This is a genomic window from Streptomyces sp. NPDC008163, assembly GCF_042956885.1.
Lineage (GTDB): Bacteria > Actinomycetota > Actinomycetes > Streptomycetales > Streptomycetaceae > Streptomyces > Streptomyces drozdowiczii_A.
This window is the reverse complement of record NZ_JBIBHG010000010.1, coordinates 114,496-226,704: the sequence shown is the minus strand read 5'-3', so window position 1 is coordinate 226,704 and position 112,209 is coordinate 114,496. Positions and strand designations below refer to the sequence as shown.

98 protein-coding genes, 2 pseudogenes and 1 riboswitch (2 of these 101 cut by a window edge) are annotated in these 112,209 nt (G+C 72.6%); of the genes and pseudogenes, 65 read left to right on the top strand and 35 right to left on the bottom strand.

The annotated features are described in order from the left end of the window. From uca to ACFZAT_RS22965, 5 genes are all read left to right on the top strand, one after another. Positions 1-2,894: the 3' portion of an urea carboxylase gene (gene uca, locus ACFZAT_RS22985; protein WP_391266393.1), read on the top strand. 688 nt of this gene lie to the left of the window's left edge; the window shows 2,894 of its 3,582 coding nt (coding positions 689-3,582); its start codon lies beyond the left edge, outside the window; its stop codon occupies positions 2,892-2,894. Continuing rightward, positions 2,891-4,606, top strand: coding sequence for an allophanate hydrolase (gene atzF / locus ACFZAT_RS22980; protein ID WP_391266391.1), 1,716 nt, complete (start codon positions 2,891-2,893; stop codon positions 4,604-4,606). The genes uca and atzF overlap by 4 nt, the downstream gene beginning before the upstream one ends. 144 nt (positions 4,607-4,750) lie before the next feature. Further along, complete coding sequence (locus tag ACFZAT_RS22975) at positions 4,751-5,533, top strand: triphosphoribosyl-dephospho-CoA synthase (RefSeq protein ID WP_391266390.1); 783 nt, start codon at positions 4,751-4,753, stop codon at positions 5,531-5,533. Positions 5,534-5,593: 60 nt separating this feature from the next. Then, entirely contained in the window at positions 5,594-7,354 is a 1,761-nt protein-coding gene (locus ACFZAT_RS22970) for a SpoIIE family protein phosphatase (RefSeq protein ID WP_391266388.1), read from the top strand. Between the two features lie 75 nt (positions 7,355-7,429). Then, complete coding sequence (locus tag ACFZAT_RS22965; protein WP_391266387.1) at positions 7,430-8,938, top strand: DUF4246 family protein; 1,509 nt, start codon at positions 7,430-7,432, stop codon at positions 8,936-8,938. Positions 8,939-9,004: 66 nt separating this feature from the next. Here ACFZAT_RS22965 and ACFZAT_RS22960 read toward each other — a convergent pair whose 3' ends face one another. Beyond that, on the bottom strand, positions 9,005-9,838 hold the full coding sequence (locus ACFZAT_RS22960) for a PIG-L family deacetylase (RefSeq protein ID WP_391266385.1): 834 nt from the start codon (positions 9,836-9,838) through the stop codon (positions 9,005-9,007). A 209-nt stretch (positions 9,839-10,047) separates the two neighbouring features. Between ACFZAT_RS22960 and ACFZAT_RS22955 the strand changes: the two genes are divergently transcribed. Continuing rightward, complete coding sequence (locus tag ACFZAT_RS22955; RefSeq protein WP_391266383.1) at positions 10,048-10,911, top strand: alpha/beta fold hydrolase; 864 nt, start codon at positions 10,048-10,050, stop codon at positions 10,909-10,911. A 27-nt stretch (positions 10,912-10,938) separates the two neighbouring features. Then, positions 10,939-12,174: a DUF6357 family protein gene (locus ACFZAT_RS22950; RefSeq protein WP_391266382.1), complete on the top strand. Its 1,236-nt coding sequence runs from the start codon at positions 10,939-10,941 to the stop codon at positions 12,172-12,174. A 12-nt stretch (positions 12,175-12,186) separates the two neighbouring features. Here ACFZAT_RS22950 and ACFZAT_RS22945 read toward each other — a convergent pair whose 3' ends face one another. The 3 genes from ACFZAT_RS22945 to ACFZAT_RS22935 are packed head-to-tail and all read right to left on the bottom strand — an operon-like array spanning position 12,187 to position 14,440. Then, positions 12,187-12,591 (bottom strand): FKBP-type peptidyl-prolyl cis-trans isomerase, encoded by a 405-nt coding sequence (locus tag ACFZAT_RS22945; RefSeq protein ID WP_391266622.1) that lies wholly within the window; start codon positions 12,589-12,591, stop codon positions 12,187-12,189. A gap of 26 nt (positions 12,592-12,617) precedes the next feature. After that, entirely contained in the window at positions 12,618-13,259 is a 642-nt protein-coding gene (locus ACFZAT_RS22940) for a PAS domain-containing protein (protein ID WP_391266380.1), read from the bottom strand. After that, positions 13,256-14,440: a pyridoxal-phosphate dependent enzyme gene (locus tag ACFZAT_RS22935; protein WP_391266379.1), complete on the bottom strand. Its 1,185-nt coding sequence runs from the start codon at positions 14,438-14,440 to the stop codon at positions 13,256-13,258. The genes ACFZAT_RS22940 and ACFZAT_RS22935 overlap by 4 nt, the downstream gene beginning before the upstream one ends. Before the next feature lie 784 nt (positions 14,441-15,224). On the opposite strand from ACFZAT_RS22935, the pseudogene ACFZAT_RS22930 reads away from it, so the two are divergent. After that, positions 15,225-15,593 (top strand): annotated as a pseudogene (locus ACFZAT_RS22930) (hypothetical protein); the annotation flags it as partial. A gap of 108 nt (positions 15,594-15,701) precedes the next feature. Further along, positions 15,702-17,579 carry a chitobiase/beta-hexosaminidase C-terminal domain-containing protein gene (locus ACFZAT_RS22925; RefSeq protein ID WP_391266620.1) on the top strand — a complete coding sequence of 626 codons (1,878 nt, stop codon included), beginning with the start codon at positions 15,702-15,704 and terminating at the stop codon, positions 17,577-17,579. Between the two features lie 118 nt (positions 17,580-17,697). Here the strand turns inward: ACFZAT_RS22925 and ACFZAT_RS22920 are convergent, their stop codons facing one another. Continuing rightward, positions 17,698-18,135: a YjbQ family protein gene (locus ACFZAT_RS22920; RefSeq protein ID WP_391266378.1), complete on the bottom strand. Its 438-nt coding sequence runs from the start codon at positions 18,133-18,135 to the stop codon at positions 17,698-17,700. Between the two features lie 84 nt (positions 18,136-18,219). Between ACFZAT_RS22920 and ACFZAT_RS22915 the strand changes: the two are divergent. Next, positions 18,220-19,329 (top strand): annotated as a pseudogene (locus tag ACFZAT_RS22915) (NAD(P)-binding domain-containing protein); the annotation flags it as partial. Between the two features lie 15 nt (positions 19,330-19,344). Here the strand turns inward: ACFZAT_RS22915 and mltG are convergent. Then, positions 19,345-20,205 carry an endolytic transglycosylase MltG gene (gene mltG, locus ACFZAT_RS22910; RefSeq protein WP_391266376.1) on the bottom strand — a complete coding sequence of 287 codons (861 nt, stop codon included), beginning with the start codon at positions 20,203-20,205 and terminating at the stop codon, positions 19,345-19,347. 64 nt (positions 20,206-20,269) lie between these two features. Further along, positions 20,270-22,075, bottom strand: a complete 1,806-nt coding sequence (locus tag ACFZAT_RS22905) for an ABC transporter transmembrane domain-containing protein (RefSeq protein ID WP_391266375.1) — start codon at positions 22,073-22,075, stop codon at positions 20,270-20,272. Between the two features lie 145 nt (positions 22,076-22,220). Here ACFZAT_RS22905 and ACFZAT_RS22900 point away from each other — a divergent pair, with 145 nt between their 5' ends. Together ACFZAT_RS22900 and ACFZAT_RS22895 are read left to right on the top strand one after the other, a co-directional pair. After that, positions 22,221-22,664, top strand: a complete 444-nt coding sequence (locus ACFZAT_RS22900; RefSeq protein ID WP_073968897.1) for a MarR family winged helix-turn-helix transcriptional regulator — start codon at positions 22,221-22,223, stop codon at positions 22,662-22,664. Positions 22,665-22,722: 58 nt separating this feature from the next. Next, the gene (locus tag ACFZAT_RS22895) at positions 22,723-25,656 is read left to right on the top strand and encodes an FAD-linked oxidase C-terminal domain-containing protein (RefSeq protein ID WP_391266374.1); all 2,934 of its coding nucleotides are present in this window, start codon (positions 22,723-22,725) and stop codon (positions 25,654-25,656) included. Positions 25,657-25,695: 39 nt separating this feature from the next. Here the strand turns inward: ACFZAT_RS22895 and ACFZAT_RS22890 are convergent, their stop codons facing one another. Further along, positions 25,696-26,415, bottom strand: a complete 720-nt coding sequence (locus ACFZAT_RS22890; protein ID WP_391266619.1) for a L,D-transpeptidase family protein — start codon at positions 26,413-26,415, stop codon at positions 25,696-25,698. A gap of 259 nt (positions 26,416-26,674) precedes the next feature. Here ACFZAT_RS22890 and ACFZAT_RS22885 point away from each other — a divergent pair, with 259 nt between their 5' ends. Both ACFZAT_RS22885 and ACFZAT_RS22880 read left to right on the top strand, forming a co-directional pair. After that, a complete protein-coding gene (locus ACFZAT_RS22885) occupies positions 26,675-28,477 on the top strand; it encodes an ABC transporter transmembrane domain-containing protein (RefSeq protein WP_391266373.1) in 1,803 nt (600 codons plus the stop codon). Positions 28,478-28,488: 11 nt separating this feature from the next. Beyond that, a complete protein-coding gene (locus ACFZAT_RS22880) occupies positions 28,489-30,285 on the top strand; it encodes an ABC transporter transmembrane domain-containing protein (protein ID WP_391266617.1) in 1,797 nt (598 codons plus the stop codon). A gap of 37 nt (positions 30,286-30,322) precedes the next feature. Here the strand turns inward: ACFZAT_RS22880 and ACFZAT_RS22875 are convergent, their stop codons facing one another. Continuing rightward, complete coding sequence (locus ACFZAT_RS22875) at positions 30,323-31,114, bottom strand: metal-dependent hydrolase (RefSeq protein WP_391266371.1); 792 nt, start codon at positions 31,112-31,114, stop codon at positions 30,323-30,325. A 169-nt stretch (positions 31,115-31,283) separates the two neighbouring features. Between ACFZAT_RS22875 and ACFZAT_RS22870 the strand changes: the two genes are divergently transcribed. The 3 genes from ACFZAT_RS22870 to ACFZAT_RS22860 are packed head-to-tail and all read left to right on the top strand — an operon-like array spanning position 31,284 to position 35,458. Continuing rightward, positions 31,284-33,797: a DEAD/DEAH box helicase gene (locus tag ACFZAT_RS22870; protein ID WP_383305731.1), complete on the top strand. Its 2,514-nt coding sequence runs from the start codon at positions 31,284-31,286 to the stop codon at positions 33,795-33,797. A gap of 17 nt (positions 33,798-33,814) precedes the next feature. After that, positions 33,815-34,699: an acyl-CoA thioesterase domain-containing protein gene (locus ACFZAT_RS22865; RefSeq protein ID WP_391266369.1), complete on the top strand. Its 885-nt coding sequence runs from the start codon at positions 33,815-33,817 to the stop codon at positions 34,697-34,699. 60 nt (positions 34,700-34,759) lie between these two features. After that, a complete protein-coding gene (locus ACFZAT_RS22860) occupies positions 34,760-35,458 on the top strand; it encodes a hypothetical protein (protein ID WP_391266368.1) in 699 nt (232 codons plus the stop codon). 9 nt (positions 35,459-35,467) lie between these two features. Here the strand turns inward: ACFZAT_RS22860 and ACFZAT_RS22855 are convergent, their stop codons facing one another. Next, on the bottom strand, positions 35,468-36,493 hold the full coding sequence (locus ACFZAT_RS22855; RefSeq protein ID WP_391266366.1) for a hypothetical protein: 1,026 nt from the start codon (positions 36,491-36,493) through the stop codon (positions 35,468-35,470). 103 nt (positions 36,494-36,596) lie between these two features. Here ACFZAT_RS22855 and ACFZAT_RS22850 point away from each other — a divergent pair, with 103 nt between their 5' ends. Continuing rightward, positions 36,597-37,241, top strand: a complete 645-nt coding sequence (locus ACFZAT_RS22850) for a TetR family transcriptional regulator (RefSeq protein ID WP_391266365.1) — start codon at positions 36,597-36,599, stop codon at positions 37,239-37,241. Positions 37,242-37,392: 151 nt separating this feature from the next. After that, positions 37,393-39,144 (top strand): cation:proton antiporter, encoded by a 1,752-nt coding sequence (locus ACFZAT_RS22845; protein WP_391266364.1) that lies wholly within the window; start codon positions 37,393-37,395, stop codon positions 39,142-39,144. 7 nt (positions 39,145-39,151) lie between these two features. On the opposite strand, the gene ACFZAT_RS22840 is transcribed toward ACFZAT_RS22845, so the two are convergent. After that, complete coding sequence (locus tag ACFZAT_RS22840) at positions 39,152-39,586, bottom strand: hypothetical protein (RefSeq protein ID WP_391266363.1); 435 nt, start codon at positions 39,584-39,586, stop codon at positions 39,152-39,154. A 214-nt stretch (positions 39,587-39,800) separates the two neighbouring features. Here ACFZAT_RS22840 and ACFZAT_RS22835 point away from each other — a divergent pair, with 214 nt between their 5' ends. Both ACFZAT_RS22835 and ACFZAT_RS22830 read left to right on the top strand, forming a co-directional pair. After that, positions 39,801-40,343, top strand: a complete 543-nt coding sequence (locus tag ACFZAT_RS22835; RefSeq protein ID WP_391266362.1) for a GNAT family N-acetyltransferase — start codon at positions 39,801-39,803, stop codon at positions 40,341-40,343. 35 nt (positions 40,344-40,378) lie between these two features. Then, positions 40,379-40,867, top strand: coding sequence for a glutathione peroxidase (locus tag ACFZAT_RS22830; protein WP_391266359.1), 489 nt, complete (start codon positions 40,379-40,381; stop codon positions 40,865-40,867). Between the two features lie 71 nt (positions 40,868-40,938). Here ACFZAT_RS22830 and ACFZAT_RS22825 read toward each other — a convergent pair whose 3' ends face one another. Then, complete coding sequence (locus ACFZAT_RS22825; RefSeq protein WP_391266358.1) at positions 40,939-41,337, bottom strand: hypothetical protein; 399 nt, start codon at positions 41,335-41,337, stop codon at positions 40,939-40,941. Positions 41,338-41,493: 156 nt separating this feature from the next. After that, positions 41,494-42,720 carry an acyl-CoA dehydrogenase family protein gene (locus tag ACFZAT_RS22820; RefSeq protein ID WP_391266356.1) on the bottom strand — a complete coding sequence of 409 codons (1,227 nt, stop codon included), beginning with the start codon at positions 42,718-42,720 and terminating at the stop codon, positions 41,494-41,496. Between the two features lie 171 nt (positions 42,721-42,891). Here ACFZAT_RS22820 and ACFZAT_RS22815 point away from each other — a divergent pair, with 171 nt between their 5' ends. Further along, entirely contained in the window at positions 42,892-43,542 is a 651-nt protein-coding gene (locus ACFZAT_RS22815) for a TetR family transcriptional regulator (protein WP_391266355.1), read from the top strand. Between the two features lie 16 nt (positions 43,543-43,558). Here the strand turns inward: ACFZAT_RS22815 and def are convergent, their stop codons facing one another. Next, positions 43,559-44,104, bottom strand: coding sequence for a peptide deformylase (gene def, locus ACFZAT_RS22810; RefSeq protein ID WP_391266353.1), 546 nt, complete (start codon positions 44,102-44,104; stop codon positions 43,559-43,561). A gap of 170 nt (positions 44,105-44,274) precedes the next feature. Here def and ACFZAT_RS22805 point away from each other — a divergent pair, with 170 nt between their 5' ends. Both ACFZAT_RS22805 and ACFZAT_RS22800 read left to right on the top strand, forming a co-directional pair. After that, positions 44,275-44,952: a 2-phosphosulfolactate phosphatase gene (locus ACFZAT_RS22805; protein ID WP_391266350.1), complete on the top strand. Its 678-nt coding sequence runs from the start codon at positions 44,275-44,277 to the stop codon at positions 44,950-44,952. A gap of 146 nt (positions 44,953-45,098) precedes the next feature. Beyond that, positions 45,099-46,292, top strand: a complete 1,194-nt coding sequence (locus tag ACFZAT_RS22800; RefSeq protein ID WP_391266348.1) for a right-handed parallel beta-helix repeat-containing protein — start codon at positions 45,099-45,101, stop codon at positions 46,290-46,292. 44 nt (positions 46,293-46,336) lie between these two features. Here the strand turns inward: ACFZAT_RS22800 and ACFZAT_RS22795 are convergent, their stop codons facing one another. Further along, a complete protein-coding gene (locus ACFZAT_RS22795) occupies positions 46,337-47,503 on the bottom strand; it encodes an alanine--tRNA ligase-related protein (protein ID WP_391266347.1) in 1,167 nt (388 codons plus the stop codon). Between the two features lie 388 nt (positions 47,504-47,891). Between ACFZAT_RS22795 and ACFZAT_RS22790 the strand changes: the two genes are divergently transcribed. From ACFZAT_RS22790 to ACFZAT_RS22770, 5 genes are all read left to right on the top strand, one after another. Next, a complete protein-coding gene (locus tag ACFZAT_RS22790) occupies positions 47,892-49,130 on the top strand; it encodes a MurT ligase domain-containing protein (RefSeq protein WP_018522818.1) in 1,239 nt (412 codons plus the stop codon). Positions 49,131-49,164: 34 nt separating this feature from the next. Beyond that, positions 49,165-49,893 carry a type 1 glutamine amidotransferase gene (locus ACFZAT_RS22785; protein WP_018105234.1) on the top strand — a complete coding sequence of 243 codons (729 nt, stop codon included), beginning with the start codon at positions 49,165-49,167 and terminating at the stop codon, positions 49,891-49,893. Between the two features lie 167 nt (positions 49,894-50,060). Beyond that, on the top strand, positions 50,061-51,086 hold the full coding sequence (locus tag ACFZAT_RS22780) for an ATP-dependent 6-phosphofructokinase (RefSeq protein WP_391266344.1): 1,026 nt from the start codon (positions 50,061-50,063) through the stop codon (positions 51,084-51,086). 118 nt (positions 51,087-51,204) lie between these two features. Then, the gene (locus ACFZAT_RS22775; RefSeq protein WP_391266343.1) at positions 51,205-52,155 is read left to right on the top strand and encodes a cytochrome c oxidase assembly protein; all 951 of its coding nucleotides are present in this window, start codon (positions 51,205-51,207) and stop codon (positions 52,153-52,155) included. Positions 52,156-52,221: 66 nt separating this feature from the next. Then, positions 52,222-52,380, top strand: coding sequence for a hypothetical protein (locus ACFZAT_RS22770; protein WP_185992839.1), 159 nt, complete (start codon positions 52,222-52,224; stop codon positions 52,378-52,380). Here the strand turns inward: ACFZAT_RS22770 and ACFZAT_RS22765 are convergent. Beyond that, the gene (locus tag ACFZAT_RS22765; protein ID WP_391266340.1) at positions 52,346-52,843 is read right to left on the bottom strand and encodes an HIT family protein; all 498 of its coding nucleotides are present in this window, start codon (positions 52,841-52,843) and stop codon (positions 52,346-52,348) included. The genes ACFZAT_RS22770 and ACFZAT_RS22765 overlap by 35 nt on opposite strands. A gap of 754 nt (positions 52,844-53,597) precedes the next feature. Here ACFZAT_RS22765 and ACFZAT_RS22760 point away from each other — a divergent pair. The 7 genes from ACFZAT_RS22760 (at position 53,598) to ACFZAT_RS22730 (ending at position 64,175) form a co-directional block, all read left to right on the top strand. Further along, positions 53,598-55,136 (top strand): endo-1,4-beta-xylanase, encoded by a 1,539-nt coding sequence (locus ACFZAT_RS22760; RefSeq protein WP_391266338.1) that lies wholly within the window; start codon positions 53,598-53,600, stop codon positions 55,134-55,136. 168 nt (positions 55,137-55,304) lie between these two features. Then, positions 55,305-58,067, top strand: a complete 2,763-nt coding sequence (locus ACFZAT_RS22755) for a glycoside hydrolase family 48 protein (protein WP_391266616.1) — start codon at positions 55,305-55,307, stop codon at positions 58,065-58,067. Between the two features lie 11 nt (positions 58,068-58,078). After that, a complete protein-coding gene (locus ACFZAT_RS22750; protein ID WP_391266335.1) occupies positions 58,079-58,207 on the top strand; it encodes a hypothetical protein in 129 nt (42 codons plus the stop codon). 139 nt (positions 58,208-58,346) lie between these two features. Further along, positions 58,347-60,473, top strand: a complete 2,127-nt coding sequence (locus ACFZAT_RS22745) for a glycoside hydrolase family 6 protein (protein ID WP_391266334.1) — start codon at positions 58,347-58,349, stop codon at positions 60,471-60,473. 193 nt (positions 60,474-60,666) lie between these two features. After that, the gene (locus ACFZAT_RS22740; RefSeq protein ID WP_391266331.1) at positions 60,667-62,265 is read left to right on the top strand and encodes a sigma-70 family RNA polymerase sigma factor; all 1,599 of its coding nucleotides are present in this window, start codon (positions 60,667-60,669) and stop codon (positions 62,263-62,265) included. A gap of 79 nt (positions 62,266-62,344) precedes the next feature. After that, the gene (locus ACFZAT_RS22735) at positions 62,345-63,082 is read left to right on the top strand and encodes a 1-acyl-sn-glycerol-3-phosphate acyltransferase (RefSeq protein WP_391266329.1); all 738 of its coding nucleotides are present in this window, start codon (positions 62,345-62,347) and stop codon (positions 63,080-63,082) included. 43 nt (positions 63,083-63,125) lie between these two features. Beyond that, a complete protein-coding gene (locus ACFZAT_RS22730; RefSeq protein ID WP_391266327.1) occupies positions 63,126-64,175 on the top strand; it encodes an NAD-dependent epimerase/dehydratase family protein in 1,050 nt (349 codons plus the stop codon). A 12-nt stretch (positions 64,176-64,187) separates the two neighbouring features. On the opposite strand, the gene ACFZAT_RS22725 is transcribed toward ACFZAT_RS22730, so the two are convergent. Next, positions 64,188-64,817, bottom strand: coding sequence for a TetR family transcriptional regulator (locus ACFZAT_RS22725; protein ID WP_391266324.1), 630 nt, complete (start codon positions 64,815-64,817; stop codon positions 64,188-64,190). Between the two features lie 127 nt (positions 64,818-64,944). On the opposite strand from ACFZAT_RS22725, the gene ACFZAT_RS22720 reads away from it, so the two are divergent. Then, positions 64,945-65,934, top strand: coding sequence for an ABC transporter permease (locus tag ACFZAT_RS22720; protein WP_391266322.1), 990 nt, complete (start codon positions 64,945-64,947; stop codon positions 65,932-65,934). A 66-nt stretch (positions 65,935-66,000) separates the two neighbouring features. Here the strand turns inward: ACFZAT_RS22720 and ACFZAT_RS22715 are convergent, their stop codons facing one another. Further along, positions 66,001-66,285 (bottom strand): type II toxin-antitoxin system prevent-host-death family antitoxin, encoded by a 285-nt coding sequence (locus tag ACFZAT_RS22715; protein WP_391266319.1) that lies wholly within the window; start codon positions 66,283-66,285, stop codon positions 66,001-66,003. Positions 66,286-66,381: 96 nt separating this feature from the next. Between ACFZAT_RS22715 and ACFZAT_RS22710 the strand changes: the two genes are divergently transcribed. From ACFZAT_RS22710 to ACFZAT_RS22700, 3 genes are all read left to right on the top strand, one after another. After that, positions 66,382-67,014, top strand: coding sequence for an ATP-dependent Clp protease proteolytic subunit (locus ACFZAT_RS22710; RefSeq protein WP_391266316.1), 633 nt, complete (start codon positions 66,382-66,384; stop codon positions 67,012-67,014). A gap of 7 nt (positions 67,015-67,021) precedes the next feature. Further along, the gene (locus ACFZAT_RS22705; protein ID WP_391266314.1) at positions 67,022-67,330 is read left to right on the top strand and encodes a hypothetical protein; all 309 of its coding nucleotides are present in this window, start codon (positions 67,022-67,024) and stop codon (positions 67,328-67,330) included. A 304-nt stretch (positions 67,331-67,634) separates the two neighbouring features. Then, positions 67,635-67,831, top strand: a riboswitch (cyclic di-AMP (ydaO/yuaA leader). Positions 67,832-67,834: 3 nt separating this feature from the next. After that, positions 67,835-68,308, top strand: a complete 474-nt coding sequence (locus tag ACFZAT_RS22700) for an NlpC/P60 family protein (RefSeq protein ID WP_391266312.1) — start codon at positions 67,835-67,837, stop codon at positions 68,306-68,308. 10 nt (positions 68,309-68,318) lie between these two features. Here the strand turns inward: ACFZAT_RS22700 and ACFZAT_RS22695 are convergent, their stop codons facing one another. Continuing rightward, entirely contained in the window at positions 68,319-68,750 is a 432-nt protein-coding gene (locus ACFZAT_RS22695; RefSeq protein WP_391266308.1) for an ATP-binding protein, read from the bottom strand. Positions 68,751-68,955: 205 nt separating this feature from the next. Here ACFZAT_RS22695 and ACFZAT_RS22690 point away from each other — a divergent pair, with 205 nt between their 5' ends. Together ACFZAT_RS22690 and ACFZAT_RS22685 are read left to right on the top strand one after the other, a co-directional pair. After that, a complete protein-coding gene (locus ACFZAT_RS22690) occupies positions 68,956-69,816 on the top strand; it encodes a Scr1 family TA system antitoxin-like transcriptional regulator (RefSeq protein ID WP_391266306.1) in 861 nt (286 codons plus the stop codon). Between the two features lie 24 nt (positions 69,817-69,840). After that, on the top strand, positions 69,841-70,038 hold the full coding sequence (locus ACFZAT_RS22685) for a DUF397 domain-containing protein (protein WP_391266303.1): 198 nt from the start codon (positions 69,841-69,843) through the stop codon (positions 70,036-70,038). Between the two features lie 14 nt (positions 70,039-70,052). Here the strand turns inward: ACFZAT_RS22685 and ACFZAT_RS22680 are convergent, their stop codons facing one another. Continuing rightward, positions 70,053-71,198, bottom strand: coding sequence for an aminotransferase class I/II-fold pyridoxal phosphate-dependent enzyme (locus tag ACFZAT_RS22680; RefSeq protein ID WP_391266301.1), 1,146 nt, complete (start codon positions 71,196-71,198; stop codon positions 70,053-70,055). Positions 71,199-71,340: 142 nt separating this feature from the next. Here ACFZAT_RS22680 and bioB point away from each other — a divergent pair, with 142 nt between their 5' ends. From bioB to mug, 10 genes are all read left to right on the top strand, one after another. Further along, positions 71,341-72,564, top strand: a complete 1,224-nt coding sequence (gene bioB / locus ACFZAT_RS22675) for a biotin synthase BioB (protein ID WP_391266298.1) — start codon at positions 71,341-71,343, stop codon at positions 72,562-72,564. Then, the gene (locus ACFZAT_RS22670; RefSeq protein WP_391266295.1) at positions 72,557-73,861 is read left to right on the top strand and encodes an adenosylmethionine--8-amino-7-oxononanoate transaminase; all 1,305 of its coding nucleotides are present in this window, start codon (positions 72,557-72,559) and stop codon (positions 73,859-73,861) included. Before bioB ends, ACFZAT_RS22670 begins: the two co-directional genes overlap by 8 nt. A 3-nt stretch (positions 73,862-73,864) precedes the next feature. Further along, positions 73,865-74,554 carry a dethiobiotin synthase gene (gene bioD, locus ACFZAT_RS22665; protein WP_391266293.1) on the top strand — a complete coding sequence of 230 codons (690 nt, stop codon included), beginning with the start codon at positions 73,865-73,867 and terminating at the stop codon, positions 74,552-74,554. Positions 74,555-74,772: 218 nt separating this feature from the next. Beyond that, entirely contained in the window at positions 74,773-76,056 is a 1,284-nt protein-coding gene (locus ACFZAT_RS22660) for a cytochrome P450 (RefSeq protein WP_391266290.1), read from the top strand. 63 nt (positions 76,057-76,119) lie between these two features. After that, on the top strand, positions 76,120-76,560 hold the full coding sequence (locus tag ACFZAT_RS22655) for a GNAT family N-acetyltransferase (protein ID WP_391266286.1): 441 nt from the start codon (positions 76,120-76,122) through the stop codon (positions 76,558-76,560). A gap of 165 nt (positions 76,561-76,725) precedes the next feature. Further along, positions 76,726-78,063 (top strand): CNNM domain-containing protein, encoded by a 1,338-nt coding sequence (locus ACFZAT_RS22650; protein ID WP_391266285.1) that lies wholly within the window; start codon positions 76,726-76,728, stop codon positions 78,061-78,063. Beyond that, positions 78,060-79,079 carry a CNNM domain-containing protein gene (locus tag ACFZAT_RS22645; RefSeq protein WP_391266284.1) on the top strand — a complete coding sequence of 340 codons (1,020 nt, stop codon included), beginning with the start codon at positions 78,060-78,062 and terminating at the stop codon, positions 79,077-79,079. The genes ACFZAT_RS22650 and ACFZAT_RS22645 overlap by 4 nt, the downstream gene beginning before the upstream one ends. 82 nt (positions 79,080-79,161) lie before the next feature. Continuing rightward, a complete protein-coding gene (locus ACFZAT_RS22640) occupies positions 79,162-80,031 on the top strand; it encodes a GDSL-type esterase/lipase family protein (RefSeq protein WP_391266283.1) in 870 nt (289 codons plus the stop codon). Between the two features lie 59 nt (positions 80,032-80,090). Continuing rightward, complete coding sequence (gene purB, locus ACFZAT_RS22635) at positions 80,091-81,533, top strand: adenylosuccinate lyase (protein ID WP_391266282.1); 1,443 nt, start codon at positions 80,091-80,093, stop codon at positions 81,531-81,533. A 28-nt stretch (positions 81,534-81,561) separates the two neighbouring features. Next, a complete protein-coding gene (mug, locus tag ACFZAT_RS22630) occupies positions 81,562-82,170 on the top strand; it encodes a G/U mismatch-specific DNA glycosylase (protein ID WP_391266280.1) in 609 nt (202 codons plus the stop codon). On the opposite strand, the gene ACFZAT_RS22625 is transcribed toward mug, so the two are convergent. Further along, positions 82,104-82,538: a hypothetical protein gene (locus ACFZAT_RS22625; RefSeq protein WP_391266279.1), complete on the bottom strand. Its 435-nt coding sequence runs from the start codon at positions 82,536-82,538 to the stop codon at positions 82,104-82,106. The two genes, mug and ACFZAT_RS22625, sit on opposite strands and share 67 nt — an antisense overlap. A gap of 281 nt (positions 82,539-82,819) precedes the next feature. Between ACFZAT_RS22625 and ACFZAT_RS22620 the strand changes: the two genes are divergently transcribed. Then, positions 82,820-83,977, top strand: a complete 1,158-nt coding sequence (locus ACFZAT_RS22620) for an ROK family protein (protein ID WP_391266278.1) — start codon at positions 82,820-82,822, stop codon at positions 83,975-83,977. A 36-nt stretch (positions 83,978-84,013) separates the two neighbouring features. On the opposite strand, the gene ACFZAT_RS22615 is transcribed toward ACFZAT_RS22620, so the two are convergent. Next, entirely contained in the window at positions 84,014-84,781 is a 768-nt protein-coding gene (locus ACFZAT_RS22615; protein WP_391266276.1) for a GntR family transcriptional regulator, read from the bottom strand. A 152-nt stretch (positions 84,782-84,933) separates the two neighbouring features. Beyond that, the gene (locus ACFZAT_RS22610; protein WP_391266272.1) at positions 84,934-85,905 is read right to left on the bottom strand and encodes an EamA family transporter; all 972 of its coding nucleotides are present in this window, start codon (positions 85,903-85,905) and stop codon (positions 84,934-84,936) included. A gap of 47 nt (positions 85,906-85,952) precedes the next feature. On the opposite strand from ACFZAT_RS22610, the gene ACFZAT_RS22605 reads away from it, so the two are divergent. The 4 genes from ACFZAT_RS22605 to ACFZAT_RS22590 all read left to right on the top strand — a co-directional run bounded on the left by ACFZAT_RS22605 (position 85,953) and on the right by ACFZAT_RS22590 (position 93,018). Continuing rightward, positions 85,953-87,401, top strand: a complete 1,449-nt coding sequence (locus ACFZAT_RS22605) for an aminotransferase class I/II-fold pyridoxal phosphate-dependent enzyme (RefSeq protein ID WP_391266269.1) — start codon at positions 85,953-85,955, stop codon at positions 87,399-87,401. A gap of 55 nt (positions 87,402-87,456) precedes the next feature. After that, positions 87,457-88,830, top strand: a complete 1,374-nt coding sequence (locus tag ACFZAT_RS22600; protein ID WP_391266267.1) for an SWIM zinc finger family protein — start codon at positions 87,457-87,459, stop codon at positions 88,828-88,830. Next, a complete protein-coding gene (locus ACFZAT_RS22595) occupies positions 88,827-91,490 on the top strand; it encodes a DUF6493 family protein (protein WP_391266264.1) in 2,664 nt (887 codons plus the stop codon). Before ACFZAT_RS22600 ends, ACFZAT_RS22595 begins: the two co-directional genes overlap by 4 nt. Positions 91,491-91,626: 136 nt before the next feature. Beyond that, positions 91,627-93,018 (top strand): GNAT family N-acetyltransferase, encoded by a 1,392-nt coding sequence (locus tag ACFZAT_RS22590; RefSeq protein ID WP_391266263.1) that lies wholly within the window; start codon positions 91,627-91,629, stop codon positions 93,016-93,018. Here ACFZAT_RS22590 and ACFZAT_RS22585 read toward each other — a convergent pair. After that, the gene (locus ACFZAT_RS22585; RefSeq protein WP_391266261.1) at positions 92,945-94,204 is read right to left on the bottom strand and encodes a PLP-dependent transferase; all 1,260 of its coding nucleotides are present in this window, start codon (positions 94,202-94,204) and stop codon (positions 92,945-92,947) included. The genes ACFZAT_RS22590 and ACFZAT_RS22585 overlap by 74 nt on opposite strands. Positions 94,205-94,263: 59 nt before the next feature. Here ACFZAT_RS22585 and ACFZAT_RS22580 point away from each other — a divergent pair, with 59 nt between their 5' ends. Both ACFZAT_RS22580 and ACFZAT_RS22575 read left to right on the top strand, forming a co-directional pair. After that, positions 94,264-94,782 (top strand): AsnC family transcriptional regulator, encoded by a 519-nt coding sequence (locus ACFZAT_RS22580; RefSeq protein ID WP_391266260.1) that lies wholly within the window; start codon positions 94,264-94,266, stop codon positions 94,780-94,782. A 38-nt stretch (positions 94,783-94,820) separates the two neighbouring features. Further along, on the top strand, positions 94,821-96,506 hold the full coding sequence (locus ACFZAT_RS22575; protein WP_391266258.1) for a DUF885 family protein: 1,686 nt from the start codon (positions 94,821-94,823) through the stop codon (positions 96,504-96,506). Positions 96,507-96,552: 46 nt separating this feature from the next. Here the strand turns inward: ACFZAT_RS22575 and ACFZAT_RS22570 are convergent, their stop codons facing one another. After that, the gene (locus tag ACFZAT_RS22570) at positions 96,553-97,041 is read right to left on the bottom strand and encodes a rhodanese-like domain-containing protein (RefSeq protein ID WP_391266255.1); all 489 of its coding nucleotides are present in this window, start codon (positions 97,039-97,041) and stop codon (positions 96,553-96,555) included. Positions 97,042-97,134: 93 nt separating this feature from the next. Here ACFZAT_RS22570 and ACFZAT_RS22565 point away from each other — a divergent pair, with 93 nt between their 5' ends. Next, complete coding sequence (locus ACFZAT_RS22565; protein ID WP_018105190.1) at positions 97,135-97,581, top strand: Lrp/AsnC family transcriptional regulator; 447 nt, start codon at positions 97,135-97,137, stop codon at positions 97,579-97,581. Here ACFZAT_RS22565 and ACFZAT_RS22560 read toward each other — a convergent pair. The 3 genes from ACFZAT_RS22560 to ACFZAT_RS22550 all read right to left on the bottom strand — a co-directional run bounded on the left by ACFZAT_RS22560 (position 97,571) and on the right by ACFZAT_RS22550 (position 102,719). Beyond that, positions 97,571-100,786 (bottom strand): AAA family ATPase, encoded by a 3,216-nt coding sequence (locus ACFZAT_RS22560; protein ID WP_391266253.1) that lies wholly within the window; start codon positions 100,784-100,786, stop codon positions 97,571-97,573. The genes ACFZAT_RS22565 and ACFZAT_RS22560 overlap by 11 nt on opposite strands. Beyond that, on the bottom strand, positions 100,783-101,949 hold the full coding sequence (locus ACFZAT_RS22555; protein ID WP_391266251.1) for an exonuclease SbcCD subunit D C-terminal domain-containing protein: 1,167 nt from the start codon (positions 101,947-101,949) through the stop codon (positions 100,783-100,785). Before ACFZAT_RS22555 ends, ACFZAT_RS22560 begins: the two co-directional genes overlap by 4 nt. Before the next feature lie 143 nt (positions 101,950-102,092). Continuing rightward, positions 102,093-102,719, bottom strand: a complete 627-nt coding sequence (locus ACFZAT_RS22550) for a YigZ family protein (protein WP_391266250.1) — start codon at positions 102,717-102,719, stop codon at positions 102,093-102,095. 59 nt (positions 102,720-102,778) lie between these two features. Between ACFZAT_RS22550 and ACFZAT_RS22545 the strand changes: the two genes are divergently transcribed. Beyond that, positions 102,779-103,189: a CoA-binding protein gene (locus tag ACFZAT_RS22545; RefSeq protein WP_391266249.1), complete on the top strand. Its 411-nt coding sequence runs from the start codon at positions 102,779-102,781 to the stop codon at positions 103,187-103,189. On the opposite strand, the gene ACFZAT_RS22540 is transcribed toward ACFZAT_RS22545, so the two are convergent. Further along, positions 103,186-103,770 (bottom strand): YbaK/EbsC family protein, encoded by a 585-nt coding sequence (locus tag ACFZAT_RS22540; RefSeq protein ID WP_391266248.1) that lies wholly within the window; start codon positions 103,768-103,770, stop codon positions 103,186-103,188. The two genes, ACFZAT_RS22545 and ACFZAT_RS22540, sit on opposite strands and share 4 nt — an antisense overlap. Positions 103,771-103,813: 43 nt before the next feature. Next, positions 103,814-104,386, bottom strand: coding sequence for a cupin domain-containing protein (locus ACFZAT_RS22535; RefSeq protein WP_391266246.1), 573 nt, complete (start codon positions 104,384-104,386; stop codon positions 103,814-103,816). Between the two features lie 93 nt (positions 104,387-104,479). Here ACFZAT_RS22535 and ACFZAT_RS22530 point away from each other — a divergent pair, with 93 nt between their 5' ends. Further along, positions 104,480-105,346, top strand: a complete 867-nt coding sequence (locus tag ACFZAT_RS22530; RefSeq protein ID WP_391266244.1) for an EamA family transporter — start codon at positions 104,480-104,482, stop codon at positions 105,344-105,346. A 9-nt stretch (positions 105,347-105,355) separates the two neighbouring features. Here ACFZAT_RS22530 and ACFZAT_RS22525 read toward each other — a convergent pair whose 3' ends face one another. Beyond that, a complete protein-coding gene (locus tag ACFZAT_RS22525) occupies positions 105,356-106,093 on the bottom strand; it encodes a DapH/DapD/GlmU-related protein (RefSeq protein WP_391266242.1) in 738 nt (245 codons plus the stop codon). 139 nt (positions 106,094-106,232) lie between these two features. Between ACFZAT_RS22525 and ACFZAT_RS22520 the strand changes: the two genes are divergently transcribed. Then, positions 106,233-106,763, top strand: a complete 531-nt coding sequence (locus tag ACFZAT_RS22520) for a DapH/DapD/GlmU-related protein (RefSeq protein WP_391266241.1) — start codon at positions 106,233-106,235, stop codon at positions 106,761-106,763. Between the two features lie 11 nt (positions 106,764-106,774). Here the strand turns inward: ACFZAT_RS22520 and ACFZAT_RS22515 are convergent, their stop codons facing one another. Both ACFZAT_RS22515 and ACFZAT_RS22510 read right to left on the bottom strand, forming a co-directional pair. Then, positions 106,775-107,440: a VTT domain-containing protein gene (locus tag ACFZAT_RS22515; RefSeq protein ID WP_391266240.1), complete on the bottom strand. Its 666-nt coding sequence runs from the start codon at positions 107,438-107,440 to the stop codon at positions 106,775-106,777. A 149-nt stretch (positions 107,441-107,589) separates the two neighbouring features. Beyond that, positions 107,590-108,027 carry a DUF4442 domain-containing protein gene (locus ACFZAT_RS22510; RefSeq protein WP_391266614.1) on the bottom strand — a complete coding sequence of 146 codons (438 nt, stop codon included), beginning with the start codon at positions 108,025-108,027 and terminating at the stop codon, positions 107,590-107,592. A gap of 156 nt (positions 108,028-108,183) precedes the next feature. On the opposite strand from ACFZAT_RS22510, the gene ACFZAT_RS22505 reads away from it, so the two are divergent. Continuing rightward, on the top strand, positions 108,184-109,266 hold the full coding sequence (locus ACFZAT_RS22505) for a hypothetical protein (RefSeq protein ID WP_391266238.1): 1,083 nt from the start codon (positions 108,184-108,186) through the stop codon (positions 109,264-109,266). Between the two features lie 54 nt (positions 109,267-109,320). Then, the gene (locus ACFZAT_RS22500) at positions 109,321-110,634 is read left to right on the top strand and encodes an MFS transporter (protein WP_391266237.1); all 1,314 of its coding nucleotides are present in this window, start codon (positions 109,321-109,323) and stop codon (positions 110,632-110,634) included. On the opposite strand, the gene ACFZAT_RS22495 is transcribed toward ACFZAT_RS22500, so the two are convergent. Beyond that, on the bottom strand, positions 110,596-111,441 hold the full coding sequence (locus tag ACFZAT_RS22495; RefSeq protein WP_391266236.1) for a fused MFS/spermidine synthase: 846 nt from the start codon (positions 111,439-111,441) through the stop codon (positions 110,596-110,598). The genes ACFZAT_RS22500 and ACFZAT_RS22495 overlap by 39 nt on opposite strands. A 166-nt stretch (positions 111,442-111,607) precedes the next feature. Then, positions 111,608-112,209 carry the 3' portion of an elongation factor Tu gene (gene tuf / locus ACFZAT_RS22490; RefSeq protein ID WP_391266235.1) on the bottom strand. Its footprint extends 568 nt past the window's final position, so 602 of the gene's 1,170 nt are visible here — the last part of the coding sequence; its start codon lies beyond the right edge, outside the window; its stop codon occupies positions 111,608-111,610.

Here is a 112,209-nt window from a genome sequence, read left to right as displayed (position 1 = left end):
TCCAGCGGCGCAACCAGAAGGTGCTGGAGGAGGCCCCGGCACCGGACCTGCCGCCGCGCCTGCGCTCCGTACTCCACACCGCCGCACGGGAGTTGTGCGCCTCCGTGGACTACCGGTCGGCCGGGACCGTGGAGTTCGTGTACGACCCGGTGCGCGCGGAGGCGTACTTCCTGGAGGTCAACACCCGGCTCCAGGTGGAGCATCCGGTGACCGAGGAGATCCACGGCATCGATCTGGTCGCCTGGATGCTGCGGCTGGCGCGCGGCGAGAGCGGCTTCCTGACGGAACCGCCCGCCCGGGGCCACGCGGTCGAGGCGCGCGTCTACGCCGAGGACCCGGGCCGGGACCACCGCCCCAGCTCCGGCCTGCTGACCCGGGTCGGATTCCCCGAGGGCGTACGGGTGGACGGCTGGGCGGAGACCGGGCAGCACGTCTCCACGGCGTACGACCCGATGCTCGCCAAGGTCGTCGCGACCGGCGACACCCGCGCGGAGGCGTTCGCCCGGCTGGCCGAGGCCCTGGACGGGACGGTGGTGGACGGGGTGGAGACCAATCTCGGGCTGCTGCGCGCCGCCTGCCGCGCCCCGGTCGTGCTCGACGCCCGGCACACCACGGCGACCCTGGCCGGTCTGCGGGACCCGCGCCCCCGGATCGACGTGGAGCGCGGCGGCGCGCAGACCACGGTGCAGGACTGGCCGGGGCGCACCGGCTACTGGGAGGTCGGCATCCCGCCGGGCGGCCCGATGGACGACCTCTCCTTCCGCCTCGGCAACACGGCCGTCGGCAACCCGGAGGGCGCCCCCGGTCTGGAGTGCACGCTGGAGGGGCCGGCGCTGCGCTTCTCCGCACCGGCCACCGTCTGCGTCACCGGCGCCCCCGCCGCGGTCACCGTCGACGGACGCCCCGCGCCCATGTGGGAGCCGGTGGAGCTCACCGCCGGGCAGCTGCTCGACGTCGGCACCGCGCAGGGCCCCGGGATGCGCACCTACGTCCTGGTGCGCGGCGGCCTCGATGTCCCCGCCTACCTGGGCAGCGCCGCCACCTTCACCCTGGGCGCCTTCGGCGGCCACGCGGGCCGCGCCCTGCGCACCGGTGACGTGCTGCGGCCCGCCCGGCTGGCGACCGACGCCCCGGTGCCCGCCCCCGTCCCGGCCGCCTCGCGTCCGCACTTCGCCGCGCACTGGCGCATCGCGGTCAGCGAAGGGCCGCACGCCGCCCCGGACTTCCTCACCCGGGACGGCATCGGGACGGTGTACGCGACGCACTGGAAGGTCTCCGCGCAGTCGGCGCGCACGGGGGTGCGTCTCGTCGGCCCCCGCCCCGAGTGGGCCCGTCCGGACGGCGGCGAAGCGGGACTGCATCCGTCCAACGTGCACGACACCGCGTACTCCGTGGGCGCGGTCAACCTCACCGGCGACACCCCGGCGATCCTCGGACCCGACGGGCCGAGCCTGGGCGGTTTCGCCTGCCCGGTCACCGTGGTGCGCGGCGAGCGCTGGAAGACCGGGCAGCTCCGGCCCGGCGACACCGTCCAGTTCGTCCCGGTCACCGAGCAGACGGCCGACGCGCTGCGCCGTACCCCGGCGCTGCTGACGCTCCCGGCGCCGGGCGGCCCGGACGGTGACGACGGCGTGCTCGGGCGCCGCCCCGCCACCGACACCGTCCCCGAGGTCACCTACCGGCGGGGCGCCGACGACAACATCCTCGTCGAATACGGCCCGATGACCCTGGACCTGGGCCTGCGGATGCGCGTCCACGCCCTCGCCGAGCACGTGCGGGCGCTCGCGCCGCGCGGACTGGTCGACGCCACTCCGGGCGTACGCTCGCTGCATCTGCACACCGATCCGGACGTGCTGCCCCTGCGCACCCTGCTCGGTCTGCTCCGGGAGGCCGAGGACCAGCTGCCGGCCACCGCCGAACTGCGGGTGCCCAGCCGGGAGGTGCACCTTCCGCTGTCCTGGGACGACCCGACCGTGGACGAGGCCATCGACCGCTACGCCGCCTCGGTGCGCGGGGACGCCCCCTGGAATCCGTCCAACATCGAGTTCATCCGCCGTATCAACGGCCTGGCGAGCGTCGAGGACGTACGCCGTACGGTCTTCGACGCGCGCTATCTCGTCCTCGGCCTCGGCGACGTGTATCTCGGCGCACCTGCCGCCACCCCGCTCGACCCGCGCCACCGCCTGGTGACCACCAAGTACAACCCGGCGCGCACCTGGACGGCGGAGGCCGGGGTGGGCATCGGCGGCTCGTACCTGTGCATCTACGGGATGGAGAGCCCCGGCGGCTATCAGCTCATCGGCCGGACGGTCCCGGTGTGGGGCGGTCTGCGCCCGCCCCGCTCCTTCGCCGACGGCACGCCCTGGCTGCTGCGCTTCTTCGACCGGATCGTCTGGCATCCGGTCGATCCGGCCGAACTCCTGGACATCCGGGGCGATCTCGCCTCCGGGCGCACCGCTCTCGACATCCGCCCGGGGGTCTTCTCGCTCGCCGAGCACGAGGCGTTCCTGCGGGAGAACGCGGCGGACATCGCCGCCTTCCGAAACCGCCAGTCCGGCGCCTTCGAGACCGAGCGGCGGGCCTGGGAGGCGGCGGGCGAGTTCGCCCCGCGCGCCGAACCGGAGCCGTCCGCCGACGTCACGGCCCCGCTCGCCCTCCCGCCGGGCTCGGGCCTGGTCGAGGCCCCGCTGAGCTCCACCGTGTGGAAGGTGGAAGCAGGGCCCGGCACCCGGGTCGAGCCGGGACAGGCGCTTCTGGTCCTGGAAGCCATGAAGATGGAGGTCGTGGTGCGCGCCCCCGCACACGGCGTCGTCACCGACGTCCTCGTCACCCCCGGACAGCAGATCGACGCCGGCACCCCGCTGGCCGTCGTCGCACGAGAGGAAGCAGCGTGACCCAGAGCTGCACCGCACGCGTCACCGCCGCCTACCGCCGCATCGCCGAGACCGACCGGCCGGAGGTGTGGATCACCCTGCGCCCGGAGGAGGAGGTCCTGGCCGAGGCCGCCGCCCTCGACGCCCGGCTGGCCGCCGGAGAGCCGCTGCCCCTGGCGGGCGTCCTGGTCGCGGTGAAGGACAACATCGACGTGGTCGACATGCCCACCACGGCCGGCTGCCCCGGCTTCGGCTACGTCCCGGACGCCTCGGCGCCGGCCGTGCGGCGCCTGGTGGACGCGGGGGCGCTCGTGCTGGGCAAGACGAACCTGGACCAGTTCGCGACCGGCCTGGTCGGGACGCGGAGCCCGTACGGTCCGGTGCGCAACGCGCTGCGCCCCGGGAAGATCTCCGGCGGGTCCAGTTCCGGTTCGGCGGTCGCCGTGGCCCTCGGCATCGCGGACATCGGGCTGGGCACCGACACGGCGGGCTCCGGTCGCGTCCCCGCCGCCCTGAACGGCATCGTCGGCATCAAGCCCACGCTGGGCCTCGTGCCCACCACCGGTGTCGTCCCCGCCGCCCGCTCCTACGACGCGGTCACGGTGTTCGCCCGCACCCTCACCGAGGCCCAGACGGCCATGGGCTTCATGACGGGCCCGGACCGGGGCGACCCGCGTGGCCGGGCCTGGCCCGACGACGTCCGCCTGGCCGCGCCGTCCCGGCCCCGGATCGCGGTGCCGCGGGACGAGGACCTGGCCCCGCTGTCACCGGGGGGGCGCGCCGCGTTCGCGGCGGCCGTCAAGCAATTGGAGGCCGCCGGCGCCGAGACCGAAGTGGTGGACGTGTCACCGCTGCTGCTGGCGGCCCGGCTGCTCTATGACGGGGCGCTGGTAGCCGAACGGTACGCGGCCGTCGGCGAGTTCATCGCGGAGCAGCCGTCGGCGGCGGACCCCACGGTCGCCCGGATCATCCTCGACGCCGCCGCGCTGCCCGCCCATGCCCTCGCCTCCGACCAGGAGAGGCTGGACCGGTACCGGGTGCACGCCTACACCCTTCTGTCCGGCTACGACGCGCTGCTGCTGCCGACGACCACCGAGCACCCGGACATCGCCGAGGTGCTGGCCGAGCCGGTGGTGATCAACTCCCGGATGGGCACGTACACCAACTTCGTGAACCTGCTGGACATGGCGGCCGTCGCGGTCCCGGCCGGAGAGGCCGACGGCAGCCCGTTCGGCGTAAGCGTCGTGACCCGCGCCTTCGAGGACCAGCCGGCCATCGACATCGCCGCCCTGCTCACCGGGGAGCAGGCGGCGGACCCCCTGCCGGGCACGGGCATCGACCTCGCCGTGTTCGGCGCCCACCTGACCGGGCAGCCGCTCAACCACCAGCTCACCGATTCCGGTGCCCGGTACGCCGGTGAGGTGACCACCGCCGCGTCCTACCGGCTCACGGCGCTCGGCACGACCCCGCCGAAGCCGGGCCTCGTCCGGGTGGTGCCGGGCGGGGGCGGCGCGGTCCCGGGCGAACGCTGGACCCTCTCCCCCGCCGCCCTCGGGCGCTTCCTGGCCGCCCTGCCCGCGCCCCTGTCCCTGGGCCGTGTCGAGCTGGCCGGGGGCAGCTGGGTCCTCGGCTTCCAGTGCGACCCGGACTCGGCGGCCCGGGGTACCGACATCACGGAGTACGGCGGCTGGCGCGCCTATCTGGAGGCGGCGGGGGAGGCCACGCCCGGCTGAGGGTGCGGGTGCGGGTGCGGGAAGGAGGGCCCACGCCGTAGGGACATTGGTCCCGGTTTGTCCCTGCGGCGGCGGGCATCACCCCGGGAGCCCGGCCCCGCGCCGGGCCCGTCCGAGCCGCACCGCCCAGTGGAAGCGATACGCATGTCCTCTCAGCACCTGCCCCGGATCGACGCAGACGGCCTCGCGGACCTCGCCGTCGCGGCCTTCACCCGCGAGGTGTTCCTGACACCCAAGCCGGGACTGCCGGACTGCCGCACCGCGCAGACCCCCGCCAACTCGGTGTTCTCCTCGCTCGTGGACGTGGGGGCGCGGCTCCACGACCCGTTGCGCGCCGCCGCCCTCGCCGGAGCGGACACCGGCAGGCTCGCCGCCGCCTGCCGCGCGGCCCAGGACCTGCTGCCCCACACCGCGTCCCCGCACGGCTTCGACCTGGCCGCCCGCGCGCTCTGCCTGCTGACGGCCGCGTGGGCGCAGGGCGCGGGCGACCCCCGGGACGCCTGCACGCGGGCCCTCGCCCTCGATGAGCGGATGGGGCCGGCCGACGGCTTCCGGGACGGCCACCGGGCCGATCCCCATGACCTCACGGCGACCGGGGCGGCGCTCTCCGCCGTGCGCGAGGCGCGGGCGCGGGGCCTCGCCGAGGAGACCGCGCAACTCGACGCGCTGCTGACCCTGATGGCGGCCATGGACGACGAGCGGGTCGTACGCGACAAGGGGCCGCTGGCGCTGCGGATCCTCCAGGAGGACGCCGCCGCCGTCCTGGCCGCCGGGGGCGCCGGGATGCCCGAGGGGCGCCGGCGCCTCGCCGAGCTGGACGAGCAGCTGACCCGGTACGGGATCTGCCCGGCGACCAGCGGCGCGCTGCACACCGTGGTGCTCTTCCTGGACTCGGTGGACAGCCGGCCGCTCGCCGTCGCGGGCTGACACGAGCCGGGCGGCCGCCACCCGGCGTACACCGAGTGGCGCCCCCGGCCCCTCGCCCCGATGCTGTTCCGGCGCCGCCCGTACACCCGCACCGAGAGGCCCGACATGCCCGTGGACGAACCCCCTCCCGCGGGCAGCGCACGCGCACGACTGGAACTCCAGGCGATCCGGGCGCTGCTGGACGCCCAGCGCCGCCGCGTCACCCGCTACGCCGAGCGCTACGGGCCCGCCGCACCCGACTCCGTGGCCCGCGCCCCGAAGTCCCTCGTGGGTGACCCGCCCTCCGGCCAGGAGGTGCTCGACGCCCTCCCGGTGGCGGCCCTGCTGCTGACCCCGGAGTTCGGTGCGGACGGCGAGATCCGCGACGTCGTCCTCCTCGCCCGCAACGCCACGGCCCGCGACGACGCGGCCTCCCGGTTCCCCGGCGAGGCGCTGCCCCCGTGGACCGCGCCGGTGTCCCTGTTCGAACGCGTCCCGTCGCTGGCCACCACGGCGATCCCGCGCATGCTGGCCGACGCGCACCGCCAGGGTGTGCCGCAGCAGAGCGACACGGTGGAATGGCTGGTGAACACCCGCACCGGGCCGGTGCGGGTCAGCGCGGAGGTCAGGATCGCGCCCTGCGGCGACCACTTCCTGCTGACCTGGGAGCCGGGCGGGCGGCTCCGCATGGCCGGCGCGGCCCAGCAACTGGTGCGCACGTGCTGGGCGGAGTGGAATCTCGCCGACGACGGCATTCAGCCGTCCCGCGGGTTCCGCAAGGTAATCGGTCTGGCGGAGAGCGCCCCGGTGCCCAGCCTGTCCGACCTGGCCGCCGCCACCACGACGGACTGTCTGCCCACGCTGTACCAGGCGTTGTACGACGTCCTCCTGCGCAAGCGCGTCACCCGGTGCGAACTGCGTTTCCGGGGCAGCGAGCGCGTCTTCCGCATGGTCGGCGAGCCCGTGCGCATCGTGCCCGGTGGCCTGGTGTGGGCCCTGCGGGCCGTCTTCATCGACGTCACCACGGACCGGCGCAGGCGGGAGGCGGCCCGGCGGGCCGAGCTCGACGCGCGCCTGGAACACGAGCGCGCCGAGGCCGTCGCGGAGGTCGCCGGTGTCCTGCGTGACGCGGTGCTGCCCCACTTCCAGGACGAGCTGGACGGCTACGGCCTGGAGGCGGCGGCCGTCTACCGCCCGGACGCGCCCGGGGCCGGGGTCGGCGGCGACTGGTACAAGGCCCGCGGGCTGCCCGACGGGCGCCTGCTGATCGCGCTGGGCGATGCCCGGGGGCACGGCCTGGAGGCGGTCACCCTGATGGCCAAGCTCCGTTACGCGCTCGCCGGGCTCGCGTACACCTCGGAGCCCGTGGAGCGGCTGACGCAGTGGCTCAACGAGGTGGCGTGCGCGGACGCCAGGGAGTCCACCGCCACCGCGATCATCGCCCGCTACCACCCCGAGCGCTCCCTGCTCCGCTGGACCTGCGCCGGGCATCCGCGCCCCGTGCTGCTCCGTGACGGCCGCGCCGCTCAGCTGCCGGCGCCCGCCGGAGGGCCCGGGCTCACCCTGGGCGTGCTGCCGGGGACCTCGTACAACGCCACCGAGACGAAGCTGGAGACGGGCGACATCGTCCTGATCTACTCGGACGGGCTGACCGAGCGCCGCCCGGCCGACCCCGACCAGGACACCCTCCGCTTCCTCGACGCGGCCGAGAGCTGCTTCCGGGAGTCCGCGCCGGGTCCCGGACATGCCGGGCTCCAGGACTACGTCGAGCGGCTCGTGGCCCGCCTGGACGGTCCCCACTGCACCGACGACGCGACCCTCCTGGCGCTGCGCCGGCCGTGACCGCCGCCCGGGGCGGTGTCAGTGGGCTCCCGTAGTCTTCGGGCCATCGCTCACCGCCTGGAAGGACCAAGAGAGTTGACTGGCCTGTCCGCGTTTCCGCTGCCGTTCCATGCCTCCCGCGCCCATGGGTCCGTGCGGCCCCGCACCCTGCGTGAGCTGGAGATGATCGCGTGCAGCGCGCACCTTCGGGCGAAGCCGGGATGGTTCGAGAAGATGCATGACACCGCCATAGCCGCCAAGTGGACGCGGGAGGCCGCCGAGCAGGGCCTCACCGAGGCGCAGGTGCGCTATGTGCTCGCCGAGCTCGCGCACTACGCGCAGCTGCGGGACGCCCGGACGGGCATCGAGGTCTCGGCCGTCGACGGGGTCTGGCAGTCGGACACGCTGGTCGACGCGGAGCTGCGCTCCCGGCTGCGCGAGGCGGTCCGGGTGCTGGAGGAGGTCCCCGAGGAGGAGAAGGACTGGCACCCCGGGTCGGACGGCCAGGTGCTGGACCTGGTGCATCCCTCGCTGTTCTGCCTGGTGCGGGATGTGAGCGGCGGTCCGGAGCGGGCCTGGGAGAACCCGGCGAGCCCTTATGCGAAGTACGAGTTCTCGGACCGGTTCCAGTGGCTGCCCACGGACGTGGACGTCAGCGCGGACGGCGAGGCCGCCTTCCGGTCGTACGTGAACAACGTCCACCCCGAGGACCACCGGCAGCTGGCCGCGGTCCTGCCGGAGCTGTTCGGCCGGATGCTCCCGCTGTGGGAGAACGTGCTCACCGACCTGCGCCACCCCCGGCCGCCGAGGATCGAGGCCAACCCGTTCGGCTGGTACGACTCGGAGCCGGAGCATCCGGACGAGGACGACTTCAGCGACGAGGCGGCGTACGAGGAGGCGGTCGAAGCGTACGAGCTGGCCCAGGACGACTGGTACCAGAACCGTCGCCCGGTCGTCCCGGACGCCCCCGAATTCACCGCGCCCGAGCCGGTCGGCGCATCGGACCGGGTCGTCCTGCGCGGTCGCCGGCTCCAGGTCGTCGCGAAGCTGGCGACGATCCGTCTGACGCCCGAGAAGCCCGAGTACGCCGGCGGTTCCTGGCACGTCGAAGGGATGCTGAACGAGCGGATCGTGTCGACCGGCATCTACTACTGGGACAGCGAGAACATCACGGACAGCCGGCTGGGCTTCCGTGCCGCGGTCGACGACCCGGACTACGAGCAGAACGACCACAACGGCGTGAGTGACGTGTACGGCATGGACGACGAGGGCCCCCTCAACCAGGTCCTCGGCTCCGCCTCGACCCCGCCCGGACGCTGTCTGGCGTTCCCCAACCTCCTGCAGCACCGCGTCGGTCCGTTCCGCCTCGCGGACCCGAGCCGCGCCGGACACCGCAAGATCGTGGCGTTCTTCCTGGTGGACCCTTCGGAGACGATCGTCTCGACCTCCGACGTGGCGCCGCAGCAGCCCTGGGCCGGGACCTCGACCATGACCCTGGAAGAGGCGAAGGCGTACCGCGAGGAGCTCATGCGGGAGCGCAAGTTCTTCGTGGACGAGCACAACGAGCAGCTGTTCGAGCGGGAGTTCTCCCTCTGCGAGCACTGAGCACGGCCTCCGGCTCACACCCCGGCGGGGTGTGAGCCGGCACGACGCGGCGGGCCGGACCGGCGGTCAGCGCAGTCCGGCGAAGAGGTCGTTCTCGGGGACGGGGGCGTCGGTGGTGTCCCTGACGCGCACGAAGGGTTCCACTCCCATCATCTCGCCGAACCGCTCCTTGCCCATCTTGAGGAAGAAGATGTTCTCGCCCTGGCTGGCGTGCGCGGCCAGGGAGTCGAACTTCTGGCCGCTGAACGCGGTGGTGTCGACCCAGGTGGTGATCTCGTCGTCGGGCAGGCCGATCTCCGCCATCGCGGCGGTCTCCTCGGGGTCGGGCTCCGGCAGGTCCTCGCCGAACTCGCGCATCATCTCCCCGAAGCGCTGCATCATCGAGCGCGGTGCCGTCGTCCAGTAGACCTTGGGCGTCAGCCCGGTCATCTCCAGGGCGGCCATCGTGATGCGGTTGGCCTGGATGTGGTCGGGGTGTCCGTAGAAGCCGTTCTCGTCATAGGTGACGACCACATCGGGCCGGTAGTGGAGCATCAGCTCGGCGAGCCGGGCGGCCCCCTCCTCCACGGGCGTCCCCCAGAAGGAGCCGGGCGCGTCGTTGGCCGGCCAGCCCATCATCCCGGAGTCGGCGTAGTCGAGCATCTCCAGATCGCTGATCTTCAGGACCTCGCAGCTGGCCTCCAGCTCCCGCCGCCGCATCACGGCGACGGCCGCCGGGTCGTGCCCGGGATCGCCCGGCTTCACCCCTCCCGGCCCGTCCCCGCAACCGCCGTCGGTACAGGTCACCAGCACCGTGCGGATTCCTTCCGCCGCATACCGCGCGAGCACACCCCCGGTCCCGGTGGCCTCGTCGTCGGGGTGGGCGTGCACTGCCATGAGGGTCAGCGGCCGGTCAGTCATCACACAATCCTCCAGCGAAAACAAACATGCGGTACGGAGGCGCGGCGAACGCGGCCCCCGGTCATGCAACCGCTCCGACCGGACCCGGTGTTCCCGGCGCGGCCGATCCGTCTGGCCGAAACCCGCCGGGCGTCGGGCGGCCCGGCCTCCCGGGCGGTGACGCATTCCGCGAGAAGTTGATAAACAAGGGCACGGGGAGGCGATGAGACATGGCTGAGGTGGACCTTTCGGCCGGCACGGTCGAGTATCTGGACACCGGCGGTGAGGGGCCGGTGGTGGTCCTGCTGCACGGCGTCGCGATGGACGGCTCCCTGTGGCGGAACGTCGTGGAGCCTCTGCGATCGGATGTCCGCTGCGTGGTGCCGACACTGCCGCTGGGGGGCCACCGGCGGCCGATGCGCGCCGACGCCGACCTGTCGATCGCGGGTGTGGCCCGGCTGGTCGCCGAATTCCTCGACCGGCTCGACCTGCGCGACGTCACGCTGGTGATGAGCGACTGGGGCGGTGCGCAGGCCCTGGTCTCCGAGGGCAGGGACGAGCGGATCGGGCGGCTCGTCATCACGTCGTGCGAGGCGTTCGACAACTTCCCGCCGGGCCTGCCGGGCAGCAATCTGTTCGCCTCGGCGAAGCTGCCGGGCGGCATCAACCTCGCGTTCAAGCTGCTGAAGCTGAAGCCGATGCGCCGGTTGCCCGTGACCTGGGGCTGGATGAGCAAGCGCCCGGTCCCGCACGAGGTGATGAACGCCTGGTTCACCCCGCTGTGGACCTCCAAGGAGATCCGCCGGGACCTGCGCAAGTACGTGCTGGGCGTTCCGTCCAGGAGCGAGCTGCTGGGCTGGGCCGAGAAACTGCGCGACTTCGACCGGCCCGCCCTCGTGGTGTGGGCGGCCGAGGACAGGGTCATGCCCCCGGAGCACGGCCGCAGACTCGCCGAGCTCCTGCCCAAGGGCCGGCTCGTGGTGATCGAGGACAGCTACACCCTGATCCCCGAGGACCAGCCGGCGGAGCTCAGCGCTCGCATCCGGTCCTTCGTGCTGGGCGGCGGCCCGGACGGCGGGGGCGTCCTCTCCTGAGCCGGGACCGTGGGGAAGACTGTGGCCATGAGCGAGGTCGTCTTCACGCGTGGGAGTGGCTGGATTCCGCGCGTGGTCCGCGAGGACGGGATGCTGAAAGTGATGCTCGGGGCCGGGGCGGATGCCAATCATGAGCCCCGGACGTTCACGTTCCCCCTCGGGGAAGAGCATCTCGCGGTGATCCGGGAGGACCTGGGCAGGCACCTGTTGCTGTGGAGTGCGGTGCTGCCGCTGTGCGATGCCGCCGGAACGCGGGGCCGGCTCGATGAGGCCGCCGCCGTCGCGCTCCTGGACCCGGTCCTTCTCGCCGGGCCCGCCGAAGTCGACGCGTACTTCCGTCGCATCCCCTGGGACCAGGGCCTGCTCATCGCCCACGGGGCCGGCATCGACCTGCTCGAACGGGGCCGGGTGTGTGCGGCGATGCGCACGGCGACGGAGGCGTCCGACACGAGACGGGCCCAGGAGTACCGCGCCGAACGCCGTCGCGCCGAGCGCGGCGCCGTACTCGGTCCGCTCGACGCGGCGGTGCTGAGGTACACGGGCCAGTACGTACACGGCGCGACGATCCCGAGGCGGCTTCCCGACGCCGTCGATCCGGCGCTGCTGCCCGAGGTCATGCGGGTGGTCGCCACCGCGGAACGCGCCTGCGCCGACCTGCGAATCGGCCGCGACCCGAGACGGGGCAGGCGCGGCACGGACAAGCGGGACCGGGAGCGGATGGCGGCGACGGTCGAGTCGGCCGTACGCCGGGCACACCCGGAGCTCGCCGATGACGCGGTGCGCACCCTGGGCTTCCTGATGTGCTCGGAGGCGGTCGACCGCGCCAGGAGCACGCCCCTGGAAGCGTACGAGGAGGCTGCCGACGGGCGCGTGGTCCTGTCGTTCACCGACGACAAGGGCGCCGGGAAGAAGTGGCACCCGGGTGGTCCCCGTACTGCCGCCGTGGCGTTCTGGGAGTTCGTCGAGGAACGTGCCGCCTCGGACAACGAGGTCTTCACCATCGAGGACGAGGAGCGCGGCGAGGGAATCCAGGTCCACTTCTACGCGGACTCCGTCGCCCGGATCACGACCGTGCGCGAGGACCGGGGCGGGGCCGATCCTGAGTACCGGGTGGAGTACGGCCTGGTCGACGGGATGAGCGGGTACCGGAGCCTGGTGAGCGCCTTCGTCCGGGGCGGCTGCGCCGCGCTCGACGGGCTGGGCCCGTGGATGTCGGACCACGCCGAGTTCGAGCGGGCCCGTCGGCGGCGGCGCGGCCGGTAGGCGGCGCCGAGGTCAGGCCGGTCCCGTCGAGCCGCCCGGGCCCACCACCGTCAGCAGGTCCACCACGAAGATGAGGGTCGAGTGCGGCGGGATGAAGGCGGACGGCGACTGCTTGCCGTACCCGAGGCGCGGGGGAACGATGATCTCGCGCCGGCCGCCCGCCTTCATGCCCCGCACGCCCCGCTCCAGGCCCTTGATGGCCTTGCCGCCGCCCACGGCGAACTTGAACGGCCGGTCCTGCTCCCAGGAGGAGTCGAATTCCCGGCCGGACGCGAACGCGACGCCGACGTAGTGGATCTGCACCACCCTGCCGGGCAGCGCCTCCGGCCCCTCCCCCACCACGAGGTCCCGGGTCGTCAACTCGGTGGGCGCGGCGCCCTCCGGTACCTGGACGTCGGGCTTGGCCGGTTCGCTCATCGTGGATCCCTTGCTGGTCGGCACGGCTACTTCGTGTAGTTGTAGACGGTCGCCCGCGAAACGCCCAATTGGCCGGCGATGAGCTGCGCGGAGCTGCGGGTCTCGAAGAACCCGTCGCGGTGCAGCCGCCGGACCAGTTCGCGCTTCTGTTCGCGGTTGAGGCCGCGCGGCGTGCTGGAGCGGTCCGCCGCGAACGCGTCGATGACCGAACGGAGTTCGCGGCCACCGCGGTCGCGCAGCGTCTCCAGGGCCTCGCCCTGGTGCTGGACATCCGTGGCCACGAGGTTGGCCAGGGTCAGGGCCAGCGGCGAGAGCGTGCTGACGTCCAGATTCAGGCAGAGGGCCGCGACATAGCGCCCCTCCGCGTTCTTGATGCCGATCGATGTGCTCTTGGCGGGGCGACCGTCCGGGAACCGGTTGCTGTAGTTCTGGACGACGCCGGGGTAGTCGGGGTCGGCGATGCGGCGCAGGCCCAGTTCGGTGGCGGGGTCGCCGACCTGCCGTCCGGAGAGGTTGTTCTCGATCACCCGGATGGCGTGGTCGGGCCGGCGCAGGTCGTGCAGGACGACCTCGCACAGCCCGGGGAACATGCGCCCGACGGCGACGGCGATGCGCTCGGCCTCCCGTACGAGGTGCTCGTCGTCCGGATCGCCGGTGGGCCCGGTCATCGCGCGCCGCCCGCTTCCCGTACGTCGCTCCCGGGGCCGTCGAAGACCGCGGCCATCTTCTCGGCGGACTTGAGCCCCGCGCCGGTGAGCACGACGACGGTGGTCTCGTCCGGTGCGATCTCGCCGGACGCGACGAAGTGGTCGAGGGTCGCCGCGGCGACACTGCTGGTCGGCTCGGCGTACAGCCCGCGCGCGCTCAGGGCGCGTACCGCGGTGTGGATCTCGGCCTCGGGAACGGCGTACGCGGCTCCGCCGGAGCGGCGGATGGCTTCTATGGCCTCGGGCAGCCGGACCGGGCGGGCGATGGACGCGCCCTCGGCGATCGTCGGCACCCGCTCGCCGCGCGAACCCGGGGCGATGCCGTTGAACGTGTCGGCGATGGTCGCCCAGTGCTCGGGCTGCCCGACGAAGAGGCGCGGGAGCCGGTCGATCTGTCCGGCTTCGAGCAGCTCACCGAACGCGAGGTCGCACCCGATGACGTTGCTGCCGGCCCCGGCCACGAGGACCACGTTGTCGGGCGCGGTGAAGCCCAGGGACTCCCACATCTCGTAGGCGACGGTCTTGGTGCCCTGGATGAACATGGGGTGCCAGTTGTGGCTGGCATACGGAATCCGCTCCGACTGCCGGACCGCCTCTTCCGACACCTCGTCGCGGGTGCCTTCCACGAGTTCGATCTCGGCTCCGTACGCCCGGACCTGGAGGATCTTGGCCGCCGAGGTACCGGCGGGGACGATGATCTTGGCGCGGATCCCGGCCGCGGCGGCGTAGGCGGCCACCGCGGAACCGCCGTTCCCCGAACTGTCCTCCAGCACCCGGTCGACGCCCTGCGCCACGAGGTGGGAGACCATCACGGACACCCCCCGGTCCTTGAAGCTGGAGGTCGGATTGAACCACTCCAACTTGAAGTGGACCCGCCGCCCGCGCCAGTCGACCGGGATCATCGGCGTACAGCCTTCACCGAGACTCACCCGCCGACCGGCCGGCACGGGAAGGGCGGCCCGGTAACGCCAGAGGGACCGCTCGGCGGTATCGACCTGCTCCGGCCGCAGCCCCGGCAGCGCACTGACAGCAAGCGGCCCCCCGTCGTCGCCCCGCCAGCGCGCGTCGTCCAGGGGGTAACGCCGGCCGGTCCGGTCGAGGAGGACGGCGGTGTCGACACCCGAAAGCTGTTCGTTGGTCATGGGCGATCCCGGCTTCCCGTCACTCGGCGTACGCCTCAGACTAGACGCTCAGTCCACATATGAACAGTGCGTCCAAGTGTGCCGGTCACGGCAGGAAGCTCAACCGCACCTGCCGCTCCGCGTTGTCCACATTCGTGTCCACCGAACTCCGTTGAGGCAACCTCAGCCCATCCGGATGTCACCACGCACCGAGCCCCTCCAACGTCAACACCGTGCGGGGGCGCACTGCGGCTCAAGCGGGCACAGCGCGCAAAAGTCGGCCATGGGGCTCTCTCCCCACGTCGTCGGCTCGTCACCCCGCCGCAGGTATCGCCCGTCACCGTCCGCCTTCATGCCCTGCGGAAAGTTCTCCCCGCGCCGGCCGTTTTTCACCCGAACCGCACCGTACGCCGCAGCACCTCGGGCGTATGGCTGGAGCACGTCAGCCCGGAAGAGCACCTTCCACGCAGGACTCGAATCCAGGGGGTTCGATCCCAGAGGCCAGGTGCGACAACTCGCGAGCCCATCTCTCCGGGCGTAACTCGGATGCGTCTCGACGCGCAGTAAGCGTTCAAGGCTTGAAGCTTGTGCATCTTCTTGACGGTTCACCTTTGCCACCCAACACTGCCTTGACGGGGCCAGCACCTCGCTCATCCGTAGATTGAGAGCGTTCTCAAGAGGTTCATTCAAAGGTCCACAGAGGTGGCAAGGCGATGCCCGCACAGTGTCGAGACCGTCTGCACCCCGTCCTCCGCAGCGTTGATCCGGTGTTCACTTCACGAAACCAGGTGAAAGGACTCCCCCCATGCGCACAACCGTCCCGCCCGGCCGCATGAGACCCCTGAACAGTCCGAAGCACCGCGTCATCGCTCTACTGAGTGCCCTCGTACTCGCGCTCGTCGGACTGCTCGGCCTCGATCAGAGCGCGGCTCCCGCCTCGGCAGCCGCGCCCGACTACACCCAGAGCGTCACTCGGTTGAGCCCCACGCAGGCTCAGATCTCGTTCACTCCGACCACGTCCGCGGTCTACGTCGACGTGCACTACCTGGTCAACAGCGCCAACCAACAGAACGTCCGTATGACCAACAGTGCGGGCACGTGGACTCAGACCGTCGGCTCGCTCGCCAACGGAACCGTACTGGAGTACTGGTTCACCTACGAGAAGAGCGGGCCGCAGTACGACACACCCCACTTCACGTACACCCAGGGCGGTGGTGGAACCGGCACTGTCGCCACCCCCACCTTCACTCCCGCAGGGGGCACCTACGCATCGGCCCAGAGCGTGACACTCGCCGACGCGACCGCGGGCGCGAGCATCCGCTACACGCGTGACGGCTCCACCCCTACCGCGGCGTCCACTCCGTACAGCGGGCCGATCAGCGTCACGGCCACCACCACCATCAAGGCCATCGCCATCAAGTCCGGACTCGCCGACTCCGCGGTCGCCAGCGCGACGTACACGATCGGCGCGTCGGCAAGCTGCCCCACCCAGTCGGACACGCCGAACTTTGGCCCGAACGTGCACATCTACGACCCGAGCATGTCCAGTGCCACCATTCAGGCACAGCTCGACGCGCAGTTCGCCCAGATGAAGGACACCGCCTCCGCGCAGTTCAGCGAGAACCGGGTGGCACAGCTCTTCAAGCCGGGTACGTACGCCGTCGACGACAATGTCGGCTACTACACCTCGGTGGCGGGTCTCGGGCAGAATCCGGGCGACGTGACGATCAACGGACACGTCACCGTGGACGCCTTCAACGCCTCGGACGCCGGCAACGCGACGCAGAACTTCTGGCGCTCGGCCGAGAATCTGGCCATCAATCCGGTGGGTGGGAACCGCTGGGCCGTGGCCCAGGCGGCCCCGTTCCGCCGGATCGACGTCCGCGGCGACCTGCAGCTCTACCCGGCCAGCTACGGCTGGGCGAGCGGCGGCTACATCGCCGACACCAAAGTCAGCGGCCAGGCGGCGTCCATCTCGCAGCAGCAGTGGTACACCCGGGACAGCAACCTGGGCAGCTGGGCCGGCGGCGTGTGGAACATGGTCTTCTCCGGCACCACCGGTGCTCCCGCGAACACCTTCCCCAACCCGCCCGAGACCACCTTGGCCACCACCCCGGTCTCCCGTGACGTGCCGTATCTGTACGTCGACGGCGCCGGAAAATACCGGGTGTTCCTTCCGTCGCTGCGCACCAACGCATCGGGGGCGAGCTGGGCGAACGGCAGCACTCCCGGCACCTCTCAGCCGATGAGCCAGTTCTACGTGGTCAAGGCCGGCGACACTGCCTCGACCATCAACAACGCCCTTTCTCAGGGCTGCAACCTGTTCGTCACGCCGGGCGTCTACCACCTGAACCAGACCCTGAACATCACCCGGCCCAACACGGTCGTCCTGGGCATCGGCTACCCGACCTTCGTCCCGGACAACGGCGTCAACGCGATCCAGGTCGCCGACGTGGACGGAGTCCGTCTCAAGGGCCTGCTGATCGACGCAGGAACCACCAATTCGGCGGCGCTGCTGACCGTCGGCCCGTCCGGATCGTCCGCGAGCCACGCGGGCAATCCGACGACCATCCAGGACGTGTTCTTCCGGATCGGTGGCCAGATCGCCGGCAAGGCAACGACCAGCCTGATCGTCAACAGCAACAACGTGATCATCGACCATATCTGGGCATGGCGGGCCGACCACGGCAAGGCAGGAAGCTTCGGCTGGACGACCAACACGGCGGACACCGGCGTGATCGTCAACGGCAGCAGCGTTCTGGCAACCGGTCTCTTCGTCGAGCACTACCAGAAGCACGAAGTCGTCTGGAACGGCCAGAACGGCAAGACGATCTTCTTCCAGAACGAGATGCCGTACGACGTGCCCAATCAGGGCGCGTGGATGAGTGCGGCAGGGGTCAACGGATATGCCGCTTACAAGGTGGGCGCGGGCGTCACCACCCACGAGGCGTGGGGACTCGGAAGCTACTGCTACTTCAACGTCAACCCCGCGGTGAACAGCTACCACGCCTTCGAAGTGCCCAACACCCCCGGCGTGAAGTTCCACAACGCCCTGACGGTCTCACTCGGCGGCGTGGGCACCATCACCCACGTCATCAACGACACGGGGGCGGTGACCGCCTCGAACACCACTCCCAGCAATGTGGTCGCCTACCCATGAGGCGATGACCTGAAGTGAATGGTGGACCGGGGCTCCTCGCAGTTACGAGGGGCCCCGGTCCATGTCCGCCCGCACACACGGAGGACCTTCTCCCATACGAAGGACTTCACCCACACAGTCAGGCGTCGTCCGAGCCCCCCAGGAACGACAACCTGACCTGACGGTTGGTATTGCTCCTGTTCGTGTCGACCAGGCACACCGACTGCCACGTGCCCAGTTCCAGGTGGCCAGCGATCACCGGAAGGGTCGCGTGTGGGGGGATCAGGGCCGGGACCACGTGGTCGCGGCCGTGGCCGGGGTGGCCGTGGCGGTGTTGCCAGCGGTCGTCGGCCGGGAGCAGGGTGTGGAGGGCGGAGAGGAGGTCGTCGTCGCTGCCCGCGCCGGTCTCCAGGACCGCGATTCCGGCGGTGGCGTGCGGGACGAAGAGGTTGAGCAGGCCGTCGCGGCCGGAGGCCGCGCGGGCGAGGAACTGTTCGCACTCCGACGTCAGGTCGGTGACGGTCTCCGTCGAGCCCGTCGTGAGGTGCAGGACCTTGGTGGTGAAGGCAGAAGGCATGGGCCCCATCCTGCCGTGGGCCGGGGCCGGAAACGTTGAGCGACGGCGCGCGGGAAGTTCCTCGGGGCCGCCGTAGTTGGTAGAAGCGTGAACGATTTGGCGATGCGGTCGGTGGACGTCGTGGTGGTCGGCGCCGGGCAGGCGGGGCTCTCCGCCGCATACCACTTGCGGCGCGGCGGTCTGGAGCCGGACCGCGACTTCGTGGTCCTCGACCATGCGCCGGCCCCGGGAGGCGCATGGCAGTTCCGGTGGCCTTCGCTGACGTACGGCAAGGTGCACGGCATGCACGCGCTGCCGGGCATGGAGCTGACCGGTGCGGACGAGGAGCGGCCCTCGTCCGAGGTCATCGGCGCCTACTTCGACGACTACGAGAGCGCCTTCGGGCTGCGCGTGCACCGGCCGGTCGACGTCGGCGCCGTGCGTGAGGGCGAGGGCGGCCGGCTGCTGGTCGAGACCTCCGAGGGTACGTACGCGACGCGCGCCCTGATCAACGCGACCGGGACCTGGGACCGGCCCTTCTGGCCGCGCTACCCGGGGCAGGAGACGTTCCGGGGGCGGCAGTTGCACACGGCCGGCTACCCGGGCCCGGCCGAGTTCGCCGGCCAGCGGGTGGTCGTCGTCGGCGGCGGTGCCTCCGGTACGCAGCATCTGATGGAGATCGCCGAGGTGGCGGCGGAGACCCACTGGGTCACGCGCCGGCCGCCGGTCTTCCGGGACGGGCCCTTCGGGGCGGACCAGGGGCGGGCCGCCGTCGCCCTGGTGGAGGAGCGGGTGCGGCGCGGGCTGCCGCCGCAGAGCGTGGTGAGCGTGACCGGGCTGCCCGTCAACGACGCCATCCGGCGCGCCCGCGAGGCCGGGGTGCTGGACCGGCTCCCCATGTTCGACCGGATCACGCCCTCCGGTGTCGCCTGGGACGACGGGCGCCACATCGAGGCGGACGTCATCCTCTGGGCCACCGGCTTCCGCGCGGCCATCGACCATCTCGCCCCGCTGCGGCTGCGGGAGCACGGCGGCGGCATCCGGGTCGAGGGCACCCGGGCCGTACGGGACCCGCGCGTCCATCTCGTCGGCTACGGCCCCTCCGCCAGCACGATCGGCGCCAACCGTGCCGGGCGCGCCGCCGTGCGCGAGATCGTCGCGCTGCTGCGGGAGGGGACGGCTACGGCACCCGCAGAAGTGCCCGCGTGCGTCTGAGGCCGGGGCGCCCCCTCATCCCCCTCCGCCACGGCTCCGGTTGAACTCCGCCACGTTCCGCTGCTGTTCCGCGTAGTCGTCCGTGAAGCGGGTGTCGCCCGGGGCCACCGTCACGAAGTACAGCCAGGGGCCCGGGGTGGGGGTGATCGCGGCGGTCATCGCCTGTTCGCCCGGATTGCCGATGGGCGTGGGCGGGAGGCCCTTGTGGGCGTAGCTGTTGTAGGGGCTGGCGAGCTTGGTGTCGCCGGTGGTGGTGTCCAGGGTGCTGCGGTTCAAGGCGTAGTTGAGGGTCGAGTCCATCTGGAGCGGCATGCCCCGGTCCAGGCGGTTGTGGATGACGCGGGCGACCTTGCCCATGTCCGCCTCGGTGTCCGCCTCGGCCTGGACGATGCTGGCGATGGTCACCGTCTGGTACACGGTCACGTCGTTGCGGCGGGCGCCCGCCGTGATGTGGTCGGCGCCGAAGTGCCGGCCCGCCGTGTCGGTCATGTAGCGCAGCAGGCTCTTCGGGGTGGTCGCGGAGGTGACCGGATACGTCGCCGGGAAGAGGTAGCCCTCGGGGTTCCCCTTGGCCGCGGGCGGGAGCGGCAGGTCCGACGTCGGCGCTGCCGCGGCGGTCGTGCCGGCGGGTACGCCGAGGGCCTGGTCGACGGCCTCGTAGACCTGGGTCGCCCGGCGCCCCTCGGGGATCACCAGCGTGCGGGCCGTTTCCTCGGACTTCGGTTCCCGTGTGAGCAGGGGGACGCATACCGCCGCGGCCACGACGAGGACGAGCAGGGAGCCGATGAACAGGGTCAGGCGGCCGCGCCTGGTCAGGCGCGTGCGGCGGCGGGGCGGGGTGACCGGGGGCTGCGTATCCGGGGTCTCGTGCGCCATGCGGGCACGCTAACCCGCGTCGGTCCCGGGCCCGGGGACGCCATGCCCGGCGGCCTGCCCCCGGTCAGCCCGCCACGGGGGCCATCTCCGTGTCCCGGCGGACCAGCGCCGCGTACCGTCCGTCGAGCCGGAGCAGTTCCTCGTGGGTGCCGCGTTCCGCCGTGCGGCCGCCGTCGAGGACGACGATCTGGTCGGCGTCGCGGACGGTGGAGAGCCGGTGGGCGATGGTGATCGTGGTGCGTCCGGCGGAGAGTGCGTCGATGGCTTCCTGCACGGCGAATTCGGTACGGGTGTCCAGCGCGCTCGTGGCCTCGTCCAGGATCAGCACCGGCGGGTCGCGCAGGATGGTGCGCGCGATGGCCAGACGCTGCTTCTCGCCGCCGGAGAAGCGGTATCCGCGTTCGCCGACGAGGGTGTCGTAGCCGTCGGGGAGCGAGGAGATGTGGTCGTGGATCTGCGCGGCGCGGGCCGCCGCCTCGATCTCCTCGTCGGTGGCGTCGGGCTTCGCGAAGCGCAGGTTCTCGGCGACCGACGCGTGGAAGAGGTACGTCTCCTGCGAGACGACGCCGACCGCTCGGGCGAGGGTGTCGAAGTCGAGGTCGCGCACGTCGATGCCGTCGAGCGTCACCCGGCCGCCGGTCACGTCGTACAGCCGGGGCACCAGGTAGCTGAGGGTGGACTTGCCGGATCCGGTGGGGCCGACGACGGCCAGTCCGGCCCCGGCGGGCACGGTGACATCGACGCCGCTGAGGGTCGGGCCGCTCTTCTCGTCGTAGCTGAAGTCGACGTTCTCGAAGCGGACCTCGCCGCGGATCTTCTCCAGGCGCACCGGATTCTCCGGTTCCGTGATGTCCACGGTGAGGTCGAGGTATTCGAAGATCCGCTGGAACAGCGCGAGGGACGTCTGCATCTGCACCCCGGTGGAGAGCAGGCTCACGGCGGGGCGGAAAAGGCCCTGCTGGAGGGAGACGAAGGCGACCAGGGTGCCGATCGAGACGGCGGGTCCGCCGGACTGGAGGGCCAGGCCGGCGGCCCAGTAGATGACGGCCGGCATGGCGGCCATGACGATGCCGATCGTGGACATCCGCCAGCGTCCGGCCATGCTGGAGCGCACTTCGAGGTCGACCAGCCGCTCGGACTCCTCGGAGAAGCTCTGGGTGAGCGAGTCGGAGCGGCCCATCGTGCGGCCGAGCAGGATGCCGCTGACGGACAGCGACTCGGTGACGGTCGCGGCCATGGCGGCCATCTGCTTCTGGCGCTGGGTGGTGATCTTCTTGCGCTCGCGGCCGACCCGGCGGCTGATCCACACGAAGACGGGCAGCAGGAGCAGCGAGACGACGGTGAGCCGCCAGTCGAGCGCGAGCATGGCGACGACGGTGGCGATCACCGCGGTGAGGTTGGAGACGAGCGAGGTCGCCGTCGAGGTCACGGTGGCCTGCATGCCCCCGATGTCGTTGGCGATCCGGGACTGGACCTCACCCGTACGGGTCCGGGTGAAGAAGGCGAGCGGCATCCGCTGCAGCTGGGTGTAGACGGCGGTGCGGAGGTCGTGCATGACGCGCTGGCCGACGGTGGTGGAGATGAGGGTCTGGAGCACGCCGAAGACGCTGTTCATCACGGCGGTGAGGATCATGCCGAGGGCGAGCAGCGTCAGCAGCCCGGTCCGGCCCTGCGGGAGGGCGGTGTCCAGGATCTCGCGCAGCAGGAACGGCGAGGCGACCGACACCAGCGACGAGGCGCCGACGAGCAGTCCGACCACCGCGAGGCGGCCGCGGTACGGATGGAAGAGGCGCAGGATGCGGCGCAGCTCGGCGGGCGGCTGGGCGGCGTCCTTGGGCGGGGGTGTCCACGTGGGTTCGTCGGGCTTCATGGGCTCCTTCGTCGGGCGCGCGGCAATGGAACGGGGCGGGGCCGCCCGGACGCGGGGATCGCGACCGTGACAGCCGAGCAGAATGAGAGCATAGCTCATTGTTACCCCTATTCACAATGAACCACGTCCTGATATTGTTCCTCCCATGGATTCCCCCGACCCCGACGGCATGCTCGCCGAACAGCTGCTGCGGCTCACCCGCAGGCTCCAGCGCATCCAGGGCCGCCAGCTGGAGCCGATCGGCATCACGCCCGCGCAGTTCCGGCTGCTGCGCACCGTCGCCCACTACGACGGACCGCCCCGGATGGCGGATCTCGCGCAGCGCCTCGACGTGGTCCCCCGCGCCGTGACCACGCTGGTCGACGCCCTGGAGGCGAGCGGCAGGGTGCGCCGTGTCCCCGATCCGGACAGTCGTAGGGTGGTCCGTATCGAGATCACGGACGAGGGCATCGCCACGCTCCGCTCGCTGCGCGACGCGCGCCGGGCGGCCGCGGAGGAGATCCTTGCTCCATTGACCGCAGGCCAGCGCGAGGTGCTCGGCGGCCTGCTGACCGCCCTGGTCGACGGAATGCCGGAGCGCCGCTGCTGACCGGTCACGGGACGCGGCGCCGAGCCGCCGGACCGACGAGCCGCCGAGGAGAACGACGATGCCGCTACTGGAGCCCGACCCCGACACGCTGCGCCCCGCGGCGGTGCGCCCGCCCTCCCACGACCGCGTGCCCGACGCGCAGGCGCAGGGCACTCCGGAGACGCTGCGCACCGAGCTCACCGCCCTGCTCGGCGCGGACAAGGTGCTCTGGAAGGTCTCCGACCTGGTGAAGTACGCCTCGGACGCCAGCCCGTACCGCTTCGTGCCCCAGGTGGTCGTCGTCCCCGAGGACCTGGACGACATCTCCGCGATCCTGTCGTACGCGCACGGCAAGGGCCGCAACGTGGTCTTCCGCGCCGCCGGCACCAGCCTCAACGGCCAGGCCCAGGGCGAGGACATCCTCGTCGACGTCCGGCGGAACTGGTCCGGCATCGAGGTCCTGGACGACGGCGCCCGCGCCCGTATCCGCCCGGGGACGACGATCGTACGGGCCAACGCCTCCCTCGCCCGGTACGGCAGGCTGCTGGGCCCGGACCCGGCCAGCGCCATCGCGTGCACGATCGGCGGAGTCGTCGCCAACAACGCCTCGGGCATGACCGCGGGCACCACCCGCAATTCGTACCGGACCGTCTCCTCGCTCACCTTCGTGCTGCCGAGCGGCACCGTCGTGGACACCGCCGACCCGGCGGCCGACGAGGATCTGGCCAGGGCCGAGCCGCAGCTGTGCGAAGGGCTGCTGGCGCTGAAGGCGGAGATCGAGGCGGACGCGGCGCTCACGGCCCGTATCCGCGCCAAGTACGAGATCAAGAACACCAACGGCTACCGGCTGGACGCGTTCCTCGACGGCTCGACCCCGGTGGAGATCCTGCGCGGCCTCATGGTCGGCTCCGAGGGAACCTTCGGCTTCATCTCCGAGGTCGTCTTCGACACCCTGCCGCTGGACCGCCGGATCTCCACGGCGCTGCTGTTCTTCCCCTCGCTGACCGCGGCGGCCGCTGCCGTCCCGCTGTTCAACGAGGCGGGGGCCATCGCCGTCGAGCTGATGGACGGCAACACGCTGCGCGCCTCCGTGAGCGTGCAGGGGGTCCCGGCCGACTGGGCCGGGCTGCCGAAGGAGACCACCGCGCTGCTGGTGGAGTTCCGGGCCCCGGACGACGCGGGCCAGGAGGCGTACGAGCGGGCGGCGGCCGATGTGGTGCGGCGGCTGGAGCTGGTCCGGCCCGTCACCTCGGTGACCAACGAGTTCACCCGGGACGCCCGCACCATCTCCGGTTACTGGAAGGCCCGCAAGGCGTTCGTCACCGCGGTCGGCGGCTCCCGCCCCTCGGGTACGACGCTGATCACCGAGGACTTCGCGGTCCCGCCCTCCCGGCTGGCCGACGCCTGCGAGGCGCTGCTCGCCCTCCAGGCCGAGCACGGCTTCGACGCCGCCGTCGCCGGTCACGCCGCCCACGGCAACCTGCACTTCCTGCTCGCCTTCGACGCGGCGCGGCCCTCCGACGTCGACCGGTACGCCGCCTTCATGGCGGACTTCTGCCGGCTGACGGTCGAGCGGTTCGACGGATCGCTCAAGGCGGAGCACGCGACGGGCCGCAACATCGCCCCCTTCCTCGAACTGGAATGGGGCCCGCGGGCCACCGAACTGATGTGGCGTACGAAGCAGGTCATCGACCCCGACGGGATCCTGGCGCCGCGGATCGTCCTCGACCGCGACCCGAAGGCGCATCTGCGCGGGCTGAAGACCATCCCGAAGGTCGAGGCCATCGCCGACCCCTGCATCGAGTGCGGCTTCTGCGAACCGACCTGCCCCAGCCACGACCTGACGACCTCACCGCGTCAGCGCATCGTGCTGCGCCGCGAGATGATGCGCCAGCCCGACGGTTCGCCGGTCGAGACGGGCCTGGTCGACGCCTACGGCTACGACGCCGTGGACACCTGCGCCGGTGACTCCACCTGCAAGCTGGCCTGCCCGGTCGGCATCGACACGGGCGCCATGATGAAGAACCTCCGCCACCAGCGGCACTCTCCGCGCGAGGAGCGGATCGCCGCGCTCACCGCCAAGCACTTCCGTACGGCGGAGACGGCCGCACGGCTCGCGGTCGCCGCGGCGAGCCGGATCGACGACCGGCTGCTGCAAGGGGTCACCCGGCTCGCCCGCCGGGCGGTGAGCCGCGATCTGGTCCCCGAGTGGCTTCCGGAGATCCCCGGCGCCGCGCCCCGCAAGCTGCCGCGCACCTCCAGGACGGGAGCGAGCGCGGTGTACTACCCGGCCTGTGTCAACCGCATCTTCGGCAGCCCGGACAGTCATCGCGGCCCGTCGCTGCCGCAGGCCGTGGTGGCCGTGTCGGCCCGGGCGGGAAAGCCCGTCTGGATCCCGGACGACGTCAACGGCACCTGCTGCGCCACCATCTGGCACTCCAAGGGCTACGACTCCGGCAACGCCGTGATGGCCAACCGGATCGTGGAGGCGGCCTGGGGCTGGACGGCCGGCGGAAAGCTGCCGCTGGTGGTCGACGCCTCCTCGTGCACGCTGGGGATCGCCCACGAGGTGGTCCCGTATCTCACCGAGGACAACCGGGCGCTGCACCGTGAGCTGACCGTGGTCGACTCCCTGGTCTGGGCGGCGGACGAGCTGCTTCCGGAGCTGACCGTGGTGCGCAAGTCCCGTTCGGCCGTGCTGCACCCGACGTGTTCCATGGAGCATCTGGACGATGTCGACCGGCTGCACGCGGTCGCCGATGCGTGCGCTGACGAGACCGTCATGCCCGACGACGCCGCGTGCTGCGGCTTCGCGGGCGACCGCGGGATGCTGCACCAGGAGCTGACGGCGTCCGCGACCGCCAAGGAGGCCGCCGAGGTGCGGTCCCGGGAGTACGAGTCGTATCTCTCGGCCAACCGGATGTGCGAGATCGGCATGGACCGGGCGACGGGCCGCTCGTACCACTCGGCTCTGATGGAGCTGGAGTGGGCGACCCGCCCGGGCCCCGCCTGATCCGTCCCGGCCGCGCCTGACCCGCCCGAGCGGCGCGGGTCAGGCGCGGAGGCTGGCCCGATCGCCCATGACGACGACCGGGTGCTGCTTCGGGTCGAGGGTGCGCAGCAGCTTCTCCATGGCCTCCTTGGAGACGCTCACGCAGGCCGAGGTGCCGCTGCCGTGGTCCATGTGCAGCCAGATGCTGCCGCCCTTGGTCTGTCCCTGCGGGCGCGTCGGGTCGTTGGGCGGGGTGCCCTTGACCCGGTTGTAGTCGATGGCGATGACGTAGTCGAAGTCGTGCCAGTGAGACTTGGCCCAGTAGTGCGGGGCCTGGATCGAGGCGGTCTGCGTGTACGGGAGGCGGGCGCCCGGGTCGGGCAGGACACCGGCCGCGTCGCTGAGGGTGTAGACGCCGACGGGGCTGCGGTTGTCGTTCTCGTGGTGGTCGGGCGTCCAGCCCTTCTTGCCGTTGTGGCCCTTCCAGGAAGCGGTCTTGTCCCAGGTGGAGCCTGACTTGGTGTAGAGCACGACGGTGGAGTCCGCGGAGTCCTTGCCCTCGCCGTAGACGGCGACGACCTGGCGGGATTCGGCGGGGATCTTCGACTGGAGCCGGTCACCCACATCGGGGATGCGCTTCAGGTCCTTGACGGGCGCCTTCGTGCTGCCCTTCCCGGCGGCCGACCGCTCGGCGGCGGCGCCCTTCCTCGTGTCCTGTCCGTCTCCGCAGGACGTCAGGGTCGTGAGCAGGACACCACAGGCGGCCGCCGAGGCCACCATTCGAACCGCACCGGCTATACGCATCCGTCCATGCTCGCACCTGGCGATGTACGCCGTCGGCCACCCCCGGGCGGCCCCGGGGAAAGCGTGCCGAATCTTTACCCGCGCCGCGTAAAACCGTTTGCCGCGATCCCGGTGAGAGGCGAGGCTTGCGCGGTCCGGTTCCCCTGCCCGCGTACTCCGTGGGCGACTCCGTGCTGCCCCGAAGCGCTTTCGCGGCGCCTCGCGAGCCCTGCCTCTTCCGATCCTTTGGGATGTCATGCACATTCGCGATCTTCCGTTCTCGGACCCCGGTGATCCCGACGTCCGTTCAGGCCCCCGCTTCCTGCTGTGGCTGGGCCGCAATCAGATCCGCGGGCAGCTCAAGTCCTTGTTCTGGGGGCTGGTGCACCACTGTTCGATCGCGGGATACCCACTGGCGGTGGGGCTTGCCGTCCAGGCGGTCGTGGACCGGTCGGGCGGAAGGCTCGCGCTGGCCTGCGGGCTGACCGCGCTGCTGGGCGTGCTGACCGCGGTGGGCGACGCCATGCTCCACCGGGCCGCCGTCACCAACTGGATCACCGCCGCCGCCCGGATCCAGCAGCTGCTGGCCCGCAAGACCGCCGAGCTGGGCTCGCTGCTGACGCGCAGGGTCGCGGCAGGGGAAGTGGTCGCCGTATCAACAGGCGACGTCGAGAAGATCGGATGGTTCGTCGAGGCGCTCTCGCGCTTCCTGGCCGCCGCCACGATCCTCGTCGTCATCAGCGTGGGGCTCGTCCTCTACCTTCCGTCGCTCGGCGTTCTCATGGCGATCGCCATGCCGTTCCTCGCCCTGTCCGTCCTGCCGTTGCTGCCGCGCGCCACCCGGCGGGCGGACGTGCAGCGCGAGAAGGGCGGCCGGGCCACCGAGCTCGCCTCGGACACCGTGGCCGGGCTGCGGGTCCTGCGCGGCATCGGCGGCGAGGAGCTGTTCCTGGACCGCTACCGGCGCGCCTCGCAGGAGGTCCGCGAGGCCGCGGTGCACAGCGCCCGGATGTGGTCCCTGATCTCAGCGGTCCAGGTGTTGCTGCCCGGAGTCCTGCTGCTCGCCCTGGTCGTCCACGGGGCTTCGCTGGCCCGTGACGGCAGGATCGAGGTGGGCCAGCTGGTGACGGTGTACAGCGCGGTCACCCTGGCCCTGTTCCCGCTGCGGAACTTCGAGGAGATCGCGATGGCGTACTCCTTCTCCCGCCCCTCCGCGCAGCGCGCCGTACGCGTGCTGTCGCTGAGCCGGAACACCCGCCCGGCCACCGTCGACACGATCCCGTCCGGCGACCTGTACGACCCGGTCACCGGGCTGCTGGCCCCGCAGGGCCGCTTCACCGCGGTCGTCTGCGGCGACCCGGACGAGGCGGGCCGGCTGGCGGAACGCCTCGGCGGACACGCCCAGCCCGAGGCACCGGACTCCGACGCCCCCGAGCCGCCCTCCGTCCTGCTGGGCGGCGTGCCCCTGGACGAACTGGAACCGGGGGCGGCACGGACCGCCGTGCTCGTCCAGGACAAGGACCCCGTGCTGCTCTCGGGCACCCTGCGCGAACTGCTGGACGTGCCGTCGTCCGGGCAGGTGGAGGCCGCGGCCGCCCTGTCCGCCGCGCAGTGCGACGACGTACTGGCCGCGCTGGCGCAGGCGTCCCCCGAGCGGGGCTGCGAGCCGCTGGACACCCGGATCACCGAGCGCGGCCGGTCCCTGTCCGGCGGTCAGCGTCAACGGCTCGCCCTGGCCCGGTCGCTGCTCACCGACCCGGACACGCTCGTCCTGGACGAGCCCACCTCGGCGGTCGACTCGCACACCGAGGCCCGGGTCGCGGCGGGCGTCAAGGCGCTGCGCGAGGACCGTACGACCGTCGTGTTCTCCTCGTCGCCCCTGCTCCTCGACCTGGCCGACCGGGTGGCGCTGGTGCACGGCGGCACGGTGGTGGCGGTCGGCACGCACCGCGAGCTGCTGCGCACCGAGGAGCGCTACCGCACCGTCGTCACCCGCGAGACCGACGACGAGAGCGCCGCACACCAGGAAGCACACCAGGAAATCGAGGAACGGGCATGAAAGGCCAGGCAATGACCGGCGCCGCCGCACCGGCCCACGTACCCCCCGCCTACGACCCGGCGGCCCCGGAGACGGCCATCACCCTCCCGGTCGGCCGGCCCGCGACCGTACGGGCGTACGTACTGGAGCTGATGCGGCGCCACCGCAAGCCGTTCGTCGTGGTCACCCTGCTCAACACGTTCGCGGTGATCGCGTCCATCGTCGGCCCGTATCTGCTCGGCGGGCTCGTGGAGGACCTGTCCGACGGGGCCGAGGACCTGCACCTGGAACGCACCGCGGCCGTTTTCGCGTGCGCCCTCGTGGTGCAGACGGTGGCCACCCGGTTGATGCGGCTGCGCAGCGCCATGCTGGGCGAGGAGATGCTCGCCGACCTCCGCGAGGACTTCCTCGTCCGCGCGGTGCGGCTGCCTCCGGGCGTGCTGGAGCGGGCCGGGACGGGTGATCTGCTGTCCCGGATCACCACGGACATCGACCGGCTGGCCAACGCGATGCGCGAGGCCGTTCCGCAGCTGACGATCGGCGTGGTGTGGGTGGGTCTGCTGGTCGCCGCCCTCACCGTCACCGCTCCCCCGCTGGCCCTGGCCGTGGTCGTGGCGCTGCCGGTGCTGCTCGTCGGCTGCCGCTGGTACTTCCGCCGGGGTCCGGCGGCGTACCGCTCGGAGGCCGCCGGTTACGCGGCGGTCGCCGCGGCGCTGGCGGAGACCGTGGACGCGGGGCGGACCGTGGAGGCGCACCGGCTGGGGGCCCGCCGGGTCGCGCTGTCGGACCTGCGGGTGAAGCAGTGGACGGCGTGGGAACGGTACACGCTCTTCCTGCGGACGGTGCTGTTCCCGGTCGTCAACATCACGTACGCGACGATTCTGGGCGCGGTCCTGCTGCTGGGCGGCTGGTTCGTCATCGAGGGGTGGATGACCGTCGGGCAGCTCACCACCGGTGCGCTGCTCGCCCAGATGATGGTGGACCCGATCGGTCTGATCCTGCGCTGGTACGACGAGTTGCAGGTGGCCCAGGTGTCGCTGGCGCGGCTGGTGGGCGTCCGGGAGATCGAGCCGGACGCGGGTGACGCCTCGGTGTCCCCGGACGGCCGGGATGTGCGCGCCGACGAGGTGCGCTTCGGGTACGTGGACGGGGTCGACGTGCTGCACCGGGTGTCGCTGGACGTGGCGCCGGGTACGCGGCTGGCGCTGGTCGGCCCGTCTGGTGCGGGCAAGTCGACGCTGGGCCGGCTGCTCGCGGGCATCTACGAGCCCCGGGACGGCGAGATCACGCTCGGCGGTGCGCGTCTTTCGCGGATGGTGACGGAGCGGGTGCGGTCGCATGTGGCGCTGGTCAACCAGGAGCACCATGTGTTCGTCGGTTCACTGCGGGACAACCTGCGGCTGGCCCGTACGGACGCGGAGGACGCGGAGCTGTGGGCCTCGCTCGCCGCGGTCGACGCGGACGGGTGGGCGCGGGCCCTGGAGCAGGGGCTCGACGCGGAGATCGGCTCGGGGGGCCTGGTGATCACCCCGGCGCAGGCCCAGCAGATCGCGCTCGCCCGGCTGGTCCTGGCCGATCCGCACACGCTGGTCCTGGACGAGGCGACCTCGCTGCTCGACCCCCGGGCGGCCCGCAACCTGGAGCGGTCGCTCGCCCGGGTGCTGGAGGGCCGCACGGTGGTGGCCATCGCGCACCGGCTGCACACCGCGCACGACGCGGACGTGATCGCCGTGGTCGAGCAGGGCCGGATCACCGAGCTGGGCAGCCATGACGAGCTGGTGGCGGCGGACGGGGCGTATGCCGCGCTCTGGCGCTCCTGGCACGGCTGACGGGTGCGCGGGGCCGGTTCGCCGGCCCCCGCACGGTTCAGAAGACGTTCATCGCGAAGGCCGCGCCCACGCCGCCGAGGATCATGAAGACCGGCATCAGCACCTTGACCTCCACCCAGCTGCCGGCCTTGAAGCGCATGAACTGCGGCGGACCGATCGGGTACCAGCGCTTGCGGCCCAGCGGGATCGGCCACAGGATCGGGCAGCCCGAGACGGTCAGCGCGTCGCCGATGTCGTGGACCAGGGCGCCGAGCACGATCGGCAGCCCGAGCCACAGGTATTCCTGGCCGGGGTCGGTGAACAGCCAGTCGGCGCCGTTGCCCGGCTTGTCGAGGATGCCGGCGAGAATCCAGGCGCTGGTCGCGCCGAGCAGCCACACCAGGACATCGCTGGAGACCCGGGCGGCTCGCCAGAGCAGCCCTTCGACGGCGAGGACCAGGTGGACGAAGAGGATGGCGAGGACCCCCCACCGCCCGCCGGTGATCGCGAGGGCGGAGGCGGCGGCCCCGGTCAGGACCGCCCAGACCCAGGTGTGCGTCAGGGTGCGGTGGCCCCCGTTGCGGTTGGAGTCGCCCCGCATCCGGGTGGCCTTGTAGACGGCGTGCGAGAGCTTGTCGACGATCTCGCACACCAGACGTGAGAGGGGGCCGAAGGCCCGCGAGATGGTCGCCGACTTGTGATCGAGGTCGGGGGCGAGCGCGGCGCCCGCGCTGATCAGCGCCCCGACGACGAGGACGGGCCACGGCATGGTGTGGCCGGTGGCCGCCGCCGCGGCACCCACCCCCAGCCAGGCCGCTGCCCCTGACAGAGAGTGTGCCGGTCCCATCATGACTGCCGAGCCCCCAGAGGTGTCGCCGCGTGTGCCCGGGGGTGCCCGGGCGCGAGATCCGGCCACCGCCGGTGCGGCGCGGCCGAGTTGAGTGGGAAGCGTATCGTCCGTGATCTTCGGGTCGTCGTCCGGTTCCCTCATCGGGGCGGAAGACAGGCAAGATGGGGGCGTGACCCTTATCGATCAGCTGCCCCCGACCGACGATCCCGACGCTCTCTTCGAGGCTTTCTCGTCCTGGACCGAGACGCAGGGGATCACCCTCTACCCGGCTCAGGAGGAGGCGCTGATCGAGGTGGTGTCCGGGGCCAACGTCATCCTCTCCACGCCGACGGGGTCCGGGAAGAGCCTGGTCGCGGCGGGTGCGCACTTCACGGCGCTGGCCCAGGACAAGGTCACCTTCTACACCGCGCCGATCAAGGCGCTGGTCTCGGAGAAGTTCTTCGACCTGTGCAAGCTGTTCGGTACGGAGAACGTCGGCATGCTGACCGGGGACGCCTCGGTCAACGCCGACGCCCCGGTGATCTGCTGCACCGCCGAGGTGCTGGCCTCCATCGCGCTGCGTGACGGGAAGTACGCGGACATCGGCCAGGTCGTGATGGACGAGTTCCACTTCTACGCGGAGCCGGACCGGGGCTGGGCGTGGCAGATCCCGTTGCTCGAACTCCCGCAGGCGCAGTTCGTCCTGATGTCGGCGACGCTCGGCGACGTCCGGATGTTCGAGGAGGACCTGACGCGGCGCACCGGCCGCCCGACCTCCGTGATCCGCTCGGCGACCCGTCCCGTACCGCTGAGCTACGAGTACCGGCTGACGCCGATCACCGAGACGCTCACGGAGCTCCTGGAGACACGGCAGTCGCCGGTGTACATCGTGCACTTCACGCAGGCGGCGGCGGTGGAGCGGGCGCAGTCGCTGATGAGCATCAACATGTGCACCAAGGAGGAGAAGGAGAAGATCGCCGATCTCATCGGCAACTTCCGCTTCACCACCAAGTTCGGCCAGAACCTCTCGCGGTACGTGCGCCACGGGATCGGTGTGCACCACGCGGGCATGCTGCCCAAGTACCGCAGGCTGGTGGAGAAGCTGGCGCAGGCGGGTCTGCTGAAGGTGATCTGCGGTACGGACACGCTGGGCGTCGGTGTCAACGTACCGATCCGCACGGTGCTGTTCACCGCACTCACCAAGTACGACGGCACCCGGGTGCGGACGCTGCGGGCGCGGGAGTTCCACCAGATCGCCGGCCGGGCGGGCCGGGCGGGCTTCGACACGGCGGGCTTCGTGGTCGCCCAGGCCCCCGAGCACGTCATCGAGAACGAGAAGGCGGTCAAGAAGGCGGGTGACGACCCGAAGAAGAAGCGGAAGGTCGTCCGCAAGAAGGCCCCCGAGGGCTTCGTGGCGTGGTCGGAGACCACCTTCGACAAGCTGATCCAGTCCGATCCGGAGCCGCTGACCTCGCGGTTCCGGGTGACGCACACGATGCTGCTCTCCGTGATCGCCCGTCCGGGCAACGCGTTCGAGGCGATGCGGCATCTGCTGGAGGACAACCACGAGCCGCGCCGGGCGCAGCTGCGGCACATCCGCCGGGCCATCGCGATCTACCGGTCGCTGCTGGACGGCGGTGTGGTGGAGCAGCTGGACGAGCCGGACGCGGAGGGACGCATCGTGCGGCTCACCGTCGATCTCCAGCAGGACTTCGCGCTGAACCAGCCGCTGTCGACGTTCGCGCTGGCCGCGTTCGAGCTGCTGGACCCGGACTCGCCGTCGTACGCGCTGGACATGGTCTCGGTGGTCGAGTCGACGCTGGACGATCCGCGCCAGATCCTGGCCGCGCAGCAGAACAAGGCGCGCGGTGAGGCGGTCGGGCAGATGAAGGCCGACGGCATCGAGTACGAGGAGCGGATGGAGCTGCTCCAGGAGGTGACGTACCCGAAGCCGCTGAGCGAGCTGCTGTGGCACGCGTACGACGTCTACCGGCGCAGCCACCCGTGGGTGGGCGACCACCCGGTGTCGCCGAAGTCGGTGATCCGTGACATGTACGAACGGGCCATGACGTTCACGGAGTTCACGTCGAACTACGAGCTGGCGCGGACCGAGGGCATCGTGCTGCGGTATCTGGCGAGCGCGTACAAGGCGCTGGAACACACCATTCCGGACGATCTCAAGTCGGAGGACCTGGAGGATCTGATCGCCTGGCTGGGCGAGATGGTCCGTCAGGTGGACTCCAGTCTGCTGGACGAGTGGGAGCAGCTGGCCAACCCCGAGGTGGAGACCGCCGAGCAGGCGCAGGAGCGGGCCGACGAGGTCAAGCCGGTCACGGCGAACGCCCGCGCGTTCCGGGTGCTGGTGCGCAACGCGATGTTCCGCCGGGTGGAGCTGGCCGCGCTGGACCGGGTCCGCGACCTGGGCGAGCTGGACGCGGACGCGGGCTGGGACGAGGACGCGTGGGGCGAGGCGATGGACGCGTACTGGGACGAGTACGAGGAGCTGGGCACCGGTCCGGACGCGCGCGGCCCGAAGCTGCTGAAGATCGACGAGGACGCGGCGCACGGGGTGTGGCGGGTCCGCCAGACGTTCGCCGACCCGAACGGCGACCACGACTGGGGCATCAGCGCGGAGGTCGACCTCGCCGCGTCGGACGAGGAGGGCCGGGCGGTCGTGCGGGTCACGTCCGTGGGCCAGTTGTGAGAGTGGAGAAGAACGGCATGACGAACCCCGCCGAGCGCCTGGTCGACCTGCTCGACCTGGAGCGGATCGAAGTCAACATCTTCCGGGGCCGGAGCCCCGACGAGTCCCTGCAGCGGGTCTTCGGCGGCCAGGTCGCGGGGCAGGCGCTGGTGGCGGCCGGGCGCACGACGGACGGGGACCGGCCGGTGCACTCGCTGCACGCCTACTTCCTGCGGCCGGGGCGTCCCGGGGTGCCGATCGTGTACGACGTGGAGCGCGTCCGGGACGGCAGGTCGTTCACGACCCGCCGGGTGACGGCCGTGCAGCAGGGCCGGACGATCTTCAACCTGACGGCGTCGTTCCACCGCCCGGAGGAGGCCGGCTTCGAGCACCAGCTGCCGGCGGCCCGGGTGGTGCCGGACCCGGAGGAGCTGCCGACGGTCGCCGAGGAGGTGCGGGAGCATCTGGGCGGTCTGCCGGAGGCCCTGGAGCGGATGGCGCGGCGCCAGCCGTTCGACATCCGGTACGTGGACCGGCTGCGCTGGACGCGCGAGGAGATCAAGGACGCGGACCCGCGCAGCGCGGTGTGGATGCGTGCGGTGGGGCCGCTGGGCGACGATCCGCTGGTGCACACCTGCGCGTTGACGTACGCGAGCGACATGACACTCCTCGACGCGGTCCGCATCCCGGTGGAGCCGCTGTGGGGGCCGCGCGGCTTCGACATGGCCTCCCTGGATCACGCGATGTGGTTCCACCGGCCGTTCCGGGCGGACGAGTGGTTCCTGTACGACCAGGAGTCGCCGGTCGCGACGGGCGGGCGGGGTCTGGCGCGCGGCCGGATTTACGACCGGGCGGGCAATCTGCTGGTGTCGGTGGTTCAGGAGGGCCTGTTCCGGCGGCTGGACGGCGCCCCGTCCGCATAACCCCCCAGACGGTAGGGCTAGTGTTCGACTTCCCGATCGTCGCACCGGAGGAGCGCGCACGTGGCCGCCGTCCTGCAAGTGAGTCCCGTCGCGACGGGGAGGAAGCCGCGCAAGGGCGCGCCGGCGCCCGCTCCCCTCTCGCCCTTCAGCCATGTCGTCAAGGTCACCGACGAGCCGGGCGGGGAGTCGCGGGTGCTGGCCCATCTGGAGCGGGAACTGCCGCCGGGCGGCATACCGGCCTACCTCGCCGGCCGGAAGACGGGGGCCCGCTCCTTCGTCCTGTGGGCCGACCCGGAGCGCCGCTCCCGGCTGGCAACGGTCGTCACCTCGTCGTGCGGTGACGGGGTTTCGGCGTACCAGGTGCTGGGTGGTTACGGGGAGGTGCTGGGCACCGTCGTCCGGGAGAAGGCGTGCTCGGGCAAGGGCCTGCGCACCCGCTGGTCGGTCACCCAGACCGGCTGCCCCGAGGCAGTCGGTCTCAAGGGCCGCATCTTCTGGTGGTACGTGTGGTGGCTGCTGTTCCCGCTGTGGCTGGCGATCGGCGTGGGCAGCCTGGTGAGTGGCGGCGGCGACGTGCCGCGCGGGCCCCGGCGCATCCGCTGGCGGGCGGCGGGTGAGACCCCGTTCGAGTTCCATTCCGACGGCGAGGTCGTCGTACACGCCCAGTGGACCGACCAGCGGCTGGCGGCGGCGCTGACGGCGCTGATCGTCTCGTTCGACAGCTGGCTGGGCACGCCGTGGGACGACAGGCGGGAGTAGCGGCCCCGGTCACCCCCGGTACCGCTGTGCCACTGCGGCGAAGGCGGCCTTGGGCTCCCATTCCATGTCGGGGTAGGTCCGCCCCCGGCGCCCTTCCAGGAGCTTGACGATGCCCAGTCCGGCCCGGTCCAGGTCGTCCCTGGGGTCGCCGTCCGGGCGGTGCGGGTAGCCGGGCAGGGCGAACAGGAAGACGAACGCGCTGTCCACACCCTCGGTCTCGAAGACCTCCAGGAGCTCGCTCAGGTACGCGGCCTGGCCGGCCTCGTCGCGTTCGTGGACGCCGTCCAGCCGTACGGGGTCCTTGGTGACCGGGTCGTGCTCGACCACGGCGAGGACCCGCCCGCCCCGGTCCCCCGCGCCGCGGTAGGCCGCGGTGCCGAATCCGGTGACGGCGAGCGGCTTGGGCCCCCGGGCCAGGGTGCGGACCGCTTCGCGGAACCGGTCGGCGATCTCGGCGGAGCGGATCAGCTCGTACGTCACGACGTCGAAGGGCGCCCAGTCGACCTGCTCGAACTGGATGGCCGCATAGGTGAGGGTGCCCCGGTAGTGCTCGCGGACGGCGGCCACGGCGTCGCCGAGGAACGCGTTGAAGCGCAGACCGAGTTCACGGATCGCCTCGGCCCGTCGTCCGGGGCGGCTCATCAGCTGCCCGACCCGTTCCTCGGGGCTCTCTCCCGGCAGGAACCCCCGGTTCATCACGCTGAGCTCGACGCCCGCGACGAACACGACCGCGGCGCCCTCCCGCCGGAGCCGTTCCGCTCGCGCGGCGCAGTCGCGGAAGAGCGTGAGGATCTGCTCCGGTTCCAGCTCCAGCGGGTAGGGCGAGAACCAGACCTCCAGGCCGAGTGCGGCGGCGGCGACCGCGGCCTGTTCCAGCCGGTCCGGGTCGCCGCCGATGATCTGGACGGCGTTGCAGTGCAGGTCGTCGCGGATGATCGCGAGTTCCCGCCGGACCACCGCGAGGTCGAATCGCTCGCGGGATGTGCGGCCGTGCAACACGAATCCGGTGTCGTAGGTCATTCCTCTGGCCCGCATGGCGGCGTCCTCTCCTCGGTCCGTCCGGGTCGGGCCGAGGCTGCCAGGAAACTTGCGTGCACGCAAGTTTGCGTGCACGCAGCCTCTATGGAACGCTGGCGCCGTGACGACACCACCGGGACTGCGGGAGCGCAAGAAGCGGGCCACCCGCGAGGCGCTGCGCGAGGCGGCGCTGCGGCTGGCCATCGAGCACGGACCCGACCGGGTGCGGGTCGAGGACATCGCCGAGGCGGCCGGCGTCTCGCCGCGCACCTACAACAACTACTTCGCCAGCCGGGAGCAGGCGATCGTCTCCGCCGTCACCGCCGACCGGGAGGCGCGCGTCGCGGCGGCCGTCGCGGCCCGGCCGGCGGACGTCCGCCTGGCCGACGCCGTCACCGACGCGGTGGTCGAGCAGTACACGGACCCCGGTGCGCGCGGCCGGGAGGCGCTGCTGCTCGTCACCACCCGGCCGGCGCTGCGCGACGCCTACCTGGACGCCACCGCCGGTGTCGAGCCCCCGCTCACCGCGGCGATCGCCGCGCGCCTGGACGACGCCCCGACGCCGACCGCACGCGTCCTGGCGGCCGGCGTGGCCGCCGCGATCCGCATCGCGCTCGAAGGCTGGATCCAGCCGGCCGGCGACACAGCGACTCCGGACTCCGGAGGGCTGGTCGTGCCCGCCGGCTCACCGTCCGCCCTGCTCCGCGCGGCACTGGCCCCGCTCGCGCCCGCCTTCGACGCCGCCGAGGGGCGCGCGGGGGCGTGAGCGGATAGCCCGTCCGGGCGATCCCGGCCATCCGGTGCACCCCCTCGGCGCGAGCCCTCGCGGCCGGGCCGGGCGGCGGCGCGGAAGGTGGTCGCGCGCGCTGCTGTGCGGGTCGTGTCCGGCGGCCGGGTGCGCCGGAGGAGGCGGGTCGATGACGGCGGACCAGGTGTACGTGGGGCTCGGGCTGATCGTGGTGCTCGCGGTCGGTTCGCAGTTGCTGGCGAGGCGGCTGCGGGTGCCGGCGCTGCTCGTGCTGCTGCCGGCCGGGTTCATCGCCGGGGCGCTCACCGACGACGTCGATCCCGAGCGGCTGCTCGGACCCGCCTTCTCGCCACTGGTGTCGCTGGCGGTGGCGGTGATCCTGTACGACGCCGGGCTCGGCCTGGACCTGAAGCGGCTCAGGGGGCACAACCGGCGGGTGGTGCTCCGGCTGCTGTGGCTGGGAGCGCTGCTGACGCTGGTGTCCGCCGCGCTCTTCGCCGTCCCGGTGCTGGACATGTCGACGCAGGCGGCGGTCATGCTCGCGGCGATCCTCGTCGTGTCGGGCCCGACGGTGGTGGGGCCGCTGCTCGCCTTCGTACGGCCCACGGAGCGGTTGCGGCGCATCCTCGTCTGGGAGGGCGCTCTGATCGACCCGGTCGGCGGCATTCTGGGGGCGCTCGTCTTCCACGGGGTCCTGGCGGGCGGCCGGCCCGGGTTCGGCAGCGGGCTCGGGCACTTCCTGGCCAGCGCGGGGGTGGGCGTGGCGGCGGGCGCGGCCGGTGCGGCGGTGCTGTGGCTGGTGCTGCGGCGGGTACGGCTCAGCGAGGAACTGGAGACCTCGCTCCAGCTGGGCGCCGTGGTCGGGGTGGCCGCGGTCTGCGACGCGCTGCGCGACGACACGGGGCTGATCTCGGCGGTCGTGATGGGGATGGCCATGGCCAACCTGCCCGGCCTGGATCTGCCCGCGCGCCGCCCGTTCTTCGAGACGCTGGTCTCCCTGATCATCGGCCTGCTCTTCGTCTCCATCTCGGCGACGGTCACCCCGGCGTCGCTGCGGCACGTGGTGCTGCCCTCGCTGGCGCTGACCGCCCTCCTCGTCCTGGTGACCCGGCCGCTCATCGCCCACCTCGCGGCGGCCGGTACGGACGTGCCCGGGCGGGAGCGGTGGTTCATCGGCTGGATGGCCCCCCGGGGCATCGTCGCGGCCGCCACCGCCTCCACGTTCTCCTCCGAGCTGGCCGGGCACCACATCGCCGGTGCGGAGCGCATCCTGCCCGCGACCTTCGTGGTGATCGTGGCGACGGTGACGCTCTACGGCCTGACCGCGTTCCCGGTGGCGCGGCGGCTCGGGGTGCTGCGGCCGGCCCGGTCCCGGCCGCTGCTGGTGGGCGGGGCGCCCTGGGCGGTGGACCTCGCGGGCGCCCTGCGCGGGGCGGGGCTCGACGTGCTGATGTGGGCGGGCGCGGACGAGGAGCGCGCGCGGATCAGGGCCGCGGGGCTGGAACTGGCGCCCGGTGAGCTGTTCGCCTCGGCCACCGGGGCCGGTGCGGAGCTGGAGGGGATCACCTCGGTGCTGCTGCTCACCGGCGAGGACGACTTCAACGCGCTGGCGTCGCTCACGCTCCGGGAGAGCGTCGAGGGGGAGGTCGGCCGGCTCGCCCCGCCCTCCGCGAGCCAGGGTGTGGTCGCCCCCTACACCGGTGGCGACGCCCTGTTCGGACCCGGGCTCACCCGGCCCGAGATCGCCCGGAAGTACGCGGCCGGGGCGCGGGTGGTGACGCGTCCGGCGGACGGACCGCTCACACCCGGGGAGCACCTGCTGTTCCTGGTGCGTCCTGAGGGGCGGCTCGTCCCGGCCACGCAGAGCGGTCGCCCGGAGCCGGCTCCGGGCGACACACTCGTCCTGCTGAGGGAGCCGTGAGGCCCCGTCAGGCTTTCGCGCGGAGGTCCGGGCCGGTGCAGAGCGCCCAGATGATGAAGACGTCGATGGCGATCAGCACGATGGACCACAGCGGATAGTGCGGCAGCCACGCGAAGTTGGCCAGTGCGCCGAGCCCGGCGAGGAACACGCCCACCGCCCGGGCCCAGAAGGCCCCGGTGAACAGGGCGCAGCCGGCGAGGACGATCACGATTCCGAGGATGAGGTGGATCCAGCCCCAGCCGGTGAGGTTGAACTGGAAGACGTAATTGCGCGTGGCGACGAACACGTCGTCCTTGGCGATGGCCGCGATGCCCTGGAAGATCGCCATGGCACCACCGAAGATCATCAGGACCGCGGCGAACGCGGTCCAGCCCGTGCGGGCGGGATGGTGTGATCCGTCGGTGCCGTGTGGAGCCGTCGGTGCGCTGCCCGTGTTGGCCATGTCGGCCTCCTTTGCTGGCACGGTCGCCCGGCGCGGACCGGAGCCGAACCGGACGTTCCGTTTCCAGAGTGTCACGGGAACGCATGTCCGGCAGTGCGGCGGGCAGGGACTGACGGACCGGATGCCCGCTGCCCGCGATCACCCGCTTAGGATCACGTCGCAGCCGGTCCGCGCGGGGATGCGGACCGGAGTTCCCCGGAAGGACCTCACCCCCATGACCGAGATCGTCCCGGTGTCCGGCCCCGAGCTGGTCACCTACGCCGATGAGCTGGCCGCCCTGCTCGTGGAGACCGTCGAGAACGGCTCGTCCGTCGGCTTCCTCGCCCCCCTGGACCGCGACACCGCCGCCGACTGGTGGCGCGCCCGGGCCGCGTCCGTGGAGGCGGGGCAGCTCCAGGCGTGGCTCGCCCGGGACGGGGAACGCATCGCGGGCACGATCGGCCTGGTCCGGGCGCCGCTGCCCAACGCCCGCCACCGCGCGGAGGTGACCAAGCTGATGGTCCGCCCCTCGGCGCGCGGGCGCGGTCTCGGCCGTGAGCTGCTGGCCGCGGCCGAGCGCACGGCAGCCGAGGACGGCGTCACGCTCCTCGTCCTGGACACCGAGAGCGGCAGCCCGGCGGAGGGGCTGTACCGCGCTGCGGGATGGACGGAGTGCGGTTCGGTTCCGGACTACGCGGCCGGTCCGGACGGGGTCCTGAAGCCGACGACCTTCTACTACAAGTCGGTCGGCCGCGTCGCCGACGTACCCCTGGGGTGAGAATGGGCCGGGAAGACACCGACGAGGAGACATCCATGACGCTGTACGACATTCCGCTGCGCACCCTCACCGGCGAGCCGACGTCCCTCGGCGACTACCGGGGCCGGGCGGTGCTGCTGGTGAACGTGGCATCGAAGTGCGGGCTGACCCCGCAGTACGCGGGACTGGAGCGGCTCCAGAAGGAGTACGGGGACCGGGGCCTCACCGTGCTCGGCGTGCCGTGCAACCAGTTCGGCGGCCAGGAGCCGGGGACCGCCGAGGAGATCGAGACGTTCTGCTCGACCACGTACGGGGTGAGCTTCCCGCTGCTGGAGAAGACCGAGGTGAACGGCGCGAACCGGCACCCGCTGTACGCGGAGCTGACCCGGCTCGCGGACGCCGGGGGCGAGGCCGGGGACGTCCAGTGGAACTTCGAGAAGTTCCTGATTTCCCCGGCGGGTGAGCCGGTCGCCCGCATCCGCCCCCGCACGGAGCCGGACGCGCCCGAGCTGGTCGAGGCGATCGAGGCGCAGCTGCCGGCCTGATCCGAACGAGAGGTTCTAGGGGGTGTCTTGTCGATCATGGCCGGGTCCGACCCTGATCGGCAAGACACCCCCTAGGCGCGGCTGAGCAGCACGGAGCCCTTGGGGTAAGTGGCATCGCCGCCCACGTTCGCCACCTGGACGAGGACGGGGGTGCCCTCCTTGATGTCGCCGGTCTTCCACGGCGTGCAGTACGGAGAAGTGTGGCCGCGTGTGGTGGCCGTCCGGTCCCAGGTGCCGTCCCGGCCGATGTCGAGCTTGACCTCGATGCTCCAGCCGTCGGCGTCGGTGTCGCAGGCGCGGATCGAGTCGCCGGGGGCGGCGCCGTACGGGTCCGCGTTCCACTCCCCGTAACCGCCGAAGACCGCGTCGACCGTCCGGGGCTCGGCGTGCGCCGTCGTCTGCGCGGTCACCACGAGCCCGAAGGCCGCCGCCGCGGTCACCGCGATCCGTCCCGCACCGGATCTCGCCATGCCTGCTCCCTCCATCACCCGGTCACGATCTCCACCGGGAATCTACAGGTACATGGCAGGTGCACACCATCGTGAGCGCTCCACGACCGCGGCCCCCGCCCCCCGGTGTGTGCCGGGGGACGGGGGCCGCGGTCGCCGCATGCGCCTCGCGCGCGGTCAGCGGATGGGCATGCCCGACAGGGTGCGGGCGATGACCAGGCGCTGGATCTCGCTGGTGCCCTCGAAGATCGTGTAGATCGCGGCGTCCCGGTGCATGCGCTCGACCGGGTACTCCCGCGTGAAGCCGTTGCCGCCGAGGATCTGGACGGCCTGGGCGGTGACCTTCTTGGCCGTCTCGCTCGCGTACAGCTTGGACATGGAGCCCTCGGCCGACTCGAACGGCTTGCCGGTGGTGGCCATCCAGGAGGCGCGCCAGACCAGCAGCCGGGCCGCGTCGATCTGGGTCCGCATGTCGGCGAGCTGGAAGGCGACGCCCTGGTTGTCGATGATCGGGCGGCCGAACTGGGTCCGTGTCTTGGCGTAGTCGAGCGCCACTTCGTACGCGGCCCGGGCGGTGCCGACCGCCATGGCACCGACGGCCGGGCGGGACGCCTCGAAGGTGGCCATCGCGGCGTTCTTCACGCGCTCGCCGCCGGTCGCGGCGCGCTCACGGGCACGGGCGAGGCGCTGGTCCAGCTTCTCCTTGCCACCGAGCAGGCAGTGCCCGGGAACCCGCACGTCCTCCAGGACGACCTCGGCGGTGTGCGAGGCACGGATGCCGTGCTTCTTGAACTTCTGGCCCTGGGAGAGCCCGGGGGTGTCCGGCGGCACGATGAAGGAGGCGTGGCCCTTGGAGCCGAGCTCGGCGTCGACCACCGCGACCACCACGTGGACGTTGGCGATGCCGCCGTTGGTCGCCCAGGTCTTGGTGCCGTTGAGCACCCACTCGTCCTTGGCCTGGTCGTACACCGCGCGGGTGCGCATCGAAGCGACGTCGGAACCGGCGTCGGGCTCGGAGGAGCAGAAGGCCGCGACCTTCACGTCGTCGGCGTCCCCGTACATCTGCGGGATCCAGGTGCCGATCTGCTCCTCGGTGCCGTTGGCGAGGACGCCGACGGCCGCCAGGCCCGTACCGACGATCGACAGGGCGATGCCGGCGTCGCCCCAGAACAACTCCTCCATGGCCATCGGGATGCCGAGGCCCGTAGGATCGAAGAACTGCTGGGCGTAGAAGTCGAGGGAGTAGATCCCGACCTTCGCGGCCTCCTGGATGACGGGCCAGGGCGTCTCCTCACGCTCGTCCCACTCCGAAGCGGCCGGACGGATCACGTCCGCGGCGAAGCCGTGGAGCCAGTCACGGACCTGCTTCTGGTCATCGTTGAGCTCAAGCGTGAACTCGGCCATGTTCCCCTCCACGTACTGCCGTCGAAACGCCTCGTTACTTGCGGTAACAACAGTCTGTTACTGGCAAGTAGCCTCTGTCAACCGCATGAGACGCCATCCGCACCCCGCCGGACAGGGTGTTACGTTGCGCAGGCACGACGGACAGGCACGGTCAGGGGTGGGAGAGACGACATGGAGACCACACGACAGGCCGAGCGCCAGCGGACCACGGCCGAGCGCCGCCGCCGCGAGCTGCTCGACGCCGCCGACCGCGTGGTGCTCAGGGACGGCCCCGGGGCCTCGATGAACGCCATCGCGGCCGAGGCGGGCATCACCAAGCCGATCCTCTACCGGCATTTCGGCGACAAGGGCGGGCTCTACCGGGCCCTGGCCAAGCGGCACACCGACGCACTGCTGAGCGCCCTGCGCGCCGCACTCGACGCCCCCGCCGAACGGCGCGCCCGGGTCGAGTCGACGCTCGACACCTACCTCGCTGCGATCGAGGCCCGCCCCCAGGTGTACCGCTTCCTGATGCACCCGTCCGACGACGCGGCCCCCTCCCCCGAGCAGGGCTTCGACGTGGGCCGGCACTCCGCACCGCTGCTGCGCCGCCTGGGCGAGGAGCTGGCCACGGTGATCGCGGAGCGGGTGGACCTCGGCCCGGACAGCGAGGCGATGGCCCGGATCTGGGGCCACGGCATCGTCGGCATGATGCACGCGGCCGGTGACTGGTGGCTGGGCGAACGCCCTTGCTCGCGCGAGCAGTTGGTTCGCAGCCTCGCCGATCTGCTCTGGGGCAGACTGGCCGCGGCGGGCGACCGCGCGGACGGTCCCGGATTCTGACGGGCCGTCGACCGGCTCAGCCGTTTCGCGCCCACGGCGCCCGGCGGGCCGCGCGCAGCACCCGGGCCCGGCGCAGCCCGGTCAGCCGGTCGGTGTAGACCCGGCCCTCCAGGTGGTCGCACTCGTGCTGGAGGCAGCGGGCGAAGAAGCCGGTGCCGTCGATCCGGACCGGCTTGCCGGTCATGGTGACGCCCTCGACCACCGCGTGGTCGAAGCGCGGGGTGCCGGCCTCCAGGCCGGGGAGCGAGAGGCAGCCCTCGGAGCCGCGCACGGTGACCCCGTCCGCCTCCACCAGGACCGGGTTCACCACGTGTCCGAGGTGGCGCACGTCTTCGTCGTCGGGGCAGTCGAAGACGAACACCCGTGACGGCACACCGATCTGGTTGGCGGCGAGCCCGACGCCCCGCGCCTCGTACATCGTGGCGAACATGTCCTCGACGAGCCGGGCGAGCGAGGGGCCGAACTCCGCGACCGGTTCGCATGCCGCGTGCAGGACGGGGTCGCCGAGCAGGGTCATGGTGCGGACGATGCCGGAGCTGCCGGGGATCGGGCGGTTGCGCATGGCGGTCATCGTACGTTCCAGGGGGTGACGCCGGGGACGCCGGACTTCCCGGCCCCGGACCTGCGTCAACTCCGTCGCCCCGGTCACCCGGGCGGCCTTTTCCCGGGCCGCCGGCGTGATGCGCACCACTGTCCGGGCGGGCACGGCCGCCGAGGGGTGATCATGGGCGAATGAACGCCCGCTTCCTCGGCATCGCCGAGCTGTCCGCGACCCCCTCCGTGGCGGTCGTCGTCGATGTCATGCGCGCTTACACCGTGGCCGCCTGGGCCTTCGCCCGGGGCGCGGAGAAGATCGTGCTCGCCGGCTCCCTGGACGAGGCGCTGGAGCTCAAGGGCCGCCACCCGGACTGGGTGGCGCTCAAGGACGGTGCCCCCGCGCCCGGGTTCGACGCCGTCAACTCGCCGGGGCGGTTGCGCTCGCGGGACCTGGGCGGCCGGACCGTGGTGCAGAAGACCACGGCGGGGACGGTCGGCGCCCTCGCGGTGAAGGACGCGCCGCTGGTGCTGTGCACCGGCTTCGTGGTGGCGGGGGCGACGGCGCGGCTGCTGCGGGAGCGCGCGGGCGGGGACGTCACCTTCGTGGTCACCGGTGAGGACGGGCGCGCCGACGAGGACCTGGCGTGCGCCCAGTACATCGCCCGCCGGGTGGCCGGGGAGGCGGTGGACGCGGAGCCGTTTCTGCGTCGGGCGGGCGATTCGCGCGCCGCTGCCGAGCTGGCGCAGGGGGTGCGCGCGGGGGCCCACCCCGAGGACGTGGCGCTCTGCCTCGAACTCGACCGGTTCCCCTTCGCCATGGTCGCGACGCAGGAGAACTCCCTCATGACGCTGCGCTCGCACATCTTCACGTAGATCCATCACGACGTTCACATACTGGGTCAGCAAACACATGCATGACCGTTGACGTGCCCATGGCGTCACTCTACGGTCAATGGAAAGCGCTTGCACCACACCGAGCGGAAGCCCGTCCGGTTCACTCCCCCCACCTGGAGTCGAAGATGCAGCTCAAGCCTGTTCTCGCCTGTGTCGGCCTGCTTGCCGGTTCGCTCGGCGTCCTGGGCACTACCGCACACGCCGCCCCCGGTCAGGAAAACGCTTCCCTCGCGGCCGCCGCGCTGTACGTCGCACCGGACGGCACCACCGATGCCGCCGGTACCGAATCGGACCCCACCACGCTCGCCTCGGCGATCAGCCGGGTGAACGCCGGCGGGACGATCTACCTGCGCGGCGGCACGTACCGCTACGGGCAGACGGTCACCATCCCGCCGGGCAACGACGGCACATCGGGCGCCCGCACCACCATGGCCGCCTACCCGGGCGAGCAGCCGGTGCTGAACTTCTCGGAGATGAGCGAGGACCCGGCCAACCGCGGGCTCGCGGTGAACGGCGACTACTGGCACATCGACGGGCTCACCGTCGAGCACGCCGGCGACAACGGCGTCTTCGTCGGCGGCAGCGACAACGTCATCGAGCACGTCGTGACCCGCTTCAACCACGACTCGGGGCTCCAGATCTCCCGGATCTCCTCCGACACCCCCGACGACGAGTGGCCCGCGAACAACCTCGTCCTCAGCTCCGAGTCGCACGACAACGCCGACTCCGACGGCGAGGACGCGGACGGCTTCGCCGCCAAGCTCACCGCGGGACCGGGCAACGTCTTCCGCTACACCGTCTCGCACAACAACATCGACGACGGCTGGGACCTCTACACCAAGACGGACACCGGCCCTATCGGCCCCGTGACCATCGAGGACTCCCTCAGCTACGACAACGGCACCCTCTCCGACGGCACCGTGAACGAGGACGGCGACCGCAACGGCTTCAAACTCGGCGGCGACGGGATCAAGGTCAGCCACATCGTGCGGCGCAACATCGCCTACAACAACGGCCACCACGGCTTCACGTACAACAGCAACCCCGGCACGATGACCGTGTCCGACAACGTCGGCATCGACAACGAGGAGCGCAACTTCTCCTTCGACAAGGGCACTTCGGTGTTCCGGGACAACACCTCCTGCCGCAGCGGCGACGGCTCCAACGACAAGACCGTCGGCGACGCGGACGGCTCCAACCAGTTCTGGACCGGCTCGAACGGCTCCCGCTGCTCCGCGTACGACGGGGCCCTGGACTGGTCGTTCGCCTCCGACGGCCGCCTCGTCGTCTCGTTCGGCGGGACCGCGGTCACTCCGTAACCCGGGCGGGCGGTGCCGGGGCCTCCCCCGGCACCGCTCCCGTCTCACTCCTCCCGCAGGCTCGTCACCAGGTCGCGCGGCAGACCGTGGGTGTCGTGGAGGTAGTGAAGGTCCTCCTCGGTCAGCGGGCCCCGGAACCGGGGCCGGGTCAGCACCTGCCGGCCTCGCTCCAGGAGCCGGACGAACCGGCGCTCCTCGTCGGTCAGCACCCGCAGCACCTCGCCGGGGTCCACGTCCTGCCGGAAGTGGTCCAGGGTGTGCCGGACCGGCTCGGGCGGAAGATCGCCGAGCGTGCGCGAGGGGTCGCCCTGCCGGAGCACGGTCAGGGCCCGTCGCAGCAGCCGGCGCAGCACGTAACCGCGCCCGGTGGCGGCCGGGCGGATCCCGTCGCCGACGACCACGACGGCGGAGCGGAGATGGTCGCAGACCAGCCGCAGCGAGGGCTCGTCCAGCGGCCACAGACCCGGTACGACACGGCGCCAGGGGTCGAAGACATCGCACTCGAACACCGAGCCCTTGCCCTGGAGCAGCGAGGCCAGCCGTTCGAGACCGAGCCCGGTGTCGACATTGCGCCGCGGCAGCGGCACCAGTGATCCGTCGTCGAGCCTGCGGTGGCTCATCGTGACGTGGTTCCACACCTCCACCCAGCGGTCGTCCCCGGTGGGCGTGGACACGGGCGGTCCCTCGCCGCTCCACAGGAAGATCTCCGAGTCGGGTCCGCACGGACCGGTCGGCCCGTTGGACCACCAGTTGTCCTCGACGGTCGGCTCGACGGGCACGCCCAGCCCCTGCCAGACCCGCAGCGAGGCGGTGTCCGGCTCGGTTCGCTCGTCCCCGGCGTACACCGTGGCGTGCAGCCTGCCGGGGTCGATGCCCAGGCCCTCGGTGAGCAGCCCGTACCCCCATTCCAGGCTGCGCGGGCCCTCGTAATCACCCAGCGACCAGCTGCCGAGCATCTCGAAGACGGTGAGGTGGGTGGCGTCGCCGACCTCGTCCAGATCGGTGGTGCGCAGGCAGCGCTGCCGGTTGACCAGTCGGCTGCCCAGGGGATGCGGGCGGCCCTCCAGGTACGGGGTGAGGGGATGCATCCCGGATGTGGTGAAGAGCACGGGGTCGCCGGGCGGCGGCAGCAGCGTGGAGCCGGTGACGCGGCGGTGGCCGCGCTCCTCGAAGTACTCCAGGAAGGTACGGGCGAGCTGTTCGGTGTCCATGGGGACGGCTCCTTCGCGGATGGCGGGGAGGCGCCGGAGAACGGGACCGTTCGGTCACCCGGCCGGGGAGGAATCTCCGCGGCACCACCGACGGACCGTTTCCGGTCGCCGGTGGAAGGGAAAGTCAGACGGCGGCAACCGGCGAGCAGGTCGCTCGCGCGGTCGCGGTGGTGGTGATGCCGTTGACGTCCATACGCCGAAGGTAACGCGCCCCCGGCCGCCCGTGCACCCGGATTCCGTCGCCGGCGGGCCCATGGAGAACGCGACGGCCCGCTCACGCGTCCTCCATTCCACGGGAAGTCCACGTGCCGGACGGTGCCGCCGTGCGGTCACCGTGCCGGACATCGATAGGCTGGGCGGCGGACCGATGCAAGGAGGATCTAGGACGATGGCAGGCAACACGGAGCCGTTGTCGCCGCGGGCCAAGCTGGCCGTGACGGCGGGCAAGGCCGCTGCGGCGGTGTCGCGGGCGGCCGGGCGGGGCAGCGGATCGGTGATCGGCGGCCGGGTGGCGCTCAAACTCGACCCCGACCTGCTCGGGCGGCTGGCGCAGCACCTGGACGTGATCCTCGTCTCGGCGACGAACGGCAAGACGACCACCACACGGCTGATCGCCGAGGCGCTGCGCGCCGCGGGCCCGGTCGTGTCGAACGCGCTCGGCGCCAACATGCCCGCGGGCATCACGTCGGCGCTGGCCGGCGGCTCCGACGCGCAGTACGGCGTGATCGAGGTCGACGAGAAGTACCTCGCGGGGGTGGCCCGCGACACGACGCCCAAGGTGATCGCGCTCCTCAACCTCTCGCGCGACCAGCTGGACCGGGCCGCGGAGACGCGGATGCTGGCCGAGAAGTGGCGTGAGGGTCTGTCCGGCTCGAAGTCCGTGATCGTCGCCAACGCCGACGACCCGCTGATCGTCTGGGCGGCCTCCTCCTCCCCCAATGTGGTGTGGGTCGCGGCCGGCCAGGCGTGGAAGGACGACGCCTGGTCCTGCCCGTCCTGCGGCGGGGTCATGCAGCGCCCCGGAGACGACTGGTTCTGCGGCGAGTGCGGTTTCCGGCGTCCGCCGCCGAGCTGGGTGCTGCACGGCGACTACGTGCTCGACCCGCACGGTTCGGCGTGGCCGATCCACCTCCAGCTCCCCGGCCGCGCCAACAAGGCCAACGCCACGAGCTCGGCGGCCGTGGCCGCGGTCTTCGGGGTGCCGCCGCAGGTGGCCCTGGAGCGCATGTACCAGGTGCAGGCCGTGGCCGGCCGGTACGACGTGGTGAACTTCCTCGGCCGTGAGCTGCGGCTCCTGCTGGCGAAGAACCCGGCGGGCTGGCTGGAGACCTTCTCGCTGATCGACCCGCCGCCGACCCCGGTGATCCTCTCCGTGAACGCGCGCGGCGCGGACGGCACGGACACCTCGTGGCTGTGGGACGTCGACTACACGCAGCTCGCGGGCCACCCGATCTTCGTGCTCGGCGACCGCAAGCTGGACCTCGCGGTCCGCCTCGAAGTGGCCGGACTCGACTTCCGGGTCTGCGAGAACCTGGACGAGGCCGTGCAGCAGGCTCCGCCCGGGCGCATCGAGGTCATCGCCAACTACACCGCCTTCCAGGACCTGCGCCGCCGTGTCGGCAACTGACCCCGGCCCCGGGCCCCTCCGGAGAGGACGAAGCATGAGCAACAACAGCCTGCGGCTGGTGTGGGTGTACCCGGACCTGCTGAGCACCTACGGCGACCAGGGCAACGCCCTGGTGGTGGAGCGCCGGGCCCGCCAGCGCGGCCTGGACGTGGCGCGCGTCGACGTGCGCAGCGACCAGCCGGTGCCCACGTCGGGCGACATCTATCTGATCGGCGGCGGTGAGGACCGGCCGCAGCGGCTCGCGGCGGAGCGGCTGCGCCGCGACGGCGGACTCTCCCGGGCCGCGTCCAACGGCGCGATCATCTTCTCGGTCTGCGCCGGCTACCAGATCCTCGGCCACGAGTTCATCAACGACCTCGGTGAGCGCGAGCAGGGTCTCGGTCTGCTGGACGTGGTGTCGACGCGCGGCGAGGGCGCGCGGTGCGTCGGCGACGTGCTGGCGGACATCGATCCGCAGCTGGGCCTTCCGCCGCTGACCGGGTTCGAGAACCACCAGGGCGTCACGCATCTCGGGCCGACGGCGCGGCCGTTCGCCCGGGTGCGGTTCGGCCGGGGCAACGGCACGGGCGACGGCACCGAGGGCGCGTACAACGACACGGTGTTCGGCACCTACATGCACGGTCCGGTGATGGCGCGGAACCCCATGATCGCGGACCTGCTGCTCAAGCTGGCCCTCGACGTGAACGCGCTCCCGCCGACCGACGACCGGTGGTACGAGGCGCTGCGCGCGGAGCGCATCGCGGCGGCCACACAGCCCGCCTGACCAGGCGGTTCACTGGTTGTCCGATGAGTGGCGCAGGGCTCGGATGAGCGGCGTCCAGCAGGCGGACGCCCGGTTCGGTCCCGCCACCCTGCGCCGGTAGGGTGGCGGGGATCCAACCGGACGACGTGGTCCGGTCGTCGGCCCACGTTGCAAAGGTTTCCCGGGCAATGCGAATTGGTGTGCTCACCTCCGGCGGCGACTGCCCCGGCCTCAATGCCGTCATCCGGTCCGTCGTCCACCGCGCTGTGGTCGACCACGGCGACGAGGTCATCGGCTTCCACGACGGGTGGCGGGGCCTCCTGGAGTGCGACTACCGCAAGCTCGACCTGGACGCCGTGGGCGGCATCCTCGCCCGTGGCGGCACGATCCTCGGCTCCTCCCGGGTCCAGCCGGCGCATCTGCGCGGGGGCGTCGAGACGGCCCGGGGCCATGTGAAGGACCTGGGGCTCGACGCGATCATCCCGATCGGCGGCGAGGGCACCCTCAAGGCGGCGAACCTGCTGTCCGAGGCGGGGCTGCCCATCGTCGGGGTGCCGAAGACCATCGACAACGACATCGCGTCCACCGACGTGACCTTCGGCTTCGACACCGCCGTCGGCGTCGCCACCGAGGCGCTGGACCGGCTGAAGACCACCGCCGAGTCGCACCAGCGCGTCATGATCGTCGAGGTCATGGGCCGCCACACCGGCTGGATCGCCCTGCACTCGGGCATGGCGGCCGGCGCGCACGCCGTCGTCGTCCCGGAGCGCCCGTTCGACATCGACGAGCTGACCGAGGTCGTGGGCCGGCGCTTCTCGGCCGGCAAGAAGTTCGCGATCGTCGTCGTCGCGGAGGGGGCGAAGCCGCGCGAGGGCTCCATGGACTTCCAGTCGGGCGCCAAGGACATCTACGGTCACGAGCGCTTCACCGGCGTGGCGACCCAGCTCTCCGTCGAGCTGGAGCAGCGTCTCGGCAAGGAGGCCCGCCCGGTGATCCTGGGCCACGTCCAGCGCGGCGGCACGCCGACCGCGTACGACCGCGTCCTCGCGACCCGGTTCGGCTGGCACGCGGTGGAGGCGGCGCACCGGGGCGAGTTCGGCATGATGACGGCGCTGCGCGGCACGGACATCACGCTGGTGCCCCTCGCGCACGCGGTGGAGACCCTGAAGACGGTCCCGGCCGCCCGCTACGCCGAGGCGGAGTGCGTGCTCTGAGCGACACCCCGACACGAGACCGCCCCCGGCCGCATCCTCGGCCGGGGGCGGTTCTAGTCTGGTCGGGACAACCAGCACGAAACAGGGACGTCCCGGCGTTCCCGTCGGGAGTGAACAGATGGATCACAGCGGGCACGGCATGAACATGGACCTGCCGCCGTTCACGCTGGGACGCGGCCTCCACTTCTCCGCGGACCCGTTCTTCCTGATCGGCTGTGTCCTGGCGGTGCTGCTGTACGGGTACGGCGTGCTGCGGCTGCGGCGGCGCGGGGACGCGTGGCCGGTGGGACGCACGGTCGTGTTCGTCACCGGTGTGCTGACGATCGCGCTGGTGATGTGCACCCGGCTCAACGACTACGGCATGGTCATGTTCAGCGTGCACATGGTGCAGCACATGGTGATCAGCATGCTGTCGCCGATCCTGCTGCTGCTGGGCGCGCCGGTGACGCTCGCGCTGCGCGCGCTGCCGGTCGCGCCGCGCGGCACGAAGGGACCGCGCGAGTTGCTGCTGATGCTGCTGCACAGCCGGTACATGAAGATCGTCACGCATCCGGCGTTCACGATCCCGCTGTTCATCGCCAGCCTCTACGGCCTGTACTTCACGCCCCTCTTCGACTACCTGATGGGGTCCACGACCGGGCACCTCGTGATGATGGTGCACTTCCTGGCGGTCGGCCTGTTCTTCTTCTGGCCGATCATGGGCGTCGACCCGGGGCCGCACCGTCCCGGCTATGTGATGCGGATGCTGGAACTGTTCGCCGGAATGCCGTTCCACGCGTTCTTCGGGATCGCGCTCATGATGGCCTCCACGCCGATGGTGGAGGTGTACAAGGACCCGCCGGGCTCGCTCGGCATCGAGGCGCTGTCCGACCAGAGCGCGGCCGGTGGCATCGCGTGGGCGTTCAGCGAGATCCCCTCGGTGGTGGTCCTGGTGGCCCTGGTGTTCCAGTGGTACCGCTCGGAACAGCGGACGGCGAAGCGCTCGGACCGGGCCGCGGACCGCGACGGGGACCAGGAGCTCCAGGCGTACAACGCGTATCTCGCCTCGCTGCAGGCGCGCGGACAGTAGCGGCGGACCCTCCTTTCGGGTGACGATGGCCTTTACGGCCGCGCGGCCGATGAGGAGGGTGCGCGCATGTCCGGATCCACGAAGACGATGGGAATGCTCACCGCAGGCGCCCTGGTGGCGGTGACCGCGTACACGGTGGCCCTGGGGAGCAACGGCTGGCTCTGGTTCGGCTGGGTGATCCTGGGGCTGATCACGATCGGCATGGCGGCCACCCGGGAGACGTGAGGCGGTCCAGCTCCGCGCCGATCGCCTCCCGCAGCGCGGTGTGCCGCGCCCCGAGCGCATGACGCCCGTCGCGCCACCGCTCGGCCGGGTACAGCCACACGGGCCTGCCCACCAGCTCCGGCGGCTCCCAGTCGTACCGGGGCCACACGTGCGCGTGCAGGAACGGATCGGTGTTCCCGAGGATCTCCAGGTTGACCCGCCGGAAGGCGGGGTCCAGCCGCCGGCAGACACGCTCGACGGCCTCGCCGAGGGCGTCCATGCCGGCCAGGAACGCCTGCCGCCGGGCGCGTGGGAGCTCCGACAACCGCTGTACGGCGGGATCGTCCACCAGCAGCACCGAGTATCCCGGCAGGAACTGAGCGTCCCCGATCACCGCGAACCCCGCCTCCAGCCTCCGGAGCACAGTGGGATTCCCGCCCCGGAGCGCGGCGCCGATCCGGTCCTGTCGCCAGTCGTCCGTCATGGGCGACGAATGTACCGGCGGCTGTGGACGTTCCGAGGGCCCCGAGGGTGATGGAGCGCTCCCACGCGGTGCTCCGGGCGCTCGGGGTCGGCGGTCCCGGTGGCGTTACGCGAAGGTGAACCGGTGCATACGGTGACGGGCCGCAACCGGTTCCGGCCGGGGCGCGCGGTCGGCCCGGGGCCATCTGGGACACCTTGCCGTTGCGGCGTACACCTACCGGCCCGGCGGCGGCGATGCGAACGGCGCAAACGCTCCGGGCGGCAGTCGCGGCTGCCGCATCTCTCGTCACTCCCCGTCGGTTTCGACGCACGGGTCGCTGTCGTCGCGAAGCTGGCACACCCCTTGCACATTGCCGCTGTCCTGGTGGTTCGCCGCCGGCCCGGTACACCGTGGAGCCCGTCACCGCACCGGAACCGCACCTCACCCCGAGTGACCGAAGAGAGACGCGCCCCGCCGCATCCGCGGCCCCGCGCATGCGATTGCGAACGTCTCCGCGGGGGCGGCGGGACGCCTCCCCGGGCTCGGCCACCGGCGGTCCCCCGGTCGCCAACTCCGCTTCACGGGCGGTCCGTTCGAGGTGTGGTCGCGTTCACACGGCCGTAAGCCAGTTGCGCTTTAACTCTTGACAGGTGCCTGTCGCCACGCCACCTTGGGAGCGCTCCCACAATCAAGACTTGCACACTCCACCCCTCCCCCTTCTCCCCCAACGCCGTTGAGCCGCAAGGGCGTCACCCGGCAGAGGAAGGCGTTTGTCATGAGCAAGGTGAAGCGTTGTAGGCCCCGCCGCTCCCCGGGGCTCCCGGCCCTCGCGGTCGGCGCACTCGCCCTGGCCACCGGCCTGGCGGGCGGGCCGGCCTCGGCCGCGCCGCAGGACACACTGCACGACCTCGCCGCGGCCCAGGGCAAGTACTTCGGCTCCGCCACCGACAACCCCGAGCTCCCCGACGCGGCCTACGCGGCGAAGCTGGGCAGCGAGTTCGGGCAGATCACCCCCGGCAACTCCATGAAGTGGGACACCACCGAACCGGCCCGGGGCCAGTTCAACTTCGCCAAGGGCGATGTGATCACCGACTTCGCCCAGGAGCACGGCCAGACCGTGCGCGGCCACACCCTGGTCTGGCACAGCCAGCTGCCCGGCTGGGTGGGCTCACTGCCCGCCGCCCAGGTGGAGACGGCGATGACCGACCACATCACCGCGGAGGCCACCCACTACCGCGGCGAGGTGGCCGCGTGGGACGTGGTGAACGAGCCGTTCAACGAGGACGGGACCTTCCGCACCAGCCCGTTCTACAACGCGATGGGCAAGGACTACATCGCCAAGGCCCTGCGCGCGGCGCACGCCGCCGACCCGGACGCCAAGCTCTACATCAACGACTACAACGTCGAGGGCAAGGGCGCGAAGAGCGACGCGATGTACAACCTCGTGAGCGACCTGCTCGACGAGGGCGTGCCGCTCGACGGGGTCGGCATGCAGGCGCATCTGGCCATCCAGTACGGCTTCCCGTACCAGATGCAGGCCAACATGCAGCGGTTCGCCGATCTGGGCCTGGACGTCGCCGTCACCGAACTTGACGTGCGCATGCAGCTTCCGGCGGACGCCGCCAAGCTCGCCACCCAGTCCTCCTACTACGCGCAGGTGGTCGACGCCTGCCTCGCCGTGGAGCGCTGCGTCGGCATCACGGTCTGGGACTACACGGACAAGTACTCCTGGGTGCCGAGCACCTTCCCGGGCGAGGGTGCGGCCAACCTGTACGACGACAACCTCGCCCCCAAGCCCGCGTACGCCGCCGTGCGCACCGCCCTGGGCGACGAGGACGGCGGGGGTGACGACGGCGGCACGCCGGGCACGCTGAAGGCCCTGTACCGCGCCAACGACACCTCGGCCGGTGACAACCAGATCAAGCCCGGCCTCCAACTCGTGAACACCGGCACCACCCCGGTCAGCCTCCCCGCAGTGACCGTCCGCTACTGGTTCTCCGGCGACAACGGCGCTACCACGTACGGCAGTTGGTGTGACTGGTCCCCCATCGGCTGCTCCACCATCACGCACCGGGTGGCCGCCGCGAGCACCCCGAGGGCCGGCGCCGACCACTACCTGGAAGTCGGCTTCACGAGCGGCGCCCTCGCCCCTGGCGCGTCGACCGGCGAGATGCAACTGCGCCTCAGCAAGACGGACTGGTCGAACTTCAACGAGTCGGACGACTACAGCCACGGCACCGGCGCCTCGTACGCCGACGCCTCGAAGGTCACCGTCTACGTCGGCGGCCAACTCGTCTGGGGCATCGAGCCCTGACCCCGGGGGCCCCGCTCAGGCCCCCGCACCCCCTCGCACTCCCCCTCGCGCAACCGCCGCACCCCGTCCCCACCGCTTCCCCTCCTCCCCTCCCCCTCGACGACACCCGCCACTGGAGGATTTGTGTCGATATCACGTAGAACGTTCAGCAGCGCCCTCGGCGGCAGCGTGCTGGCCCTCGGTCTGGCCCAGGGCACTGCGATCGCCGGGCCCGCCTCGGCACGGACCGGTACCGGAGCCCGTACGGCCGCCGCCGGAGACGACCCGTACACGCAGGCGTTCCTCACCCAGTACGGCAAGCTCAAGGACGCCGCGAACGGCTACTTCAGCCCGGACGGTCTCCCGTACCACTCGGTCGAGACCCTGATGGTGGAGGCGCCGGACCACGGCCACCAGACGACATCGGAGGCCGTCAGCTTCTGGATGTGGCTGGAGGCGGCGTACGGCAGGGTGACCGGTGACTGGGCGCCGTTCAACGCGGCCTGGGCGGTGGCGGAGAAGACGATCATCCCGCAGCACGCCGACCAGTCCACCAGCGACTCGTACAATCCCTCGGCGCCCGCGACCTACGCCCCCGAGCACCCGCTGCCCAGCGGCTACCCCTCCGCGCTGGACGGCACGGTGCCGGTGGGCACCGACCCCCTGTCGGCCGAACTCGCCTCGTCCTACGGGACGATGGACGTCTACGGCATGCACTGGCTGATGGACCTCGACAACGTCTACGGCTACGGCAACAAGCCGGGCACCGGGGGCGAGGCCGGGCCGGGGGCCGGTGCCTCCTTCATCAACACCTACCAGCGCGGTGCGCAGGAATCGGTCTGGGAGACCGTCCCGCAGCCGACCACCGACCTCTTCAAGTACGGCGGCGCGAACGGGTATCTCGACCTGTTCGTCAAGGACTCCAGCTACGCCAAGCAGTGGAAGTACACCAACGCGCCGGACGCCGACGCCCGCGCGGTGCAGGCGGCCTACTGGGCGTACCGCTGGGCCTCCGAGCAGGGCAAGGAGAGCCAGGTCGCGGCGTCGGTGGCGAAGGCCGCCAAGATGGGCGACTACCTCCGCTACGCCATGTTCGACAAGTACTTCAAGCGCGTCGGGAGCTGCACCGACCCGAAGTCCTGCCCGGCCGCCTCCGGCCGCGACTCCCAGCACTACCTGCTGTCCTGGTACTACGCCTGGGGCGGGGCCGCCGCGGGCAGCGGCGGCGGCTGGGCCTGGCGGATCGGGGACGGCGCCTCGCACCAGGGCTACCAGAACCCGCTCGCCGCCTGGGCGCTGTCCAACGTGCCCTCGCTCACCCCCAAGTCGGCGACGGCCAGGTCGGACTGGTCCAAGAGCCTGACCCGGCAGCTGGAGTTCCTGACCTGGCTCCAGTCCAGCGAGGGCGCCCTCGCGGGCGGCTGCACCAACAGCTGGGAGGGCAGCTACAGCGCGCCTCCGGCCGGCACGCCCACCTTCTACGGGATGGCGTACGACTGGCAGCCGGTCTACCACGACCCGGCCAGCAACAACTGGTTCGGCTTCCAGGCGTGGGGCATGGAGCGCGTCGCCGCGTACTACTACGTGACCGGCAACGCGACCGCCGAGGCGGTGCTCTCGAAGTGGGTCGCGTGGGCGTCGAGCGAGACGACCATCGGCTCCGACGGCAGCTTCCGCTTCCCCTCCACCCTCAACTGGACCGGGCAGCCCGACACCTGGAACGCGTCCTCGCCCGGTGACAACGCCGGTCTGCACGTGTCCGTGGTGGACTACGCCAACGACGTCGGCGTGGGCGCCGCGTACGTCAAGACGCTCACCTACTACGCCGCCAAGTCGGGCGACGAGGACGCCGCGGCGCTCGCCAAGGCACTGCTGGACGCGATGGCGCTGAACGCCACGGACAAGGGCATCTCGGTGCCGGAGACCCGGCTGGACTACAACCGGTTCGACGACGAGGTGTACATCCCGTCCGGCTGGACGGGCACCATGCCCAACGGCGACCCGGTCCGCTCCGGTTCGACGTTCCTGTCCATCCGCAGCTGGTACAAGGACGACCCGGACTGGCCGAAGGTGCAGGCGTACCTGGACGGCGGGGACGCACCCGTCTTCACGTACCACCGCTTCTGGGCGCAGGCCGCGCTCGCCCTGGCCTTCGCGATCTACGCGGAGCTGCTGGTGGAGGGCGGCGGCGGTGAGCCGGGCGGTGACACCGAGCCGCCGACCGCGCCGGGCGGGGTCACGGTGACCGCGACCACCAAGGACAGCGTCTCGCTCTCCTGGACCGCGTCCACCGACAACGTCGCGGTGACCGGCTACGACGTGTACCGCAACGGTGTGCTGGCGGGCAACGCGACCGGGCGGACGTTCACCGACTCCGGGCTCGCCGCCGCCACCGAGTACACCTACGCGGTCGCGGCGCGGGACGCGGGCGGCAACACCTCGGCGCTGTCCGACGCGGTCCTCGCCAAGACGAAGTCCGGCGGCTCGACCGGCACCGGCGCGGTGAAGGTGCAGTACAAGAACTCGGACTCCTCGGCGACGGACAACCAGATCCGGCTGGGCCTCCAGGTGGTGAACACGGGCAGCGCGCCCATCGACCTGTCGACGGTGAAGGTCCGGTACTGGTTCACCGCGGACGGCGGACCGAGCACCTTCGGCACCTACTGCGACTACGCGGCGCTCGGCTCGTCCACCATCACGCACGCGGTGGTCGCGGTGTCCAGCCCGAAGACGGGAGCCGACCGCTACCTGGAGGTCGGGTTCGCCGGCGGCGCGGGCTCGCTGGCCGCCGGGGCGTCCACCGGTGAGATCCAGCTGCGGATCAACAAGAGCGACTGGTCCAACTTCAACGAAGCGAACGACTACAGCCGAGCCACCAACACCGGTTACGCGGACTCCTCGAAGGTCGGCGCCTATGTCGCCGGCGCCCTCGCCTGGGGGGTCGAGCCGTGACAGGCCGAGCCGTGACCGGCCGACCGCTGCCGGCGCCGGCCGAGTCCGGCTCCTCCACCTTCGGCACCTCGTGCTTCGCCGACGCCCCGGAGGCCGGGGCGTACGTCAACGGTGCCCTGTCCTCGGGCACCGCCCCCTGACCGGCCGCACCGCCGGTCACCCCTCACTCCCGATGGCGGGTCGAACACTCACCCCGCTGAGCCCGCCATCGGGCAGCACCCCCGATGAACCCGTCTGCGGGGAGTTTCCGCAGGCGTACGAGAGGAGCACGGAGCCGCAATGAGTACCAGAGGCACCATCAAGAACCGGCTGAGCAGGAGGCTGGCCGCAGCCTCCGCCCTGGCCATGGGCGCGGCGCTGGCGGTGGCGGTCCCGACCACCGCCGACGCGGCGGCGGCCCGGGTCGACAACCCGTACGTGGGCGCCAAGGCCTATGTGAACCCGGACTGGTCCGCCAAGGCGGCTGCCGAGCCGGGTGGTTCGGCCATTGCCAACACGCCGGCCTTCGTCTGGATGGACCGCATCGCGGCCATCGGGGGGACGCCCGGGGCGATGAGCCTGCGCGAGCACCTGGACACCGCCCTCGACCAGGGTGCGAACCTCTTCCAGGTGGTCATCTACGACCTGCCGGGGCGCGACTGTGCGGCGCTGGCCTCCAACGGTGAGCTCGGCCCCACGGAGCTCAACCGGTACAAGAGCGACTACATCGACCCGATCTCCGAGATCCTCGCCGACCCGGCGTACGCGAACCTGCGGATCGTCACCATCATCGAGCCGGACTCGCTGCCCAACATCGTCACCAACGCGGGCGGCACGGCCGGTTCGACCGACGCCTGCGCGACGATGAAGGCGAACGGCAACTACGAGAAGGGCATCGGGTACGCGCTGCACACGCTGGGCGCGATCCCGAACGTCTACAACTACGTGGACGCCGCCCACCACGGCTGGCTGGGCTGGGACAGCAACATGGTCCCGGCGGGCGTGGAGTTCAAGAAGGCCGCGACCTCCGAGGGCGCGACCGTGAACGACGTCTCCGGCTTCATCGTGAACACGGCCAACTACTCGGCCCTCAAGGAGCCGAACTTCAAGGTCACCGACTCGGTCAACGGCACCACCGTGCGCCAGTCCAAGTGGGTCGACTGGAACTACTACGTCGATGAGCTGTCGTTCGCCCAGGCGCTGCGCACCCAGCTGGTGGGCCAGGGCTTCAACTCGAACATCGGCATGCTGATCGACACCGCCCGCAACGGCTGGGGCGGCGCCGACCGGCCCACCTCGGCGGGCCCGCTGACCAGCGTGGACGACTACGTCAACGGCGGCCGCGTCGACCGGCGCATCCACGCCGGCAACTGGTGCAACCAGAGCGGTGCCGGTATCGGTGAACGTCCCACCAGCGCCCCCGAGCCCGGGATCGACGCCTATGTGTGGGCGAAGCCCCCGGGGGAGTCGGACGGCAACAGCGCCCCCGTCGACAACGACGAGGGCAAGGGCTTCGACCGGATGTGCGACCCGACCTACGAGGGCAACGGGCGCAACGGCAACAGCAAGACGGGTGCGCTGCCGAACTCGCCGCTGGCGGGTCACTGGTTCTCCGCGCAGTTCCAGGAGCTGGTACGCAACGCCTACCCGCCGATCGACGGCAGCGGCGAGAACCCCGGCGGTGGCACCGACACCCAGGCGCCGACCGCGCCGACGGGTCTGACGTCCACGGCGAAGACCAGCAGCAGCGTCTCGCTGTCCTGGTCGGCGTCGAGCGACAACAAGGCGGTGACCGGCTACGACGTGTACCGGGGCTCCACCAAGGTGGGTTCGGCCACCACCACCTCGTACACCGACACGGGTCTGTCGGCCTCGACCGCCTACAGCTACACCGTGAAGGCGAAGGACGCGGCCGGTAACGTCTCGGCGGCCTCCTCGGCCCTCTCCGTCACCACCTCCGCCGGGGGTGGCACCGGAACGGGCGCGCTGAAGGTCCAGTACAAGAACAACGACTCCTCCGCGACCGACAACCAGATCCGGTTCGGTCTGCAGCTGGTGAACACCGGCAGCACGGCGGTGGACCTGTCCACGGTGAAGCTGCGCTACTGGTTCACCCCCGAGTCCGGCTCCTCCACCTTCGGCACCTCGTGCGACTACGCGGTCCTGGGCTGCGGGAAGCTGAGCCTGGCGGTGAAGACGAACGGTTCGGCGGCCGGGGCCAGCCACTACCTGGAGGTCTCCTTCGGCAGCGGCACCCTCGCGGCCGGAGCCTCCACCGGTGAGATGCAGCTGCGGCTGAACAAGAGCGACTGGTCCAACTTCAACGAGGCGGACGACTACAGCCACGGCACGGGCACCTCGTTCGCCGACGCTTCCAAGGTCGGCGTGTACACGGCCGGTGCGCTCTCCTGGGGCACCGCGCCCTGATCAGTGACCGGACAGTCCGGTGACTCCGTCCGGCCCCGCCACCTCGTGTGGCGGGGCCGGGCTTCTTCACGCCCCGGTAGCCGGACATCTTTACGCACAAGTGAGCGACGGGTTTTTGTTATGGTCTCCGGCCGGGCCGCATCTCCCAGGTGTGCGTGAAGCCAGAACAGGACTCCGGAAGAGTGAGCACAGCATGGGCCAGGACCGCGAACGGGCGTTGATCAAGGCGGCACGAGCCGGTGACGCCGACGCCAAGGACCAACTCGTCGCGTCCTGTCTTCCGCTGCTCTACAACATCGTCGGACGCGCGCTGAACGGCCACGCGGACGTGGACGACGTCGTGCAGGAGACGGTCCTGCGCATGTTGCGCGCCCTGCCCGGCCTGCGGAATCCGGAGAGCTTCCGCTCCTGGCTGGTGGCCATCGCGATGAACGAGATACGCGGGCACTGGCGCGACCGGCAGTCCGCCGCGATCCCCGTGGAGCCCCTGGCCACCGGCCACGACCGGGTCGATCCGGCAGCGGACTTCGTGGACGTGACGATCCTGCGGCTGGGCCTGTCCGGTCAGCGCCGCCAGGTCGCCGAGGCGACCCGCTGGGTGGACGAGGACGACCGGGCGCTGCTGTCGCTGTGGTGGCTGGAGGCGGCAGGGCAGCTGACCCGCGCCGAGGTGGCCGCCGCGATGAACCTGTCGCCCGAGCACACGGCCGTCCGCGTGCAGCGGATGAAGGCCCAGCTGGACACCGCCCGTGTGGTGGTGGGGGCGCTGGCCGCGCAGCCCCGGTGCGTCCTGCTGGACGACATCCTGATCGGCTGGGACGGGGCGCCGTCGCCGCTGTGGCGCAAGCGCATCGCACGGCACGCGCGCGGCTGCACGGTCTGCTCGGGCTTCGGCTCGGGCCTGGTGCCGGCCGAGGGCCTGCTCGTGGGCCTCGCGCTCGTGCCGCTCGCGGTGGCCGGGGCGGGCCGGGACCCCCGGCTGACCGAGATCGCGGCGGCCGCCCCCCTCGGCGCGTCCGCGCGGCCCGGCCGGGCCGCGCGGCGGCGAGACCAGGCACGCCGCCGCCGGCGCAACGCGGTGGTGGCGTCCGTCCTCGCGGTGGGCGTGCTGGGGGCCGGGGGCGCCGCCGTCCATCTGTCGACGGATGACGACGGCGGCGACGAGGTCTCCGTCGCGACCGCCCCCGAGACCGACGGCTCCGTCACCGCGACCGCGTCGGCCGAGGAGTCCGCCTCCGCGACGCCGTCCGCGTCGCCCTCGCACTCCGCAGGGAGTCCCGGCCCGAGCGCCACCGGGAAGAAGGACCGGGCGAAGCCGAAGAAGACCGCGCCCGCGACCAGGCGTCCTCCGGCGACGAAGGCCCCCTCGGCGACCCGGCCGGCCCCGGCGCAGCCCGCACCGAGCCCGCCCTCGGACGCGGAACAGGTGCTGGCCCTCGTCAACACCGAGCGCGCGAAGGAGGGCTGCACGCCGGTGACCGGCAACGACGAGCTGACGACCGCGGCGCAGCGGCACTCCGAGGACATGGCCGCGCACGACTACTTCTCGCACACCTCGCAGGACGGCTCGGGCCCCGGCGAGCGGATCACGGCGGCCGGCTACCGGTGGAGCACGTACGGGGAGAACATAGCGAAGGGGCAGCGGACCCCGGCCGACGTGATGAACTCCTGGATGAACAGCCCGGGCCACCGGGCGAACATCCTGAACTGCTCGTTCAAGGAGCTGGGCGTCGGCATCCAGGACAGCCCCGGCGGCATCGTCTGGACCCAGGACTTCGGCGCGCAGATGTGAGGCCGCGGCGTCGCCCGGCGGGCGCGGGGTATACGTCTCCATCATCGACCAGCTGATTCCACCGGACCGGGGAGGGACCGTGTTCTACTACGTCCTCAAGTACGTCGTCCTCGGGCCGGTGCTGCGGCTGCTGTTCCGGCCGGTCATCGAAGGCGCGGAGCACATCCCGGACGACGGCGCCGCGATCGTCGCGGGCAACCACCTGTCGTTCTCCGACCACTTCCTGATGCCCGCGATCCTCAAGCGGCGGATCACTTTCCTGGCGAAGGCGGAGTACTTCACCGGCCCCGGTGTGAAGGGCCGGCTGACGGCGGCCTTCTTCCGCAGCGCGGGCCAGATCCCGGTGGACCGCTCGGGCAAGGAGGCGGGGCGGGCCGCGATCCGCGAGGGCATCGGGGTGCTGGAGCGGGGCGAGCTGCTGGGGATCTACCCGGAGGGCACCCGCTCGCACGACGGACGGCTCTACAAGGGCAAGGTCGGGGTGGCGGTGATGGCCATCCGGACGGGGGTGCCTGTGGTGCCGTGCGCGATGGTCGGCACCTTCGAGATCCAGCCGCCCGGCCGCCGGCTCCCCCGCCTCAAGCCCGTCACCATCCGCTTCGGCGAACCGCTGGACTTCTCGCGCTACGCGGGCCTGGAGGACGAGAAGGCGGCCGTCCGCGCGGTGACCGACGAGATCATGTACGCCGTCCTGGGGCTCTCCGGACAGGAGTACGTGGACGAGTACGCGGTGAAGGTCAAGCAGGCGGACGGGGAGGAGCAGCAGCCGGGCAGGTTCCCGAAACGGCAACGCCGACAGCGGATTCGCGAGCGGTGAACGCCCCTGGTCAGGGGGGCGGCCGGGGCCTAGCGTGCGGGACATGATCAAGGGACACGCTTGGGTGCTGGGAGCAACGGGACAGATAGGGCGGGCCGCCGTGCGCGCGCTGTCGGAGGACGGCTGGGAGGTGACGGCGGCCTCGCGCGGCGGGGGCCGTGACGAGCGGTGGGACGAGGGGGTCCGGGCGGTCGCCCTGGACCGCGACGAGGAGGGCGCCCTCGCGGCGGCGCTCGGGCCCGGATGCGACGTCCTGGTCGACATGGTGGCGTACGGGCGGCAGCACGCCCGGCAGCTGACCGGGCTCGCCGGCAGGATCGGCTCGGCGGTCGTCGTCTCCAGCGGCGCGGTGTACGAGGACGAGAAGGGCCACAGCTTCGACACGATGGGCGAACCGGGCGGGGAGCCCTGCTATCCGGTACCGGTCCCGGAGTCGCTGTCCACCGTGGCGCCGGGCGAGGACACCTACGCGACGCGCAAGATCCGGCTGGAGCGCGATCTCCTGGCGGCCGGCGACGCGCTGCCCGCCACGCTGCTGCGGGCGGGTGCGGTGCACGGCCCGTACTGCCGTTCGCCGCGTGAGCTGTACTTCGTCAAGCGGGCGCTGGACGGCCGGACCCGGCGTGTGCTCGCGTACGGCGGGGCGTCCCGCTTCCACCCGGTCCACGCGGCGAACGTGGCCGAGCTGATCCGGCTGGCCGCAGCCCGGCCCGGATCCCGGGTGCTCAACGCCGCCGATCCGCAGGCGCCGACGGTCGCGGAGATCGGCGAGGCGGTGGACGCGGTGCTGGGGCGGAGCACGGAGACGGTGCTGATGCCCGGCGACCCGACTCCGGAGGGCGTCGGCTCGACGCCGTGGAGCGCGCCGCACCCCATCGTGTACGACATGTCGGAGGCCGAGCGGGAACTCGGCTACCGGCCGGTGACGGGGTACGCCGAGTCGCTGCCGGAGACCGTCGAGTGGATCGCCGGGCAGCTGGCCGGACGGGACTGGCGGGAGGCGTACCCGGCGATGCTGCGGTCGTACGGCGCGGGCCTGTTCGACTACGCGGCGGAGGACGCCTGGCTGGCGGAGCACGACCGGAAGGGGTGAGGCCGGGCGGGGTCAGCCCGCCTCCACCGGGTCCATCGACATCAGCCCGCGCAGGCCGTTCTCCAGGACCTCCGGGCCGGTGTCCCCGAACATGGCGAGCTGGGCGATGAACCCCTGGGCCGTCGCGATCAGGGCCCGGGCGACATGCTCGTCGGGCACGTCCGCCCGGAGCACCCCGGCCTCCCGGTACAGCCCGACCAGCTCCGTCCAGGCGCTGCGCAGCCCGCCGAACGCCTCGGTGAGGGTGGCCGCCAGCCGCTCGCTGCGCAGCGTCTCGGACCACACCTGGATGATCAGCCCCGCGTAGGCCCGGGGTTCGAGCCCCCGCCCCGATTCGAGCCCATCGGTGAACAGGCTCCGCGAGACCCGGCCGATCAGGACGTCCGGGGTGGGGACGGGGGTGTCCCGGGCCGCCCCCTCGAAGGCCCGGCGCACGCCGTTGACGGCCTCGGTCGCGATGGCCGCGATCAGGTCCTCCTTGCCGCCGAAGTAGCGGTACACGGCGCCCGCCGACAGACCCGCCTCCTTCAGCACGTCCTGCATCGAGGTGCCGTGGAAGCCGTCACGGGCGAAGCAGCGCGCGGCGCCGTCCAGGATCTGTCTGCGGCGGGCGTCGAGGTGCGCCTGGGATACACGGGCCATGCCGCCAACCTAAAACGAACATTCATTCTTGACAACCGAGGACAGCCGGGGCGACAGTGGCCGTGTCTTATAAAACGAACGATCCTTCTCTTTGAGGGTCCGTTCTCCCCGAATCGAGGCCCGTCCCATGCCCCTCACCCCGAACCGCCGCCTGGCGGTGGTGGTCCTGCTGGTGCCGCTGGTGGTGACCCTCGCCCTGTGGGCCTTCGCCTGGCCCGCCGCCCGGACCGCACCGCGCGACCTGCCGGTCGGGATCGCCGGTGCCGCACCGGCCGCCGACCGGCTCCAGCAGCGGTTCGAGGAGCGCGACGGGGCCTTCGAGGTGCACCGCTACGAATCCGAGGCCGCGGCCCGGGACGCGATCGAGGACCGGACCGTCTACGGCGCGGTCGTCGTGACCGCCAAGGGCCCCGAGCTGCTGACGGCGAGCGCCGGCAGCACGGTGGTCGCCCAGCTGCTGCGCGAGGCGGTGACCGCCGGAGCACCGGCCGGATCCGAGGTGCCGGTGACCGATGTGGTGGCCGCACCCGCCGCCGACCCCCGGGGCGCCGTCCTCGGTTCGAGCATCCTGCCGCTGGCCATCGCGGGCGTCGCCGCCGGCGCGGCCGTGACCGTACTGAGGCTGCGCGGAGCTCGGGCGGCGGTCGCACTGTTCGGCGTGGCCGTCGGGGTGGGGCTCCTGGCCACCGTCGTGACGGACAGCTGGCTCGGCGCCCTCACCGGCGACTGGTGGAGCGAGGCCGGGACCATCGCCCTGACCGTGCTCGCCATCGGCGCACCGGTCGCGGGCCTGGCCGCCCTGCTCGGGACTCCGGGCATCGGCATCGGCGCCCTGCTCATGGTGCTGCTGGGCAACCCCTTCTCCGGAGTGACCAGCGCACCCGAACTGCTCCCCCGCCCGATCGCCGTGATCGGTCAGCTGCTGCCGCCGGGGGCGGGCGGGTCCGCGCTGCGCTCGGTGGCGTTCTTCGACGGGGCGGCGGCGGCCGTGCCCGCGCTGACGCTCGGAGTGTGGGCGGTGCTGGGGCTGGGCGCGGTGCTCGTCGGCGGGCGGCGCGGGACGGCCGCGGGCACCACGCGGCCGGAGCCCGTGCGGGAGCCCGCGCTGACCGGCTGACCGCGTCCACGGCACAGCAGTGCGCCCCCGTCCCTGCGGACGGGGGCGCACTGCCGCGTACGGGGGTCAGTCCTCGCGTCCGTGGTGGCCGCGGTGCTCCGCCGCGATACCGAAGCGCTGCCGTTCGCCGGCAGCGGACGCGGCGGAGCCGATCGAGGAGACCGAGCTGATCACCTGCTCCTGCTCCGCCGCCTCCTCCTTCTCCAGTCGTTCGAGGTCAGCGGCCGATACGAGGGCGACGAGCGGTTTGCCGTGCCGCGTGACGACCACGCGCTCACCGCCGTAGACGACGCGGTTGATCAGTTCGGCGAGTTCAGCCCGGGCTTGCGTCACCGGAATCTCGTAGGCCATGCTCCCATCATAACCTTCTGTACGTCCTGTACATTTTTTACGGAAGCGTGCGCGGGCGCCCCGCTGCGCCCGCGCGACCGGAGGAGAGGCACAGCCGTGTACCGTCCCGCCGCCCGTCACGTACTGCCCGAGTTCACCGAGCGCACCGCCCAGGGGTCCCGGACCCTCGACCCGTACTCCAAGCTGCTCGCCGAGCGCGTCGTCTTCCTCGGCACGACCCTGGACGAGACCGCCGCCAACGACCTGGTGGCCCAGCTGATGCATCTGGAGCACGACGCGCCGGACCGGCCCGTCTCGCTGTACATCAACTCGCCGGGCGGCTCGTTCGGCGCGATGACGACCCTGTACGACACGATGAACTTCCTCTCCTGCGAGGTGGAGACCTACTGCCTGGGCCGGGCGGGGGCCGGGGCGGCGGTGCTGCTGGCCGCGGGCGCCCCGGGCCGGCGGCACGTGCTCCCCGGCGCCAAGGTGGTCGTCAGCCAGCCCGCGCTGGACGAGCCGCTCCGGGGCCAGCCGTCCGACCTGGAGATCGAGGCGCGCGAACTGGCCCGGATGCGCGCGACGATGACCGGCATGCTGGCCCGGCACACGGGGCGCTCCGCCGAGCAGGTCACCGAGGACACCGAGCGCGACCTCGTCCTCGACGCGGAGGGGGCCCTGGCGTACGGGCTGGTGGACCACATCGTGCGGAGGCGGGTCCCGGAGCCGCCGCGCTCCGGGTGGTGAACCGGCGATGCAGCCACCGGAGTTCCCGCCGCTGCCCGCCCTGACCCGGGCCGAGTCCGCGTTCATCGACCACTATCTGCGTGTGGTCGACCAGGTGGGCCGGATCAACCCGGCGCACGGTGACGACACGTATGCGGCCCTGCGCGCCGCCCAGGCGCTCGCCTCGCACGCGGCGGCCTTACGGGACGCGCTCGCGCTGATGCACCGGCGCGGCGAAACCCGCATCCACAGCTCCACGTTGACCCGCGCACTGCGGGAGCTGGACGGCGAGCGGCGGGCGGCCCGGGTCGCCCTGCCGCCCGCCCCACCGGACTGAGACCCGCAGGTCACCGACACGCCCGAGGGGCGCGCGGGATTTCCTCGCTCGTTCGGCGTAGGCGTTCGCTCTCACGAGCGACGGGCCGATTTGCCTTTTCCTGATGCGCGTGGGGCGGATTCCTTCGCGACACCGCTGGTACGGCCGTGGCCGGGGGCGGCCGGCGGACCGCCGTACGGGTTTGCGTCCACCTGAACGGGCCATCCGCGACGGTCTTCACCGATGGCTGTTCCGGCTCGGAAATCCGGCTCCGGGTGAGTCAAGATCCGTGGGACGACAAGCCCCCGCCACCGCGGCGGGGCGGTCCGGGCGGACGCCGAGTCCTGCCGCCGCCCGGATGACTGGTCGACAGGAGTGGATCGGCAGGAGTGGAGGACCCGAGCACTACGGGACCGCCGGATCTCCGGTTGTCCCTCGGGGTGAAGCCGCCTCACGCGGCCGGGCAACTTCGCCAGCCCGAACCCGACAGGTCATCCTTCACAGGCGGCTGACGAAGGGTTGCGCATGAGTGCGCAGGTTCATGTCCCGTCTCTGCTCGCCCGGGCCACCACGGCCTCGGTCCTGACTCTGGCCGCCGTCGGCGGCACGCTGTGCGTCCCAGGAGCCGCGCCCGAGGCGCAGGCGGCCGGCCACGCGATGAAGGCCCTGAAGATCGCCGCGTCGAAGAAGGGGGCGCCCTACCGCTGGGGCGCCACCGGACCCGGCAGCTTCGACTGTTCCGGGCTGACGCTCTATTCGTTCGAGAAGGCCGGCAGAAAACTCCCCCGGACGGCCCAGCAGCAGTACAACAGGACCAGGCACATCTCGGCGTCCAAGCGCCAACGAGGTGACCTGGTCTTCTTCCATTCCGGGCGCAGCGTCTACCACGTGGGCATCTACGCCGGCAGCGGGAAGATCTGGCACTCGCCGAAGACCGGCGCCGTGGTCCGCCTGGAGAAGATCTGGACCCGGAGCGTCCTCTACGGCCGGGTCGCCTGACCCGGCCGTCTCAGGGCTGGACGGGAACCGACCACGGGAGCGCCACCCAGACGGTCTTGCCGCCGTCGGCGGTCGGCGTGACGGCCAGCCGGCCGCCGTACTCCTTGGCCAGCGAGCGGATGATCACCATGCCGCGTCCGTTGTCCTGCTGGACGGCGGCGGGCAGCCGCTGGGGCCGCCGGGGATGACTGTCCGTCACCCCGACGCGCAGTTCCTCGTCCCGCTCCAGGCGCAGATCGACGGTGAAGGTGGGTGACTGCCCGAAGGTGTGCAGGACGGCGTTGGTGGCCAGCTCCGAGATGATGAGGCGGACGGCGTCGGCCGCCTCGGCGTCCTCGGGCAGGCCCCACTCCGTCAGCACCCGGGCGACAAACCCGCGGGCCGCGGAGACCGAGACCGGCTCGCTCGGCAGGGTGACACGTGCTTCCTGATGGTCTGCCATGGCGAGCCGTCCCTTTCCCACCCGATACCGGCCCGGTGAACGGTCCGGTTGCGCTTGGCGCCAGATTGCCACCGATGCCGCCCTCCGTGGCGGCGATCCCCCAAGATATGCATATATCTGTCGCTCAAACCGGTGAACTCTCCCCACACGGGCCCCCTCCGGCGCCACACTGTCTGCTCGTCGGGCAGTGGGAGGGAGCCATCGGATGCAGCACGGCCCTGCGGTACGGCGCCGCAAGCTGGGAGAGGAGCTGCGGAGCCTGCGACACGCGTCAGGTCTCACGAGCCGCGAGGCGGCGGCGCTGCTCGGCTGGCACCAGTCGAAGGTGAGCAGGATCGAGACAGGTGTCAGCGGGGTGCGGCCGGATGACGTGAACCGGCTGCTCGACGCGTACGGCATGGACGATCCGAAGCTCCGCGAGGTCCTGGGCGCTCTCGCCGGTTCGGCGGGCGGGGGCGGCGCCGGCTGGTGGCACGCCTACCGCGGGCTCATCCCGCCCCAGTACCGCGACTTCATCAGCCTGGAGTCTCAGGCGCGCACCGCCCGCACGCTGGAGACCACGGTGGTGCCGGGCCTGTTGCAGACGGCCGATTACGCCCGCGCGGTGACCCGGGCGTCTCTGGACGGGCTGCCGTCCGGCCAGCTGGACTCACTGGTGGAGGTGCGGCTGACCCGGCAGGGGGTACTGCGGAGCGATCCGCCGCTGCGGCTGAGCGCGGTCCTGGACGAGGCGGTGCTGCGCCGGGAGGTCGGTGGCCGAAGAGTGATGCGGGAGCAGCTGCGCCATCTCGCCCGGGTGGCACAACTTCCTCATGTGCAGCTCCAGTTACTTCCGTTCTCCGTCGGCGGCTATGTCAGCCTCACCAGCCCTTTCGTTATCTTCTCTTTTCCGACTGCTTCTGATCTTGACGTGGTCGTTCTTGACCACTTGACGAGTAGCCTCTATCTGGAACGGAAAGAAGACCTTGCGGCGTACAGCTCGGCCTTCGAGACCCTTCAGACGCACGCGCTGTCGCCGGAGCACACGCTGGACCTGATCGCCGCCATCGACCGCGGCGACGGGTGACCCCCACCGCCCGGAGGAAGCGTCATGTCCGAACACCTCGCCCGGCATGCGTCGCGCTGGCGACGCAGCAGCTACAGCACGGGGATGAACAACTGCGTGGAGACCGCGCCGTCCGGGAGCGGGCGGCTGCTGGCCGTACGCGACTCGAAGGACGTGGCCAGGACGCCGCTGGAGTTCTCCACGACGGCCTGGACGTCCTTCGTCTCCGGCTTGAAACGCTGAGGCGGACCACCGCCTCAGCAGCTCTGCGGTGCGGTCCTCCGCACCGTCTCCACCGCCCGCGCGATCTGCTCGTCCGTCAGGTCCGCGCGGGCGGTCAGCCGGAGCCGCGAGATGCCGTCGGGCACGGACGGCGGGCGGAAGCAGCCCACCGCCATCCCGGCGGTCCGGCAGTCGGCCGCCCAGCGCACGGCGGCGTCGGCCGAGGGCGCCCGGACCGAGACGACCGCCGCGTCGGGCCGCACCGCCGTCAGTCCGGCCGCCGTCAGCCCCTCGTGCAGCGCGGTGGCGACCGTACGCGCCCTGAGCGCGCGCTCCGGTTCGCGGCGCAGCAGGCGGAGTCCGCCCAGGGCGGCGCCGACCGCGGCCGGGGCGAGCCCGGTGTCGAAGATGAACGTCCTGGCGGTGTTGACCAGATGGTCGATGACCCGGGCCGGTCCGAGGACCGCGCCGCCCTGGCTCCCCAGGGACTTGGAGAGGGTGAGCGTGGCGACGACGTCCGCGTCGCCCGCGAGCCCCGCCGCGTCGAGCGCGCCCCGTCCGCCCGCGCCGAGCACCCCGAGCCCGTGCGCGTCGTCCACCATCAGCGCGGCGTCCTCCGCCCGGCAGACGGCTGCCAGCGCGGCCAGCGGCGCGGCGTCGCCGTCCACGGAGAACACCGAGTCGGTGACGGCCAGCTTCCGGCCCCGGTGCCCGCGCAGCGTCTTGCGGACGGCCTCCGGGTCGGCGTGCGGGACGACGGCGGTCTCGGCCCGGGAGAGCCGGCAGCCGTCCACGATGGAGGCGTGGTTGCCCGCGTCCGACGCGATGAGGGCGCCGCGTCCGGTGAGCGCGGTGAGGGCCGCGAGGTTGGCGGCGTAACCGGAGGAGAGGACGAGCGCGGCCTCGAAGCCGCAGAACGCGGCGAGTTCGCGTTCCAGCTCGGCGTGGAGCGCGGTCGAGCCGGTGACCAGGCGGGAGCCGGTCGCTCCGCCGCCCCAGCGGCGCGCGGCGTCCGCCGCCGCGGCGGTCACCTCCGGGTGCCGGGTGAGGCCGAGGTAGTCGTTGCTCGCGAGGTCCAGCGGCTCCGCGCCGGCCTCGCGGGGACGGAGCCGGCGGACGAGCCCCGCGTCCGCGCGCCGGCGCGCCTCGTCGTCGATCCAGTCGAACGGGGTGGCGGGCATGGGCGGTCCCTTTTGTAGGCAGCTCACAGACCCTAACCGGGCTCATGCCAAGACACGGTGTGGCAATGCACACACCCCGTGTGAGCTCTGTTGTCCGGTTCCTCCTTGGCTCCGGGCGGTGCGGTGCGTCAGGATCATCGCCATGGACCTCCTGAACACGCTGGTGGACAAGGGGCTGCGGCGCGAGCTGCCGACCCGTGAAGAAGCGCTCGCCGTACTGGCGACCCCGGACGACCGACTGCTCGACGTGGTGGCCGCGGCCGGCAAGGTGCGCCGTCAGTGGTTCGGGCGGCGGGTGAAACTGAACTACCTGGTCAATCTCAAGTCCGGGCTCTGCCCCGAGGACTGCTCGTACTGTTCGCAGCGGCTCGGCTCCAAGGCCGGGATCCTCAAGTACACCTGGCTGAAGCCGGATGAGGCGTCGAAGGCGGCGGCGGCCGGGGTGGCCGGGGGTGCCAAGCGCGTCTGTCTGGTGGCCAGCGGCCGGGGCCCGACGGACCGGGACGTCGACCGGGTCTCGCAGACCATCGAGGCCATCAAGGAACAGAACGAGGGCGTCGAGGTGTGCGCCTGCCTCGGTCTGCTCTCCGAGGGCCAGGCCGACCGGCTGCGTTCGGCGGGCGCCGACGCGTACAACCACAACCTCAACACGTCCGAGGGGACGTACGGGGAGATCACGACCACCCACACCTACGCCGACCGCGTCGACACGGTGCAGCAGGCGCAGGCCGCCGGGCTCTCCGCCTGCTCGGGGCTGATCGCGGGCATGGGCGAGAGCGACGCCGACCTGGTCGACGTGGTCTTCTCGCTGCGCGAACTGGACCCGGACTCGGTGCCGGTCAACTTCCTGATCCCGTTCGAGGGGACCCCGCTCGCCAAGGAGTGGAACCTGACGCCGCAGCGGTGTCTGCGGATCCTCGCGATGGTGCGGTTCGTCTGCCCGGACGTGGAGGTGCGGCTCGCGGGCGGGCGCGAGGTCCATCTGCGCTCGATGCAGCCGCTCGCCCTGCACCTGGTCAACTCCATCTTCCTGGGCGACTACCTGACCAGTGAGGGCCAGGCCGGGCAGGCGGATCTGGACATGATCGCGGACGCCGGTTTCGAGGTGGAGGGTGCGGGTACGACGACGCTCCCCCGGCACCGCGCGGACGCGGTGGCGGGCTGCGGCTCGCACGCGGGCGGCGGTTGTGCCTCCGAGTCCGAGGGCTGCGCTTCGCACGCCGGCGGCGGCTGCGGGCCGTGCGGAGAGGGCGCGGAGGCGGAGGCCCCACCCACCGCCGAGGTGCCGGGAACGCCGGGTGCCCGTACGGATCTGGTGGCGGTCCGCCGGCGCGGCGCCGGCACCGACCTCGCTCCCAATGCCTGAGCCGCTCTCCCCCGCCGCACTCCGGGACCTGGACCGGGCGCACGTCTGGCATCCGTACGGCCCCATGCCGGGCCGGCAGGAGCCGCTGGTCGTGGAGTCCGCGTCCGGGGTCCGGCTGCGGCTCGCCGAACCCGCCCACGGACAGGACGAGTTGGTCGACGGGATGTCCTCGTGGTGGTCGGCCGTGCACGGCTACAACCACCCCGTGCTGAACGAGGCGGCGCGCGGCCAGCTGGACCGGATGAGCCATGTGATGTTCGGCGGGCTCACCCATGAGCCCGCCGTCCGGCTGGCGGCCCGGCTGGTGGAGATCACCCCGGAACCGCTGCGCCACGTCTTCCTCGCCGACTCGGGCTCCGTGTCGGTCGAGGTCGCCGTGAAGATGTGCCTCCAGTACTGGCGGTCGGCCGGGCGGCCGGCCAAGAAACGGCTGCTGACCTGGCGCGGCGGCTACCACGGGGACACCTGGCAGCCGATGTCGGTGTGCGACCCCGAGGGCGGGATGCACGAGCTGTGGTCCGGCGCCCTGCCCCGCCAGGTCTTCGCGGACGAGCCGCCCGCCGGTTACGACTCCGAGCCCGACCCCGTCTACGCGGCGCATCTGCGCGAGCTGATCGGGCGGCACGCGGACGAGCTGGCGGCCGTGATCGTGGAGCCGGTCGTCCAGGGGGCGGGCGGCATGCGCTTCCACTCCCCCGGCTGGCTGCGCGTGCTGCGCGAGGCGTGCGACGCGTACGGCGTGCTGCTCGTGTTCGACGAGATCGCGACGGGCTTCGGCCGTACGGGCAGGCTGTTCGCCGCCGAGCACGCGGGGGTCTCCCCTGACGTGATGTGCGTGGGCAAGGCGCTGACCGGTGGCTATCTGACGATGGCGGCGACGCTGTGCACGAGCGAGGTGGCGGACGGGATCTCGCGCGGCGAGGTGCCCGTGCTCGCCCACGGCCCGACGTTCATGGGCAATCCACTGGCCGCCGCGGTGGCCTGCGCCTCCATCGACCTGCTGCTCGGCCAGGACTGGCAGCAGGAGGTCAAGCGGATCGAGGCCGGGCTGAACGAGGGCCTGGCGGCGGCGCGGGAGCTGCCCGGGGTCCGCGATGTGCGGGTGCTCGGCGCCATCGGGGTCGTCCAGCTGGACCACGAGGTGGACATGGCGGCGGCGACCTCGGCGGCGGTGCGCGAAGGGGTGTGGCTGCGGCCGTTCCGGGACCTCGTCTACACCATGCCGCCGTATGTGACGGGTGACGACGACGTGGCACGGATCTGCCGCGCGGTGTGCGCTGCGGCGCGGGAGGGCTGAGTTATGACCGTTCTGGTGGTGACCGGTACCGGTACGGAGATCGGCAAGACGATCGTGACGGCGGCCGTGGCGGCGGCCGCCGCGCACCGCCGCGTCGCCGTCCTCAAACCGGCCCAGACCGGTCTGGAGCCGGGCGAGCCTGGCGACGTGGCGGAGGTGGTACGGCTGGCGGGCGCCCATGTCACGGCGGTCGAACTCGCCCGCTTCCCCGAACCGCTGGCGCCCGCGACGGCCGCCCGCCGGGCCGGAATGGACCCGGTGCGCCCGTTCGAGGTCGCCGAGGCCGCCGGAAAGCTGGCCGCCGACCACGACCTGGTCCTGGTCGAGGGGGCCGGCGGGCTGCTCGTCCGGTTCGACGACGACGGCGCGACCCTGGCCGACGCGGCCCGGCTGCTCGCGGCCCCGGTCCTGGTGGTCGCCCCGGCCGGTCTGGGCACCCTGAACTCCACGGCTCTGACGGCGGAGGCGCTGCGGGCCCGCGAGCTCGACTGCCTCGGGGTGGTCATCGGCAGCATGCCGGCCGCGCCCGGCCTGGCGGAGCGCTGCAATGTGGCGGACCTCCCGGTGGCCGCCGGGGCACCGCTGCTGGGCGTCGTCCCGGCAGGCGCCGGGGCGCTCGCCCCGGCGGACTTCCGTGCACGGGCGGGGAGTTGGCTGGCCGCACCGCTGGGCGGCGAGCGGCCACCGGGCTGAGCCCCGGACATCCCGGCCCGTCCGGGAGGCACCGGCGCGTCAGTTCACCGTCGCATCCCGGACGGATTCCGTACCCCGGCCCCCCATTGGTCGAACACCTGGTCATAATTCCTGCTCAGGGCTCAGGGCTCAGGGAGCCGAAGTCACCGCGGTCGGCCACGTCCTGGCACCACAGGCGCGTCAACCGACCAGTTCTCGCGACGACTCATGGAGTGACATTGAGTACGACGACGTTCCGTTCCCGCATCACGGCCCGGCTCGGACGCGGCTACCTGGCCAGGATCCAGAAGCACGGCTTCGGTTCGACCACGATGAGGCTCCTCCCGGAACAGTTGCTGATGCCACTGCGCAGGGACGGGCTCGACCCGGTCCGCCGGCTCGCCGAGACCCGGGCGGGCGCACCGGTGACCAGGGTCGCCCTGCCGTTCGGCATGGACGCCTGGGTGGTCACCGGCTACGAGGAGTCGAAGGCCGTGCTCGGTTCCGCCGAGGGCTTCAGCACGGACTTCGCCCACCTGGCGGGCAACGCGGGCATAGCCGCCGAGCACAGCCCCGGCGGCCTCGGGTTCAGCGATCCGCCGGTGCACACGCGGCTGCGCCGCATCCTGACCCCGGAGTTCACGATGCGCCGGCTGCGCCGGCTGACGCCCCGGATCGACGCCATCGTCGCGGAGCGGCTGGACGCGATGGCCGCCGCGCCGGGGCCGGTGGACCTGGTGCACGCGTTCGCGCTGCCCGTGCCGTCGCTGACCATCTGCGAACTGCTCGGGGTGCCCTACGCGGACCGCGACGACTTCCAGAAGCTGGCCATGGACCGCTTCGACCTCTTCGCGGGGACCACCGCTCCGTTCGGCGCCATGTCGGAGTCGCTGGACTACTTCCGGGGTGTCGTCCGGGACCAGCGCCGCGCGCCCGGCGACGGCCTGCTCGGGATGATCGTGCGGGAGCACGGGGACAGCGTGGACGACGAGGAACTGGCGGGCCTGGCGGACGGGGTGCTCACCGGAGGCTTCGAGACGACCGCCAGCACGATCGCGCTCGGCGCCCTGGTCCTGCTGCGGAACCCGGAGGTGGCGGACCGGCTGCGCGCGGACGACGGGGTGACGGCGCCCTTCGTGGAGGAGGTGCTGCGCTATCTGTCGGCCGTGCAGATGGCGTTCCCCCGCTTCGCCCGCGAGGACATCGAGATCGCGGGGGTGGTGATCCCGCGCGGCGACATGGTGCTCTGCTCGCTGAGCGGCGCCAACCGCGACCCGGCGTACGTCACGGACGACGGGCGGTTCGACGTGGACCGGGTCACCCCGGCCGGGCATCTCGCCTTCGGATACGGCATCCACCGATGCATCGGCGCGGAGCTCGCGCGGATGGAACTGCGCTCCGCCTTCCCGGCCCTGGTCCGGCGCTTTCCCGCGATGCGGCTCGCCGTGCCGCCGCAGGACCTGACCTTCCGCAAGCTGTCGATCGTGTACGGCGTCGAGACGCTGCCCGCACGACTGCGCTGAGCAGCCCCGTACCGGCGGGAAAGCACTCGCCCCGGAGAACGGTCCTCTGATTGGCTCGCCCTCATGAGTGATCTCTCCATACGCCCCGCCGCCCTCGCCGACATCGACCCCGTGCTGCTGTTCTGGGGGACGGCGGCGGAGGGCACCAGCATCAGCGACGACCACGACGGGGTCGCCCGGCTCATCCGCCGCGACCCGGGGGCGCTGCTCCTCGCGGAACGGGAGGGGGTGCTCGTGGGAAGCGTCATCGCGGGCTTCGACGGCTGGCGGTGCTCCGCCTACCGGCTTGCCGTCCACCCGGACCACCGCCGCCGGGGCATCGCGACCGCACTGCTCGACGCGGCGGAGCGGCGCTTCGCCGAACTGGGCGGGCGACGGGTGGACGCGATGGTCCTGGAGGAGAACGAGCGGGCGCACCACACCTGGCGGGCGGCCGGCTACCACCGTGAGGACCACTGGCGGCGTTGGGTGAAGCCCCTCGGGCCGGGCACAGGGATCAGGTGACCGGCCGCACGAACGACTTTGCCGATCCTTTACCATGGTGAGGCAGTCCTTCCCCTCCGACGAAAGGTGTGAGCGTCCGCCCATGGGCGAGCCTCCCAGTCCCAGAAGCCACCGACATCGCGCGGTCCGCCGGTCCCTGCCCGATCATGGGACGGAGGTGAACCGATGACCGAAGTGCTTCTGCTGCTCGTTGCGGTACTGCTCTCGCTCGCCTGCGGCGCCTTCGTCGCGGCGGAGTTCTCCTTGACCACGGTGGAGCGCGGCCAGCTGGAGCGCGCCGTCGAGCAGGGCGAGCGCGGCGCCGCGAGCGCCATGAAGGCAGTCCGCGGCCTCACCTTCCAGCTCTCCGGGGCGCAGCTCGGGATCACCGTCACCAACCTGGTGGTCGGCATGCTCTCCGAGCCGTCCATCGCCAAGCTGATCCGGGGTCCGGTGGAGGCCGTGGGCCTGTCGCCCGGTGTGGCCTCGTCCGTCGCGCTCGTCATCGGCACGGCCCTGTCCACGGTGTTCCTGATGGTCGTCGGCGAGCTGGTCCCGAAGAACTGGGCCATCTCCTCGCCGCTCGCGGTCGCGAAGACGGTCGCCACCCCGCAGCGGGCCTTCACGGCCGTCTTCCGGCCCTTCATCAGCCACCTGAACAACACCGCCAACCGGATCGTGCGCCGCTTCGGGCTCGAACCGGCCGAGGAGCTGGCCTCCGCGCGCAGCCCGCAGGAGCTGGTGGCGCTGGCCCGGCACTCCGCCAAGGAGGGCGCGCTGGAGGCGGACACCGCCGAGCTGTTCGTCCGCACCCTCAATCTCCCGGAGCTCACCGCCGAGAACGTGATGACCCCGCGCGTGCAGGTCACCGCCCTGGAGGTCAGCGCGACCGCCGAGGACGTCGCCAACGCGACCCGGGCCACCGGCCTCTCCCGCTTCCCGGTCTACCGGGGCAGCCTCGACACGGTCGTCGGCGTCGCCCACATCAAGGACGTGCTGGCGGTCCCGGCCGAGGAGCGGCCCCGCAAGCGGGTCTCCGAGATGCTGCGCGAGCCGGTGCTCGTCCCGGAGACGCTGACCGTGGACCGGCTGCTCGACCGGCTGTCCGGCAAGCTGGCCATGGCGGTCGTGATCGACGAGTACGGCGGCACGGCGGGCGTCGTGACGCTGGAGGACATCGTGGAGGAGGTCGTCGGCGAGGTGCGCGACGAGCACGACCCGCACGAGACGCCGGACCTGGCCCCGGCCGGTGAGGACGCCGACGGGCGTGTCCTGTGGTCGGCGGACGGCGCCGCCCGCACGGACCAGCTGGAGACGATCGGGCTGCGGGTGCCGGACGGCCCGTACGAGACGCTGGCGGGCCTGATCGCCACGGAGATCGGCCGCATCCCGGCCGTGGGCGACACGATCGAGCTGGCCGGCTGGCGCCTCGACGTGGTGGACGCCTCCGGGCGCCGCGCCGCCCGGGCGCTGCTGCACGCACCGCTGACCGGTTCCCACCAGCCGTCGGAGGACGAGCGATGACCGCCGTACAGCTCTTCATCGGTCTGCTGACGCTGGTCGTGAACGCCTTCTTCGTCGGCGCGGAGTTCGCCCTGATCTCGGTGCGCCGCAGCCAGATCGAGCCGCAGGCCGAGCAGGGGATCCGGCGGGCGCGCAGCGTCATCTGGGGCCTCGAACACGTCTCGGCGCTGCTCGCGGCCGCGCAGCTGGGCATCACGCTGTGCACCCTGGTGCTCGGTATCGTCGCCGAGCCCGCGATCGCGCACCTGCTGGAACCCGTCTTCGACGCGGTGGGCGTGCCGCACGGCCTGGTCCACCCGGCCTCGTTCGTGATCGCGCTGACGGTGGCGACGTATCTGCACATGCTGCTGGGCGAGATGGTGCCCAAGAACATCGCGCTGGCCGAGCCGGTGCGGTCCGCGCTGCTGCTCGGCCCGCCGCTGGTGACGCTGGCCCGGGCACTGCGCCCGGTGATCTTCGCGATCAACGCCTTCGCCAACGCCCTGCTGAGGCTGTTGCGGGTGGAGACCAAGGACGAGGTGGAGGCCACCTTCTCGGACGACGAGCTGGCGCGCCTGGTGAAGGACGCCGGTGACGCCGGGCTGGTGGACGACCGGGCCGCCGAGCGCCTGCACCACGCGCTGGAGCTGGGCCGCCGCCCGGTCCGGGACGTGGTGCTGCCGGTCGACAAGGTGATGTACATCCGGGTCGGGGCGACACCGGAGGAGCTGGAACGGCTGTCGTACGAGACGGGCTTCTCGCGCTTCCCGGTGATGGACGCGGAACAGCGCATCCTCGGCTACCTCCACGTGAAGGACGCCCTGGACGTCACCCCGCGCGACATGCCGTTCCCGGTGTCCTCGATGCGGCCGATCGCCCGGGTCCGGGCGGCGACACCGCTGGACGACGCGCTCACGGCGCTGCGGCGCAGCCGTACGCACCTGGCGGCTGTCCTGGACGAGGACGGCAGGCTCGCGGGCATGGTGACGATGGAGGACGTCCTCCGGGAACTGGTGGGACGGCCGCAGAGCCGCTGAGCCACGGGCGCTGGGCGGCTCCGGCCCGGAGCCGCCCAGCGCCCGTCGGGGCCGTACCGCACCGCGATACGATCGCATCGCCATGGAAATCAATGCCTCATACACCAGTCTGGTCGCGGTCGGCGACTCGTTCACCGAGGGCATGTCGGACCTGCTGCCCGACGGCTCGTACCGGGGCTGGGCGGATGTGCTCGCCTCCCGGCTGGCCGCCCGCACACCGGGATTCCGGTACGCCAACCTCGCGGTACGCGGGAAGCTCATCGCCCAGATCGTGGACGAGCAGGTGGATGTGGCGGCGGCCATGCGGGCGGACGTGGTGACGCTGGTCGGTGGCCTCAATGACACCTTGCGCCCCAAGTGCGACATGGGCATGGTGCGCGGACGCCTCGAGGAGGCGGTGGAGCGCCTGGCCCCGTCCTGCCAGAAGCTGGTGCTGATGCGCAGCCCCGGCCGCAACGGGCCCGTGCTCGACCGGTTCCGGCCGCGCATGGAGGAGCTGTTCGCGCTGGTGGACGAGCTGGCCGCGCGGCACGGCGCGGTGGTGGTCGACCTGTACGGCGCCCCGGCGCTGGGCGACCCGCGCATGTGGGACGTCGACCGGCTGCATCTGACCGCCGAGGGGCACCGCCGCGTCGCCGAGGCGGTCTGGCAGGCCCTGGGGCTGCCGCCGGAGGGCGACTGGCGGGCTCCGCTGCCCGCCTCGGCCCCGGCCCGCTGGGCCGCCCGGCGGGTGGAGGACGTGCGCTTCGCCCGGCAGCACCTGCTGCCCTGGATCGGCCGCCGGCTCACGGGGCGCTCGTCGGGCGACGGACGGGCCGGAGCGCAGTTCGACGCCGAGCTGGGGCGGGGCTTCTGGGTGACCCCGGAGGAGGACGGCTGGACGGCCCCGGTGGGGACGTGGCGGCAGGTGGAGTCCAGTGGGCGGGAGGCGCGGGACGCGTCCGGTTCGTAGCAACGCACAAACCGGACCTGGGCGCTGAGCTGCACGAACCGCCAGTAGAATCCGTACACGTGACTGCTGTGTCTGCGAAGCCTCGCATCCCCAATGTCCTGGCCGGCCGCTACGCCTCCACGGAGCTGGCCGTCCTCTGGTCCCCCGAGCAGAAGGTGAAGCTGGAACGCCGGCTGTGGCTGGCGGTGCTGCGCGCCCAGAAGGACCTCGGGATCGAGGTGCCCGACGCCGCCCTCGCCGACTACGAGCGCGTCCTCGACCAGGTCGACCTGGCCTCGATCGCCGAGCGTGAGAAGGTCACCCGGCACGACGTGAAGGCCCGGATCGAGGAGTTCAACGCCCTCGCCGGCCATGAGCACGTCCACAAGGGCATGACCTCGCGCGACCTCACCGAGAACGTCGAGCAGCTGCAGATCCGGCTCTCCCTGGAGCTGATGCGCGACCGCACCGTGGCTGTCCTGGCCCGCCTCGGCAAGCTGGCCGCCGAGTACCGCGAGCTGGTCGTCGCCGGGCGCTCGCACAACGTGGCGGCGCAGGCCACCACCCTCGGCAAGCGGTTCGCGACCGCGGCGGACGAGCTGCTGGTGGCGTACGGCCGCCTTGAGGACCTGCTCGGCCGCTACCCGCTGCGCGGCATCAAGGGCCCGGTCGGCACCGCGCAGGACATGCTGGACCTGCTGGGCGGCGACGCCGGGAAGCTCGCCGCGCTCGAAGAGCGCATCGCGGCGCACCTCGGCTTCGCGCACGCCTTCACCTCGGTCGGCCAGGTCTACCCCCGGTCGCTCGACTACGACGTGGTGACCGCGCTCGTCCAGCTGGCGGCGGCGCCCTCCTCGGTGGCGAAGACCATCCGGCTGATGGCCGGCCACGAGCTGGTCACCGAGGGCTTCAAGCCCGGCCAGGTCGGCTCGTCCGCGATGCCGCACAAGATGAACACCCGCTCCTGCGAGCGCGTCAACGGCCTGATGGTCATCCTGCGCGGCTACGCCTCGATGACCGGCGAGCTGGCGGGCGACCAGTGGAACGAGGGCGACGTCTCCTGCTCGGTGGTGCGCCGGGTGGCCCTGCCGGACGCGTTCTTCGCGTTCGACGGGCTGGTCGAGACGTTCCTGACGGTGCTGGACGAGTTCGGCGCGTTCCCGGCCGTCGTGGCCCGCGAACTGGACCGCTACCTGCCGTTCCTCGCGACGACCAAGGTGCTGATGGGCGCGGTACGCGCCGGCGTCGGCCGCGAGGTCGCCCACGAGGCCATCAAGGAGAACGCCGTTGCCTCCGCCCTGGCCATGCGCGAGCAGGGCACCGAGCGCAACGAACTGCTGGACAAGCTCGCGGCCGACGCGCGCATCCCGCTGGACCGCGCCCAGCTCGACGAACTGATGGCGGACAAGCTGTCCTTCACCGGGGCGGCCGGCGACCAGGTCGACGCGCTCGTCGCGCGGATCGAGGAGATCACCAAGCAGCACCCCGAGGCCGCCGGCTACGCGCCCGGCTCCATCCTCTGACAGCGGCCCCGGCGCACCGTTCCCGCAGATGACGCCCGAAGAGCTCCAGGCCGCCCGCGACCACGTCGTTCCCGACGTGGTCGCGGGCGGCCTGCGCGTCCTGTTCTGCGGGATCAACCCGAGCCTGACGACAGCGGCGACGGGCCACCACTTCGCCTTCCCCGGCAACCGCTTCTGGCCGGTGCTCCATCTGTCCGGCTTCACCCCGCGCCGGCTGGCCCCCGCCGAGCAGGCCCACCTGCTCGACCACGGGCTGGGCATCACCAATGTCGTCGCCAGGGCCACCGCCCGGGCCGACGAACTGTCAGCCGAGGAGTTCCGGGAGGGCGGGCGGATCCTGACCGCGAAGGTCGAACGGCTGCGCCCGCGCTGGCTGGCGGTCGTCGGCATCACGGCCTACCGCACCGCATTCGGCGAGCGCAGGGCCCGGATCGGGCCGCAGGAGCGGACGGTCGGCGGGGCCCGGGTCTGGGCGCTGCCCAACCCCAGCGGCCTCAACGCGCACTGGACGGCCGCCACCATGGCCGAGGAGTACGCGCGGCTGCGCGCGGCCGTGGAGGCCGATGGCCCTCAGGGCGGGTCGGTCTCCGTCACGACGACGCTCAGCTCGCAGCCGGAGCCGCCCTCCTCCAGATAGAGGGCGAGCGCTATCCAGCGCTCCTCGATGTACCAGAGGCGCAGGTACTCGCAGCCCGCGGCCGTGTCCGCCCAGGGCTGGGGTATCTCCTCACCGGCGAGCATCCGCTCGTGGGCGCTGAACAGACTGACCAGCTGCGGCTCGCCCCAGCGGCTGCCGAGCAGGGTGACCAGCGCCGCGTGGTCCGCGAGGCACTGGGCGCGGCGCTCCAGCCGGCCCGCCTCGTCGTCCTCCCAGACATCGTCCACGTACAGGAACGCCGTGTGGTAACCGGGACCGCTGACTCCCGAATCCGACCGGACGCGTTCCCCCGGGAAATCCCGGGTGCGCATCCCGTCGATGAGGCGGAGGTGATGTGCGGTGGTCATGCCGTCAGTAAACCTTTCCCCACTGACAATCGGGGCCCGGCTCCGTACTTTGAGATGATTTCAGCCACCTCGTTCCGGCTGCCCCGCCTCCAGTTGGCATCCACCCGACACCAACTGGGCGGTGCCCCGCAGAAGATGGCGCCGGACGTCGCACCCGGGTCCGGGGCAGCCGGAGCCGGCCCGCCGAACCCCTTCCTAACGGCTTCGCATCCCTCGGTCGCCTCCCCCCTGAGCAGCGAGTACGATCCGCCTGACATGCGCACTAGCTGGGAGGACACACCGTGGGCCGGCTGACCGGCGGGGATCCCTCGCTGCTGCGGCGGATCAATTCCGCGGTGGTACTCCATGCCCTCCGGGGTGCCTCCTCCTCGACCCTCACGGACCTGACCCGGATCACGGGGCTGTCGCGCCCGACGGTCGAGGGCGTCGTCGAAGGGCTCTTCGAGGCGGGCCTGGTCGTGGAGTGCGCTCCCGAGGGGGCCGAAACGCGCCGCCAGGGCCGTCCCGCCCGCCGATTCCGTTTCCGCGCCGAGGCCGGGCACCTGCTGGGCATCGAGATCGGCCCGCACCGCGTCTCCGCCCTGCTGTCGGGCCTGGACGGCCGGATCATCGGCGCCGGCTCCCGCGAGGTGTCGGAGACCGCCGGTGCCGACGACCGCCTCGACCGGGTCCGGGCCGTGGTCGCCGACGTGCTGCGCCGCACCGGCGTGGCCCGCAGCAGCCTGCGCGCGGTCGGCGTGGGCAGCCCGGGCATCGTGGAGGCCGACGGGACCGTACGGCTGGGCACCGCGCTGCCGGACTGGACGGGCCTGCCGCTGGGCGAACGGCTGCGGCGTTCCTTCCGCTGCCCGGTCCTCGTGGAGAACGACGCCAACGCCGCCGCCGTCGCCGAGCACTGGAAGGGCGCGGCCACGGAGTCCGACGACATCGTGTTCGTCCTGGCGGGGCTGAGCCCGGGCGCCGGTTCCCTGATCGGGGGGCGGCTGCACCGGGGGTTCGGCGGGGCGGCCGGGGAGATCGGCGCGCTGCACCTGCTCGGCCGGGACGTGACGCCGGAGCACCTGCTGTCCACGACGGACACCCCGCTGGACCCGCTGGACGAGCAGGCGGTGGCCGCGGTCTTCGCGAAGGCGCGGCACGGGGACGAGCAGGCGCGGGCCGCGGTGGAGCGGTTCATCCAGCGACTGGTGCACGACGTGGCGGCGCTGGTGCTGGCGCTCGACCCCGAGCTGGTGGTGGTCGGGGGCTGGGCCGCCGGTCTGGACGGGGTGCTGGACCCGCTGCGGAGCGAGCTGGCCCGCTACTGCCTGCGCCCGCCCCGGGTGTGCCTGTCGCTCCTCGGCGAGGCGGTGGTGGCGACCGGTGCGCTGCGGCTCGCGCTCGACCATGTCGAGGAGGAGCTGTTCGCCGTCGAGGGAACGGTGACGGCCCGCCGCTGAACGCGACGGGCCGTGGGTGCGGGCTGGTGACCGGGGTCAGGAGGCCTGGCGTTCCTGGGCCGGGTGGCTGATCTCCAGGTCGCCCGAGTCGCCGAAGGTGAGCCGGCAGGTGTCGGCCCGGTACGTCGCGACCGAGACCGCGGCCGTGCCGCCCGCGGCGAGGTAGCGGGTGGTGACCACGAGGACGGGGGCGCCGGGGAGCCGGTCCAGCTCCTTGGCGTCGTCGGCGCGGGCGGAGCCCAGCTCGACGGAGCGGTCCTGGCCGTCGAGGCCGAGGCGGTGCAGTTCGCGGACGACGTTACGGGCGCGGGCCGCGCCGGACGGGGCGTCTATCCCGGACAGCTCGGGCACCGAGGCGGACGGCACGTAGAGCAGCTCGGCGGCGACCACCTGGCCGTGGCTGGTGCGGATGCGGCGCACGATGTGCACGGGCTCCTCGGCACCGGCGTTCAGCGTCGCGGCCACGGCTGCCGGGGCGGGAGCGCTCTCGCAGTCCACCGGCTGCCAGGCGGTGTCGGCGCCGCCGTCGGTCCAGTCGTTGCGGGCGGTGGAGACGGCCACGCCCACGCGGGGCGGGGCGACCGTGGTCCCGACGCCCCGGCGGCGGTGCAGCCTGCCTTCGAGTTCGAGCTGTTCCAGGGCCTGCCGGAGCGTGGCCCGGGCGACGCCGAACCGGGCGGCGAGCTCACGCTCGTTGGGGAGGATCTCCCCCACCGCAAAGTCCGAGTCGAGTGCCTCACTGAGCACGGTCTTGAGGTGCCAGTACTTCGGCTCCTGCACCGTTTCCAGCTGCGTGGTCCCCACCCTGTCCTCCGCAATCGCCCAGCGGCTTATTCCGCGACGTTATTTATTAAAGGTTCCTGTCTTAACGTTGAGACCATAGGACGGCGCAACCCCTTGGTCAAGACCAATCCTCCGCCGGAGACCCTGTGAATGGACGGTGTGCCGCACAGCGTTCACAGGACGTTCGCGGACCGGCGCACCGCGCGCGGCCCGGTGTCCGCCTTCGGAGCCGGGCCTTCTGCCCGCGGGACCGTGGCGCCGCGCCGTCCCAGCACTCCCGAGCCGATCGCCACACCGAGGCCGACGAGGCATGACCCGGCGGCCTGGGCGAGGCCGTAGGAGCCGGTCCCGACGAGCGGGGCGGTGAGCGCCGCGGAGACGGGGATGAGGCCGGAGAAGAGGGTGGCGCGCTCGGCGCCGATGCGCTGCATGCCCATGTACCAGCAGACGAAGCCCACGACCGTCACGACGGCCGCCTGCCAGATCAGCGCCAGCGCCTCGGCCCCGGTCGGCACGTGGAGGAAGCCGCCGCCGTCGAGCACCAGGCCGAGGACCGTCGCTTCGGCCGACGCGACGGCGCACACGGTCGCGGACAGCAGCTTCGGGCCCAGCGGGCGCAGCACCGGCACCGCGATCACGGCGAAGCCCACCTCACCGGCCAGCGCGCCGACGGAGCACAGGATGCCGCTCAGGTCGGTGCGCCCCCAGCCCTGGACCGTGAACGCCCCGGCGGCGACCAGGCCCGCCGCGTACAGCACGGGCCGTGCGGGCCCGCGTCCTTCCAGCAGGGGGACGAGGACGGCGACGAGGATCGGGGCGCAGCCGACGAAGACGCCGGGAACCGCGGGTTCGGCGGAGCGTTCGGCGGCCAGGACGGCGAAGTTGAAGCCGACCATGCCGACGGCGGCGAGCAGCGCCAGGCGCCCCCACTGCCGCCTGGTGAGCAGGCGGAGGGTTGCGGCGGGGCGGGGTTCGCCGGGGCGGTGGATCAAGGGCAGCAGGAGAAGCGCCGCGAGGCCGTAGCGGAGCGCCTGGCCACCCGCGTAGGGGTAGTCGCCGAGGACGCTGTTGGCGGTGAAGGAGGCGCCGACGAGGACGCAGGCGAAGGCGGCGAGCAGGGCGCCGCGCAGGGGGGTCGCGTTCATGGGACCGACGCTAGGGAGCGCGGTGGTTCGGTTTAAGGTCCACTTCCATGACAGCTTCGGGGACCAATCCGCCTTCCGGTGGCGGCGGTCCGGACCGTGCATCCGTCTCGGCGGCCTGGGAGTTGCTGCTTCCGGTGGCGTCCGCTCCGGTGCGCGGCCGTGGCCGGGCACTCCAGTCGGCGCTGCGGGAGGCGGTCCGCTCCGGCCGTCTGGCGCCGGGGACGCGGCTGCCGTCCAGCCGTGAGCTGGCCGCCGATCTGAGGGTTTCGCGCGGTCTGGTGACCGAGGCGTACGAGCAGCTGACGGCGGAGAGCTATCTGCGCAGCGGACGCGGTGCGGGGACGTGGGTGAGCGGGTCGGCCCGGGCGGCGGCGGGCGGGGCGCGGGATCTGGCGCCGCGCGCCCTCGGGGTGCGGGTCGACTTCCGGCCCGGGACACCGGATCTCTCCCTGTTCCCGCGCAGCGCGTGGGCCGCCGCGCACCGCTCGGTGCTCGGGCGGCTGCCGCACGGCGCGCTCGGCTATCCGGATCCGCGCGGGCTGCCGGAGCTGCGGGTGGCCCTGGCCGCGCTGCTGACGCGACGGCGCGGGGTGGTCGCCGATCCGGAACGGCTGCTGGTGTGCTCCGGGGTCGCGCAGGCGACGACGCTGCTCGGGTTCGTCCTGCACGGGCGCGGGGTGCGCACGGTCGGGGTGGAGGACCCGGGAAGCCCGGAGCACACGGCGCTCTTCGCCTCCGCCGGGGTGGCGACCACCATGGTCCCGCTGGACGACGGGGGCCTGGCCCTGGAGCCGCTGAAACGTTCCGGGGTGCGGGCCGCGGTGACGACTCCGGCCCACCAGTTCCCGACCGGAGTGGCGTACTCCGCGGCTCGTCGCAGCCGGCTCCTGGAGTGGGCGCGGGAGGTGGACGGGCTGCTGATCGAGGACGACTACGACGGTGACTTCCGGTACGACCGGGCGCCGGTCGGCGCCCTCCAGGGCCTCGATCCGGAACGCGTCGCGTACACCGGCTCCGTCAGCAAGTCGCTGGCTCCAGGGCTCCGTCTCGGCTGGCTGATCGCGCCCGCGTCGATGACCGACGAGCTGGTGGAGCGGAAGCGGATGATGGACCTCGGCAACCCGTCCCTCGAACAGGCGGTGCTCGCCGACTTCGTGACCGGCGGGGGCTACGACCGCCAGCTGAGGCGCTGTCAGCGCGCCTACCGGGAGCGCCGGGACGTGCTCACACGGGCCCTGTCCGAGCACATCCCGGGCACGGAGGTGAGCGGGGTCGCGGCGGGGCTGCACGCCATCGCGCGGCTCCCCGGACGCTGGGGCCCGGACGAGGAGTTCGCCCAGCGCGCGGCGGGTGCCGGAGTCGCGGTGCGGCTGCTGCGCGAGTACGGGACGGAGCGGCCGGCGGGCGACCGCGTACGCCTCGTCCTCGGTTACGCCCACCTGGCGCCGGCCGACATCGTGCGCGGGGTGCGAGCACTGGCCGGCCTTGCCCAATAGCACTGTTGACCTGCGGTGATGACCGATTGTCAGTGGCGGGTTCTACGGTTTTTCCATGACCCGAACCGTGCAGGCCCTGGCCTACTCACGTCCCTCCGTCCTGGCCTCCTCGGGGGCCGGACAGTCGCTCGGCCTGGAGACGGCAGGCGGCTCCACACCGCATGGCGCCGAGGCGCATCCCCGGTTCTTCTCCGGGTTCCTGGCCTCGCCGCGGATAGCGGCGCGGGGGCTGCTCGCGGTCGCGGACGTCGCCGCCGCACGGTACTACCAGCGGAACCTGGCGGCCTCACTGGACCCGGTGGTGACGGGCAACGGGGACCGGCTGCGCTTTGAGTCGTTCTCCGGCTGCTGCGGGGTGTACGCGCGGCTCGATGTGCTTGGCGAGGGTCTGGAGGGCGTGGAGACGGGCCACGGCACCACCAATGTGGACGTGAACCATCCGCTGCGGGAGGCGCTGTCCCGGATGGGCGGCGACGAGCCGCTGCATCTGCGGGTGGGCCCGGACGAGATGGCGGTGACCACGACGGAGGGTGCCGTCGTGGAGAAGAAGGTGCCGCTCCCGGACCGCTGGCTGCGGGGGTTCGCGGAGGCGCAGGTGGCGTCCGCCGCCTTCGATCTGCGGGCGGAGCTCCCTGCGGCGGACGCCGTACGGTTCCTGCGATCGCTGCCCACGTCCTCGGGGGCGGCCGCGCGCGGCGCCCGGTGGGTGGTCCCCGCCGGACGGTCCCTCCGGCCCACGACCAGGCCGGTGCCCGGTGCCGTCTGCCTTCCCGGCCCGCAGCGGCTGACCGCCTTGCAACGGGTCCTGCGGTACGCGTCGGCGCTCCGTGTGTACGGGCCGCCGGCCGACGGCGCGGCCGCCGCGAGCGCCTGGGAGGTCGTGCTGCCCGGGATGCGGCTCACGCTGACGCTGTCGCCCGACGCCTCACGCGGCTTCTCCGGTGAGGGCGGGGTCCTGGAGGCGCTGGCCACGGACGACGCCGCGGCCGACGCCGAGCTGGTGTCGGTGCTCCTGGCATGGGAGCCCAGGATCGAGCCGGACCGGCTGGCGGAGCAGGCCGGCCTTCCGGTGGAGCGGGTCCGCGCCGCCCTGGTCCGGCTGGGCACGGCCGGCCGGGTGGGCTACGACCTCGCGGACGCCGCGTACTTCCACCGCGAGCTGCCGTACGACGCGGACCGCGCCGAGCGTCACAATCCCCGGCTGGTCGCGGCGCGGCGTCTGGCCCGGGAGGGGGCGGTGGTCCTGGACGGCGAGCTGGCGGCGGTGCGTTCGGGCGACCGGCGCTACCAGGTCCGTGAGCAGGCGGGGGCGCTGAGCTGCACCTGCCAGTGGTGGGCGGACTACCGGGGCCGCCGGGGCCCGTGCAAGCACGCCCTCGCGGTCCGGATGGTCCGCCGTGGCGCGGCGGTCGCCGGAGGTGCGCGATGACCACACTGCTGGACGCGGTCCGCGAGGGCCGCATGGACGACATCCGCCCCCTGCTGGCCCGGCTCGACCGAGGCGGACGCAAGGCTGCCCTCGATGAGCTGAAGGCCCTGCGCAAGGAGGCCCGTGGCTGGAGCTGGGGCGAGCGCACCCGGGTCCGCAAGGCGATCCTGGTGGCCGGTGCGGGCTGCCACACCGGGGCGGCGGGCTGCGCGACCTGGCTCGGGGCCAGGGACATGCGGGACTGGGTGCACTCGCCGTACCCGTGGGTCCTGGAGGTGCTGGGCGACCGCGAGCCGGACTGGCTCGCCGATCTCGCCCACCGGCTGGCCGCGCGCGCCGTGGAGTCGGACGCGGAGTACCGGCTGGTCGAGGAGCTGGCCCGCCGGGCGGGCTGTCCGCTGCCCGTCTCGGACGGCATGGTCGGGGCGTGGGCGGAGCGGGTCAACACCGCGCGCTGGCACGGCGGGTCCGGGAAGCCCCTGATCGACGTGTTGCGGGCGGACGCCCATCTCGACGTCCTCGTGCCGCATCTCCTGACGATGCCGGAGCTGCCCCCGGTGGTGGCGTGGGTCGACAGCGGCTCCCCCGCCGAGTACTGGCCGGCCGCGTTGAACGCCCTGGTGGCGGAGGGCCGGCTCGACCGCGCGGCCCTGCTCGACAGCTGCACCGCGCGGCTGCTGCGGGGCGGGAAGCCCACCGATCTCCGCTTCTGCCTGCTGGTCGTGCGGGGGCTGGCTCCCACCGCCGACGAGGAGGCGGCGCGGGTCGCGGACTGGATGGCGATGGCGGCCGACGGGCCCTCCCCGGTGGCCGGCCACGCCCAGGAGGTGCTGGTCCGGCTCGACGCGCAGGGGGCGCTGTCGGTCCGGCAGCTGGCGGAGGTGTCCGGTGGGGTGCTCTTCCGTACGGAGAAGAAGCTGGTGCGCGCCCAGTTGATCCACCTGGGGAAGGTGCTGCGCCGGGAGCCTTCGGCGGCGGACGAGCTGCTGCCGGTGATCGCGGACGTCTTCGGGCATCCGGACACCGACGCGCAGGAGCGGGCGCTCAAGCTGGCCGCCCGCGCCCTGCCCGCCGCGTCGCCGGAGGTCCGCGAGGAGGCGGCCGGGATGGCCTCGCTGCTGGCGCCGGTGCACCGGGAGGCGGCGCGCGCGGTGTTCGGTGACTTGTTGGAGGACGAGCCGGAGGCGGCGTACGAGGAGGTTCTCCCGCCGCCGCCCGCCCCGCGCCCTCTCGGTGCGCCGCCCGGCTCGGTGGCCGAGCTGACGGAGGAGGTGACCGCGGTCCTGCTCCGGTCGGACCGGGAGGAGGACGTCCCCGCGTTCGAACGGGCCCTGGACGGGCTCGTCCGGTACGCCCGCACGGACCGGGAGAAGCTGGTCACGGCCCTGGAGTCCGCGCTCGCCGGCCAGTGGTGGGCCTCCGAGGGCGAGGTCGAGGCCGAGTGGCGGATGTCCGGCAACAACGACGGCATGGGTGTCGTCGTGGCGGCCCTGCTCGGGCGGGTCTCGCGGCGGAGCGTGCACGACGGCCAGGCCCGCCGGACGGGTGAGGCACGCTGCTGCCACAGCGCCCTCAACGGGATTCTGTACGCCCGGCTGTGGGAGGCGGCCGCCGAGATGTGGTCGGGCAGGCTGCCGTATCTGCTGGCCACTCCCACGTGGCACACGGGCACCATCGACGCGGGGGAACTGGTCGAGCGGTTGCGCGGCTACCGCGCGCTGGGTGTGGCGGCCGGGCCGGTGGACTTCGCCCAGGCGCTCCTGAGGGTCCGGCGCACGGACGCGACGGAGGCCGCACAGCAGGCGTCCGCACTCGGCACCGAGGAGGGCGACCGCCTGGCGGAATGGCTCCTGGCCGACGAACCGGTGGCGGCCGTGGTCCCCCGCCATGTGGACACGGACGTCCGGATCGGCCGCGACTGGCTGCGGCAGACGGTGGTCAACGCGCGGCGTGCGCTGCTCACCACCAGGGAGAACCCGCTGGTCCGGCAGAAGTTTCCGCGCCCCTTCCACTGGCTCGGGAGCGCGCACTCCCCCCGGAACCAGAGCTGCTACTGCTGGACGGCGGAGTCCCCGCAGTGGGTGGCCACCCTCCCCGAGGACGGCGAGACGCTTGCGGCCTGGCTGCTGCCCTCCGTCGCCGCGTCCGTGCGCGAGGAGCGCGGCACCACCTGGCTGCTGCCCGCTCTCGCCGAGACCGGTGGGCCCGCCGCCGGGGCGATCCATCTCGCCCTGGCCTACGGGCTCGGCGCCCGGCATACGGAGGACCGGCTCGCGGCGGTGGACGCGCTCCTGGTGCTGGCGGCGCGGGAGCGGCTGGACACCGGACGGCTCGGCGGCGAGCTGGCCGTGCTGATCGAACAGGGCTCGGTCAAGCCGAACCGGCTGGCGGAGGCCGCGCGGACGGCGGCGGAGACCGGGGCGTACGGGACGGTCCTGTCCTTCCTGGTGCCGGTGCTGCCCGCACTGCTGGCGCGGGAGCGGGCGCCCCGGGGGCTGAGCGATCTCCTCGCCGTGGCGGCGGAGTGCGCGGAGCGCAGCGGGCCCCCGAAGACCGGGCCGGTCCCCGGGCTCGCGGAGACGGCCGCGCGCGGCGGGACGACCCAGCTGGTGCGGCAGGCGATACGCCTGGAGACCGCGTGCCGGGCGGGGACCGGCTGAGCCCCGTGCGCCGGGGCGCCCTGCGAAACCGATTCCGCACGCCTTCGAAACCGACGGCAGGAAGCCCGATCGCCCTTTAACCCATCGGTCACAAAGCGTTCGTGATCAGGCAACACCGTACGGTCACAGTGGGTTCATGACTGATGTGACATCCGCGAAGAGTGCCCGCCGCCCCCACCACTGGCGGCGGGACGTGATCGAACTCGCCGCGCTGTTCACGGCGGTGGCGGTCGCCGACGCGATCGCGAACCTGATCGGGCACCAGCCGGACGGCCCTTATCTGCTCGTGGCCTCGGCGGTGGCGCTGACCGCCACGGCCGCGTTCCACACCTGGTGGGCCCGGCGCCACAGCCACGCCCCGCCCCCCGCACCGGCCCCGGATACCACCGCCGCATCCGACGTCCACGACACCTCCGCCGTCCCCGGCGAGACGGTGCTGTGGCGGATGCGGACCACGGTGCGGGACGTCCCGGGGAGCCTGGCCGCGCTGTGCACGGTGCTGGCCCGGCACGGCATCGACATCCTCACGCTCCAGACGCACCCGCTGGCGCAGGGCACCGTGGACGAGTTCCTGCTGAGGGTGCCCGCGTCGCTCCCGGCCAGGGAGCTGTCCCGCGCGGTCGCCGCCGCCGGGGGAAGCTCCACCTGGACGGAGCGGGCCGACGCCCACGACCTGGTGGACGCGCCGACCCGGCTGCTCGGCCTCGCCACCCGGACCGCCCTGGATGCGGCCGAACTCCCGCTCGCCCTGCGTCAGCTGCTCGGCCGGTGCACGATCCACTCGCTGCCCGCCGTGTCGTTCACCGGGCGCGCCACCGGTGAGACCGCCCCGGTCGAAGGGGTGCTGGAGGAGACGGTGATGCGGCTGCGCGACCCGTCGGGCGGAGTCATCACCGTGGAGCGGCCGTATCTGCCGTTCACGCCCACGGAGTTCGCCCGGGCCCGTGCGCTGGTGGAGCTCGACGCCCGGCTCGGCCCCCGGGTCCCGCGCGGCGAGCAGGTGCTCAGGCTGCCCGAGGGCGACGAGATCACCGTGCGCCGGGCGGACCGCGCCGACCTCGACGCGGCAGTGGAGATGCACGGACGCTGCTCCGAGCGGACCCTGCGGCTGCGCTACCACGGCCCGGTCCGGGACGCCGACCGCTATCTGGACCACCTGCTGAGCCCCCGCTTCGGCCGCACGCTCGCCGTGCAGACGGCCTCCGGGCGGATGGTCGCCCTCGGCCACCTGCTCTGGGACGGCGACGAGACCGAGGTGGCTCTCCTGGTCGAGGACGAGTGGCAGCGGCGGGGCCTCGGCTCCGAACTGCTGGCCCGTCTCGTGGCGCTGGCCGTGGAGGCCGGCTGCGAGAACGTCTACGCCGTCACCCAGGCGTCCAACACCGGGATGGTCGCCGCCATGCGCGCGCTCTCGCTGCCGCTCGACTACCAGATCGAGGAGGGCACCCTGGTGATCACCGCACGCCTCGCGGCGACCCCGGCGCGCCCCCTGCCGCAGCTGCCGCCGTACGAGCAGGCCGAGCGCTGACCCGGGCGCCGGCCCCACCGCGTACGGAATCGCCGCCGCCCAGCGCCTGGCACAGGTCGGCCCACAGGTCCTCCACGTCCTCCAGGCCCACCGACATCCGCAGCAGCCGGTCTCCGACACCGGCGGCGTGCCGGTCTCCCTCGTCCACGATGCGGTGGCTGATGGAGGCCGGGTGCTGGATGAGGGTGTCCACGCTCCCGAGGCTGACGGCGGGGGTGATCAGCCGGACGGCCGCGATCACCTGATGCGGGTCCCCGTACACCTCGAACGAGACCATGGCGCCGCCGATCTCCGGGTAGTGCACCCGGGCCACCCGGGGGTCGGCGGAGAGCCGGCGGGCGAGCTCGGCGGCGCTCGCGGAGGCGGCCCGGACCCGCACCGGCAGGGTCGACAGGCCGCGCAGCAGCAGATAGCCGGCCATCGGGTGCAGGACCCCGCCGGTCGCGAAGCGGACCCGGCGCAGCAGGGCGGCGAACTCCTCGTCGCACGCGACGACTCCGCCCATCACGTCGCCGTGCCCGCCCAGGTACTTCGTGGCGCTGTGCAGCACGATCCGCGCCCCGAGCTCGACCGGGCGCTGCAGGACGGGCGTCGCGAAGGTGTTGTCGACCAGGAGCGGCACCGCGCCGCAGGAGTGGGCGACGGCCCGGATGTCCACCTCGGCCAAGGTCGGGTTGGCCGGGGTCTCCACGATCACCAGACCCGTGTCGGGCCGGATCGCCTCCGCGATGCCCGCCGGGTCCGTCCATGTCACCTCGGTGCCCAGCAGACCGGCGCCCAGCAGGTGGTCGCTGCACCCGTACAGCGGCCGCACGGCCACCACATGGCGCAGTCCCACGCTCGCGCGGGCGAGCAGGACGGCGGTCAGCGCGGCCATGCCGCTGGCGAACGCCACCGCGCTCGCGGTGGATTCGAGCCGGGCCAGCGCCGTTTCGAAACGGCCCGTGGTGGGGTTGTCGAGCCGTGCGTAGACCGGCGGGCCGTCCGGGCGTGCCCCGGTGGTGGCGAAGGCGTCGATCCGCTCCGCCTCCGCGCGGGAGTCGTACGAGGGGTAGGTGGTCGACAGGTCGATCGGTGCGGCGTGCAGGCCGAGGGCCGCGAGGTCGTCGCGTCCGGCGTGCACGGCTTCGGTGGCGAGCGCCCGGGACGGGGTGGTCGAGGGCTGCAGCACGGATTCGTTGTCCATGCGCGCACTCTGAACGCTCGCCGGAAGGTGCGGCCCAAAGGCCGTGCTACGTTCGCCGAATGACTGATTCCGTCGCTCTCGACACGGTCGATCTGCACATTCTGCGGCTGTTGCAGAACGACGCCCGGACCACGTACCGGGAGCTGGCGGCCGAGGTCGGCGTGGCTCCCTCGACCTGTCTGGACCGGGTGGCCCGGCTGCGCCGCACCGGGGTCATCCTCGGGCACCAGCTGCGGCTGGATCCGGCCAGGCTCGGCCGGGGTCTTGAGGCGCTGCTGTCCGTACAGGTGCGGCCGCACCGGCGGGAGCTGATCGGGCCGTTCGTGGAGCGGATCAGGTCGTTGCCGGAGTCCCGGGCCCTGTTCCATCTGACGGGTCCCGACGACTATCTGGTGCATGTGGCCGTGGCGGACACGGCGGATCTGCAACGGCTGGTGCTGGACGAGTTCACCTCGCGGCGCGAAGTGGCCCGGGTGGAGACGCGGCTGATCTTCCAGCAGTGGGAGTGCGGGCCGTTGCTTCCTCCGGTGCCGGGGGCGGCGGTTCCGGTCCCCGGTCAGGTCCGTCCTGCCGATTGATGGTGACGCGGAGGCACTCCCCGTACGAGGATGTCCACATGTCAGACTCTTCCAGCAGCGCACTGCCGCGCCAGATCGCCGACGCCTACGTCGACGCCTTCATCGAACTCGATCCGATCTCCGGCACCTATCTCGGTGTCGCGGCAAGCTCGCGCCGCCTTCCCGACTTCTCCCCCGCCGGCCAGGAACAGCTGGCCGCGCTGGCCCGGGACACCCTCGCCCGGCTGGACCGCGCGGAGCAGCTGCCCGGGGCCGCCGATGACGCCGAGCGCCGCTGCGGCCGGCTGCTGCGGGAGCGGCTGACCGCCGAACTCGCCGTGCACGAGGCGGACGAGGCGCTGCGGGCCGTCTCCAACCTCCACTCCCCCGCGCACTCGATCCGTGAGGTGTTCACGGTGACGCCGACCGAGACGGACGAGGACTGGGCGGCCGTCGTGGAGCGGCTGCGGGCCGTCCCGGCGGCGCTCGCCGGCTACCAGGAGTCCCTGGCGCTCGGTCTGGAGCGCAAGCTGTACGGCGGTCCGCGCGCCACGGCCACCTTCGTCGGACAGCTCGACGAGTGGGTCGGCGACGGTACGAACGGCTTCTTCCGGGACTTCGCGGCCGCAGGCCCGGACAGCCTGCGCACGGAGCTGGACGAGGCCGCCGCGCAGGCCACCGGCGCGCTGGACGAGCTGCGGAGGTGGATGCGCGAGGTGTACGCCCCCGGGATCGAGGGCGAGCCCGACACGGTGGGCCGCGAGCGGTACGCCCGCTGGTCGCGCTACTTCAACGGCACCGACCTGGATCTGGACGAGGCCTACGCGTACGGCTGGTCCGAATACCACCGGCTGCTCGCCGAGATGAAGACCGAGGCCGGGAAGGTGCTGCCGGGCGCGGGCCCCTGGGAGGCGCTGGCCCATCTCGATGTGCACGGCAAGCACATCGAGGGCGTGGACGAGGTCCAGGCGTGGCTCCAGGGCCTGATGGACGAGGCGATCGACGCGCTGGACGGGACGCACTTCGAGCTGGCCGAGCGGGTCCGCCGGGTGGAGTCGCGGATCGCGCCGCCGGGCGGCGCCGCCGCTCCGTACTACACGGGCCCCTCCGAGGACTTCTCGCGGCCCGGCCGCACCTGGCTGCCGACCATGGGCGAGACCCGCTTCCCGGTGTACGACCTGGTGTCCACCTGGTACCACGAGGGCGTTCCCGGCCACCACCTCCAGCTCGCCCAGTGGGCGCACGTGGCGGAGAGCCTGTCGCGCTACCAGGCGTCGATCGGCATGGTCAGCGCCAACGCCGAGGGCTGGGCGCTGTACGCGGAGCGGCTGATGGACGAGCTCGGGTTCCTGAAGGACGCCGAGGAACGGCTCGGCTATCTGGACGCGCAGATGATGCGCGCCTGCCGGGTGATCGTGGACATCGGCATGCACCTGGAGCTCGACATCCCGGCCGACTCGCCGTTCCACCCGGGTGAGCGGTGGACGCCGGAGCTGGCGCAGGAGTTCTTCGGCAATCACAGCGGCCGGCCCGCCGACTTCGTGGAGAGCGAGCTGACCCGCTATCTCTCGATGCCGGGCCAGGCGATCGGCTACAAGCTGGGCGAGCGGGCCTGGCTGCTGGGCCGGGAGAACGCCCGGGCGGCGCACGGTGACGCCTTCGACCTGAAGGCGTGGCACATGGCCGCCCTGTCCCAGGGGCCGCTGGGTCTGGACGACCTGGTGGACGAGCTGTCGAAGCTCTGACCGGGTGCGGCCGGTCCCGGGGTGCCGTCCCCGGGACCGGCCGCCGTCAGCAGCCGCAGTCGTCCGTACCGGCCGGTGCGGTCAGCGGGTCCGCGTCGCGCCTGCCCTCGCCCTCCCAGGTCTCGTACGCGAATCCCTCGCGCGCCCAGTACTCGAAGCCGCCGAGCATCTCCTTGACCCGGTAGCCGAGCCGGGCCAGGGCGAGGGCGGCGCGGGTGGCGCCGTTGCAGCCGGGGCCCCAGCAGTACGTGACGACCGGCACGGCCGGGTCGAGGAGCCGGGGCGCCTGCTCGGCGATGAGCGCCGTCGGCAGGTGCAGGGCGCCCGGGATGTGCCCCTGGTCCCAGGACTCGGTGGACCGCGAGTCGAGCAGGACGAAGCCGGGATCGCCGTCGGCGGCGAGGGCCGCCGCGACGTCCGAGACGTCGGCGTGGAAGGCGAGCGAGGCTCCGAAGTAGGCGACGGCAGCGGCCGGTTCGGCGGGAGGGACGCTCAGGACGGGGTGGGCGGCGAGGACGCCGGGCTGGGGAGTCATGCCGGAAAATCTATGAGCGGCGCCGCCGGTCCGGAAGGCTGGATCCCCGGCAGCGGGGTTGATCCGCCGGGGATTCCACGGTTCTCTGTGCGGATGAGCGACTATTCCCCGGACGCCACCGACTGGCGCATTCTCGACGTGCTGCAACGCGAGGGCCGTGCCTCGTTCGCGGAGCTGGCGCGGGCGGTGGCCATGTCGCCGAGCGCCGTGACGGAGCGGGTCCGCCGCCTTGAGGAGGCCGGGGTGATCAGCGGTTACGCGGCCGTGGTCGATCCGGAACGGCTCGGGCTGCCGATTCTCGCCTTCGTACGGCTGCGCTATCCGAACGGCAACTACAAGCCGTTCCACGATCTGTTGGAGACGACGCCGGAGATCGTGGAGGCCCATCACGTCACCGGCGACGACTGCTTCGTGCTCAAGGTGACGGCCCGCTCGATGAGCCATCTGGAGACCGTCTCCGGGAAGATCGGCGCGCTCGGCTCCGTCACCACCAGCGTCGTCTACTCCTCGCCGCTGCCGGGGCGGCCGATCAGTCGCTGAGCCCGTCCGCCCCGGCCCGGAGCCGCACGGCCGACCCGTGCCGCTCCTTCACCACCTCCAGCTGTGCGGGGATGCGGCGGCGCAGGTCGGCGACATGGCTGACGATGCCGACGCTGCGGTCCCGTTCGCGCAGCGAGTCGAGCACGTCGAGCACTTCGTCCAGCGTCTGGTCGTCCAGGCTGCCGAACCCCTCGTCGATGAACAGGGTGTCCAGCCGTACGCCTCCGGCCTCGTCGGTGACGACGTCGGCGAGGCCGAGCGCCAGGGCGAGCGAGGCGAAGAACGTCTCGCCGCCGGAGAGCGTGGCGGTGTCGCGCTCGCGGCCGGTCCAGGCGTCGATGACGTGCAGGCCGAGCCCCGCCCGGCGGCCCCCGGTGCGGGCGTCGGAGTGGACGAGCTGGTAGCGGCCCGAGGACATCCGCTGCAACCGGGCGGTGGCCGCCGCCGCGACCTGTTCCAGCCGGGCCGCCAGCACGTACGACTCCAGCCGCATCTTGCGCGCGTTGTCCGCCGAGGTGCCGGCGGTGAGCCCGGCGAGCCGGGCGACGCGTTCGTACTCCTCGCGCACCGGTCCGAGGGCGCGGACCTCGTCCGCCACGCGGCGGGAGAGCCTGGCGAGTTCGGTACGGCGTTCCCGCGCCGCGTCGAGGCGGGCGCCGGCCTCGCGCAGCGCGCGCTCGGCCCGGTCGAAGCGCTCCCGGGCCGCTTCCGGCGCGGCGGGCGGGCGCTGCGCGGCGTCCCGGGCGCCGGTCTCGGCGAGCCGGTCGGCGACTGCGGCGGCCTCGGCCTGCCAGGCGTCGACGCGGTGCTGGAGCGTCCGCTGCGCCGCGTCGTCCAGCAGGGTCGCGGCGGCGGCCTCCGGCGTCTCGAACCCGGCCCGGAAGGCGGCGTCCGCGAGCCGGTCGTCGGCCTCCTTGAGCCGTGCCGCCGCGCTCTCCTCCTCACGCACGGCCCCGCCCGCCCCGGCGAGCAGGGCGACCCGCCGCTGAAGCACGGCGGCGTGCTCGGCCACGCTCGAGTGCCCGCCGCGCGCCCGGTCCAGCACCGCGTCGATGTCCGACTGCTCCCGGTCCAGCGACTCGCGCCGCGAGGTCCGCGCGGCACCCCGCTGCCCGACCCGCTGCAGCTCCTCGGCCCGCCGCCGCTGTTCCCGCTCGGCCCCGGCGAGCGCCTCCCGCGCGGAGAGCGCCCCGGCGGCCAGCCGGTACGCCTCGGCGTGCGCGGCGGCGAGCCGGTCCACGAGTTCGGCGAGCTCTCCGACGGTGGGGTCGCCGCCGGCCGCCGCGCCCCGGGGCGACTCGGCGCCCCCCGGCCGGACGCCGGTGCCGGAGGCCGAGGCGGATGCGGCTTCGTGGGTCCCTCCACGGACACCGCTGCCGGAGGCCGAGCTCGCATCGGCAGCCGGAGCCGGGGCGGCCGCGCCACCTGCCGGGGCGTCGGCGTCCGGAAGGTTCTCCGCATCGGCGGCGGTCCCCGCCGCCTCCGCGCGGGCCGTCGCGTGGCGTTCGCGCAGCAGCGCCAGGGACTGTTCCGCCGTGGCGCGGGCGCGCTCCGCCTCGCGGTGGGCGCGTTCGGCGGATTCCTCCGCCGCGCGGTCCACGTGGCCGTCGCCCGGGCGGGCCGGGGACGGGTGGGCCGTCGCGCCGCAGACCGCGCAGGGGGTGCCGTCGGCCAGCTGGGCGGCGAGTTCGGCCGCGATGTCGCGCAGGCGGCGCTCGCGCAGGTCGAGCCGGTGTTCGTGGGCGGCGGCGGCGTGTTCCCGGGCGTCGGTCAGCGCGTGCCCGGCCGTGGCCACCTCGGCGGCCAGCGCGTCGCGGCGGCGGGCCGCGTCCAGACGGCGGCGGGCCGGGTCGAGGCGGCGGGCCAGGAGTTCGGTGCGGGTGGCGGCTTCGAGGGCGGCGTCCAGGCGGGCCTGGAGGTCCTGCCGGGTGGTCTCCCAGCCGGCGAGCCAGTCCTCCGCTTCCCGGACCAGCTCCTCGTCGGCCCCGGCCTGTCGGTCCAGGGCAGCGCGCTCCTCGGCGATCCCGGCGGCCCGCTGCTCGGCGCGCCGGGCGGATTCGAGGCCGCCCAGGTCCTCGCGGAGCCGGTGCTCCAGGGCGGCCAGCTGCTCGGCGCCCGCGTCGGACAGGGGCTCGGGCAGCCGGGCCCGGGCCCGGTCCCGCTCCTCGCGGGCCCGCCGGTACGCCCGCTCCGCCGCCTCGCGCAGGTCGAGCGCGGGGCCGACGAGGTCCGCCTTGCGGGCGCGCGCGAGGCGGTCCCGCGCCTCGTCGCAGGCGGCTCGGCCGGCCTCCACGGCGTCGGCGCGGCGCCGGGTCTCGGCGTACCGCTGCTGGAGCGCGGCGAGCTCCCGTTCGGCCTCCAGGGCGATGCGCGCGGCCTCGTGCCGGAGCTCCGCCGTGGCCAGGACCGACGCGGCGATGTCGCAGCGTTCGCCGGCGCCGCTGCGGGCAATGGCGGCCCAGCCGAGGACCGCGTCCGCCAGGCCGGGCTCGCCGGGCTGGGCGTCCGGCAGCGGGCACTCGTGGGCGGCGGGTCCGGCGGCCTGGGCGATGCGCTGGGCGAGCCCGAGGATCTGGTCGTCACCGGCCTTGACCTGGGCCTCGGCCGTCCGGCGCAGTTCGGCGAGGCGCTCCTCGACGGCCGCGAAGCGGCGGGTGTCGAAGAGCCGGCCGAGGAGCCGGCCGCGCGCCTCCGCGTCGGCGCGCAGGAAGCGGGCGAAGTCGCCCTGGGGCAGCAGGACCACCTGGCAGAACTGTTCGCGGCTCATGCCGACGAGCTGGGTGATCTCCTCGCCGATCTCCTGGTGCGACCGGCTGAGCGCCCGCCAGCCGTCCTCGGGGTCGTACTCGCGCAGCCAGCTCTGCGCCTTCTCCGTGGTGTGGCCGCCGCCCCGCTTCTTGGGGCGGGGCTGGGCGGGGCGCCGGGTGATCTCCAGGCGGCGCCCGCCGACGGTGAGGTCGAGCAGGACCTCCGTCGGCAGGTCCGCCGGGGCGTGGTCGCTGCGCAGCGAGGTGCCGGGGCCCTGCCGGGCGCCGGGCACCGCGCCGTACAGGGCGTAGCAGACGGCGTCCAGGACGGAGGTCTTGCCGGCCCCGGTCGGCCCGTGGAGCAGGAAGAGCCCGGCGGTGGAGAGCGCGTCGAAGTCGATCTCCTGGAGGGCGCCGAAGGGGCCGAACGCGGTGACGCGGAGGGTGTGGAGCCTCACCGGTTCACCTCGCGCACGCCGTCGTCCACCCGGACGTGGTCGAAGGCGCCCCGCAGCACCGCCCGCTCCTGCTCGTCGGTCCCCCAGCCGCCGCGCACATGGGCCACGAAGTCCTCCGCGATGGTCTGGTCGTCGCGGCCGCGCAGGCGGCGGGCGTAGGTGAGGTCCGGGTCGTCGGGTGCCCGGTCCGGTTCGAAGACGAGGGCGAGGGTGTGCGGGAAGCGCTCGGTGAGCCGGGCCATGGGGTCGGCGGGGCGGACCGGGTCGGTGAGGGTGGCCTCCACCCAGGCGTCCTCGTGGCAGTCGAGCGCGGGGTCGTCGAGCAGGTCGTCCAGCCGGCCGTGGAGCCGGGCGAGGCGGCGGGGCACCGGGCAGTCGATCCGTTCGCCGGTGACCGTCCCGGACGCGTCCAGGTCGATGAGCCACATGGTCTTGCGGTGGGTGGCCTCGGAGAACGAGTAGGCGAGCGGGGAGCCGGAGTAGCGGACGCGGTCGGTGACGGCCTGGCAGCCGTGGAGGTGGCCGAGCGCCGCGTAGTCGACGCCGTCGAAAACCCCGGCCGGGACGGCGGCGACGCCGCCGACGGTGATGTCGCGCTCGCTGTCGCTGGGCTCGCCGCCGGCGACGAAGGCGTGGGCGAGGACGACGGACCGGGTGGTGTCCGGGCGGGCGGCGAGGTCGGCGCGGACGCGGTCCATCGCGGCGGTGAGCACGGCCTCGTGCCCGGCACGCTCGGCCTTGAAGACGTCCTTGACCAGTGCCGGTTCCAGGTAGGGCAGCCCGTAGAACGCCACGTCGCCGTGTGCGTCGGGGATGACGACGGGCGTGCCGCAGTGCGCGGGGTCGGTGCGCAGGTGGATGCCGGCCCGGCCGATGAGCCCGGCGCCGACACCGAGGCGGCGGGCGGAGTCGTGGTTTCCGGAGATCATCACCGTGGGCACCCCGGCGGCGGCGAGCCGGTGCAGCGCGTCGTCGAAGAGCTGCACCGCGCTGAGCGGGGGCACCGCCCTGTCGTACACGTCACCCGCCACGACGACGACGTCGACCTCGTGGGCGGCGACGGTGGCGACCAGGTGGTCGAGGTAGGCGGCCTGGGCGTCGAACAGGGGGACCCGGTGGAAGGACCGGCCGAGGTGCCAGTCCGATGTGTGCAGAATCCTCAAGACCCGGCTCCGGTCCGCATGCGCTTCCTCCGCCCCTGTGCTCTCACGCCCCACAGTCTCCCATCCCGGCGGGGAGCCACGGCCGCAACCGGGAAGTTCCGCCCGGCCGCGACGGGCGCCGAGACCTTCCGCCCGCGGCCGCGTCACGCGTCGTCGTACGCCTCGCCGCCCAGCTCCATCCGCGCCTCGCCCGCCGTCGCGTCGGCGAGCCAGCGGCCGAACGCCTCGACGTCGGCGTCCGGCAGCGCGATCTCGATGGTCACGTCGGCCGCGTACCGGACCTCGCGCACCGTCCGTCCGGTGGCGCGCAGTTCGTTCTCCAGCCGGCCCGCCCGCTGGTGTCCGACGGTGACCGTGGCGAGGCGGAAGCGGCGGCGGGTGCGGGTGCCGAGTGCGTCGAGGGCTTCGCCGACCACTCCCCCGTACGCCCTGATCAGGCCTCCGGCGCCGAGCTTCACACCGCCGTAGTAGCGGGTGACGACGGCGACGGCGTAGCAGACCTCGCGGCGGGTGAGCATCTGGAGCATCGGGACTCCGGCGGTGCCGCCGGGCTCGCCGTCGTCGCTCGCCTTCTGCACGGAGGCGTCGGCGCCGATCACGTACGCGTAGCAGTTGTGCGTGGCGGTCGGGTGCTCCCTGCGGACGCGGGCGATGAACTCCTGCGCCTCCTCCTCCGTGGCCGCCGGGGCGAGCGCGCAGATGAAGCGGGACCGGTTGATCTCGCTCTCGTGCACGCCCGCGCGGGCGACGGTCCGGTACTCCTCCTGCATCCCGCCACCCTATGCGCACCTGCGGGAATGGCCGGGGCGGGCCGCCGGTTGTGCGGTTCATGTACGCAGACGCGGAGACGATCCGCAGGATCCTGGAAGACACCGGCGACACCTGGGCGGTGGTCGGCCTGTCCAGCAACCGTTCGCGCGCGGCCTACGGGGTCGCCGAGGTGCTTCAGCGCTTCGGCAAGCGCGTGGTCCCGGTGCATCCGAAGGCCGAGCGGGTGCACGGCGAGGAGGGGTACGCCTCGCTGGCGGACATCCCGTTCCCGGTGGACGTGGTCGACGTCTTCGTCAACAGCGAGCTGGCGGGGGCGGTGGCCGACGAGGCGGTCGCCAAGGGTGCCCGGGCCGTCTGGTTCCAGCTCGGTGTGGTGGACGAGCAGGCGTACGGACGCACCCGGGCGGCCGGCCTGGACATGGTGATGGACCGCTGCCCCGCCATCGAGATCCCGAGGCTCGGGGCCTAGCTCGGGGCCTGGGAGGCGTCCGGGGCGCGGACGCCCAGGCCGTCGAGGATCACCGCGCCCGGCAGGGCGCCCAGCGCCTTGCCGGTCACGATGAGCTTGCCCCGGCGCGAGCCGCTGCCGATGAGGACCCACTCCTCGTCCACGACGGCGGAGTCGATCAGCAGCGGCCAGGCGGCGGGGAGCCCGATGGGGGTGATGCCGCCGTACTCCATGCCGGTCTCGCCCACCGCCGTGTCCATCGAGGCGAAGCGCGCCTTGCGCAGGCCGAGGTGCTTGCGGGCGACCCCGTTCACATCGACGCGGGAGTGCGAGAGGACCAGGCAGGCGGCGAGGGTGACGTCGGTGCCCCGCTTCCCGGAGAGCACGACGCAGTTCGCCGAGTGGTCCAGCAGGTCGGCCCCGTGATGGGCGACGAAGGCCGCGGTGTCGGCGATCTCCGGGTCGGTGTCGACGTGCAGGACCTGGTCGGACGCGATGCCGCCCCAGCCCGTGCGCACCGCCTCGGCCACCGGGGCGGTGAGCAGGTCCTGACGGTCGACGGCGGGGCTGGCGTTCTCGAAGGAACCGATGGGTGCGCGCATACGCGTCACGCTAACAGCGCCGTACGCGGGGCTGTGCGCCGTCTCATCTGACGGGCGGAACGCTTACGGCCATGGTGAGTTCGACCGGTTCGGCGCCCTCGTTGAGGTAGGCGTGCGGATGGTGCGCCTCGAAGGTGGCGGAGGTGCCGGCACCCATCTCGTAGGGGGTGTCGGCGACGACGAGCGTGAGCGTTCCGGCGGTGACGTGGAGGAGTTCGACCGTGCCCTCGGGGTGCGGGTCGGAGCGGCTGCCCTCGCCGGGCATCAGCCGCCAGCAACAGAGTTCGAACGGGCCCCGGGCGTCCGTGCCGACCAGGAGCGTGGTCGAGCTGCCCGCGTCGGTGGACCAGAGGCGGACGGTCTGCTCGGGCGGGACCAGACGGACCGGGGAGCCCTGTTCGTAGTCGAGCAGGGTGGTGATGCTGACGCCGAGCGCGTCGGCGAGCTTGACCGTGGTGCCGACGCTCGGATTGGTGCGGGCCTGCTCGATCTGGATGATCATGCCGCGGCTGACTCCGGCACGGGCCGCCAACTGGTCCAGGGTGAAGCCGCGTTCACCGCGCCAGCGCTTGAGATTGCGCGCGAGGGACTGGGTCAGCTGATCGAGGTCAGTCACATTCCGTCCAATATTCTGTATGACACGGTCCAGCATCCTGCACTACGGTGCGGTGTACCCACCTGTTCGCCGCACTGTACTGCGAGGCCCCCCATGACCGCGTTGTTCGCCCTGGCCACCAGTCTCCTGTGGGGGCTGGCCGACTTCGGGGGCGGCCTGCTGACCCGCCGTACGCCCGCGCTCACCGTGGTCGTGGTCTCGCAGATCATCACGGCGGCGGTGCTGGGCGTGATCGTGACCGCCACGGGCGGCTGGAGCGAGGCGGGGCCCCGGCTCTGGTACGCGGTCGCGGCGGGGGTCGTCGGACCGGTGGCGATGCTCTGCTTCTACCAGGCGCTCGCGCTCGGCCCCATGGGTGTGGTCTCCCCGCTCGGCTCGCTCGGCGTGGCCGTGCCGGTGGGCGTCGGGCTGATCGCCGGGGAGCGCCCGGACCTCCTCCAGGGCGCCGGGGTCGCGGTGGCCGTCGTGGGCGTCGTACTGGCGGGCGGCCCGCAGCTGCGCGGGGCGCCGGTGCAGCGGCGGGCGGTCCTGCTGACCCTGGTGGCGGCCTTCGGCTTCGGGGGCGTGATGTCGCTGATCGCCCATGCGTCGACCACGGTGACCGGGCTGTTCCTCGCCCTGTTCGTGCAGCGCGTCACCAACGTGGCGGTGGGCGGCGGGGCGTTGTACGTCTCCGTGCGGCGCGGCGGCCGGGCACTGCCCGAGGACGGGGGCGCGGCGGTGGTCCGGGCGGCGCTGCCGGCGCTGGCGTTCGTCGGCCTCGCGGACGTCGCGGCCAACGGCACGTACTCCATCGCCGCCCAGCACGGCCCGGTCACCGTCGCCGCCGTGCTCGCCTCGCTCTATCCGGTGGTGACGGCGCTGGCCGCGCGCGGATTCCTGAACGAGCGGCTGCGGGGCGTGCAGGCGGCGGGCGCGGGGCTGGCCCTGGTGGGCACGGTGCTGCTCGCGACGGGGTAGGGCCTGCCTTCAGCCCTCGTCGAGCTGCGCCACGGCGAGGAGTTGTTCCGGGGTGACGCCCTCGGGGATCGGGACCGGGGCCGGTGTCCGCAGGGGCGGCTGCCAGCCCTTCTCCGGGTCCCAGCCGCGTACGACACGGGCGGGCGCTCCGGCCACCACCGCCCGGTCGGGGACCTCGCCCCGGACCACCGCCCCGGCGGCCACGACGACGTTGCGGCCGAGGCGGGCGCCGGGCAGGATCACCGCGCCGGTACCGATCCAGCAGCCGGGGCCGATGGAGACGGGCTCCATCCGGGGCCACTGCTTGCCGACCGGCTGGTGCGGGTCGTCGTAGCTGTGGTTGGTCGAGGTGATGTACACGTACGGGCCGCAGTACGTGTCCGAGCCGATGGTCACCGTCGTGTCGGCGACGACATGGCTGCCCCGGCCGAGGACGACCCCGTCGCCCAGGGTGAGGATCGGGTCGGGCCCGAGGTCCAGGTCGGGCATGAGGCCCGCGGTGAGCGTGACCTGTTCGCCGATGATGCAGTGGTCGCCGAGCCGGATCCACGGCTCCCCGAAGACCGTGCCCTGCGGGAACGCCAGCCGCGTGCCCTCACCGATCCGGGCGAACCGCAGCCCTCCGGGGTGCGCGGCGGTGACCGCGCCCGCCTCGCGCGCCCAGCGCCAGCAGCGGTGGACGATCCCGGACAGGGCGCGCCGCCGCCAGGCGGTCAGGGCGGCGAGCGGATTCCGGTTCTTCGGCACGCGCTCACCGTAAGCCGTGCCCACCGGACGGGCGGCGGGACCGGCCTGTGATCTTCACCCCAACAGGGGGCGGCGCCGTCGCGTCGCATACGGTTTCCCCGGCGGCGACCGACGCCACCGGAGCACGGAGGAACGGGCCATGGCGGAGCAGGCGATGATCATGGGCATCGGTGGCAAGGAGCCCGCCATCGACGCGGAGGCGTTCACCGCCCCGACGTCGGTGGCGATCGGCGACATCACCATGGCGGCGGGCTCCAGCCTCTGGTACCAGGCGGTGCTGCGTGCGGACTGCGGGCCCATCGTGATCGGCGCGGACTCCAACATCCAGGACAACTGCAGCGTCCACGTCGACCCGGGCTTCGCGGTGACGGTCGGCGAGCGGGTCTCGGTCGGCCACAACGCGGTCCTGCACGGCTGCACCATCGAGGACGACGTCCTCATCGGCATGGGGGCCACCGTCCTCAACGGCGCCCACATCGGCGCGGGCTCCCTGGTCGCGGCGCAGGCCCTCGTACCGCAGGGGATGCGGGTGCCGCCGGGGTCGCTGGTCGCGGGCGTCCCGGCGAAGGTGAAGCGGGAGCTGACCGAGGAGGAGCTGGAGGGCGTCCGCTTCAACGCGGTGGGTTACGTGGAGCTGGCCAAGGCCCACCGCGAAGCCTGCGAGGGCTGAGGCCCGCCGGCTCAGTCCGCGACCGGCACGGTCCCCGGTTCCGGCTCGGTGGCGGCCGCGGCGGAGTGCGCGGCGGCGGCCTTCTTGGCGCGGTTCTTCAGGACCAGCATGGAGGCGAGGCCGATCAGGACCGCGATGGCCAGGCCCAGGTAGGAGAACCGCTTGAGCCATGCCTCGGCGACGACGCCCACCGAGTAGATGACGGCCGTGGTGCCGCCCGCCCAGGCGATCCCGCCGAGCACGTTGGCGATGAGGAACTTCCAGTACGGCATGTGCAGCACACCGGCCAGCGGACCGGCGAAGATGCGCAGCAGGGCGACGAAGCGGCCGAAGAAGACGGCCCACATGCCCCACTTCTGGAAGGACCGCTCGGCCATGGCGATATGGCTCTCGCCGAAGTGCTTGGGGAACTTGCCCCCGAGCCAGGCCAGCAGCGGGCGTCCGCCCTTGCGGCCGATGGCGTAGCCGATGGAGTCCCCGATCACGGCTCCGGCGGTGGCGCAGGCGCCCAGGATCCAGGGGTTGATGCCGTCGTGGCTCGCGGCCAGCAGCGCGGCGCTGACCAGGACGATCTCGCCGGGCAGCGGGATGCCCAGGCTCTCCAGCCCGATGACGGCGCCCACCAGGATGTAGACGCTGATCGCGGGGACGGTCTCCAGCCACTCCTGGATGTGCAACGCCGTTTCCTTACGTGTGATGTCCTGTCGCCCGCCGGACACTCATCGGCGCACCGCCGGGAAGCCTACCCTCAGCCTCACGGAGGCGGACAGCGCGAAGGGCCGCCGGGCACCGGTCCGGCGCGGGGCGGCCCTCGGGGTCGTACGGGTCAGGAGTGGGGGCGCAGCGTCCAGACCACGGTCATCTCACCGGTCACGGCGCCGTCCGCGCGCCGGATCTCCACGGTCACCGGGAATTCGGGACGCTCGCCCGCGTCGAGTTCGGCGACGACCTCGGCGGCGGGGCGGCCGAGGACGGCGGTCGCGGTGACCTCGCCCATGGCCAGCTTCTTGTAGCCGATCTCGGCGCTGACCGCGAGCGGCACGGCCCGGGAGAGCTGGTCGCCGAAGGCGGCGATGACGATGGCTCCGCTCGCCGACTCGGCCAGCGTGAACATCGCTCCGGCGTGCGGTCCGCCGACGTGGTTGTGGTAGTCGGCCTGGTCCGGCATGCGGACCACCGCGCGGTCGGCGGTGGACTCCAGGAATTCGAGGTTGAGGGTCCGGACCATGGGAACCGTCGCGGCGAGCATCTCGCCGGCGGTCATCTGTTCAGCGCTCATGACCGTGATGTTACTCATGGGTAGGCAGCTTTGGCCATGCCTCTCGCGGCAGTCACCGGCCGGGCCGCGCCCGCTCCTTCACCGTTCGCACACGGGGGCGGACGTAGCACGCGGGGCGGGGCCCCTCTATCGTTACTCGCCATGTGGCCAGGACAGCAGCCGCCCGGGGGCGAGCAGAACCCGCAGGACCAGAACCAGAACCCGTACCAGCAGCCGGGGTACCAGCAGCCGAATCCCTATCAGCAGCCGGGATATCAGCAGCAGGGCCAGCAGCCGGGACAGCCGGGTTACGGCTACCCGCAGCAGGGCGGGCAGGGGGGGTACGGACAGCCCAACCCGTACCAGCAGCCGACCGTTCCGCAGTACGCGGTGCCCGGTCCTCCCGGTGACCCCCAGCCGGGCAACGACAAGAAGAAGAAGACGACGGTCATCGCGATCGTCGCCGCGACCGCGGTCGTGGTGGCCGCCGCGGTCACCGGTGTCGTCGTGCTGAACAAGGACGACGACAAGGACGGCAAGAACGTCGCCGACGACAAGAAGACGGCCGCGCCCGCCAAGCCGTCCGGCTCCGCGTCGCCCGAGGACAACCCGCGCGGCGGCGAGGACGCCAAGCCGCAGATCGCGGGCTGGAAGGTCGTGACCAACCCCAAGTGGGGCACCCAGTTCGACGTGCCCGGCGACTGGGAGGTCTCGCCGCCCACCGTGCAGTCCTTCTTCGAGGACGAGAAGAAGAACGACGGTCTGCCGCTCATCGGGTTCAGCGCGCCTGCGGACCTCAAGCAGGAGTGGTGCACCGACGACGCCGACAAGGACGGCACCGAGGACAAGTACAGCCTGGCCGGCACCGGCACCCGGGGCGCGCAGGGCGCCACGGACCCGGACGTGAACGCCCGTAACGAGGCGGGCACCTGGGCCTGGGCCGCGTTCGCGCAGCACATGCCGAAGAAGACCATCAAGATCAGCAAGGCCAAGCAGTACACCACCAAGTCCGGGCTGACCGGGAGCCTGGTCACCGCGACCGCGCCCCACGTCACCAAGCGCTCCAAGTGCAGCAGCGACGGCAAGACGTACGCCTTCACGTTCAAGAACAAGAAGAACGAGTTCGCCTCGTGGGTGCTGTACGCGGCCGCGGGCGTGGACGACGAGCTGCCGAACGCGACGATCGAGAAGATCCTCAGCACCGTGCGCCTGGTGCCCGTCGTCGACCCCGACGGCGATTCCTGACCCCGCTCGGGCAACTCATTTGCGCTACGGGGCGGCGGCCGCGATAGTCCCTGGGTGACCGAAGCAGCCGCCCCCGCCCCCCGCACCACCCGCCCCGTCCCGGCGGGCCGCAACTACCGGCTGCTGACCGCCGCCTCGATCATCACCGCCCTGGGCACCCACGGCGCGCTGATCGCGGCGGCGTTCGCGGTTCTCCAGACGGGCGGCGACGGCGGTGACGTCGGTCTCGTCGCCGCCGCCAGGACGGTGCCCCTGGTGCTGTTCCTGCTCATCGGCGGGGCGATAGCCGACCGGGTGCCGCGCCACCGGGTGATGGTCGCGGCCAACACCCTCAACTGCGTCTCGCAGGGCCTCTTCGCCCTGCTGGTCCTGGCCGGCGACCCGAAGCTGTGGCAGATGATGGTGCTCACCGCGCTCTGCGGCACCGGGCAGGCGTTCTTCAGTCCGGCGGCCGAGGGCATGCTGATGTCGAGCGTCAGCGGCGAACAGGCGAGCCGGGCCTTCGCGCTCTTCCGGATGTCGACGCAGGGCGCCGCGATCGGCGGCGCCGCCCTCGGTGGCGCCATGATCGCGGCGATGGACCCCGGCTGGGTGCTCGCCGTCGACGCGGCGGCCTTCGCGGTCGCGGGAGCCCTGCGCGCCTTCCTCGACGTCAGCCACATCCCGGCCCGTGAGCCCGGGGGCGGGCTGCTCGCGGACCTGCGGGACGGCTGGAAGGAGTTCACGGGCCGCCCGTGGCTCTGGTCCATCGTCGCCCAGTTCTCCGTGGTGGTCGCCGCCGTCGGGGCCGCCGAGGCGGTCTACGGGCCGCTGGTCGCCCGCGACGAGCTGGGCGGCGCCCGGCCCTGGGGCTTCGCGCTCGCCGCGTTCGGCGTCGGCAACCTCGCGGGGGCGCTGCTCATGATGCGGTGGAAGCCGCGCCGGCTGCTGCTGGCCGGGACGCTCTGCGTCTTCCCGCTGGCCCTGCCGTCGGCGGGGCTCGCCGTGCCGCTGTCGGCGAGTTGGCTCTGCCTGGTGATGTTCGTCAGCGGTACGGCGATCGAGGTGTTCGGCGTCTCCTGGATGACGGCCATGCACCAGGAGATCCCGGAGGAGAAGCTGTCGCGCGTCTGCGCCTACGACTGGTTCGGCTCGGTGGCCATGGTGCCGGTCGCCACCGCCCTCGCCGGACCGGTCGAGTCCCTGGTCGGGCGCTCCGAGGCGCTGTGGGGGTGCGCGGGCCTGGTCGTGCTCGTCACGGGTCTCGTGCTGTTCGTTCCGGACGTACGCAATCTGACCCGCCGGACCGAGACGGTCGAGGTGGCCGCCGCCCCGCTCCTGCCACCCACCTCAGCCGACGCCGAAGGCGCCGTCGGGCGGCTCGGGTGAGCCCACCGCGTCCTCGTCCCCGACCGGCCGGGCCCCGTTGAAGAACGCGGCCAGCGACGCGCCGTGCTCCACCCGCGCCGGGAAGGCGTCCGCCGCGCACCTGCGGGCCAGCGCCGCCGTGTCGAACGGCGCCCGGGAGGCGACCAGGACCACGTTTCCGAAGCGGCGGCCGCGCAGCACGCCCGGTTCCGCGATCAGCGCCAGCTCACCGAAGACCGCCGCGAAGGTGGCCAGCTGCGAGCGCAGGAAGCCGAACGGCGGCCCGTCGGCCAGGTTCGCGGCGTAGACCCCGTCGGGGCGCAGCGCCCGCGCCGCCGCCCCGGCGTACGGGACCGAAGTGAGGTGGGCGGGGACCCGGGACCCGCCGAAGACGTCCGCGATCAGCAGATCCACCGAGCCGGGCGGGGTCTCCTCCAGCCGGGCGCGGGCGTCCGCCGCGTGCACGGTGATGCCGGAGTCCGCGGGCAGCGGCAGGTGCTCCGCGACGAGGCCGAGCAGCCCGCGGTCCGCGTCCGCCACCTCCTGCCGGGAGCCGGGGCGGGTGGCCGCGACATAGCGGGGCAGGGTCAGGCCGCCGCCGCCCAGGTGCAGGACGTCCAGCGGCTCGCCCGGGTCCGCGGCGCAGTCCACGACGTGGCCGAGGCGACGGGCGTACTCGAACTCCAGGTGCTCGGGCGCGTCGAGGTCGACGTAGGACTGCGGGGCGCCGTCGACCGTGAGCAGCCAGGCCCTGTCCCGGTCCACGTCCGGGAGGAGGCGTGCGGTGCCGTGGTCCACGTCCCGGATGACGGGTATCGACTCGTTCACCGTCCCATTGTGAGGGCTCCCGTCGGACGGGCCCGCCCGGGTGGTGAAGGCTCCCGGCGGACCTGCCCGCCCGGGCCGACGGCGGACGGACCTGCCCGCCCGGGCCGGCGGCGGACGGGCCCGCCTTCCCCGGGTCGGGGAAGGCGGGCCCCGGGGCCCGTCCGGCTCAGAGCAGTTCCGTGACCGTCCCCGCGCCGACCGTGCGGCCGCCCTCGCGGATCGCGAAGCCGAGGCCCGGCTCCAGCGGGACGTCCCGGCCCAGCTCGACGGTCATGGTGACCGTGTCGCCGGGTCGCGCGACCGCCGCCTCGCCGAGGTCCACGTCGCCGACCACGTCGGCCGTGCGGATGTAGAACTGCGGCCGGTACCCGGTGGTGACCGGGGTGGTGCGGCCGCCCTCGCGCCCCGACAGGACGTACACCCGCGCGGTGAAGCGCCGGCTCGGGGTGACGCTGCCCGGCGCCGCGACGACGTGGCCGCGGCGCACCCGGTCGCGCTCGACGCCGCGCAGGAGCACCGCGACGTTGTCGCCGGCCTCGGCGGACTCCATCGGCTTGCCGAAAGTCTCCAGGCCGGTGACGACCGTCTCGATGTCCGGGCCGAGCACCGCCACCCGGTCGCCGACGCGCACCGTGCCGCGCTCCACGGCGCCGGTGACGACCGTGCCCCGGCCGGTGATGGTCAGGACGTTCTCCACCGGCAGCAGGAACGGCGCGTCGGTGTAGCGCACCGGCATCGGCACATAGGTGTCGACGGCGTCGAGCAGCG

What these genes read in the sequence shown, in the direction of transcription:
- ACFZAT_RS22975 (WP_391266390.1), top strand. Translation starts at nt 4,751, where the DNA reads ATGTCCTCTCAGCACCTGCCCCGGATCGACGCAGACGGCCTCGCGGAC.
- ACFZAT_RS22970 (WP_391266388.1), top strand. Translation starts at nt 5,594, where the DNA reads ATGCTGTTCCGGCGCCGCCCGTACACCCGCACCGAGAGGCCCGACATG.
- ACFZAT_RS22960 (WP_391266385.1), bottom strand. Translation starts at nt 9,838, where the DNA reads ATGACTGACCGGCCGCTGACCCTCATGGCAGTGCACGCCCACCCCGAC.
- ACFZAT_RS22955 (WP_391266383.1), top strand. Translation starts at nt 10,048, where the DNA reads ATGGCTGAGGTGGACCTTTCGGCCGGCACGGTCGAGTATCTGGACACC.
- ACFZAT_RS22950 (WP_391266382.1), top strand. Translation starts at nt 10,939, where the DNA reads ATGAGCGAGGTCGTCTTCACGCGTGGGAGTGGCTGGATTCCGCGCGTG.
- ACFZAT_RS22945 (WP_391266622.1), bottom strand. Translation starts at nt 12,591, where the DNA reads ATGAGCGAACCGGCCAAGCCCGACGTCCAGGTACCGGAGGGCGCCGCG.
- ACFZAT_RS22940 (WP_391266380.1), bottom strand. Translation starts at nt 13,259, where the DNA reads ATGACCGGGCCCACCGGCGATCCGGACGACGAGCACCTCGTACGGGAG.
- ACFZAT_RS22935 (WP_391266379.1), bottom strand. Translation starts at nt 14,440, where the DNA reads ATGACCAACGAACAGCTTTCGGGTGTCGACACCGCCGTCCTCCTCGAC.
- ACFZAT_RS22920 (WP_391266378.1), bottom strand. Translation starts at nt 18,135, where the DNA reads ATGCCTTCTGCCTTCACCACCAAGGTCCTGCACCTCACGACGGGCTCG.
- mltG (WP_391266376.1), bottom strand. Translation starts at nt 20,205, where the DNA reads ATGGCGCACGAGACCCCGGATACGCAGCCCCCGGTCACCCCGCCCCGC.
- ACFZAT_RS22905 (WP_391266375.1), bottom strand. Translation starts at nt 22,075, where the DNA reads ATGAAGCCCGACGAACCCACGTGGACACCCCCGCCCAAGGACGCCGCC.
- ACFZAT_RS22900 (WP_073968897.1), top strand. Translation starts at nt 22,221, where the DNA reads ATGGATTCCCCCGACCCCGACGGCATGCTCGCCGAACAGCTGCTGCGG.
- ACFZAT_RS22895 (WP_391266374.1), top strand. Translation starts at nt 22,723, where the DNA reads ATGCCGCTACTGGAGCCCGACCCCGACACGCTGCGCCCCGCGGCGGTG.
- ACFZAT_RS22890 (WP_391266619.1), bottom strand. Translation starts at nt 26,415, where the DNA reads ATGGTGGCCTCGGCGGCCGCCTGTGGTGTCCTGCTCACGACCCTGACG.
- ACFZAT_RS22885 (WP_391266373.1), top strand. Translation starts at nt 26,675, where the DNA reads ATGCACATTCGCGATCTTCCGTTCTCGGACCCCGGTGATCCCGACGTC.
- ACFZAT_RS22880 (WP_391266617.1), top strand. Translation starts at nt 28,489, where the DNA reads ATGACCGGCGCCGCCGCACCGGCCCACGTACCCCCCGCCTACGACCCG.
- ACFZAT_RS22875 (WP_391266371.1), bottom strand. Translation starts at nt 31,114, where the DNA reads ATGATGGGACCGGCACACTCTCTGTCAGGGGCAGCGGCCTGGCTGGGG.
- ACFZAT_RS22865 (WP_391266369.1), top strand. Translation starts at nt 33,815, where the DNA reads ATGACGAACCCCGCCGAGCGCCTGGTCGACCTGCTCGACCTGGAGCGG.
- ACFZAT_RS22855 (WP_391266366.1), bottom strand. Translation starts at nt 36,493, where the DNA reads ATGCGGGCCAGAGGAATGACCTACGACACCGGATTCGTGTTGCACGGC.
- ACFZAT_RS22845 (WP_391266364.1), top strand. Translation starts at nt 37,393, where the DNA reads ATGACGGCGGACCAGGTGTACGTGGGGCTCGGGCTGATCGTGGTGCTC.
- ACFZAT_RS22840 (WP_391266363.1), bottom strand. Translation starts at nt 39,586, where the DNA reads ATGGCCAACACGGGCAGCGCACCGACGGCTCCACACGGCACCGACGGA.
- ACFZAT_RS22835 (WP_391266362.1), top strand. Translation starts at nt 39,801, where the DNA reads ATGACCGAGATCGTCCCGGTGTCCGGCCCCGAGCTGGTCACCTACGCC.
- ACFZAT_RS22830 (WP_391266359.1), top strand. Translation starts at nt 40,379, where the DNA reads ATGACGCTGTACGACATTCCGCTGCGCACCCTCACCGGCGAGCCGACG.
- ACFZAT_RS22825 (WP_391266358.1), bottom strand. Translation starts at nt 41,337, where the DNA reads ATGGCGAGATCCGGTGCGGGACGGATCGCGGTGACCGCGGCGGCGGCC.
- ACFZAT_RS22820 (WP_391266356.1), bottom strand. Translation starts at nt 42,720, where the DNA reads ATGGCCGAGTTCACGCTTGAGCTCAACGATGACCAGAAGCAGGTCCGT.
- ACFZAT_RS22815 (WP_391266355.1), top strand. Translation starts at nt 42,892, where the DNA reads ATGGAGACCACACGACAGGCCGAGCGCCAGCGGACCACGGCCGAGCGC.
- def (WP_391266353.1), bottom strand. Translation starts at nt 44,104, where the DNA reads ATGCGCAACCGCCCGATCCCCGGCAGCTCCGGCATCGTCCGCACCATG.
- ACFZAT_RS22805 (WP_391266350.1), top strand. Translation starts at nt 44,275, where the DNA reads ATGAACGCCCGCTTCCTCGGCATCGCCGAGCTGTCCGCGACCCCCTCC.
- ACFZAT_RS22800 (WP_391266348.1), top strand. Translation starts at nt 45,099, where the DNA reads ATGCAGCTCAAGCCTGTTCTCGCCTGTGTCGGCCTGCTTGCCGGTTCG.
- ACFZAT_RS22795 (WP_391266347.1), bottom strand. Translation starts at nt 47,503, where the DNA reads ATGGACACCGAACAGCTCGCCCGTACCTTCCTGGAGTACTTCGAGGAG.
- ACFZAT_RS22790 (WP_018522818.1), top strand. Translation starts at nt 47,892, where the DNA reads ATGGCAGGCAACACGGAGCCGTTGTCGCCGCGGGCCAAGCTGGCCGTG.
- ACFZAT_RS22785 (WP_018105234.1), top strand. Translation starts at nt 49,165, where the DNA reads ATGAGCAACAACAGCCTGCGGCTGGTGTGGGTGTACCCGGACCTGCTG.
- ACFZAT_RS22780 (WP_391266344.1), top strand. Translation starts at nt 50,061, where the DNA reads ATGCGAATTGGTGTGCTCACCTCCGGCGGCGACTGCCCCGGCCTCAAT.
- ACFZAT_RS22775 (WP_391266343.1), top strand. Translation starts at nt 51,205, where the DNA reads ATGGATCACAGCGGGCACGGCATGAACATGGACCTGCCGCCGTTCACG.
- ACFZAT_RS22770 (WP_185992839.1), top strand. Translation starts at nt 52,222, where the DNA reads ATGTCCGGATCCACGAAGACGATGGGAATGCTCACCGCAGGCGCCCTG.
- ACFZAT_RS22765 (WP_391266340.1), bottom strand. Translation starts at nt 52,843, where the DNA reads ATGACGGACGACTGGCGACAGGACCGGATCGGCGCCGCGCTCCGGGGC.
- ACFZAT_RS22760 (WP_391266338.1), top strand. Translation starts at nt 53,598, where the DNA reads ATGAGCAAGGTGAAGCGTTGTAGGCCCCGCCGCTCCCCGGGGCTCCCG.
- ACFZAT_RS22745 (WP_391266334.1), top strand. Translation starts at nt 58,347, where the DNA reads ATGAGTACCAGAGGCACCATCAAGAACCGGCTGAGCAGGAGGCTGGCC.
- ACFZAT_RS22740 (WP_391266331.1), top strand. Translation starts at nt 60,667, where the DNA reads ATGGGCCAGGACCGCGAACGGGCGTTGATCAAGGCGGCACGAGCCGGT.
- ACFZAT_RS22730 (WP_391266327.1), top strand. Translation starts at nt 63,126, where the DNA reads ATGATCAAGGGACACGCTTGGGTGCTGGGAGCAACGGGACAGATAGGG.
- ACFZAT_RS22725 (WP_391266324.1), bottom strand. Translation starts at nt 64,817, where the DNA reads ATGGCCCGTGTATCCCAGGCGCACCTCGACGCCCGCCGCAGACAGATC.
- ACFZAT_RS22720 (WP_391266322.1), top strand. Translation starts at nt 64,945, where the DNA reads ATGCCCCTCACCCCGAACCGCCGCCTGGCGGTGGTGGTCCTGCTGGTG.
- ACFZAT_RS22715 (WP_391266319.1), bottom strand. Translation starts at nt 66,285, where the DNA reads ATGGCCTACGAGATTCCGGTGACGCAAGCCCGGGCTGAACTCGCCGAA.
- ACFZAT_RS22705 (WP_391266314.1), top strand. Translation starts at nt 67,022, where the DNA reads ATGCAGCCACCGGAGTTCCCGCCGCTGCCCGCCCTGACCCGGGCCGAG.
- ACFZAT_RS22700 (WP_391266312.1), top strand. Translation starts at nt 67,835, where the DNA reads ATGAGTGCGCAGGTTCATGTCCCGTCTCTGCTCGCCCGGGCCACCACG.
- ACFZAT_RS22695 (WP_391266308.1), bottom strand. Translation starts at nt 68,750, where the DNA reads ATGGCAGACCATCAGGAAGCACGTGTCACCCTGCCGAGCGAGCCGGTC.
- ACFZAT_RS22690 (WP_391266306.1), top strand. Translation starts at nt 68,956, where the DNA reads ATGCAGCACGGCCCTGCGGTACGGCGCCGCAAGCTGGGAGAGGAGCTG.
- ACFZAT_RS22685 (WP_391266303.1), top strand. Translation starts at nt 69,841, where the DNA reads ATGTCCGAACACCTCGCCCGGCATGCGTCGCGCTGGCGACGCAGCAGC.
- ACFZAT_RS22680 (WP_391266301.1), bottom strand. Translation starts at nt 71,198, where the DNA reads ATGCCCGCCACCCCGTTCGACTGGATCGACGACGAGGCGCGCCGGCGC.
- bioB (WP_391266298.1), top strand. Translation starts at nt 71,341, where the DNA reads ATGGACCTCCTGAACACGCTGGTGGACAAGGGGCTGCGGCGCGAGCTG.
- ACFZAT_RS22670 (WP_391266295.1), top strand. Translation starts at nt 72,557, where the DNA reads ATGCCTGAGCCGCTCTCCCCCGCCGCACTCCGGGACCTGGACCGGGCG.
- bioD (WP_391266293.1), top strand. Translation starts at nt 73,865, where the DNA reads ATGACCGTTCTGGTGGTGACCGGTACCGGTACGGAGATCGGCAAGACG.
- ACFZAT_RS22655 (WP_391266286.1), top strand. Translation starts at nt 76,120, where the DNA reads ATGAGTGATCTCTCCATACGCCCCGCCGCCCTCGCCGACATCGACCCC.
- ACFZAT_RS22650 (WP_391266285.1), top strand. Translation starts at nt 76,726, where the DNA reads ATGACCGAAGTGCTTCTGCTGCTCGTTGCGGTACTGCTCTCGCTCGCC.
- ACFZAT_RS22645 (WP_391266284.1), top strand. Translation starts at nt 78,060, where the DNA reads ATGACCGCCGTACAGCTCTTCATCGGTCTGCTGACGCTGGTCGTGAAC.
- ACFZAT_RS22640 (WP_391266283.1), top strand. Translation starts at nt 79,162, where the DNA reads ATGGAAATCAATGCCTCATACACCAGTCTGGTCGCGGTCGGCGACTCG.
- mug (WP_391266280.1), top strand. Translation starts at nt 81,562, where the DNA reads ATGACGCCCGAAGAGCTCCAGGCCGCCCGCGACCACGTCGTTCCCGAC.
- ACFZAT_RS22625 (WP_391266279.1), bottom strand. Translation starts at nt 82,538, where the DNA reads ATGACCACCGCACATCACCTCCGCCTCATCGACGGGATGCGCACCCGG.
- ACFZAT_RS22610 (WP_391266272.1), bottom strand. Translation starts at nt 85,905, where the DNA reads ATGAACGCGACCCCCCTGCGCGGCGCCCTGCTCGCCGCCTTCGCCTGC.
- ACFZAT_RS22605 (WP_391266269.1), top strand. Translation starts at nt 85,953, where the DNA reads ATGACAGCTTCGGGGACCAATCCGCCTTCCGGTGGCGGCGGTCCGGAC.
- ACFZAT_RS22600 (WP_391266267.1), top strand. Translation starts at nt 87,457, where the DNA reads ATGACCCGAACCGTGCAGGCCCTGGCCTACTCACGTCCCTCCGTCCTG.
- ACFZAT_RS22595 (WP_391266264.1), top strand. Translation starts at nt 88,827, where the DNA reads ATGACCACACTGCTGGACGCGGTCCGCGAGGGCCGCATGGACGACATC.
- ACFZAT_RS22590 (WP_391266263.1), top strand. Translation starts at nt 91,627, where the DNA reads ATGACTGATGTGACATCCGCGAAGAGTGCCCGCCGCCCCCACCACTGG.
- ACFZAT_RS22585 (WP_391266261.1), bottom strand. Translation starts at nt 94,204, where the DNA reads ATGGACAACGAATCCGTGCTGCAGCCCTCGACCACCCCGTCCCGGGCG.
- ACFZAT_RS22580 (WP_391266260.1), top strand. Translation starts at nt 94,264, where the DNA reads ATGACTGATTCCGTCGCTCTCGACACGGTCGATCTGCACATTCTGCGG.
- ACFZAT_RS22575 (WP_391266258.1), top strand. Translation starts at nt 94,821, where the DNA reads ATGTCAGACTCTTCCAGCAGCGCACTGCCGCGCCAGATCGCCGACGCC.
- ACFZAT_RS22570 (WP_391266255.1), bottom strand. Translation starts at nt 97,041, where the DNA reads ATGACTCCCCAGCCCGGCGTCCTCGCCGCCCACCCCGTCCTGAGCGTC.
- ACFZAT_RS22565 (WP_018105190.1), top strand. Translation starts at nt 97,135, where the DNA reads ATGAGCGACTATTCCCCGGACGCCACCGACTGGCGCATTCTCGACGTG.
- ACFZAT_RS22550 (WP_391266250.1), bottom strand. Translation starts at nt 102,719, where the DNA reads ATGCAGGAGGAGTACCGGACCGTCGCCCGCGCGGGCGTGCACGAGAGC.
- ACFZAT_RS22545 (WP_391266249.1), top strand. Translation starts at nt 102,779, where the DNA reads ATGTACGCAGACGCGGAGACGATCCGCAGGATCCTGGAAGACACCGGC.
- ACFZAT_RS22540 (WP_391266248.1), bottom strand. Translation starts at nt 103,770, where the DNA reads ATGCGCGCACCCATCGGTTCCTTCGAGAACGCCAGCCCCGCCGTCGAC.
- ACFZAT_RS22530 (WP_391266244.1), top strand. Translation starts at nt 104,480, where the DNA reads ATGACCGCGTTGTTCGCCCTGGCCACCAGTCTCCTGTGGGGGCTGGCC.
- ACFZAT_RS22520 (WP_391266241.1), top strand. Translation starts at nt 106,233, where the DNA reads ATGGCGGAGCAGGCGATGATCATGGGCATCGGTGGCAAGGAGCCCGCC.
- ACFZAT_RS22510 (WP_391266614.1), bottom strand. Translation starts at nt 108,027, where the DNA reads ATGACCGCCGGCGAGATGCTCGCCGCGACGGTTCCCATGGTCCGGACC.
- ACFZAT_RS22505 (WP_391266238.1), top strand. Translation starts at nt 108,184, where the DNA reads ATGTGGCCAGGACAGCAGCCGCCCGGGGGCGAGCAGAACCCGCAGGAC.